The organism is Paenibacillus sp. JT22N12 (assembly GCF_056269365.1).
Map to the genome: position 1 here is coordinate 574,535 of NZ_JBWDNU010000001.1, position 115,343 is coordinate 689,877.

At 51.3% G+C, this 115,343-nt stretch carries 90 protein-coding genes and 1 pseudogene (2 of these 91 running past the window's edge); 20 read left to right on the top strand and 71 right to left on the bottom strand.

All coding sequences use genetic code 11. From position 1 onward, the window contains the following. The 9 genes from AC0YOA_RS02410 to AC0YOA_RS02450 all read right to left on the bottom strand — a co-directional run. On the bottom strand, positions 1-39 hold the 5' end (the start) of the coding sequence (locus AC0YOA_RS02410; protein WP_475785244.1) for a DUF6807 domain-containing protein. 1,209 nt of this gene lie to the left of the window's left edge; 39 of the gene's 1,248 nt are visible here — the first part of the coding sequence; it begins with the start codon at positions 37-39; the stop codon falls past the left edge of the window. Positions 40-75: 36 nt separating this feature from the next. After that, positions 76-1,254 carry a Gfo/Idh/MocA family protein gene (locus AC0YOA_RS02415; RefSeq protein ID WP_475785245.1) on the bottom strand — a complete coding sequence of 393 codons (1,179 nt, stop codon included), beginning with the start codon at positions 1,252-1,254 and terminating at the stop codon, positions 76-78. A 215-nt stretch (positions 1,255-1,469) separates the two neighbouring features. After that, positions 1,470-2,315: an AraC family transcriptional regulator gene (locus AC0YOA_RS02420; protein ID WP_475785246.1), complete on the bottom strand. Its 846-nt coding sequence runs from the start codon at positions 2,313-2,315 to the stop codon at positions 1,470-1,472. A gap of 109 nt (positions 2,316-2,424) precedes the next feature. After that, positions 2,425-4,416 (bottom strand): YjhG/YagF family D-xylonate dehydratase, encoded by a 1,992-nt coding sequence (locus tag AC0YOA_RS02425; protein WP_475785247.1) that lies wholly within the window; start codon positions 4,414-4,416, stop codon positions 2,425-2,427. A gap of 23 nt (positions 4,417-4,439) precedes the next feature. Beyond that, entirely contained in the window at positions 4,440-5,906 is a 1,467-nt protein-coding gene (gene gucD, locus AC0YOA_RS02430) for an alpha-ketoglutaric semialdehyde dehydrogenase GucD (RefSeq protein WP_210043843.1), read from the bottom strand. A 63-nt stretch (positions 5,907-5,969) separates the two neighbouring features. Continuing rightward, complete coding sequence (locus AC0YOA_RS02435; RefSeq protein ID WP_475785248.1) at positions 5,970-6,848, bottom strand: fumarylacetoacetate hydrolase family protein; 879 nt, start codon at positions 6,846-6,848, stop codon at positions 5,970-5,972. A 200-nt stretch (positions 6,849-7,048) separates the two neighbouring features. Beyond that, entirely contained in the window at positions 7,049-7,822 is a 774-nt protein-coding gene (locus AC0YOA_RS02440; protein WP_475785249.1) for an IclR family transcriptional regulator, read from the bottom strand. Between the two features lie 290 nt (positions 7,823-8,112). Next, a complete protein-coding gene (locus AC0YOA_RS02445) occupies positions 8,113-8,874 on the bottom strand; it encodes an SDR family NAD(P)-dependent oxidoreductase (protein ID WP_475785250.1) in 762 nt (253 codons plus the stop codon). A 98-nt stretch (positions 8,875-8,972) separates the two neighbouring features. Beyond that, the gene (locus AC0YOA_RS02450) at positions 8,973-9,551 is read right to left on the bottom strand and encodes a TetR/AcrR family transcriptional regulator (protein WP_475785251.1); all 579 of its coding nucleotides are present in this window, start codon (positions 9,549-9,551) and stop codon (positions 8,973-8,975) included. Positions 9,552-9,790: 239 nt separating this feature from the next. On the opposite strand from AC0YOA_RS02450, the gene AC0YOA_RS02455 reads away from it, so the two are divergent. Next, complete coding sequence (locus AC0YOA_RS02455) at positions 9,791-10,216, top strand: VOC family protein (protein ID WP_475785252.1); 426 nt, start codon at positions 9,791-9,793, stop codon at positions 10,214-10,216. A 152-nt stretch (positions 10,217-10,368) separates the two neighbouring features. Here the strand turns inward: AC0YOA_RS02455 and AC0YOA_RS02460 are convergent, their stop codons facing one another. The 4 genes from AC0YOA_RS02460 to AC0YOA_RS02475 all read right to left on the bottom strand — a co-directional run bounded on the left by AC0YOA_RS02460 (position 10,369) and on the right by AC0YOA_RS02475 (position 14,070). Then, positions 10,369-11,361, bottom strand: a complete 993-nt coding sequence (locus AC0YOA_RS02460; RefSeq protein ID WP_475785785.1) for a phosphotransferase enzyme family protein — start codon at positions 11,359-11,361, stop codon at positions 10,369-10,371. Between the two features lie 408 nt (positions 11,362-11,769). Then, entirely contained in the window at positions 11,770-12,246 is a 477-nt protein-coding gene (locus AC0YOA_RS02465; RefSeq protein ID WP_475785253.1) for a heme-degrading domain-containing protein, read from the bottom strand. 112 nt (positions 12,247-12,358) lie between these two features. Continuing rightward, complete coding sequence (locus AC0YOA_RS02470; RefSeq protein ID WP_475785254.1) at positions 12,359-12,979, bottom strand: glycerol-3-phosphate acyltransferase; 621 nt, start codon at positions 12,977-12,979, stop codon at positions 12,359-12,361. Beyond that, complete coding sequence (locus AC0YOA_RS02475) at positions 12,976-14,070, bottom strand: glycosyltransferase family 2 protein (protein WP_475785255.1); 1,095 nt, start codon at positions 14,068-14,070, stop codon at positions 12,976-12,978. Before AC0YOA_RS02475 ends, AC0YOA_RS02470 begins: the two co-directional genes overlap by 4 nt. A 265-nt stretch (positions 14,071-14,335) precedes the next feature. Here AC0YOA_RS02475 and AC0YOA_RS02480 point away from each other — a divergent pair, with 265 nt between their 5' ends. The 4 genes from AC0YOA_RS02480 to AC0YOA_RS02495 all read left to right on the top strand — a co-directional run bounded on the left by AC0YOA_RS02480 (position 14,336) and on the right by AC0YOA_RS02495 (position 20,433). Next, a complete protein-coding gene (locus AC0YOA_RS02480; protein WP_475785256.1) occupies positions 14,336-16,663 on the top strand; it encodes a helix-turn-helix domain-containing protein in 2,328 nt (775 codons plus the stop codon). A gap of 212 nt (positions 16,664-16,875) precedes the next feature. After that, positions 16,876-18,519: a type 2 periplasmic-binding domain-containing protein gene (locus AC0YOA_RS02485; protein WP_475785257.1), complete on the top strand. Its 1,644-nt coding sequence runs from the start codon at positions 16,876-16,878 to the stop codon at positions 18,517-18,519. Between the two features lie 68 nt (positions 18,520-18,587). Continuing rightward, positions 18,588-19,508 (top strand): ABC transporter permease, encoded by a 921-nt coding sequence (locus tag AC0YOA_RS02490; RefSeq protein WP_475785258.1) that lies wholly within the window; start codon positions 18,588-18,590, stop codon positions 19,506-19,508. Between the two features lie 73 nt (positions 19,509-19,581). Beyond that, positions 19,582-20,433 carry a carbohydrate ABC transporter permease gene (locus AC0YOA_RS02495; protein WP_475785786.1) on the top strand — a complete coding sequence of 284 codons (852 nt, stop codon included), beginning with the start codon at positions 19,582-19,584 and terminating at the stop codon, positions 20,431-20,433. 15 nt (positions 20,434-20,448) lie between these two features. Here AC0YOA_RS02495 and AC0YOA_RS02500 read toward each other — a convergent pair whose 3' ends face one another. Then, positions 20,449-21,042, bottom strand: coding sequence for a TetR/AcrR family transcriptional regulator (locus tag AC0YOA_RS02500; protein ID WP_475766255.1), 594 nt, complete (start codon positions 21,040-21,042; stop codon positions 20,449-20,451). A gap of 232 nt (positions 21,043-21,274) precedes the next feature. On the opposite strand from AC0YOA_RS02500, the gene AC0YOA_RS02505 reads away from it, so the two are divergent. Next, positions 21,275-22,753 (top strand): MDR family MFS transporter, encoded by a 1,479-nt coding sequence (locus AC0YOA_RS02505; protein WP_475785259.1) that lies wholly within the window; start codon positions 21,275-21,277, stop codon positions 22,751-22,753. A gap of 124 nt (positions 22,754-22,877) precedes the next feature. After that, on the top strand, positions 22,878-23,831 hold the full coding sequence (locus AC0YOA_RS02510) for a TIGR03943 family putative permease subunit (RefSeq protein WP_475785260.1): 954 nt from the start codon (positions 22,878-22,880) through the stop codon (positions 23,829-23,831). A gap of 97 nt (positions 23,832-23,928) precedes the next feature. Here the strand turns inward: AC0YOA_RS02510 and AC0YOA_RS02515 are convergent, their stop codons facing one another. Both AC0YOA_RS02515 and AC0YOA_RS02520 read right to left on the bottom strand, forming a co-directional pair. Next, the gene (locus AC0YOA_RS02515) at positions 23,929-25,710 is read right to left on the bottom strand and encodes a sensor histidine kinase (RefSeq protein WP_475785261.1); all 1,782 of its coding nucleotides are present in this window, start codon (positions 25,708-25,710) and stop codon (positions 23,929-23,931) included. Then, positions 25,707-26,486, bottom strand: a complete 780-nt coding sequence (locus tag AC0YOA_RS02520; protein ID WP_475766249.1) for a response regulator transcription factor — start codon at positions 26,484-26,486, stop codon at positions 25,707-25,709. Before AC0YOA_RS02520 ends, AC0YOA_RS02515 begins: the two co-directional genes overlap by 4 nt. A gap of 246 nt (positions 26,487-26,732) precedes the next feature. Between AC0YOA_RS02520 and AC0YOA_RS02525 the strand changes: the two genes are divergently transcribed. From AC0YOA_RS02525 to AC0YOA_RS02535, 3 genes are all read left to right on the top strand, one after another. Next, on the top strand, positions 26,733-28,073 hold the full coding sequence (locus AC0YOA_RS02525) for an ABC transporter substrate-binding protein (protein ID WP_475785262.1): 1,341 nt from the start codon (positions 26,733-26,735) through the stop codon (positions 28,071-28,073). 76 nt (positions 28,074-28,149) lie between these two features. Beyond that, complete coding sequence (locus tag AC0YOA_RS02530; protein WP_210043863.1) at positions 28,150-29,061, top strand: carbohydrate ABC transporter permease; 912 nt, start codon at positions 28,150-28,152, stop codon at positions 29,059-29,061. Continuing rightward, positions 29,058-29,900: a carbohydrate ABC transporter permease gene (locus AC0YOA_RS02535; RefSeq protein WP_210043864.1), complete on the top strand. Its 843-nt coding sequence runs from the start codon at positions 29,058-29,060 to the stop codon at positions 29,898-29,900. Before AC0YOA_RS02530 ends, AC0YOA_RS02535 begins: the two co-directional genes overlap by 4 nt. 81 nt (positions 29,901-29,981) lie before the next feature. Here the strand turns inward: AC0YOA_RS02535 and AC0YOA_RS02540 are convergent, their stop codons facing one another. From AC0YOA_RS02540 to AC0YOA_RS02555, 4 genes are all read right to left on the bottom strand, one after another. Continuing rightward, a complete protein-coding gene (locus AC0YOA_RS02540; protein ID WP_475785263.1) occupies positions 29,982-30,527 on the bottom strand; it encodes a DUF2812 domain-containing protein in 546 nt (181 codons plus the stop codon). Then, positions 30,527-30,853 carry a PadR family transcriptional regulator gene (locus AC0YOA_RS02545; RefSeq protein ID WP_475785264.1) on the bottom strand — a complete coding sequence of 109 codons (327 nt, stop codon included), beginning with the start codon at positions 30,851-30,853 and terminating at the stop codon, positions 30,527-30,529. Before AC0YOA_RS02545 ends, AC0YOA_RS02540 begins: the two co-directional genes overlap by 1 nt. 169 nt (positions 30,854-31,022) lie before the next feature. Further along, on the bottom strand, positions 31,023-31,601 hold the full coding sequence (locus AC0YOA_RS02550; RefSeq protein ID WP_475785265.1) for a class I SAM-dependent methyltransferase: 579 nt from the start codon (positions 31,599-31,601) through the stop codon (positions 31,023-31,025). Between the two features lie 168 nt (positions 31,602-31,769). Further along, positions 31,770-32,534 carry an SDR family oxidoreductase gene (locus AC0YOA_RS02555; RefSeq protein ID WP_475785266.1) on the bottom strand — a complete coding sequence of 255 codons (765 nt, stop codon included), beginning with the start codon at positions 32,532-32,534 and terminating at the stop codon, positions 31,770-31,772. A 227-nt stretch (positions 32,535-32,761) separates the two neighbouring features. Between AC0YOA_RS02555 and AC0YOA_RS02560 the strand changes: the two are divergent. Beyond that, positions 32,762-33,073: pseudogene (locus AC0YOA_RS02560) on the top strand (NmrA family NAD(P)-binding protein); the annotation flags it as partial. A gap of 78 nt (positions 33,074-33,151) precedes the next feature. On the opposite strand, the gene AC0YOA_RS02565 reads toward AC0YOA_RS02560, so the two are convergent. Next, positions 33,152-33,748, bottom strand: a complete 597-nt coding sequence (locus AC0YOA_RS02565; RefSeq protein WP_475785267.1) for a TetR/AcrR family transcriptional regulator — start codon at positions 33,746-33,748, stop codon at positions 33,152-33,154. Between the two features lie 102 nt (positions 33,749-33,850). Between AC0YOA_RS02565 and AC0YOA_RS02570 the strand changes: the two genes are divergently transcribed. Next, the gene (locus AC0YOA_RS02570) at positions 33,851-34,915 is read left to right on the top strand and encodes a tetratricopeptide repeat protein (RefSeq protein WP_475785268.1); all 1,065 of its coding nucleotides are present in this window, start codon (positions 33,851-33,853) and stop codon (positions 34,913-34,915) included. A gap of 91 nt (positions 34,916-35,006) precedes the next feature. Here the strand turns inward: AC0YOA_RS02570 and AC0YOA_RS02575 are convergent, their stop codons facing one another. The 22 genes from AC0YOA_RS02575 to AC0YOA_RS02680 form a co-directional block, all read right to left on the bottom strand. Then, positions 35,007-36,668: an S-layer homology domain-containing protein gene (locus AC0YOA_RS02575; protein WP_475785269.1), complete on the bottom strand. Its 1,662-nt coding sequence runs from the start codon at positions 36,666-36,668 to the stop codon at positions 35,007-35,009. Positions 36,669-36,806: 138 nt separating this feature from the next. Continuing rightward, complete coding sequence (locus AC0YOA_RS02580) at positions 36,807-38,978, bottom strand: amidase family protein (protein ID WP_475785270.1); 2,172 nt, start codon at positions 38,976-38,978, stop codon at positions 36,807-36,809. A gap of 528 nt (positions 38,979-39,506) precedes the next feature. Beyond that, positions 39,507-40,850, bottom strand: a complete 1,344-nt coding sequence (locus AC0YOA_RS02585) for a sulfatase family protein (RefSeq protein ID WP_475785271.1) — start codon at positions 40,848-40,850, stop codon at positions 39,507-39,509. A 30-nt stretch (positions 40,851-40,880) separates the two neighbouring features. Then, positions 40,881-41,873 carry a LacI family DNA-binding transcriptional regulator gene (locus AC0YOA_RS02590; RefSeq protein ID WP_475785272.1) on the bottom strand — a complete coding sequence of 331 codons (993 nt, stop codon included), beginning with the start codon at positions 41,871-41,873 and terminating at the stop codon, positions 40,881-40,883. A gap of 6 nt (positions 41,874-41,879) precedes the next feature. Further along, positions 41,880-43,244 carry a sulfatase family protein gene (locus AC0YOA_RS02595; protein WP_475785273.1) on the bottom strand — a complete coding sequence of 455 codons (1,365 nt, stop codon included), beginning with the start codon at positions 43,242-43,244 and terminating at the stop codon, positions 41,880-41,882. 24 nt (positions 43,245-43,268) lie between these two features. Next, positions 43,269-44,780: an ABC transporter substrate-binding protein gene (locus AC0YOA_RS02600; RefSeq protein WP_475785274.1), complete on the bottom strand. Its 1,512-nt coding sequence runs from the start codon at positions 44,778-44,780 to the stop codon at positions 43,269-43,271. An 85-nt stretch (positions 44,781-44,865) separates the two neighbouring features. Beyond that, positions 44,866-45,708: a carbohydrate ABC transporter permease gene (locus AC0YOA_RS02605; protein ID WP_475785275.1), complete on the bottom strand. Its 843-nt coding sequence runs from the start codon at positions 45,706-45,708 to the stop codon at positions 44,866-44,868. Positions 45,709-45,723: 15 nt separating this feature from the next. Continuing rightward, positions 45,724-46,680 (bottom strand): carbohydrate ABC transporter permease, encoded by a 957-nt coding sequence (locus AC0YOA_RS02610; RefSeq protein WP_475766224.1) that lies wholly within the window; start codon positions 46,678-46,680, stop codon positions 45,724-45,726. Between the two features lie 214 nt (positions 46,681-46,894). Further along, positions 46,895-47,812 carry an ABC transporter substrate-binding protein gene (locus AC0YOA_RS02615; RefSeq protein ID WP_475785276.1) on the bottom strand — a complete coding sequence of 306 codons (918 nt, stop codon included), beginning with the start codon at positions 47,810-47,812 and terminating at the stop codon, positions 46,895-46,897. Positions 47,813-47,899: 87 nt separating this feature from the next. Beyond that, positions 47,900-48,628 (bottom strand): SDR family oxidoreductase, encoded by a 729-nt coding sequence (locus tag AC0YOA_RS02620; RefSeq protein ID WP_475785277.1) that lies wholly within the window; start codon positions 48,626-48,628, stop codon positions 47,900-47,902. Further along, entirely contained in the window at positions 48,625-49,368 is a 744-nt protein-coding gene (locus AC0YOA_RS02625; protein WP_475785278.1) for an SDR family NAD(P)-dependent oxidoreductase, read from the bottom strand. Before AC0YOA_RS02625 ends, AC0YOA_RS02620 begins: the two co-directional genes overlap by 4 nt. Beyond that, complete coding sequence (locus tag AC0YOA_RS02630; protein ID WP_210043884.1) at positions 49,365-49,658, bottom strand: phosphopantetheine-binding protein; 294 nt, start codon at positions 49,656-49,658, stop codon at positions 49,365-49,367. Before AC0YOA_RS02630 ends, AC0YOA_RS02625 begins: the two co-directional genes overlap by 4 nt. Further along, the gene (locus tag AC0YOA_RS02635) at positions 49,655-51,910 is read right to left on the bottom strand and encodes a beta-ketoacyl synthase N-terminal-like domain-containing protein (protein WP_475785279.1); all 2,256 of its coding nucleotides are present in this window, start codon (positions 51,908-51,910) and stop codon (positions 49,655-49,657) included. The genes AC0YOA_RS02630 and AC0YOA_RS02635 overlap by 4 nt, the downstream gene beginning before the upstream one ends. After that, the gene (locus AC0YOA_RS02640) at positions 51,907-52,821 is read right to left on the bottom strand and encodes a GNAT family N-acetyltransferase (protein ID WP_475785280.1); all 915 of its coding nucleotides are present in this window, start codon (positions 52,819-52,821) and stop codon (positions 51,907-51,909) included. The genes AC0YOA_RS02635 and AC0YOA_RS02640 overlap by 4 nt, the downstream gene beginning before the upstream one ends. After that, the gene (locus AC0YOA_RS02645) at positions 52,818-54,113 is read right to left on the bottom strand and encodes a dicarboxylate/amino acid:cation symporter (protein ID WP_475785281.1); all 1,296 of its coding nucleotides are present in this window, start codon (positions 54,111-54,113) and stop codon (positions 52,818-52,820) included. The genes AC0YOA_RS02640 and AC0YOA_RS02645 overlap by 4 nt, the downstream gene beginning before the upstream one ends. Positions 54,114-54,236: 123 nt before the next feature. Then, complete coding sequence (locus tag AC0YOA_RS02650) at positions 54,237-54,632, bottom strand: NHLP leader peptide family RiPP precursor (protein WP_475785282.1); 396 nt, start codon at positions 54,630-54,632, stop codon at positions 54,237-54,239. 29 nt (positions 54,633-54,661) lie between these two features. After that, the gene (locus tag AC0YOA_RS02655; RefSeq protein WP_475785283.1) at positions 54,662-55,075 is read right to left on the bottom strand and encodes an NHLP leader peptide family RiPP precursor; all 414 of its coding nucleotides are present in this window, start codon (positions 55,073-55,075) and stop codon (positions 54,662-54,664) included. Positions 55,076-55,136: 61 nt separating this feature from the next. After that, positions 55,137-58,049, bottom strand: a complete 2,913-nt coding sequence (locus tag AC0YOA_RS02660) for an NHLP bacteriocin export ABC transporter permease/ATPase subunit (protein ID WP_475785284.1) — start codon at positions 58,047-58,049, stop codon at positions 55,137-55,139. 21 nt (positions 58,050-58,070) lie between these two features. Then, a complete protein-coding gene (locus AC0YOA_RS02665) occupies positions 58,071-60,245 on the bottom strand; it encodes an NHLP family bacteriocin export ABC transporter peptidase/permease/ATPase subunit (RefSeq protein ID WP_475785285.1) in 2,175 nt (724 codons plus the stop codon). Between the two features lie 21 nt (positions 60,246-60,266). Then, positions 60,267-61,232 carry an NHLP bacteriocin system secretion protein gene (locus AC0YOA_RS02670; RefSeq protein WP_210043891.1) on the bottom strand — a complete coding sequence of 322 codons (966 nt, stop codon included), beginning with the start codon at positions 61,230-61,232 and terminating at the stop codon, positions 60,267-60,269. A gap of 15 nt (positions 61,233-61,247) precedes the next feature. Beyond that, the gene (locus AC0YOA_RS02675; protein ID WP_475785286.1) at positions 61,248-62,321 is read right to left on the bottom strand and encodes an ABC transporter substrate-binding protein; all 1,074 of its coding nucleotides are present in this window, start codon (positions 62,319-62,321) and stop codon (positions 61,248-61,250) included. Between the two features lie 894 nt (positions 62,322-63,215). Further along, entirely contained in the window at positions 63,216-64,319 is a 1,104-nt protein-coding gene (locus tag AC0YOA_RS02680; RefSeq protein ID WP_475785287.1) for a DNA alkylation repair protein, read from the bottom strand. 307 nt (positions 64,320-64,626) lie between these two features. On the opposite strand from AC0YOA_RS02680, the gene AC0YOA_RS02685 reads away from it, so the two are divergent. Both AC0YOA_RS02685 and AC0YOA_RS02690 read left to right on the top strand, forming a co-directional pair. Next, on the top strand, positions 64,627-65,001 hold the full coding sequence (locus AC0YOA_RS02685; RefSeq protein ID WP_210043895.1) for a winged helix-turn-helix transcriptional regulator: 375 nt from the start codon (positions 64,627-64,629) through the stop codon (positions 64,999-65,001). 273 nt (positions 65,002-65,274) lie between these two features. After that, complete coding sequence (locus AC0YOA_RS02690) at positions 65,275-66,441, top strand: MFS transporter (protein ID WP_475785288.1); 1,167 nt, start codon at positions 65,275-65,277, stop codon at positions 66,439-66,441. Positions 66,442-66,499: 58 nt separating this feature from the next. Here AC0YOA_RS02690 and AC0YOA_RS02695 read toward each other — a convergent pair whose 3' ends face one another. From AC0YOA_RS02695 to AC0YOA_RS02750, 12 genes are all read right to left on the bottom strand, one after another. Further along, positions 66,500-66,907 carry a nuclear transport factor 2 family protein gene (locus tag AC0YOA_RS02695; protein WP_475785289.1) on the bottom strand — a complete coding sequence of 136 codons (408 nt, stop codon included), beginning with the start codon at positions 66,905-66,907 and terminating at the stop codon, positions 66,500-66,502. A gap of 142 nt (positions 66,908-67,049) precedes the next feature. Next, positions 67,050-67,457, bottom strand: a complete 408-nt coding sequence (locus AC0YOA_RS02700; protein ID WP_475766190.1) for a MerR family transcriptional regulator — start codon at positions 67,455-67,457, stop codon at positions 67,050-67,052. Between the two features lie 158 nt (positions 67,458-67,615). Next, positions 67,616-68,710, bottom strand: coding sequence for an oxidoreductase (locus AC0YOA_RS02705; RefSeq protein WP_475785290.1), 1,095 nt, complete (start codon positions 68,708-68,710; stop codon positions 67,616-67,618). 104 nt (positions 68,711-68,814) lie between these two features. After that, positions 68,815-69,396 (bottom strand): TetR/AcrR family transcriptional regulator, encoded by a 582-nt coding sequence (locus AC0YOA_RS02710; protein WP_475785291.1) that lies wholly within the window; start codon positions 69,394-69,396, stop codon positions 68,815-68,817. Between the two features lie 99 nt (positions 69,397-69,495). Then, positions 69,496-69,681 (bottom strand): DUF2524 domain-containing protein, encoded by a 186-nt coding sequence (locus AC0YOA_RS02715; protein WP_379112647.1) that lies wholly within the window; start codon positions 69,679-69,681, stop codon positions 69,496-69,498. A 287-nt stretch (positions 69,682-69,968) separates the two neighbouring features. Further along, positions 69,969-70,601, bottom strand: coding sequence for a spore coat protein (locus AC0YOA_RS02720; protein ID WP_475785292.1), 633 nt, complete (start codon positions 70,599-70,601; stop codon positions 69,969-69,971). Between the two features lie 120 nt (positions 70,602-70,721). Then, entirely contained in the window at positions 70,722-71,420 is a 699-nt protein-coding gene (locus tag AC0YOA_RS02725; RefSeq protein ID WP_210044044.1) for an MgtC/SapB family protein, read from the bottom strand. Between the two features lie 371 nt (positions 71,421-71,791). Next, positions 71,792-73,516 carry an assimilatory sulfite reductase (NADPH) hemoprotein subunit gene (gene cysI / locus AC0YOA_RS02730; protein WP_475785293.1) on the bottom strand — a complete coding sequence of 575 codons (1,725 nt, stop codon included), beginning with the start codon at positions 73,514-73,516 and terminating at the stop codon, positions 71,792-71,794. A gap of 36 nt (positions 73,517-73,552) precedes the next feature. Continuing rightward, a complete protein-coding gene (locus tag AC0YOA_RS02735; RefSeq protein ID WP_475785294.1) occupies positions 73,553-75,388 on the bottom strand; it encodes an assimilatory sulfite reductase (NADPH) flavoprotein subunit in 1,836 nt (611 codons plus the stop codon). A gap of 156 nt (positions 75,389-75,544) precedes the next feature. Further along, a complete protein-coding gene (locus AC0YOA_RS02740; RefSeq protein ID WP_475785295.1) occupies positions 75,545-76,279 on the bottom strand; it encodes an MOSC domain-containing protein in 735 nt (244 codons plus the stop codon). A gap of 41 nt (positions 76,280-76,320) precedes the next feature. Then, positions 76,321-76,770, bottom strand: coding sequence for a YdeI/OmpD-associated family protein (locus tag AC0YOA_RS02745; protein ID WP_475785296.1), 450 nt, complete (start codon positions 76,768-76,770; stop codon positions 76,321-76,323). 253 nt (positions 76,771-77,023) lie between these two features. Next, a complete protein-coding gene (locus tag AC0YOA_RS02750) occupies positions 77,024-78,223 on the bottom strand; it encodes a serine hydrolase domain-containing protein (RefSeq protein WP_475785297.1) in 1,200 nt (399 codons plus the stop codon). 277 nt (positions 78,224-78,500) lie between these two features. Between AC0YOA_RS02750 and AC0YOA_RS02755 the strand changes: the two genes are divergently transcribed. Beyond that, positions 78,501-79,574, top strand: coding sequence for a M42 family metallopeptidase (locus AC0YOA_RS02755; protein ID WP_475785298.1), 1,074 nt, complete (start codon positions 78,501-78,503; stop codon positions 79,572-79,574). Between the two features lie 113 nt (positions 79,575-79,687). Here AC0YOA_RS02755 and AC0YOA_RS02760 read toward each other — a convergent pair whose 3' ends face one another. The 13 genes from AC0YOA_RS02760 to AC0YOA_RS02820 all read right to left on the bottom strand — a co-directional run bounded on the left by AC0YOA_RS02760 (position 79,688) and on the right by AC0YOA_RS02820 (position 106,712). Then, entirely contained in the window at positions 79,688-80,419 is a 732-nt protein-coding gene (locus AC0YOA_RS02760) for a hypothetical protein (protein ID WP_475785299.1), read from the bottom strand. A gap of 17 nt (positions 80,420-80,436) precedes the next feature. Next, entirely contained in the window at positions 80,437-81,090 is a 654-nt protein-coding gene (locus AC0YOA_RS02765) for a hypothetical protein (protein ID WP_475785300.1), read from the bottom strand. Between the two features lie 387 nt (positions 81,091-81,477). After that, the gene (locus AC0YOA_RS02770; protein WP_475785301.1) at positions 81,478-82,284 is read right to left on the bottom strand and encodes a response regulator transcription factor; all 807 of its coding nucleotides are present in this window, start codon (positions 82,282-82,284) and stop codon (positions 81,478-81,480) included. Positions 82,285-82,298: 14 nt separating this feature from the next. Then, positions 82,299-84,137, bottom strand: a complete 1,839-nt coding sequence (locus AC0YOA_RS02775; RefSeq protein ID WP_475785302.1) for a cache domain-containing sensor histidine kinase — start codon at positions 84,135-84,137, stop codon at positions 82,299-82,301. A 185-nt stretch (positions 84,138-84,322) separates the two neighbouring features. After that, positions 84,323-91,432, bottom strand: a complete 7,110-nt coding sequence (locus AC0YOA_RS02780) for an Ig-like domain-containing protein (protein WP_475785303.1) — start codon at positions 91,430-91,432, stop codon at positions 84,323-84,325. 299 nt (positions 91,433-91,731) lie between these two features. After that, a complete protein-coding gene (locus AC0YOA_RS02785; protein WP_475785304.1) occupies positions 91,732-93,408 on the bottom strand; it encodes an extracellular solute-binding protein in 1,677 nt (558 codons plus the stop codon). Positions 93,409-93,551: 143 nt separating this feature from the next. Further along, positions 93,552-94,427 carry a carbohydrate ABC transporter permease gene (locus AC0YOA_RS02790; protein WP_475785305.1) on the bottom strand — a complete coding sequence of 292 codons (876 nt, stop codon included), beginning with the start codon at positions 94,425-94,427 and terminating at the stop codon, positions 93,552-93,554. Positions 94,428-94,444: 17 nt separating this feature from the next. After that, positions 94,445-95,398: an ABC transporter permease gene (locus tag AC0YOA_RS02795; RefSeq protein ID WP_210043914.1), complete on the bottom strand. Its 954-nt coding sequence runs from the start codon at positions 95,396-95,398 to the stop codon at positions 94,445-94,447. Between the two features lie 432 nt (positions 95,399-95,830). Next, positions 95,831-100,453 (bottom strand): Ig-like domain-containing protein, encoded by a 4,623-nt coding sequence (locus tag AC0YOA_RS02800; RefSeq protein ID WP_475785306.1) that lies wholly within the window; start codon positions 100,451-100,453, stop codon positions 95,831-95,833. 197 nt (positions 100,454-100,650) lie between these two features. Then, positions 100,651-102,216, bottom strand: a complete 1,566-nt coding sequence (locus AC0YOA_RS02805; RefSeq protein ID WP_475785307.1) for an ABC transporter substrate-binding protein — start codon at positions 102,214-102,216, stop codon at positions 100,651-100,653. A gap of 87 nt (positions 102,217-102,303) precedes the next feature. Continuing rightward, positions 102,304-103,233 carry a carbohydrate ABC transporter permease gene (locus AC0YOA_RS02810; RefSeq protein WP_475785308.1) on the bottom strand — a complete coding sequence of 310 codons (930 nt, stop codon included), beginning with the start codon at positions 103,231-103,233 and terminating at the stop codon, positions 102,304-102,306. A gap of 18 nt (positions 103,234-103,251) precedes the next feature. Continuing rightward, the gene (locus tag AC0YOA_RS02815) at positions 103,252-104,163 is read right to left on the bottom strand and encodes an ABC transporter permease (protein ID WP_379112641.1); all 912 of its coding nucleotides are present in this window, start codon (positions 104,161-104,163) and stop codon (positions 103,252-103,254) included. A gap of 305 nt (positions 104,164-104,468) precedes the next feature. Further along, on the bottom strand, positions 104,469-106,712 hold the full coding sequence (locus AC0YOA_RS02820) for a cache domain-containing protein (RefSeq protein WP_475785309.1): 2,244 nt from the start codon (positions 106,710-106,712) through the stop codon (positions 104,469-104,471). A 239-nt stretch (positions 106,713-106,951) separates the two neighbouring features. Between AC0YOA_RS02820 and AC0YOA_RS02825 the strand changes: the two genes are divergently transcribed. Together AC0YOA_RS02825 and AC0YOA_RS02830 are read left to right on the top strand one after the other, a co-directional pair. Then, entirely contained in the window at positions 106,952-107,446 is a 495-nt protein-coding gene (locus AC0YOA_RS02825; protein WP_210043918.1) for a C40 family peptidase, read from the top strand. A 196-nt stretch (positions 107,447-107,642) separates the two neighbouring features. Continuing rightward, positions 107,643-108,812, top strand: a complete 1,170-nt coding sequence (locus AC0YOA_RS02830) for an MFS transporter (protein WP_475785310.1) — start codon at positions 107,643-107,645, stop codon at positions 108,810-108,812. A gap of 191 nt (positions 108,813-109,003) precedes the next feature. Here AC0YOA_RS02830 and AC0YOA_RS02835 read toward each other — a convergent pair whose 3' ends face one another. Further along, the gene (locus AC0YOA_RS02835; protein WP_475785787.1) at positions 109,004-109,837 is read right to left on the bottom strand and encodes a helix-turn-helix transcriptional regulator; all 834 of its coding nucleotides are present in this window, start codon (positions 109,835-109,837) and stop codon (positions 109,004-109,006) included. Between the two features lie 348 nt (positions 109,838-110,185). Here AC0YOA_RS02835 and AC0YOA_RS02840 point away from each other — a divergent pair, with 348 nt between their 5' ends. From AC0YOA_RS02840 to AC0YOA_RS02850, 3 genes are read left to right on the top strand one after another with little or no spacing between them, the layout of a single operon-like run. Further along, the gene (locus AC0YOA_RS02840) at positions 110,186-110,884 is read left to right on the top strand and encodes a response regulator transcription factor (RefSeq protein WP_210043920.1); all 699 of its coding nucleotides are present in this window, start codon (positions 110,186-110,188) and stop codon (positions 110,882-110,884) included. Next, positions 110,881-112,356 carry a sensor histidine kinase gene (locus AC0YOA_RS02845; RefSeq protein WP_475785311.1) on the top strand — a complete coding sequence of 492 codons (1,476 nt, stop codon included), beginning with the start codon at positions 110,881-110,883 and terminating at the stop codon, positions 112,354-112,356. Before AC0YOA_RS02840 ends, AC0YOA_RS02845 begins: the two co-directional genes overlap by 4 nt. Further along, positions 112,349-113,521 carry a hypothetical protein gene (locus AC0YOA_RS02850; protein ID WP_475785312.1) on the top strand — a complete coding sequence of 391 codons (1,173 nt, stop codon included), beginning with the start codon at positions 112,349-112,351 and terminating at the stop codon, positions 113,519-113,521. Before AC0YOA_RS02845 ends, AC0YOA_RS02850 begins: the two co-directional genes overlap by 8 nt. 19 nt (positions 113,522-113,540) lie before the next feature. Here the strand turns inward: AC0YOA_RS02850 and AC0YOA_RS02855 are convergent, their stop codons facing one another. Both AC0YOA_RS02855 and AC0YOA_RS02860 read right to left on the bottom strand, forming a co-directional pair. After that, positions 113,541-114,686, bottom strand: coding sequence for an efflux RND transporter periplasmic adaptor subunit (locus tag AC0YOA_RS02855; RefSeq protein ID WP_475785313.1), 1,146 nt, complete (start codon positions 114,684-114,686; stop codon positions 113,541-113,543). Positions 114,687-114,731: 45 nt separating this feature from the next. Continuing rightward, positions 114,732-115,343, bottom strand: the 3' portion of a protein-coding gene (locus AC0YOA_RS02860; RefSeq protein ID WP_475785314.1) for a carbohydrate ABC transporter permease. It continues 267 nt past the right edge of the window; only the last 612 of its 879 coding nucleotides appear in the window; its start codon lies beyond the right edge, outside the window — the gene reads right to left on this strand; its stop codon occupies positions 114,732-114,734.

The window sequence follows — 115,343 nt, forward strand, 5'->3', positions numbered from 1 at the left end:
TTCAAGTCCGGATTCGGTTGTGCCATTAACGGGATTCATTTGTAAGGTCCCTCCTTGTCTCATCTATTGGTTCCGTTATGCTCGGCCGTCGCCTGATTGGGCATAATCGCTGCCGAGTGTGATCGCATTCTGCGCGAACCCGGTTACTGAGTTTTTCTTCTCATAATAATGCGGCGCATTGGCCAGAATGCCTTCCCTTGTATAGAACAGGCTGTCCGGACCAAGCGGCAGGGAAACCGTCTGGCCTGTCGATGCCGCCTGATAAATCGCCGTAATCAGCTCCAGCGTTTTGCGGCCTTCATGCCCGTCAACCAGCACCTCGCGCGTCCCGTTCCCGATTGCCGTAAAGATGTTGTCGATCTGTCCTGCGTGGCCTCTGTAAGCAAGCTCCGGGATCGCCTGGTAGAACTGTTCGATCTGCTGCTCGAGCTCTTCGTTTCTCACCGGGAATCCGTTCTCCTTCGACAATGAGGCATACAGCTTCCACGGCGCCGACACCCGGGCCTTCTCCGTCTGGAAAATCAGCTGCTGCTCCTGTCCGTGATGCACGACGGAGCTGGTGATTTGTCCCAATGCCCCGTTCGGATAGGTGAGAATGGCGATCGACAGATCCTCCACCTCGGCATTGTCATGGGAGGTATTGCTCATGACGGCCTGTACCTTCTCCGGCATTCCCATCATCCACTGGAACATGTCGATGTGATGGACCGCATGGTTGAGTGTGCAGCCGCCGCCCTCCTTCTCCCACGTCCCTCTCCACCATAGATCGTAATAGACGTAACCTCTCCACCAATACGATTCGATCTGCGCATGCACGACCTTGCCCAGCATTCCCGAATCCAGCACTTGCTTCAGTTTCTGTATGGAATCATTGAAGCGGTTCTGGCCGACGACAGACAGAATCTTCCCGGATTTCCGGGCCGCCTCAAGCATCCGGTCGCATTCCTCCAGCGACGAAGCCATTGGCTTCTCCACCAGAACATGCTTGCCGGCTTCAAGCGCATCTATCGTAATGTCGGCATGGGTATACGGCGGCGTGCAGATTGAAACCATGTCGATATCCGGGCTTTTCAGCAGCTCCTTGTAATCGCTCTCAACTCTGCAAACAAGGCCATACTTTTCTCCAAGCGCCTGCGCTTTTTGAGGATAGATGTCGCTTAAAGCAACGATTTCACAGCGGTCGCCAAGCGATATATAGGCCTTCAAATGTGTCTCGGCAATTCCGCCCACTCCGATTATAGCTATGCGAATCATCAGCTCAACCCCTTGTCTTTCCATATTTGCTTTGATTAAGAAACGTATTCTCCCTTATGTGTTAATTATAAAGAAGTCAGGCATGATTACTCGCCAGTCCTTGTTTGATTATGGACATAATTTGCTGTATCAGGAACGTAAAAAGCACAAAAACTCCATATCCGGCATGGCAGAGGAAGCTGTTCAGGCTTTCGGATATGGAGGTCGGCGCCCGGTTAATGATATAAGGTTTTGCGCAGATGGGATGGTGTGTATCCCTTGGCCAGCCGAAAAAACCGGTTGAAGGTTCTGACGCTGTTGAAGCCGCACTCATACGCAATCTCGGCAATCGGCATTTCGTCGCTGATAATCATGTCCTTCGCTTTATTGATCCTGAGTATGTTCTGATAGGTTTTGAGATTCATTCCCATAACCTTATTGAATATCCGCGAATAATAATACGGACTGACGTTCATTTTACCGGCGATTTCATCCAGCGATATATGGTTCATGTAGTTTTCTTCGATGAACAGGAGTGAATCCTTGATCAGCTGAATGCTGGGAGAGCTATTCTCCAATTTCCGATCGCCTTCCTGCCTGGGAAGATGCCTGAGAAAAAGGCCGCACAGCTCCAGAAACTTCCCCTGGATATAAAGCTTGTAGTAATCCTCCTGCCGCGTCACTTCATTATAGAGACAATGAAAGAGCGCCGCGATCTCATCGTACAGCTTCTGACCCTGGTCTCCCGTTTGCAAAATGGACTTTTTCTCGATAAACGGGCATAACATATTTTTTTGCCAAGTCCCCTGATTATCGATGCTGTCGGGTAAGAATTTGATCAGAATGACGGAGTTAGCGCTTTCAGAAGTATAATAATGCATGCTGCTGCTGCCGCAAATGGCGATATCCCCTGCGTGCAGAGTCCGTCTCTCCGTATCGATTCCCACTTGAAGCGTGCCTTCCAGAACCAGCATAAATTCGACATCGACATGCCAGTGCGCCAGAAAATTCAAATTTTGCATCTTGATGGCATTCAAAGGAATTAATTCGTAGCTGCTTTGATTTTCATAGATTGCTTTCATACACCCTCATCCTCAGTAAACAATTTGGATTTGCTTTACCAAAAAATGATCATGCGTGCATTCCGCTGTTGAAAATCTCTGACGGCGGGGAAAAAAGCCTGGCAGACGGTTATAGCGCCGGTTCTTCAGCGGCCAACGCCCGCTTGCCTGCCTCCAGTGTACGCAGTATGAGCTCCGTATCGTATACGCAGCCTCGCCAGGTTCCTCCGCTGACAGACTGAAGCGCCGCCCACAGCCGGGTATCATCCGGCAGATCCGAGTCCTCCGCAAGCCCGGGATGCGGGGTTCTGGAGTCAAGCTCGGCTGCCCCCTGTTCGGGCGTTCCAGGATTTTCGGCGCTGCCAACCATATGAATGGACGCCTCAAGATTTTGCAAATCAACCCGGATATCGATCCAGTCGCCATCTCTCAATTTGCCGACCGGACCGCCCGCCAGCGCCTCGGGACCGATGTGGCCGATGCATGCGCCGGTGGATACGCCGGAGAAACGGGCATCCGTCAGCAGCGACACCTGATTACCGTAGGAAAGATGCTTCAGCGCCGAGGTCAGCTGGTAGGTCTCTTCCATACCCGTTCCCAGCGGGCCCCGTCCGATCAGCGCCAACACGTCTCCGGCTTCAATGCCGCCCGTCTTGATCGCCCGGATGGCCGCCCGTTCCGTCGTGAATACCTTGGCTCTACCGATATGCCGGAAGACGCCGCTGCCGTCCACCACAGACGGATCGATCGCCGCAGACTTGATCACGGAGCCTTCCGGAGCGAGGTTGCCGGTCGGGAATGTCACCGTCGACATCATGCCGGCAGCGCGCGCCCGCTCGGGGGTATAAATGACGGTGTCGGGGTCGATTCCCTCCGACTCAAGCAGGTAGCGCCTCATCCCGGCGCGCCTCTCCGATGCTTCCCACCAGTCGAGCACCGCGCCGAGCGTCTGTCCCGTAACCGTGAGCACCTGCTCATCCAGCAGTCCGAGCTTGCGCAGATGCAGCATAACCTCGGGCACTCCGCCTGCCAGAAACACCATGACGGTCGGATGATATTCCGGCCCGTTGGGCAGTACGCTCACGAGGCGCGGCACGGCACGATTCACCTCCGCCCAGTCTTCTGCGGTCGGCACCCGGAGCCCTGCGGCATGGGCGATTGCCGGAATGTGCAGCAGCAGGTTCGTCGAGCCGCCGAACGCCGCATGCACGACCATCGCGTTGCGGATGGCGGCATCCGTCAATATCGCTGCGGAGGTCAGCCCCGCCTCCGCGAGATGAAGCGCGGCCCGCGCCGACTGGCGGGCCATCTCCAGCCAGACCGGCTGCCCGGACGGGGCAAGCGCCGCATGCGGTACGGTCAAGCCGAGCGCCTCGGCAACGACCTGGGCCGTTCCGGCCGTGCCGAGAAACTGGCAGCCGCCGCCGGGTGTCGCGCATGCCCTGCAGCCAAGATCGGCCGCTTCCGCCAGCGAAAGCTCGCCGTTCGAATAACGGGCGCCAATCGTCTGAATTTTGCCGGCATCCTCGCCATTCTCCGGCGGCAGCGTCACCCCGCCGGGCACCACGACAACCGGGAGCCCGCGCATCCCGGCCAAGGCGATCATCGACGCCGGCAGTCCCTTGTCGCAGGTGGCTACGCCGACCACTGCCGATCTTGTCGGAAGCGAGCGAATCAGCCGCCGCATGACGATCGCCGCATCGTTGCGGTACGGCAGCGAGTCGAACATGCCGCTCGTCCCCTGTGAGCGCCCGTCGCAGGGATCGCTGACATAGCCCGCGAACGGAATGCCGCCAGCGGCGGTAATTTCATCCGCGGCCTCCTTCATCAAGAGGCCGACCTCCCAATGTCCGGTATGGTAGCCAAGCGCCGCCGGCGTCCCGTCTTCATTGCGGATACCGCCCTGCGTGCCGAGTATCAGCACCTGCTTGCCGAGCAGCCGGGACGGGCTCCAGCCCATCCCGACATTTTGCGTCCAGCCGAACAGATCGCCGCTCGGCGATTCCCGGAGCAGCTCCGGGGTCAGCGGCAGTGAGCCTGCCGGTCCCGGAGCGTGAGTCTGCACGCGGAAATGCTGCTTCTGATCGCCCATGATATGTTCAAAGTTTGAATCCACAGCCATCCTTCATTCCCCCTATGGCCTTATTACGGCTTGATGAACACCGTCTTGATCGAGGTGAAAAATTCAATTGCCGCCTGCCCCTGCTCTCTGGAATGAGAGCTCGACTGCTTCATGCCGCCGAACGGAGCCTGCAGCTCCACGCCAGCCGTCTCGGCATTGACCCGGACAAGCCCCGCGTCCATCTCCTGGACGAAGTTCAGGATGTTGCCGATATCCCGTGTATAAATAGAAGCGCTGAGCCCAAAGTCCGTATCATTCGCAAGGTCAACCGCAGACTCGAAATCAGCCGCTTCGATAAGCGTCAGAACAGGACCGAAGATTTCCTCCTGGGCGATCGCCATCCGGCTGGTCACCCTGTCAAATACGGCCGGAGTGACATAGAAGCCGTCCGCCAGTCCGGCTTCATCCGGGCGGTCTCCGCCGTACAGCAGTACAGCTCCCTCTTCCTTGCCCTTCTTGATATAGGAAAGAACAGTTTCGAGCTGCTTCTCGTTCGCGCATGGTCCAAGCCATGTTGAAGCATCCATGCCGTCCCCGACCTTGAGCGATTTGACCTTCTCCAGCAGCTTCTCCTTGAAGGTTTCGTACACGTCGCGAACCACAATCACACGGCTTGTCGCCGTACATTTCTGTCCGGTGGAGCGAAGCCCGCCGCTGATTGTCGCTTCCACAGCCAGATCGAGATCGGCATCCGCGGCGATGATGATCGGATTCTTACCGCCCATCTCCAGCTGATATTTGGCGCCTCTCTTCAAAGCGGATTGGCCGACCTGCTTGCCGACTTCGTTGGACCCGGTGAACGTTAGGCCGTGGATGCCGGGATGGGAGGCAATGCCCTGCCCGATCGTACTGCCGCTGCCGACAACCATATTCAGCACACCCGCAGGAAATCCCGCGTCATGGAAGCATTCTGCGATCTTCGAAGCGGTCACCGCCGTCTCGGTAGCAGGCTTCCATACGACCGAATTGCCGTAGATCAGCGCCGGAGCGATCTTCCAGACGGGAATCGCCACCGGGAAGTTCCACGGCGAGATAACGCCCACGACTCCGAGCGGCATGCGTGTCGTGAACATGAATGCATCCGCGTCGGTCGAAGGAATGACGTCGCCGATCTTCCGCATTCCCTCTCCGGCGTAATAGCGGAGAATCGCCACGCCGCGCGCTGTCTCGCCTTTCGCCTCGGGGAACGTCTTGCCCATCTCCCGCGACATCGTCTCCCCGATCTCGTCAAGGCGGCTCTCCATAATATCCGCGGCTTTGAACAGCAGAGCTCCCCGCTGTGATCCTGCGAGCTTTCTCCATGGCCGCTTGGCTGCTTGGGCCGCTTCCACAGCTTCATTCAGATCCGCGTTCTGCGAATCCGGCACATATCCGACGACTTCACTCTTCCGTGCAGGATTAATGCTGGCTTGACTTCCGCCGCCGACAGACGGTTTCCATTGTCCGTTAATATAATTGCCAATATTCTTTGCGTCTTGATTGGAGCTCATCGTATCCATCTCCTCGAATCATAGTTTTAGGATAACTGTATGAAGATCATTTAGGATAACGTATTAAGATGCGGCGATTGCCGTATTCACAAGAGTGCCGATGCCTGTAATCTCAATTTCGATCCTGTCGCCGGCAGCCAGCGTAAACTGGTTAGGCGGGACGATGCAAGTGCCCGTCAGCAGAACGGTCCCGTCGAACAGCACATTGTCCTTGGCCAAATATCCAACAAGCTCATCAAGCCTGCGCTTCAGTTGGCCCGTGCTTGCCGATTCCTCGACGACCTTGGCCCCATCCCGGTAAATCCGGCATGTAAGGGTCAGATTGTAGGGATCCGGCAGCGTTTCAACAAGACGTATCGCCGGGCCGATGGAGCAGGATTGGCGCCATATTTTGGCCTGCGGCAAATAAAGCGGATTCTCGCCTTCGATGTCGCGGCAGCTCATATCATTGCCGGCCGTATACCCGACAATCCGTCCGCCGCTGTCCAGCACAAGAGCAAGCTCAGGCTCAGGCACCTGCCAGGATGAGTCGCTCCGCAGGCATACATTGTCCCCCGGCCCTACTGTCCGCGCGGCCGTCGACTTCATAAACAGCTCCGGCCGCTCCGCGTCATACACTTTATCGTAGAATGTTGACGCGTCCATGCGTCCGCCTGTCGCTTCATAATTGCGCGCTTCCTTGCTCCGCTCGTAAGTGACGCCGGCTGCCCATACCTCAGGAGCCTCAATCGGCACAATCAGCTGCAGAGAGGCGAATTCCACATTCAGCGGCGAAGCTCCCGCAATATTCCGGTTTACCGCTTCGGATACCCCTGCCCCTTCCCGGTCCGCCCGGCGCACCAATGCCATAAAATCAGGGTCCGGCAAAGGGTACACTTTATTCTCGTCTGTCACAGCGGCAAGTGCCGGAACCCCATCTTTCATAAAACGGATCACTCTCATACATCCAGCTCCTTTGTTTGATATTATAAAACTCGATTCTATAGTATAGGGAAAACAGTTCCTGCCTGATGACTTCGTCAATGAATTCCCATGAATCGAATCGCAAGCCAAACAACTGTCAAAAGTCTCAAGAATCATATGAAGCGTTTTCAGAAAAGATACCGGCTATCATTAATCTCTTCCAACCCCGCAAGATGCTCCTACACATGGGATGTCCGGGAGCGGTAACCCAGCTGAACCGAGATCTGCCTGGCTTCTTCCAGCAAAAGGGTGACGAATTCCGACAGCTTCGCCTCATCAACATGAGATACAAGCGTGGAGATGCTTACAGATGCAACGGCGTGGCCGCTGTGGTCGAATACCGGAACTGCGGCGCAGCGTACGCCCGGCTCGTTCTCTTCGCGGTCGTACCCGATCCCTTCCTCCTTCACCTTGGCGATTTCCGCCATGAAAGCTTCCTCATCCACGATCGTGAGAGGCGTATGCCGGTTGAAGGAATATCCCTTCATCAGTTTGGCCAGCATGCCCGGCGGCTGGAAGGCCGCAAGAACTTTGCCGACTGCGCTGCTGTGAAGCGGAACCCTGCGTCCGATCCGGGAATAACGAATCACCGCTTTCTCGCCTTCCACCTTGTCGATATAAACCCCTTCCGCTCTGTCCAGCACGACCAGATGGGCGGTTTGCCCCGTCAGCTCCGACAGTCTGCTCAGATGCGGCCTTGCCGTTCCGCGAATATCCAGACCCTGCAGCACCAGCTGCCCCTTCTCTACAAGCCTCATACCCAGCCGGTATTTGCCCGATTCCTCATCCTGGTCGATATAATCATGCAGCTTCAAGGTCTTGAGCAGAGAATGAACGGTACTTTTGTGCAGGTTGATCTGTTCGCTGATTTCGGTGATTTTCAATTCCTTGTTCTGATCGTCAAACAAATCGATAATTTTCAATGCACGGTCCAGAGCCTGAATGATGGGCACAATGATCAGCCTTTGCTTGTGTACTATATTATAAAACTCAATTCTATAATATAACTCAATCTTAGCAGAGGATACCGGCTGGCGTCCAGCCTGAACATGCAAATTTTGTGTTCAGCTTGCCGGATCGATATGGAATATTGAAAATTTGACAAAAATGATCCTTCATGTAACCGCAGCCCATTCATCCAAGGGATCAAATAAAACCAGGGACAATTAGCCTGAACGGGCCTCTTACAGCAGTACTTTACATACTTAATAGTCAGCTTGGAACAAGAATGACTATTGCTTGCTCATCGCCCTCCGGTTACGCGTATTGCTTCTCCGGTTGCGTAGCTATTGGCTTTTGAGCCGAGGTAAACAATAAGATTAGCGGCATCCTCCGGCGTGCCCAAGCGTTTTGCAGGAATGGTCTGCGCATGTTTGTTCAAAACCTCCTCAGGAAAAACCGAAGAATTCGTTTCCGTTAAAGTAAAACCCGGCATCACCACATTCGAATAAATCCCCTCCTCCGCAAGCTCAAGCGATAATGATTTGCTGAAGCCAAGCAGTGCGGATTTACTCGCTGTATACGCGGTTCCGCCCGCCATGCCATCCTCGGCTAGATTTGACGAGACATGGACAAGTCTGCCCCATCCCCTGTTTCTCATATAGGGAAGAACCGCTTTAGTCACGAGGTAGGTTCCTTTCAGATTCTGCTCGATTACCGAGAACCAGCTATCTGTTACCGTATGCTCAAACGGTTGAAATTTCGGTGCCGCTCCTCCCCAGAAAACCGCGTTATTGACCAATACATCGATTCCGCCAAACTCTTCTCCCACACCTTCTATCGCCTTCTGGATGCTTTCGCTGTTATCCAGCTTTAAAATTACGGCCTGGCAGGAAAGTCCCTGCTCCCGTATTTCTTCAACTGTCTGCGACGCTGCTTTATAATCATGAGCGTATGTGATGATAACATGGGCCTGTTCCGCTGCAAACTGCTTCGCTGCTGCCTTGCCGATTCCTTTGGAACCTCCTGTCACTATCACTATTTTGTCCTTTAATCCCATATTCATTGCGTTCATCTCCTATCAATTGTATTATTAAATAGACCGATCTACATATTTATTGCAAAAATGAATGCATCCGCAATCATCTTTTCCAAGCTTTCTGTTTACTCCGCGTCCCGTGTATGTTCGAGAAGTATTCTTATTTCCCGCGCAATCTGCATAAGCGGCTCCGAGCTTCGGTTTATGCGGCATAATATGATCGCTCCGTCGATCGAGGCTGTAATAAACGTAGAGATTTGCGCTGCACGGGATGCGGAAAATCCATGTTCCAGCAGCATATCCTCATATGCAGATTTCCATGAATCATATGTCCTTTTGCACGTTTCCCGTAATTTTTCGCTGGTATGGGAGGTTTCCAACGCTACGGATGCAATAGACCCGGCAATCACACAATCGGAATCGTCAAACTTTTTGGCCAGAAAAAGAAAGATGGCATAAACACCCTCAGTGAGTGAGCCGGCATTATTGAGGATTCTTCGCGTTTGTTCGGCAACTCCCTGCCCAAGCTTATCGATGGCTTCGGATACAAGCTCTTCTTTGCCATTAGGAAAATGATGATACAGGGATCCCCTTGGGGCGCCGCCTTCCTTAATAATTTGATTCAGCCCTGTGCCGTGATAGCCGTGCATTTCAATCAAACGCGTTGTCGCTTCGATAAAACGTTCGCGTGCGGATTTATCCATGGATTCATTCTTCCTCCAATTATGAAGATCGGTCTACATTGAAAATATACGATCGGCTGCCGAATGTCAACACCGCGATAATTTTCTTTGGACTTGGGCATCATGTTCTTGCGAATATTTTATATTGATGACAAGCCCTGTCACTATTAACGGCTACAATGAGAATAGGTTCAGCTGAGCTAGCAGGAGCGAGCGTTGTTGAATAATAAAAATCAAGAAAACAAGGAGCTGTTTTATTTATGACATTGCAATTTATCCCTTATTTGATGATGGACGGAAATGCTGAGGAAGCCATTCAATACTATGCACAAACGTTGCATGCCAAAGTCCTGTTCAAGCAAACAGTTGGCGAAGGACCGGATAACCCTGATTCCCCATATTCGGAAGAAGAAAAGAAACGCATCGCCCATGCAGTCCTGAAGGTCGGAGAAACGGACTTTTATGTCGCTGACCTTCTGCAGGGCCTGTCGCCTGGTGGCGGGAATCAGATTACCATTTGTTTGACGACGGAAGACAAGGATCAGGCAAAACAGGTTTACGATTCCCTGCAGCAGGAAGGTCATGTGATTATGCCGCTGCAGGAAATCTATTTTAGCCCTGCATATGGGATGGTAACGGACAAATTCGGCATCACCTTCCAGATTTTCACGAAGCGGCAGCAGTAGTTTCTTACAGACGATTCACCGCTGCGTTCAATGTACGGCGTGTCGGGCGGATATACAAAGAGGCTCCACGCGGACAATTATGTCCGGGGAGCCTTATTTGCTGTACCAGTGGAACAGCCCCTTGTTTTGAAAAGCGACTGAAACGTGCTTCCTTAAATACTCAATCCAAATTGAATCGATTCATTAATCATCGACGCTGCCAATCTCTCTCTCAGCTGGATCAGCCATTCCGGCTCGTTCTCCCACTTCTCCGCACCGGATCTTAGAATGCGCGCATATCCATATAAGTTGGCAAAACGTCTGCAAGCAGGCATCAAGGACTCCATATCCGGGGAGATATCGAATTTGGTGCGGTATCCGTCCATGAAGCATTTTTTCGCATGTTCAAAACCTTCAACGGGAATATAGTCCTGCAGACTATCAAGCGCCTGCTCAATATCCATCGCATACCAATGGTACATCGCATCATCAAAATCGATGACATTGCAGGACTTCGTCGCTTCATCATAAAATACATTATCGTATTCAAAATCATAATGAATAAGCCCATAATTCCGATCTGTTACGGGAATAATAGCAAAAAAATTCCGCAGCAGCCTTGTTTCCGCAAGAGCTGCTGTCTCGTGCGGGAAATCCGATAGAATTTCCTCAATCCAATCGAGCACATCAAGGTAGGACCATCTCTTATGCCCGTCAGGCACATATTGACTGGAGAGCTGGTGCAATTGTCCCAATGCCTGGCCATGGCTGATAATAATATCGTCTCTGAAATCGGTCCTGTTCAGCTGCACGCCAGCTACACGCTTGAATACGGAAGCATAAAACACACCCCATGGAGTGTCTGCCTCTACCAGCTCCTCTCCATTCCTGGAGGCAACCGCCTCCAGAACGCCATAGCTGTTGGCCTTCAGGTAAGCAATGAACGCAAGCTCAGCCCGAATATTGCCTTTATCCTTCTCCGTTTTTGGAGCAAATCTTAAGAGCCGGGTCTTGCCTTCCCATGAGAAAGGATAAATGGCATTTGAAGATATCCGGTAATACTTGAACATATCCGTAGATTCGCGGTCGAATTCCCAATTTTTCAACAGCATTTCCGCTGCATTCACATTATCGAAAAGATATTTCAACTTCAGCAATATACACATCTCCTCATCATTTACCAACAAAATCGTCTTTCCCGGGTTTTGCATTTTTTGCGCGCAAAAAAAACCGCAAGGGCAAAGCCTGCGGTCTGTATCATCAGCAGCGCTGTCCTTATACGAGAGCAGACTCAATCAGGTCTGCCCGCATTATTCAGTTAAGGTTCACCTTTATAGTATCAGTCATCCTATTAGCCCGGCGTTTCATGCCGCTCACTCCCTTCCATAAAAAACGAGTCTTTTTCATCCTACCTCAGACTTCGGGTGGAAGCAATTACTAAATTTTCAAACGGAGCTCATCCTTCCCGCCGACGCGTTCGTCGATAGGCGTGCATCAATAGAGCCTTTCTGGTTTTTTAAAAAAAACCAGTCCTAACACGAATAACGTGTCAGACTGGTTTCGCATTTCAAGATTTATTGCGCAGTCTCCAGGAGAAACTCCTTAATCACAGAAGTAATCATCCCGTGATCCTCATCACCGGGCAGCCCCGATACCGAGATGGTGCCGACAATGCCTTCATCCTTCAAAATAAGCGGGAAAGCGCCGCCTTCAGCCTTATAAACATCCGGGTCGAGGCCCGAGGCTTCCACCTTGGATCCGGTCGATTTCAGAAATACATGCATATAATACGAGCTGTGGCCGAAATGGCGGACGACGTTGTTTTTCCATGACACCCAGCTGTCATTATTCGAGGAGGTGCCGTCCAGCCTGCTGTAGAATAACAGCTCGCCGTCTTTTCGAATATCGACAATGAGGGACTTGTTTTCCCTTATCGCCTTTTCGATAATCCTGCTCCCAACCTTGTAGGCGGTATCATTCGTGAACGAGGAGAACACAAGCTCAGCTTCCTGCTGCAGTAAGGTTTGTAATAAAGTATCGTATTGTTCCAAAGGGGCACCTTCCGTTTCTGGTATATTGGTGTTTCCTGTTTGTCATTATACACGCAAAAGACCGTTTTAACGAGTGAAATCGGGAGCATTTCAGCCTTCCTTCTGCTGCCTGCTAACGAGCTCCCGGTTCATTCCTCATCCTTCTGAAGAACGTGCTCAGCTCGCGTCTGTGCGTATAGACGAGCAGCAGGAAATTACCCAGCCAGCACCACATCACCGGAGCGGGAAAGTCCCTTATATATAAATAGGGGAAAGCCAGCAGCATGCCGAATACGACCTGAAAGCTGTCGGCCTCCGAGGATGTCGGCCTTCCTTTGCTGATTGTTCTGGCTATGATCAGCAATACGGCCAGGATGATGGCATAAACCAGGGAGAATTCGAATTCGGTCAAGCCGCTCCAAACGCCAAATGTGACCGCAATCGCCTTGCCTCCCCTGCCCTTAAGAAAGGGAGAGAACGCATGTCCCAGAATGGGAGCCGCGGCAATGGGAACAATCCGGAAACCCTGCACAGCCGCACTCCCCATCAGGAGGGCAATGGGCAGATAGCCTTTCAGGAAATCAAGCGCTACGCCCGCGGCTCCGAGCCGATAGCCCGAAGACTGCCACAGGTTCAGCGCTCCCGGATTTCCGTCGCCAATTTCTTTCAGGTTCTTGCGGGCTGCAAGCCCCAGCCAGTAGGAGAACATAAGAGATCCCGATATAAAAGCGACGGCCGTCCACCATAGGGTCATTCATCCATTCTCCTTCCCACCTTGATGTGTCTGCCTTTCCAGGCGACCTTGCCGTGGAAGACAACCCTGTAAACCGAATATAGCATGACGAATAGAAAGAAAAAACCGGATACGGCATGAAGTACCGGCATTACTTTGCCGAAGCAGCCGACATGTCTGACGAAGTAAAAGATTTGCAGCATGTACAGCAAGTAGCCAATCAGCAGCGGAAGCCCCCATGATGTGTGCCACATGAACAAGGCTGCCTCCGAAACGATCAGCCCGACAACCCAAACGGCGGTCAACGTGATCGTTCCAGCCTTCAGGGCGGATGTGCTTAGAGCGGCTCCCTTCGCAAAACCCTCGATTTCATGCCGAATGCCCCCCGGATACATCCGGAATGAAACCAGGCCGGATCCGATAAAATTGACGACGGGAATTCCTGCCTGTGCATACCGGGCTCCCAGATTTAAATCGTCCAGCAGCTCGGATTTCACGCTTTGATGGCCTCCAATTTTCTCGTAATCCTCCCTTGAGGTCAGAATGCAGGAGCCGTACAGACCTTTCCTCGGGTTTGTATTCTCAAATGGCGACATAAATGCAAAGACGCCCAAAATATTTGTAATCATCGCCAGCTTCTCATAAAATTTCACGGTATAGTGGTAAGGGACTACGGAAATAACGCCGCCTGCCCGCTCCCTTGCATGTAATAAGGATTCCAGCGCTTTCGGCTCCAGCCGGATATCCGCGTCAAGAAACGCGATCAGATTGCCTGATGCTTGCTGATAACCATTCCAGACAGCCCAGTTCTTGCCTGTCCATCCCTCCGGCAGCTCGGAGTTCCGTATGACCTTTACCCCATAGCTTTCGGCTATTGCTCTCGTGCGGTCATGCGAGAAATCATCCACGACGATAATCTCATACGGCAGGCAGGTCTGACTTCGAAGTGAATCAAGAAGATGCGGCAAATTCGCTGCTTCATTCCGCGCCGGAATGATGACGGAAAGCCTTCCGTACCCAGTAATCTCCTCCCGCCTGGCCGGAATCGTAGTTTTCCGGAACAGCCAGAAGCCCGACAAGAGTCCGATTACAACTAAGATTATTATCCCCATTTACGCGGCTTCCTCCATTTGAACAACATATAGTTTAATATATGTCTATAGGCCCAAAACCAAAACCAAAAAAGAAAACCTGGAATGATAAAAACAAGGTGAATTCAACCATTCGATGTAGAGGCGATGCGTGGATATTGCCGATTCTGTACAAAAGATTGTACCACTCTCGATTGTCATTCACTACTATATTGTTTATATTAAGAAAGCATAAAACGGGAGTGAGCAGAGAATGTGGAAACGGTTTCTCAGGAGAAGAAGAAGCGTGATTCTTACGTGGATGTTCTCCTATTTGGCCATATTAACAGTACCTGTTTTGATTAGTATATTCGTTTATTACGAATCCCAGGAAACATTGAAGAGTGAAATTCATCGGGCAAACAATGTTTTATTGAAGGAAGTCAGGGAAGTTATCGATAACCAGGTCCAGAACGCAGAGCGGCTGACAACAGAGCTTACCTGGAATGTCCGCATCCGGGGATTTATGTATTCAAATTTGTACAAAACACCGGAAGGTCTGGATTCGGGCCTCTATGACCTGCACCAAACCGCCAAAGAAATATCGATCTACCAGTCGCTCTATCCTTCAATCAGAGATTATTACGTCTACTGGAAGGAGAACGATCTCGTATTCCAGCCCGGCGTTTACCGTACCAGCCGGCTGGCTTATGAGACCATTCACGGGAATGAGAAGATATCCTATGAGATATGGCTGAATCTGCTGCAGGAGAAGAATACAGGTCGTTTCGTCAAAATGGAGAATAAAGATCCTTCCGCCAGCACGCTTGCTTACATTCATTCCTTCCCCAGCGACAGATTGGGAAGCTCGCCGGGGGCAGCTGTTGTACTGCTTGACACCTCGCAGCTGATGCAGACAATCCGGAATGTCCAGGATTTCAGCAGCGGACAAGTATTGGTTCTGAATCAGAATAAACAGGTTCTTGTTTCTACGGAGCAAAACAGCAATCCCTTATACGTATCGGATCTGGCTCTCACAGGCGATTCCGGTTCTTACTTCGGCGATTACGAAGGAAACCGATCCGAATTCATGTATATCAAATCCCGAAATTCAGAACTGGTCTATGTTACCGTGGTGCCTGGCTTTCTGTTCTGGAAGAAGGCCGATTATTTGCGGAATATTACGTATATCGGCATGCTTGTCAGCGTGATTGGCGGGTTGCTGCTCACGATTGTTTTCCTGTTCAGGAACTACAGTCCGATCCAGCGGCTGCTGAGGATGCTGAAAATCCCGGAGAAAATGTCTCCGCTGCTTGCCGGCGATGAGTTCCTGCATATTCAGCATGCCATATCGAACACCTTGAACGAAAAAGGCAGGATAGAAATCAGAATGACCCAGCAATCCTATATGCTGCGCGCGAATGTTTTGGCCCGCATGTTCAAGAACAAGCTGGATAATCAGCTTCCTCTCGATGAATCGCTTGCCGCGTTCGACATTCACTTTCAATCGGACCATTTTGCCGTGATCCTCTTCTATATGGATTATGAGAAGTTTATTGAGCATCTGGAAGGAATTCCAAGCTTGAATAAGCCGAAGCTGATGCAATTTATCGTGACCAATATCGTGGAGGAGCTGGCGGGAGAGAAGCATCAGGGATTTGTTTGCGAAATTGATGACAGTATGGCTTGCCTGATTAATTTCACTCCGGGCGACTCCGAGCGTCTGCAGGAGGATATTCGCATGCTGGCTGAACAGGCGCGGCAGTTCCTGAGAGATCATTTCAACATCCATACCATCGCTTCGATAAGCGGGATCGCCGATTCCATTGAAGGAATCTCTCAGGCTTACAGGGAGGCCGTCGACACCATGGAATATATGATTGTAGTCGGCAATCGGGAGCTCGTCATTTATGACGAACTCCACCGGGAAGAGCAGGAGCAGATCCAACTGAGCTATTATTATCCGATACAGGTGGAACAGCAGCTTATTAATCACCTCAAGGCAGGAGACGCAGAGAAAGCCCTGTACATCATTCAGGATATCATTTCCAAAAACATGGAGCAGTCCAAGATATCGGTTTATTTGATTAAATGCCTGATGTTTAACTTGATCAGCACACTGATCAAGACGATCGGAGAAATCGGCGATGTGGAAGAAAACGGCTTCCTGAATAGTACAAGCCGAATCACGGCGTTGATGAACTGCGAATCGATTAAGGACATGGAAGTCCAATTGTCAATCGTCGTCCATGATGTTTGTGCCTATATGCTGTCCAAGCGGGAGCAGCAGCAGAAATCCTCCCGCAATCAGGCTCTTGAGCAGCGCAGCTCCGATATCGTGGCTTTCATCGCGGACAATTACAAGAATGCCAATTTGAATATCTCCATGATTGGCGAACACTTCGGGATGACCCCGACCTATCTGTCAAAGCTGTTCAAGGATCAGACAGGAAAAGGCCTGCTGGACACAATCAATCATGTGAGAATGGATCATGCCAAGTCTCTGCTTCGGGATCAACAACATACCATCAAGCATGTGTCCTCGCAGGCGGGATTCCATGATATCAACACCTTCATTCGTACATTCAAGAAGTTCGAGGGCGTCACTCCCGGACAGTATCAAAAGAATTTATAGCATGGCTCAGAGGCTTTTTAGCCTCTTTTTTGTTCCTTTTTACCGGTATTTGATATTTTGCAGATGGAATTCGGGATATTAGGGATGTCAAATGCGATATTGAAGATCCCATTCTATCTGTTGACGATTCCCGGCAGCGGGTTAGAGCGGGATAATAAGTCGTGAGGCGCCTCGAACACATCAGAAAATAAATCGGGAGGTTACAAGCAATTATGAGTTCAATACGTTCACACAGAATCAAACTCGTTTCAATGGCTTCTATCGCCATCATGCTCTTCATTATAATGACGGGCTGCTCCGGCAATAAGGAAAACGCAAATTCTTCGAACGGCAGCAGTCCGGACACGGCCTCTCCTGACCAGACAGAAACGGCGGACCAGGGGGGAATCGCGGCCTATCCTCTAAAAACAGACAAAACGCTGACTTACTGGGCCGAATACGGCTCCACAAAAGCGACCATCGACGAGGTTCCATTCTTCCAGGAGTGGCAGAAGCGCACAGGTGTGCCGCTCAAATTCATCAGCCCCCCTGCAGGCCAATCCAAGGATGCGCTTAATATTCTGCTCGCATCCGGCGATCTGCCGGACATGATTGAATACGACTGGTTTAATTTCCCCGGCGGACCGGAAAAGGCGATTGCGGAGGGCTATATCCTCAAATTGAATGATATTATCGATCAATATGCGCCGAACCTGAAGAAATATCTCCAGGATCATCCCGATATTGACAAAATGGTAAAAACCGATAGCGGGAGCTACTATACCTTCCCGTTCCTGCGCGGCGACCCATTGCTGCAGGTCTATCAAGGACCCATTATCCGTGAGGATTGGCTCAACGAGCTTGGTCTGCAGGTACCGGTAACGATGGACGACTGGTATAACGTGCTAAAAGCCTTCAAGGAGAAGAAAGGCGCAGCCGCCCCGCTCTCATTTGATTACAATTTCCTTGACAATGGCGCATTCGTAGGCGCATTCGGCACAACCCAGGGCTGGTTCCAGGAGAACGGCGTCGTGAAGTTCGGCCCGATGCAGCCCAGGTACAAGGAATTTCTGAGCACCTTCCACAAATGGTATGCCGAGGGACTCCTTGACAAGAATATTGCCAATGTGGATGGAAAGGCATTGGACGCCAACATCACGACGGGAGCTTCTGGCGCCACCATTCACAACTCGGGGAGCGGCATCGGCAAATGGACGCCGCTGCTGGAAGAGAAGGTCCCCAAAGCCAAGCTGATAGCCGCTCCCTATCCGGTTATCCATAAAGGCGATGTACCGATGTTCGGGCAAAAAGACCCCCAATATACAACCGGGACGAATGTCGCGATTACCTCCAAAACAGAAAACGCAGAGCTCGCAGCCCGTTTGCTGGACTGGGGCTACGGTGATGAAGGACATATGTATTTCAACTTCGGCCAGGAAGGCGTCAGCTATGAAATGAAGGACGGCGACCCCATTTACACGGACCTGCTGTTGAAAAATCCGGACAAACTGTCTCCCTCGCAGGCCATGTCCCTGTATATCCGCGCCAATTACGGCGGTCCTTTCGTGCAGGATTTACGGTATAACCTGCAGTATCTGAGTCTTCCCCAGCAGCAATCCGCTCTTGAAACCTGGGCTAAAACAGATGTGGACAAATACAAGCTTCCGCTCGTTACGCCAACGCCGGAGGAAGCCTCCGAGCTTGCGCAAATTATGAATGACGTTGATACGCTTGTGGATGAGATGGCATTGAAAATAATTTTGGGCAATGAACCAGTTGATGCTTACGACGGCTATATGGATAAACTGAAAACGCTCAAAATTGATCGGGCCATGGAAATCCAGCAGGCCGCTCTTGATCGCTACAATAAGCGCTAAACTGCAAATGATTACGGAGGGGCGGGTGGATTTGATGCCTCCCCCTCCTCCATTATGGAAGGAGATTTATGAATAAATCTACATTCAGCGGAAGATTTGTCAGGGATTTTCTCGTCAACCGATACCTGTATGTAATGATGCTGCCGGTTATTGCCTATTATGCCGTGTTTCATTATGCTCCCATGTACGGCGTACTGATCGCCTTCAAGGATTATTCGCCAATGAAAGGCATTATGGGCAGCGAATGGGTAGGCTTGGCACATTTCAAAGCCTTTTTCGACAGCTATTATTTCCTGCGCGTATTGAAGAATACTATTGTTATCAGCGTATATTCGCTTATCTTTGAATTTCCCGCTCCAATACTATTGGCCTTGATGATTAACGAGATTCACAGCAAAGCCTATAAGAAAATAGTTCAATCGGTTACTTATATGCCTTATTTTATTTCCATGATCGTGATCGCCGGATTGATCCGCGATTTTACAGACAGCAGAGGAGTTATCAACACCATCTATATGTTTTTTGGCGGAGACGGAACTGCGATGCTGCAGCATCCCGATTTGTTCCGCCCGATTTATATCCTGTCGGAGATCTGGCAGAAGGTAGGATGGGAGTCGATTATTTATCTTGCCGCTCTGATGGGCATTGACCAGGAGCAGTACGAAGCTGCGCGGATTGACGGGGCTGGACGATTGAAGCAAATCTGGTATGTAACCCTTCCGGGCATTTTACCGACGATTGTGATTCTGTTCATCCTGCGGATGGGGAATTTGCTTAATGTGGGATTCGAGAAAATCATTTTGCTCTATAATCCGGTTATTTATGAAAATGCCGATGTGATCTCCTCTTTCGTTTACCGCAAAGGTCTGCTCGAATTTAGCTGGAGCTACAGCACCGCAGTCGGCGTATTCAATTCCATCATCAATCTGATGCTGCTCGTGATGGCCAACTGGATCAGCCGGAGAGTCAGCAATAACAGCCTGTGGTAGCCCATTCAATTATGAGCATTGGCTGCATGTTAAGGAGGGAATCACCGCTTTGAAAACTACCCCGTCGGAGAGAATGCTTCTCGGCGTCATCTATTGCCTGCTGTTCATCTTGATGATCATCACCCTGTATCCGCTCCTCCATGTTATATTCGCATCTTTCAGCAATCCGAATGAAATTATTGCGCATAGAGGCGCGCTGTGGAAGCCGCTTGGCTTCAGCCTGGAGGCGTACAAGCTCGTATTCACCAACCCGAGCATCTATATTGGCTACAGGAATACATTATTTATCGTCGTAATAGGCGTTTCCTTGAACCTGTTCGTAACAGCGCTCGGCGCTTATGTCCTGTCCCGGAAAAATGTCATGTGGAACGCATGGTTCATGATGATGATTACCTTTACCATGTTCTTCAGCGGAGGACTTGTCCCCTTATACCTGGTCGTAAAAGGTGTAGGTCTGACGAATACCCTATGGTCGACCATACTGCCGTTCGCCATCTCGACCTTTAATCTGATCATCATGCGAACCTCATTCAAATCCATACCGGACAGTCTGGAGGAATCCGCGAAGATCGACGGAGCCAATCATTTTATCATATTGTTCCGGATTATTATCCCGCTTTCCCTGCCTGTCATTGCGGTTATGGGACTTTATTATGCGGTGGAAAAATGGAATGGCTGGTTCTACGCTTCAATCTTCATTCAGGATCATAATCTGTATCCGCTGCAGATATTCCTCAGAGAGATTCTGATTCTAAGCTCAACGGACAACATGTCGTCGGGCTCTGCGGTTGGCGAGCAGTTTCAGGTCGGTGCAACGATTAAATACGCAACGATCATGGTAGCCACTTTCCCGATCCTGTGCATTTACCCCTTCATTCAACGTTTTTTTGTGAAGGGCGTAATGATTGGAGCCCTTAAAGGCTAACAGGATGGAGATAGATTAGCCAAACAAGGGATCAATGTATAAGCTGATCAGCTTATGCTTGATCTCTTCTTTTGTATAACCGCGTTCGTTTCGCATAAAAAGAAATAATTCAGGATTCAGGGATGCCAGAATCATATCCGCTATAAAAACGGCATCTTTAGCGGTTTCTTTGGCTGGTTCGGTTTCAAGGATCAAATCATGAAAGGCTTTATGCATATTGATGTATAAATCCGATTGATAATACAGCGTTTGCCGCTCTTCACAGGTCGGGGCTTGTATGGAAACCAGCCAATCGGAATGGCTTTCGATGAAATTCAAAGCAATCTCCAGCGCCATGGTGATACGTTCCCTCAATGGAAGATCCTTATTATCCAGATAATTCTGAATGTCCTCGCATACATCCTCGCTGCTTTCCTTCATCAGATCCTGGCAAATCTCACCCTTATGGGCGTAACGGCGGTAAAGAGTCCCCTGGCCGATTCCGGCCGACTTTGCGATTTGGTGCATGGTAACGCCATCAACGCCAAATTCAGCGAACAGCAGCTGCGCTTTCTGTAAAATAATGCGCCGATGCTCAATCGCGTCTTTGCGCTCTTTTCGGACTTTCATATATTCAACACCTCTTTTTCCAAAAGTGCATGACAAAATCAATTGACAAGTGGACATTTGTCCGGTATATTGAGATCAATTAAACGGACAAATGTCCGAATATTGATAAACAGGTTTGTACCGCTGTATAGCCGTATTGTACTCTCGAGGACTACCGGGGTCAAGAGAGTCGTACACACTGCTGCGGATACACGCCATTTATAATCTATTGTTAAATTACAGGAGGTTGGATATGTCAGCTGGACCGGCAAAAGATTTGACGAATGTCAAGCCGCAAACGATCAAAGAAATCATAGTGCCTCTCATTACCATTATTCTGGGGTTGTTCATGGTCGTGCTCGATGGATCAGCCGTGAACGTAGCGCTCCCCAAGCTTTCAACGGCCTTTGACTCCTCGCTTAATACGCTGCAGTGGACGGTAACGGGTTATGTTCTTGCCAATGCAGCCGTGATTCCGCTCGCAGGATGGCTGTCGGACCGGTTTGGGGCGAAACAGATTTTCCTTTTCTCGGTTGGCTTCTTCACCCTTGGTTCCCTGCTCTGCGCAATTGCGACAGACCCTACCCAATTAATCATTTACCGCATTATTCAAGGGGTAGGCGGCGGAATGGTTATGCCGATCGCATTCGCGTTCATCTATAAGCTCTCACCTCCCGCCAAAGTCGGCGCCGTAATGGGGATCATGGGCATTCCCGTCCTGCTGGCCCCTGCTCTTGGTCCGTTATTAGCCGGTTGGCTGGTCGACTACGCGACATGGCAGTGGATATTCATCATTAATATCCCGATAGGAATCCTGGCTACGATTATAGGTATCCGTTCTTTGCCGAGCATTGAACGTCAAGCGGTGAAAGGACTGGATATTTGGGGAATGCTGCTCGCTCCGATCGCCTTTGCCGGATTGTCTTACGGGGTCAGCGAGGGCGTTCACGGCTGGTCCTCCACAAAAACGGTGACGGGACTTACAATCGGCATTATCGCCCTGGTGTTGTTTGTCATTGTCGAGCTTCGCCATAAGCAGCCGATCCTCGAGCTGAGGGTTTTCAAATCCATGGATTTCAGCAAAGCGATCGTCATTCAATGGATATCGCAAATCGCCCTTTTCGGCTCCATGTTCATCGTTCCCCTGTTCCTGCAGCAGGCCCAGAACTACAGCGCGTTTGACACTGGCCTGATCATGCTGCCGCAGGCGTTGGCGGCTGCGATATTCATGCCGATCAGCGGCGCTCTGTTCGATAAAATCGGAGCCCGGCCGTTAGTTATGGCAGGCATGGCTTTTGTCACTGTCGCCACCTTTATGCTGACCCGGCTCTCCGCAGCTGACGGGGTATCGACTTTAATTCTTCCGCTCGCCCTGCTGGGAGCCGGAATGGGACTTTCCCTGATGCCGCTTAATACGCACTTGATCCAGGCGTCGCCGCCAAATCTGGTTGGCCGCGTCACGTCGCTCACCAATGCCGCTCAACAAGTGATGAACTCGTTCGCGGTCGCCGGTTTGATGACGATTCTTACCAGCAACATGAAAACATTTATGCCTGCGGACGGCAAGCCGACCATTGAGACATGGACCGCTTCGTTCTCCGGCACCTTTAAAGTGCTGGTGTACATCGCAATTGTCGGCGTAATCTTGGGAATCATGCTTAAGAAGCCCAAGAAGGCAGCCGGGGAAGAAGCCAGTGCCGAACAGCTGGAAGCAAGCAAAATGTTTATCTAATTGCTGTTCACATAAAAGGGATGCCGCTGGATTTATTCAGCCGGTGTCCCTTTACCTATTTATGCCGGTACTTGTGATAAAATAGAAACGTACGGCAAACAATAGATGGGGAGGCTTCGGGCGGATGATACGGTTCTTTGTTTTGGTTGGTTTTGTATTGATGTTCTCTCACATACATACGCAAGGGGATCTGAATAAGTATATTAATACGAAGTATGCCTACTTGTCCGTCAGTGCAATCGTTCTGCTTTCAGTGCTCAGTTTATTCGAATTCATCCGTTTCTACCGCCATGAAAAAGCAATCGAAAAAAGAAAAGCCAATGCTCAGACACTTGAGCACAGCCATAAGGATGAACAGGTTGGCGGTCCTGGCCATGAGCACGGAATCGGGCATGATCATACGCATGAACACGGCGGTGAACAGGGGCATGGACACGATCATGGCCATTCCCATGGCGGCACTTCCAAACTAATAAAAAACTTGACGTATTTGATCCTGCTTTTCCCTGTTATTACGGGCTTTTTTCTGCCGGTCCAGGTTCTGGATTCAAGCTTTGTCAAAGCCAAGGGCTTCTCTTTCCCCCAGATTGAAGCTTCCGTCAACAGCCCTGGAGAGCATCAGTTTCTAAGGCCGAATACCAGTGTTTTCTATGGGGCCGAAGGATATAAAGAGGTGAAGAATGCGGAGCTGTCCGAGTTTATTGACCGTGACGAGGTCATTCTGGGAGACGAGGAATACCTGAAAGGAATAGAAGCCATTTATAATTACCCGGGCGCTTTTTTGGGAAAAACTGTCGCCTTCGACGGTTTTGCCTATCAGGGGGAACAAGTCAATGAGAATCAGTTCTTCGTCTTTCGTTTCGGATTCATACATTGTGCAGCCGATTCCGGCGTGTTCGGGATGCTGGTCGATTTCCCCGACGGCACGGAATTAAAAAACGATGACTGGGTTCATGTCAGAGGCAAGATTACCTGGCAGTTTTATCAGCCGTTCAAACAAACGATTCCTGTGCTGACTGTAAGCCGGTGGGAGCCGATCTCAGCTCCGGACGATCCATATGTATATCGAACCTTCTGATTATTCCGGCGGGTCACGCTCGTACGACCGTGCTGCCCTCGCAAGTGAACGGGTCCAGTTCCTGCCATTTCTCATGGTTTGGAACTGGACCCGTTATTCATAATCTGCCATTAGCCTCAGGCAGCTTCGCGTTTGGAATCGGCACTTTAATATATACTGCCGTTCCCAGCCCTTTCTTGCTGTTGATCCGAATCCCGTATTCATCTCCGTAAACCAGGCCGATACGCTTGCTGGTATTGGTAAGCCCAATCCGGGAAACCGCGTCTTCGTCCATAGCCAGCCGTCCGCGAAGCATAGTCAGCTTCTCTTCATCCATCCCCACGCCATTATCGATCACGGCCATCTCCAGATGGTTCACTTCCCTCCTGACCTTGATTTTGATCCTGCAAAAAGCTTCCTTTTCCTTGATCCCATGGTAGATGCTGTTCTCCACCAACGGCTGAAACAGCAGCTTCATCACACGGAAATCACCCACATCGGGATCTATTTCCCACATAATGTCAAATTTATCTTCGTATCGGAATTTCTGTATTTCTATATAATGGCTCAAATTCTCAAGCTCCGTATCGATCGTCACCGTCTCCTGCGGGTCCGTCAGCGAATAACGCAGGATTTGGGATAAATGATCAATGATCGAATTAGCCTGGTTCGGCCTTCCAGTCAGCGCAATCGTCTCCCAATTTAAGGTTTCCAGCGTGTTAAACAGAAAATGGGGATTAATCTGCGACTGCAGCGCAATCATCTGCGCAGCCTGAAGCTTGTACCTTCTCTCCGAGAGCTGCACCTTCAGATAGCTTTGCTCCAGGAAGGTTTTTACGATTTTATGGACGATGAGCCCGTATTCATCCGTATAACGCGGGACGGTCGAAGGCAGCGGCCTCTCGTTCTCGGCAAGCTGTATAATGCGGATGATGCCCGATATCTGGCGATAGTTGCGCCTCGTCATGGTTAAGGCGAAGGTGAACCCGATAACGACCGAGAGCACGAGCAGCACCACCGTCAATTTAATGATCAGGACAGGCACCTGGTACAAGGCGCTTTGCGGTACAATGGAGATATAGTTCCAGCCGTAACGGTCGGAATGCAGCTTGGAGACCATATAGGAATCCTGATCGGTCGCAACCGTCAGGGATGGCTGTGCCGAATCGACAATGGTCCTTCGCAGCGCTGCGTCTCCCAAATAATCGCCTGTTCCATCGCTGAACACGACGCGGTTGTCGCTGTCCATGACCAATACGCTTTGTTCCTTCATGGTGGACAAGGCTTTCATCTGCTGCTCGATATAGTCCGGTTTGATATTCAGGACGAGCACCCCGTTCGGAGCGTCGATGCGCCGAAAGATGGAGATGATCCTTTTGGGGCTTTCCTCAAACGAATACGGGGTTACTTCACGTGTCTCGATCCATTGCGAGACGTCGGAAGCTCTATGAAGATAGCTGTTGTACCACCCGGTATCATAGAAATTCGTGAATGTGGATAGGCCGTCCTTGGAAGACAGAAACCGGCCATTCCCATTCGATAAATATAAATAAAAGGAATCGATATACGGCCTTGCATCGGCCGGAGCGCTCATAAAGCTGTCGATAATGTCGAAGGCGATCAGCTCCTCCGGATTAAGCGAACGATTGCGGAGTATGGAGCCCACTGCCTGAAGCACCTTGCTGCTGTTCCCGTACACCAGACTCATGGGATCCGATTCGCCAAGAATCAGCTCCACATTCTCCTTGGTCTGGCGGAGCAGATTCTGCGAGCTGTTGTTCAGATTCGATTTGATATACGTCTGGGTTACCCCCACTGTAAGCGCGCCCATCAGAATCAAGGCGAACAGCAGCGGCAGCATGAAGGTTATCAGATGCTTGTAGAAGAATTTGGTCTTCATAACGGATGATCGCGGTATTCACGGGGACTCTTGCCGTAATACTGCTTGAACGCCCTGGAGAAATTCTTCGCATTATCGTATCCCACGATCAGCGCAACCTCGTAGGAGCGGTTGTTGTAATCCCTCAGCAGCTCGGCCGCCTTGCGCATTTTGATGGAAAGCACATAATCGGAAAAATTGACGGAGGTCCACTTCTTGAAGTATTTGCTCAAATAGTGCTTGTTCATGTGAAACGCCTCTGACATGCTCTCCAGAGAAGCGTCGGCATAATGGTCGGCGACATATTGCTCGATCGCTGCGATTTTCTTCTCGTGGTAGCCTTTATCCTCCGGATCCGCTTTATCTGCGGATGAATCGGACGGGATAATTCCTGCACCAGCACCGGAAACCTCCGCCGTCTCTGCGTCAAGATCGGTACGGATGAGCTCGAAAAGTCCGGCAATCTCCTTGTATTGCGTCGGTTTGACCAAATATTGCCTGACGCCGTACTCAAGCGCCTTTCGCGCATATTCGAATTCCTTATGCCCTGTGAGAAAGACGACTTTGGCCCCGTGCCTGCGTTCGTAAAGCGCTTTCGCCAGCTCTATGCCTGTCATGCGGGGCATGACGATATCCGTGAGAATGACGTCCACATGATGCTTGTCCACATAATCAAGAGCCTGAAGCCCGTTCGCGGCTTCCGATACCACGTCAAAACCGATTTCATGCCAGGGAAAGAAGGTTCTGAGCCCATTGCGGATTTTGGTTTCGTCGTCGACGATCAACAGCTTGTACATATGCCTGACCCCTCCAGTCTTGATCGAACGAATACTTTCTATTATAGGGGATATGACAGCGCTGACAACCCAATCCCATCAATTGGGGCTAAAAGACAAAAGAAGCGTCTTTTTTTGAAGGAAAAGGCGCATGATAACGGTTAAATGATGAAACCTTTTGACAAACCTGAGGGATTTAAACGCTTTCAGATCCTTGTTACTATATTACTTGCAAAGGCTTACAACTATGAACAGGGGGAAACAAAAATGAAAAAACGGGCAGGCTGGATGCGCATGGCAATCCTGCTGAGCACTGCTGCGGTTCTATTCGCCGGCTGCAGCTCAGCAAACACAGGGAACAATGCTTCATCCGGGACAGAAAATGCAGGTTCAGGCGACAGCGGCAAGAAGGTGGCGCTCCGCTTCTCCTGGTGGGGAGACGAAACGAGACATCAGGCGACCTTGGCTGCAATCAAGATGTACCAGGAAGCCAATCCCAACGTGACGATCGAAGCTGAATACGGCGGGTTTGACGGCTACGAGCAGAAAATCAAAACGCAGCTGGCAGGCGGCACGGCTCCGGATATCATGCAGCTCGATACCCCATGGCTCGCCGAACTGAACAAAAGCGGCAAGCTTCTCGTCGATTTCAGTCAGGAGAAATCCATTGATCTCAGCAAATTCGACGCTGCTTTTCTGAAGGACTTTGTGACCGTTAACGATCAGACGATTGGACTGCCGATGGGCATCAACGGACGCGCGCTTCTGATGAACAAGACGCTTGCCGACAAGTTTGGCATTTCGCTGGACCAGCCCTTTACCTGGGATTCCCTGCTTGAGGCGGCCCGTAAAGTCAGGGAGCAGGATAAAAAGTATTATTTGCTGAACGCAGACTCCGGTATCGTGCAAATGATGTTTCAATCGATTCTGAGACAGCGCACCAACGCTCCGATGGTCAAGGATGACAACACGCTCTCCTTCAACAGAGAGCAGGCGATTGAAGGCTTCCAATGGCTTCTTGACGCATACGATGCCGGCGTATTCCAGCCTTACGGAGAAAGCCAGCTGTTCTATGCGAAGCTGGAGCAAAATCCGAAATGGATCAACCAGGAATTTCTCGGAATTGAAGCCTGGAGCAGTGAAATCACCAAGTATGCGGGAGTGCTGCCTGAAGAGGCGGAATCGCAATCGGTCAGCCCTCCTGTTTTTGACGATGCCTTGACCGGGGCCTCCCTTGTCCGTCCTTCGCAAGTCGTGAGTGTGAATAAGGAATCCAAAAATACGGAAGAAGCCGTCAAATTCGTCAACTGGCTGCTGACCGATAAAGAGGCTGCGGTGGTGCTTGGCGATACACGCGCCGTTCCTGCCGTAGAATCGTCCCGACTGGCGATCGTCGAGGCGAAAAAACTCGATCCGGACGTTTCCACCGCTGTCGAGGTGGCTTCATCCCATCCGGCGACACCGGATAACGTCATTTCGCAAAATTCGCAGCTCAGTGAAGTGCTGAAGGATGTCCTGCAGAAGGTTGCTTTCAAAACGCTGACCCCGGACAAGGCAGCGGATGAGCTGATCGAACGCCTGAACGAGAAAATCGCCGAAGTCTCATAATCTGTGGTTATCGCCGCAATGCCGCTCCGGGACAGTGGCATTGCGCTTTCATAACGAACACCCGAGGTGGAGAGAAATGCAAACTGTAAACAGACAAAAACGTATATCAGGGAAATATAAAGGCTTGCTGTATATCAGCCCCTGGATCATCGGCTTCCTTATTTTTCAGCTCTACCCTTTCTTTGCTTCCATGTATTATTCCTTCACATCGTTTGATTTGATGAGCGCGCCCAAATGGATCGGGTTCGATAATTACATCACTATGTTCACAAAAGATGATATGTTCAGGCAGTCGCTGAAGGTGACGCTCATATACAGTCTGATCGCCGTTCCCTTGAAGGTATCCTTCGCCCTGCTCGTCGCCGTTATCCTGAACGTCAAGATGAGGGGCGTTCATTTCTTCCGGACGGTCTATTACCTGCCTTCCATCCTCGGCGGCAGCGTTGCCGTCGCCGTGCTTTGGCGTTTTCTGTTCATGAAGGAAGGCATCGTGAACCAGATGATATCCTATGTCGGAATACCGGCAATCGACTGGCTGGGCAATCCGCATATCGCGTTATTCACCATTTCGACGCTGGCCGTCTGGCAGTTCGGGTCTTCAATGGTCTTGTTCCTCGCAGGATTAAAGCAGGTGCCGGGCGAGCTTTACGAAGTGGGACGGGTGGATGGCGCTTCAAGGATCAGGATGTTCTTCTCCGTCACGCTGCCCTTGCTGACGCCGATCCTGCTGTTCAATCTGATTATGCAAACGGTGAACGCTTTCCAGGAATTCACCGGCGCATTCGTTATTCTGCCGGACGGCGGACCGCTGAAGTCCACCTATCTCTATGGCATGAAGCTGTACGATGAAGGCTTCAAGTTTCTGAAAATGGGCTATGCTTCCGCCCTATCCTGGATTTTGTTTCTTATCATTTTCGCCATCACCGCCCTTGTCATCAAATCATCCAGCTATTGGACGCATTATGAAGACGGAGGTGACCGCAAATGAAAACAGGTGTCCTGCCACGGCAAACGGTTTTGTTTCTTTTCATGTGCCTGTTCGGTTTAGTGATGGTCTATCCGCTCATATGGCTGGTCGGAGCTTCGCTCAAATCCAATCAGGAAATCTTCGGCTCGCTGAGCTTGTGGACAAGCCACGCGCAGTGGGATTCCTACCGGAAGGGTTGGATGGGCGCCGGCCAGTATACCTTTACGCTTTATTTTATCAACACCTTGAAGCTCGTGATTCCCACGGTTCTGCTGACCGTAGTCTCAAGCACAATTGTCGGGTACGGCTTTGCGAGATTCAATTTTCCGCTGAAGAAGCTTTTCTTCACGCTGATGATCTCGACGCTGATGCTTCCCCAGGCCGTGCTCGTCATTCCGCGATATATTCTATTCAAGAATCTGGACTGGCTGAACAGCTATTATCCGTTTATCGTTCCGGCGGCACTCGCGACGAATGCCTTCTTCGTCTTCATGATACTGCAGTTTCTTCGCGGGCTCCCGCGCGAGCTTGACGAATCGGCCAAAATGGACGGTGCCGGCACTTTTGTCATCCTGGTCCGGATTCTGGTTCCACTTGCCAAACCCGCATTGGTCTCGGCTGCTATTTTCGAATTCATCTGGACCTGGAATGACTTCTTCAACTCCTTGATCTACATTACCAGCGTCAAAAAATATACCGTTGCGCTTGCGCTCAGAATGGCGCTCGACAATTCCAGCAGCGCCCCCTGGAATCAGGTGCTCGCCATGTCGGTCGTTGCGATTCTGCCCTGTATTCTCGTCTTCTTCCTGGCCCAGAAATACTTTGTGGAAGGCATTGCCACAACGGGCATCAAGGGTTAGAGGGCACAGATTAAGCTACAAGCAAAGAGCATCGCTCCCCCATTCGAGGCGGCGATGCTCTTTGCTTTGCGCCAAAACCGGTTATTCCCTGATCGCTTTCTCCTGATGAAGCCTTCTGATTTTCTTCCTGATCCTGATTCCCAGTCCCAGCAGCAAAATTCCCATTATGGCCAGCATACAGCTGAGCACAAGATTCAGAATGAATAAACGGCCAGACTGGTTAAGTCCAATTACGATTTCCACCAAACACACTGCAAACTCTGCCAACGCCAATGTTGTCCAAAATGTATTTATTTTCTCGTAGTGCTTTATTTTTGACCCGATATCGGTGTACAGCTCAAATTCCCCCTCGGCCGCTTTTTTGCGGAGATAAATCCAGCGGGTATAGGAAGCCACATGCTCGATCCCGTTCTCCTCCAGAAAAGCAATATACTCACCACTCTCGGGATGAGCGGGGAGATTATCCAAAAACTCAATCCGGTACACATATTCGTTCTTCGGAGTTTCCTCAAAGACATATTTGCACCAGGTATACCCCGTAAGCGCCCATCCTTTTGCGGCCATTTCATTCAGCCACTGCTCTTCCTTCTCGTAATCCCAAAAGGCTTTGCGTACAATATGTTCCATTATTGCTCCTCCCCTGCTATCTGTTCTCCGTTCATGAGCAGCTCTCTAAGTCTGGCTATTTCATCCCGAACCATTAATTTTCCCAGGTCAGTAATGACATACTGTTTCTTGCGGGAATCTTTCTCGTTGTCGAGGAGTGTGATCCATTTCTTCTCGGACAAGGTATTAATCGCACCATACAGCGTACCGGCACCAAGATTGACCCGTGCATGACTTAAATCCTTCACGTTCTGCATAATCCCGTACCCATGCAGGGGTGTGAACAAAGACAGCAGAATATAGAACACAGCTTCCGTTAAAGCGCCTCTTTCAGTGCTTTCCGGCAATGCGGCCACCTCCATCTATTACGGTTACCAATATATCGGCTTACGTAGTAATTGTATCGTAAGCCGATATAGTCGTCAAGCACAAAAAAACACGGTTGTATCATGCTACAACCGTGTCCTTGGGAAAACTTAGTTCCGCTTTTTAATGTCACTCATGGGGAGAAAATGGCTAAAGCTTGGTCTTGATTGCGAGCAAAGCATCCACCCGCGCATGGCTGCTGCCGAATGCCCGCATAAAGGCCAGGTTCTCCGGGCCATGGAACTGCTTCATGATGATCACATCGTAACCGAGACTATCCAGTTCCTCCGCCTCCCAGCCGCTGTGGTGCGCCTGAAATATTTCCCCGTTCATTCCGTAATGGTCTACGTCATCCTGAGGGAAGTAGCCTCTGGGCGTAAACACAATCACATGATGCTTGGCAATTTCATCTGCGCTCTGCAGCAGCGCCAGGCCTTCCTGTTTCGTGAAATGCTCAATCGAGTCGATGAACGAAACCGCCGATACAGAACCGGGGACGAACAGCCGGGACATCTGATGGGCGTCGGCGTTAAGCGGAATTACATGACTTCCGTTATATTGGCGGTTGATTAAATACGGCCGGTGGATATCCATCGCCACAATATGATTGAAATTCATATATTCGAGCATTGTGCCAAGGCCGCTGCCCACATCAAGCAGACTGTCCCGATAAATTATTCTTCCGTTCAAAAGCGTCATAAAGTCCCGCTCGTACGTCTCCAGAATCATGGTTATCCCTCCAAGTTATCTGACGGTATCCTGTAAACATATTTTATGAAGCAAAAAAGAATTAGAGACGGCGCTTGTACGCTGAAACACCGTTTTGCCAACAAAAAAAGAGCCTTTCTCTGCAGAAGGGCTCTCTTCCATACGGTTTAACAAAAGCATTCTGGCGATTTACAAATGGGACCCTCCGCTGGCGTCTATCAGCTGCCCGGTTATCCAGCGGCTGTCCGGGGAAGCCAGAAAAGCAGCAATATCCGCGACATCCCCAGGCTGTCCCCATCTACCAAAGACCGAATAATCCGCACCGAATTTCTCTCCCTCAGGATCCTGCAGCACCGCGGCATTCATATCCGTGGCAACGAAGCCGGGCCGGATGGCATTGATCGTTATTCCGCGCGGTCCAAGCTGGTTGGACAATGCGAGCGTCAGCGCATTAATCGCTCCCTTGGTCATACTGTATACAGCAAGAGCCGGCAGGGAAATTCTTGTCACAGCGGATGACAGATTGATAACGCGTCCCTCATTCCGTAATCGCGGAAGCGCCTGCTGGGTCAGGAAGAACGGCGCTTTTACATTGACTCTCATTATTTCGTCGTAGGCGGCTTCCGTTGTCTCCTCAATCGCTGCAGACAGACCGATACCCGCATTGTTGACCAGAATGTCAAGCTGAGTAACGCCCCTTCGTTCCTTCAACGCTTCATCCAGCTTCTCGAACAGAATCTTATATCCATTGGAAAATGAAAGATTCGCCCCAAGCGCGAACGCTGAGCCTCCGCTTTGCTCGATCCCGCGGACAACCTCTACCGCAGCATCCTGGTTCTTGCCATAATGAACGGCCACCAATGCGCCTTCCTCCGCCAGTCTTGCCGCAACGGCACGCCCAATCCCCCGGCTTGCGCCTGTAACCAATGCTACCTTGCCGCTCAATTTACTCATAGTTTCCCAGCTCCTCTTATGTGTAACAAGTGCGCACCTGTCTGACTACAGTTATAACACGAGGCGGGTATTGCCATGTTGCTCTCTCATTCAGGCTGGAGCTGACACGGACGTTAACCTTTCAATAAAAGCCAACAAGGATTGCGGCAGCCATTTCTGCCGGAATTGCCCGGCCGGGTGCCCGCTATTGGAATTAATAAGCGCTATCGCCAGATGCCGCGGGAAATGTTCAGCATTTTGTCTATTCTTCGGCAAGCGGAGCAGAGGCGCAATCGCATTTCCGGACTGTCGCCAAATGGGAAATCGAAAAGCATATTCATACAATCGGTCTGCCTTCTACCATTCTGCGACTCACCTTTTTTATGGAGAATTACATCAGCCCATTCTCCGCAATCCGCAATGGCATCTATGCAGAAGCAATCGCATCTGATACTCCTGTCAATCTTATAGCGGTTGATGATATCGGAGCATTCGTCCAGCGTACGCTGCGGAATCCCGGGCAGTTTATCGGCAGGACGATCGAGCTCGCCAGTAACTCGCTGACGCCGCCGGCGACTCGTATTCTAAGTTCCTCGCAGCATCCAATACATTCGAAAAAAAAAACCGAAATAGTTCATCTATTCTGCCGCAGAAACCGGCTGGATTGTGCCGTCCACAATGACAGAGAGGATGGCGTCAGCCATCTGTTCCTTGGCGATCCTGACCGGTTCCTGCCCCCACTGGATGGCCGCCCCAAAAATCGCCCAATTGACGACCTGCACCCTTGCTTCCAATCGCGCAAGCTCTTGCGGATCGTCATCACGATCCTGCTTGATCAGCTGGATGAGGTAATTCTCCAGTTCTTCCTTAATAGTCCGTTCGAGGAGAAGTGCCGGGAAACGCGATGAAGGCTGCTGATGCCGGTATTTGCCCTCAAAACAGCTCAAAACGGTCAAAATGATAATCTGCAGCGTTTTCTTGTCCCAATACGGATCGGGCGGAAGCGCATCTGTCAGCATTTTTCCAAAATTGTCACGTACGATCTCATCCAACAGCATGTATTTATCTGTATAGTGAATGTAGAATGTGCCCCGATTGACGTTGGCGCGGTCGGCAATATCCTGTATGGTCACCGCAGCAAAACCCTTTTCGCGCATAATTTCAACAAAACCAGTCCTTATCAGCTGACAAGTCCGCTGTATGCGGCGATCCTCGCCTTTTCTTGTAACTGCCATCCCGCACGCCCCTTTCTTCCAAATCCTTCCTCTATGTTCTGGACATATCCCGCTTTCTCAACAAAATAGACCGGATGTTAATTATACAACAGATACAAGGATTTGATTATTGTCACCACTGTTATAGAGCTCTACTATCATAGTATCTCGACTTACCATAATTCGAAAGGGGAACACAATATGAAAGTCTCTCTGGCCCATTCCAGCGAAATCAGTCAAAAATATTCAGCTGCCTTTGAAGCGCTTGGTGAGATAGCCGAGTCATACCATGCATTTGGGCGATCATCAGATGCGAGACATCTCCTGCAAACTTCACTTCAAGTGGCAGCAGCAGATGAAGCGCGCCCGCAGCGGCTAAAGCTGCTGCTGAAGCAAGGTAAAATTCTCGCGATCGAGTATGTGTATACGAACTCAGATTCCGAGCTGATGTTTTCAACGCTGCTTGAATCAAGGCAACTCGCTGAGGAGGCGAATGATCGTCAGGGATTAGCGGATGCCTTAAGCTTGCTCGGGATGGCTCATTATTTTGTTGATTTAAACTCCAGTCCCTCCATAAACAGTTCCTCAGGACAATACAATGAAGCCCTTGCCAACCAACAGCAGGCTTTGGAGCTGCGGGAAGCATTGGGCGATACGCGGGGAATAAGCGAGTCCACTTTTCTCATCGGTACCGTCTATGAACGCCGGCAGCAGCTGCAAGCAGCATTGGAACATTATGAGAAGGCTTACCGGATTGCCGAGCAGTTCAACCATACCTATGAAAAAACAGAGCCTTCCCGCCACTTGGCGTATCATGCTTTGAGCCAAGGTACCCTGGAGGAGGCGCTCCAATATGCTTTGCAAGCTTTGACCTTGCGTGAGGAAGCCGGTTTTAGGCCCTACCAGCCTCTCGATCATCTGCTGGTAAGTGACATATATCTGAAACAAGGAGATATCGAGCGCGCTTTAAAGCACGCGACCCAGGCATCTGTCCTCGCCAAAGAAATGGGATATAAAAGAGCAATCGCTTCTTCTTTGTTGACAATTGGAGATATCCTGGCCCTCCAGCATGAACAGGATCAAGCGATTGCCCATTATAAACAAGCGCTTCTGCTTGCGAAGGAGCTTCAGCTTCCACTCGGTATCTCAAGAGCGAAAGAACGTCTTGAACGTATCGTTAAATTGTAGAGAAAGCATAAGAATACAAAAAAACAGGCGATCCCTCAACCGGCTTACGCCACGGGAACGCCTGTTATCGCCTTAACTGGCGATCCTTATCCTATTTGTTCAGCAAACGGTAAATCATTTGCGCGGCTTCGGCGCGTGTCGAGCTGTCCTGTGGAACAAACTCTCCAGCCGCACGTCCTTGAACCAGACCGAGCGAAGCTGCTTCTTTCACGTAGCCCAGAGCCCACGTGGAAATCGAAGCCTCATCCTTGAACGATTCGACCGCTGCTCCCGCAGGCTTGCCGTTCAGCGTTTCATAGCTACGCATTGCAAGTGTCACCATCTCCTCGCGGGTGATGTTGGCGCCTGGAGCAAACTTCGCTTCGCTGACGCCTTGAACGATGCCCGCTTTGAAGGCGGCGGCGACATCAGCGGCGTACCATGCATCCGCCGGAACGTCTTCAAATGCCGGTGAGCCTTCCTCCGTCAGTCCGAGCGCCCGAACAAGCAGTGCCGTAAATTCGGCGCGGGTCACATTGCGGGCCGGTTTGAATTTGGTGTCGCTGATGCCGGTAACGATTTGCTTGGCGAACAGCTCCTTGATGACTTCGGAAGCCCAGTGGCTGTCTGGAACGTCAGAGAATATTTTGTTGATCTCCAGCACCGCATAGGAGCTGAAATGAGTGATTTGGGCAGCGAATTCGCCATTTTCGTATGTGCCTCCGATGAACTCAGGCAATCCGCTGTCCGGCAGATAGAAGATGGAAGCCAGCTTCGGATTAACCGAAGCAGCAACGGCCAACCGGATGGTCAACGGCTCATTGAATTCATGGATATCGTAGCTGCTGCCGTCCGCTGCAATCCACTGAAGCGCAAGCTCGTAAGCGGAGCCGGCAATTGTGGTATCCGCTCCGAATTTGGCCGGATCGGCTGCTGCCGCAGGATTGATCGTCAGGAGGAATGAGCCGTCTTTTAATTGCGCCTCAGTCAACTGGCCCTTCAGCTGCGTGAAAGAAGCAGCCGGAATTTCCAGCTTCGCCTTGCCAGCGACCACGTTTAGCAGCGTCCTCCCAAGCAAATCCGCTGTGTCGGCGGGCAGCTTGAGTGCTGTTGCGGGACCTGTCAGTTCAACAGTTGCTTTGCCTTGTCCGTCATCCTTTAATTGATCCGCAGTTACGGTTACGGGATCAACTGCCGGTGTCGTTGGTCCTGTAGGACCGGAAGGACCTGTCGGACCGGTTCCGCCTCCGCTGTCCGGATTGGGATTGGAAATGCTCCCCGATCCCACCTCGACAGAAGTCGTAAAATTATTTGCAACCGATGAGGTCGATAGATTCGAATCAATGAGCTGGATCTCTTTGAGATTGAGCTCGGCATCGCCTTCATTCACCGCTGTGAATGTGAACGTTGCCAGATCGACCGAACCGCTGTCGCCTGCCCCGTTCCCTGTCTTGGTATGGGCAAATACGACATGGGCTCCTCCTGTTTCCGATACGGTGGCCGGAGCGCTGAAGCCGACCACGGTCGATGTCTCGCTGCCCTGCTTGAATGCCAGCAGACTGGAGTTGAAATAAAGATGAAGTTCATAAGCATATACATCCTGGAGGCCCGTTCCCCTTACGGTAACCGTAACTTCCTCACCCTTTTTCAAGGCGCTATTGGAGGCTTCCACGGAAAAGGACGGGGAGCTGGCCGCAGCCATCGCGAATTGCGGCAGCATGAGCGCTATCGCCAGGCATATTGTTGTAAACAGGATCAGTCTTTTACGCGCCATATACAGGTTCTTCCTTTCTCTTATAGGTGAACAGGCGACAAGCTTTGACGAGGAGGACGATATAAGGCTGCTGATCAACCGCTTCCGTCCTCCATCGTCCCTTCCTAATTGAATCGGATTACCGCTGCGATGCCGGGATTAATTGACAGGCAGCGCGGGTACGCTTGCCGGCACTACACGATTGTGCGTCGCCTGCTCATAAGAGTAACCAAGCTTGATCAGTTCGCCTTCCGCGTAAGGACGGCCAAGAAGTTCAATGCCAATCGGAGTGCCGCTTGGAACGAAGCCAGCCGGTATGCTGATCGCCGGGAAGCCGGAGAATGGACTCAGACGGTTCGCACTGCCTGCGTTTGAGCCTGTAGGGCCAGAAGTCGACGGATACAGCAACGCGTCCAGATCATTGTCAGCCATCACTTTAAGCAGGTTTTGCTGGGTGGTTTGCGGCCTGAACAACACAATATCCTTATACTCCGGCGTGAACAGCTCCTGAATATTATTTCTTGTATTCAACGTACCTGCCAGAGACGGCAAGAAATCCGTACGGGATGCAATAATGTCCGAAAGAGTATGATAACGGACCGCGGGGTCAGCCTTGTTGGCCAGATAGTCATTCAGCTGAAACTTGAATTCGAATCCGCTGAGACTTGGATAACCCATAATCTTGTCGATTTCCGGTATGGTTACATCAACAACCGTCGCACCCTGCGCTCTCATATCTTCAGCCGCTTGATCGAGCAGGTTTAGCACTGCCTCGTTGCTGCCCGTTATCGCTTTGTCTCTGATAAGTCCGATGTGGGCGCCTTTTAGTCCGTCCTTCACCAGATATTGGGTATAGCTGGCCGGTTTTTTGCCAATGCTGGCCGCTGTTGCGATATCTGTCGGATCATAGCCGCTGACCGCATCAAGCATAATGGCGGCATCGGATACCGTTCTGGCCATTGGTCCGCCAACATCCTGCGTCAAGGCGAGTGGAATAATCCCGTCACGGCTGGTCAGCCCGATCGTAGGTCTGATGCCGACAATACTGTTATAGGAGGAAGGAATACGAATCGAGCCGCCCGTGTCCGTACCGAGACCGGCAACCCCGAAGTTCGAAGCAAGGGACGCTCCCGTGCCTCCGCTGGATCCGCCCGGATTTTTGGTCAAATCGTATGGATTTTTTGTTTGACCGCCCAGGGAGCTATTCGTATCGGTGTTAATGGCAAATTCGCTCAGGTTGGCTTTGGCCAGAATAATCGCTCCGGCTGCCTTCAGCTTTTGAATCATGAAAGCGTCGGTTTGCGTTTGATTGTCCTTCAAGCAGGTACAGCCGGCGCTCGTAGGCATGCCCGTCGTATCGTAATTATCCTTCACGATAATCGGAATACCGTGCAGCAGGCCTATTGGGCCGCTTGTCTTGCGCTCCTCATCCAGAGCCGCCGCCGTTGTCAGCGCATCCGCATTAATGGTGATCAGCGAATTAATAGTCGGGCCCTGCTTGTCGTAAGCAGCGATCCGGTCCAGATACATCTGCACCAGCTGCACCGAGGTCAGCTTGCCTGCAGCCATCGCATTCTGAATGCTCATAATATCGGCTTCCATCAGCTGGAACGACTTGCCGTTGTCATAAAGAACAATTCTGCCGAGGGCTGCCAGGTCGGGTAAGTCGATTGTGCCGGTATGGTTGTAATCCGCCGACGAGACCAGCGCCCAGTTCTGGTCCTGTGAAGCGATGCCGAAATATTTGATCAGAATAGAAAGATCTCCTACGTCGATAAAGCTGTTGCCGTTCAGGTCGCCTGGAGCGGTGCCGGAAATCCGCAAGGCAAGGGCTTGCTCAGGAGTCTGTACTGTACCCCTGTCCGAGAGTCCAAGCTCTACAAAACCGGTGATTCCGCTGATGTCGGTTGCCGCTTTCGCTTTGAAAGTCAGCGAGAGCACAGCGCCGGTTTGAGTCAGGCTGCCAGCCGTATCCGTCGCCACGATCGTAACCTTGCCGGCTTCCTTGTTCTCGCCGGCAATGCTTACTGCAGGGTTTGCAGATGCCGCCTGTATGTAATCAAATAAAGTTTGGTCATATTCAAAAATAAATTTCCCTGCTGTCGCATCGCCTGCAGCGCCGGTCAAGGATACATTCACATTAAAGTTCTCATTGACAACGGTTGCAGTCGGACCGGACAGTTGAACGGCCGCTGAAACCTCAGGGGAAACGACTGGAACGATGTCCTCGGCGTAAGCGCTGCGGGCTCCGAACGGAGCACTGAAAATCGCAGCTGCCAACGAGACGCTGAGCAGCAGCGGGCTTGCATATTTAGAAAAGGGTTTAATCATGGCTTCCTCCTTGGTTGTACGTCAACCTCATTTAATGTAATAAAAAATAACGTTTTTCAAGTTCGACAAATCAATCCGGAACAACTCTTATAAACCGCCCCTATTATGTCATGTTTTCTACCATCTCCTTTTATATTGTCATAATATATCACATAAATAATATGATGTATATGAGATTTTTTAATAGAGAAAAATTTTAAAATCCGTTTAAATTCGCTGCATACAACCGTTTTCATCAATTTCCATTCCATTCGATTCCTCTAAATATAGTCTATATGATTTTAGATCATGTTATTTTATATTACATAAAGATTAAAGCCTCAATATTATCTCGTTACCCTAGTTTAAATATAATAAAAGAGCGTTTTCATATAGTTTCGTGATCAGCTTGTCTGACTGGTAATTTGGAAGCGGACAGCCATATGCGGTAAATAGAAAATTAACCCGAACAAATAAGCCCCCGGCAGTCCGGAGGCTCATTTATTTGGGGTATGGCTCGCCGAGCCTGTCTCAGCGTCACAACCAGGTTTATTTCTCGTGTATCGATATACGGCGCTGCACAGAAGGCCTCGTTTCCGCCGGGATAATAACGGGAGCGTATCCTTCGACTTGTAAAATCTTTTCTGTGAGCCGTCCGCGAAGCTTCCGGGTAATACGGTCATAAGCGTCGAGCCCGATCAAATTGGTCAATTCGTAAGGATCCGCTTCAAGATCATACAGAAACTGCTCCACATAGGTATCCGAGGCACTGTCCTCCCACCCGTCCTTGTCAGGAGCGGATACGCTGTATTTCCAGCGCGGGGTGCGCAGCGCACGCCCCACCTGCGACTCGCTGATCTGCACAAAAACATCATCCGGCCGTTCTTCCTCGACCTTCCTGATTGCCGGAAGTATGGACGAGCCCTGCATAGAAGCCGGTATTGGAATGTCTGCTGCATCCAGCAGCGTCGGCGGAAGATCAATGAGACTAACCAGCCGCTGCACCTGCCCGCCTCCTTTAAAACCGGGACCGGTGATAGCCGTCGGCACCCGGATTGAGCTGTCATGGCAGGAGCGCTTATATTCGCTGTTTCTCGTTTTGAAATGGCAGCCATGATCGGAGGTGAACAGAACAACGGTATTGTCGGACAGCCCCAGACTCCGAAGGGTATCCGTCAATCGGCCAAAAGCTTCATCCAGGCGCTTGACCATGCCGTAGTAGCCGCCCAGATGCTGGGGAGCGCTTCCTCCCAATGCGGTCAAGTCCGGCGGAGTCCATTTGCCTGTATATTGGCTCTCATAGCCGATCGGCGCCGGATAATTGTCCAGATGATTCTGGTGGTGCGGCTCTATATAAGACAAGAATAAAAAGAACGGATCCTCCTGATGCTTGTCGATATAACGTATGGCGGCATCCGTTATCGCATCCACCCGGTATCCCGGAAGCTTGACCGGTTCGTTGTCATTGTTGTACATGACGGTGTCATACGAATCTGAAGTAAATTCCAGTAGGTTGGAAGCCAGCCAGTAATCATAGCCTCCCCGCTTCCCCGCAGGAACGGGCTCTTCATCAGCCAGATGCCATTTGCCAATATACCCTGTGCGGTAACCGGAGCCGGAGAAATAATGAGCCAGTGTCTGACTGTCCTCCGGAAGCGGGATTGAATTCCGGTAGCACCCGGTCGATGTGGCGTATTTACCGGTCTGCAGAGATGACCGGGCCGGAGCGCACACAGGCTGGCATGTAAAGGAATTGGCGATATGCGTTCCTTCCTGCGCCATACGGTCAAAGTTGGGCGTAAGACCCAGCGGATTGCCATGCACGCCTGTTGTATCCCAGCGCTGTTGGTCTGTGAAGAAAACAATAACATTTGGACGGGTTTGTTTGCTCATAGTCAGCTGCTCCTTTGGCCCGGTGGCCTGTTATGACAATCCCGAAGCTTCTTTTGTCGTATCCCTGACAATTAATCTTGTCGGCAGTGTCGTCTGGATTTTCTTATAGGTTTTCTGCCGGAGCAAATGATCGAAAGCCGTTACTGCGGTTTGGCCGATGCTGTAAATCGGCTGATGCACCGTAGTCATCGGAGGATTCATGAGGGGCGATACCGCATAATCCCCGAAGCCCGCCAGAGAGATCTCGTCCGGCACCCGGATTCCCAGCTTTTGCAGCTGACTGCTGACAGCCAATGTTCCCCTGTATGTCGTGCAGAATATAGCCGTCGGCCCGGCTTCCTGCAGCATATGTTTGACGGTTTGCAGCTGGTCCTCACGGGGATCAAGCTCCTGTACCCATTTGGGGTCAACCTGCAGGCCTTCTGCCAGCATTGCTTCCTGGTAGCCATTGACCCGATCTCTGTCGCAGGGATGAAGGATGGGGGCATGGAACAAAGCAATGCGCTTATGCCCAAGCCGGATGAGATGCCGCACCGCTTCCCGGCAGCCGCCGACATTGTCGATATCCACCCAGGTAATATCGGAGTCCGGATAGGATGCGGCAAGCACGACATGCGGAATACCGAATTGGACTAGGGAGTCAGGCAATCCGGACTTGAGCGGCGGGTTAATAACCAATAGCCCCTGCAGGCCGGCCGAACGGCAAAAGTGCGCGATATCCTTGGATTCATGCAGAGCTTTGCCTGCGTAAGGGATTAAGGTCAAATGCATATCCAGCGAATATGCGGTCTCCATAATTCCGTTCATCAATTCTCCCATATATTCAGGAAAGGAAATAGCGGGAGTTATAATACCGATCGTATCCTGGCGGTTCGTGACCACAGTAGGCCGAAACCCGTGCTCATTCATGAATTGGATGACCTTATCGCGGGTTTCTGTATTCACATCCGGCTTGTTGTTCAGAATCCGGGAAACGGTGGAGACGGATACCCCGCAATTTTCTGCGATTTTTTTGATATTCAATACGGCTTAACCCCCCGGCAAATGACCTTCTGCTTGCAGAATCCGCTGCTGTGCCCGCTGAAATTCATGAGCCCTGTCGTCTTCGAGCTCCGGCGTGCAGATGCGCCGCAGCTCGCTCTCAAGCTCAGCCGCCTTGCCGGGATGCTCGCCATACATATTATAGAGCTCATCCGGATCGTCGCGAAGCTGGAAAAGCTGATTGGGCGCATCGATGTTGAAGATCAGCTTCCAATCCCCTTTACGGAGCATATATCCCCCTCCGCGGGTTCCGTGCCCATGATATTCCGAGAAGACGACTCTCTCGCGGTCCTCCGCAGGAATCGTCTGCAGAGGCTGGCCGGACCAATTGTCCGGTCTGTCCGCCTTGGCGGCATAGAATAAGGAAGCCTGGATATCGTGGGAATCTACCAGCGTGGTCACCCGTTCTCCTTTGACGAAGTCGGGGCCTGCCGCAATGCACGGAATTCGCACGGAATCCTCATACAGCGAGCATTTCCACCACATGCCGAATTTACCGAGCATCTCCCCGTGATCCGAGGTGTAGATGACATTCGTATTGTCATTCCAGCCGCCCTCCTGCATGGCATCCATAAGCCTGCCAAGCTGCCGGTCTATAAAGCTGACATTGCCAAGATACCCTCTTCGCAGTCCGCGCACCTGCTCTTCTGTGAACAGATCAGTCTGGAAGTGATCCCTTAGATCCTGGGCGTATGGATGCCTGGCGCTGTCCTCATCCTTGCTGTAGCGCGGCAAATCCCCGCCTTCGGGATACAGATCCCAGAACTCCTGCGTGTTCCATTGGGGAAAATGAGGGTTCAACAGATTGATCGTCAAGCTCCAGGGCTGCTTCAAGGCAGGCGCGGCATGCTTCAGCCAGTCCAGCGCAGCATTCATCACCTTCAGATCATCGTCGAAGGCTGTCTCCTTGATGCCGAAGCCCTGTGCCCGTTCTGCGGCATCCCCGCGGATGGCAAGCGGGCGGCGGACAAAGTTGGTATCGCCGGGCTGCTTCACGTCCTTGCTGTAATGTATTTCCGAGAAACCGAGATTTTCAGCCCGGTCATACACATGCGTTTTGCCGAAATGAACCGTGTAGACACCCTGTTCCTTCAACACTTCTCCGTATGTCGGAAAATCGGACCGAAGCCCGACGTTGCAGTTGCTGTAAGCCTGAAGCTCATGCACGCGCCTGCCGGACATGAACGCGGATCTGCTCGGAGAGCATAACGGTGAAGGGCAGTAGGCATTCTCATACAATGTGCCCTCCCTTGCCAAACGCTCCAGATTCGGCGTACGGAGAAAGCTGTGGCCGTAAACCGACGAATAAAAAGGGTTATGCTCATCCGAGATCAATAGGATGCTGTTGCTCATTTTCCGATCCCCTCCAGCTTGTCATCATTTCAAAGCTTTATAGTCATCTGCCGTGTAATCTTTGGCAAGATCCCAATTCGGGAATGCAAAATCATTCAATCCCACATTGACGCCGGATGCCTTAACTTTATCGACCGCATCGCCAAGTCCTTTGTTCAATTTATCGGTATAAGCCTTTAATTGAGCCTGCGGGTCTGTCTGGGCACCCGACAGCAAGGACTGGAGAATATCATTAAATCCCGGTTTGATCTTCGGCTGGTCGATGGATCCAAGCTCCACGATGACCTGGGCCGTCAGCGGATTTCTCACTGCATAATCAGGCCTTACCTTGAGCAGGTCCTTATGAAGCTGAATGAAGGTATCGAACTCCGGATATGGATACAATGACTCGTTATTATTGATGCTCTCGATCGGGGTGAGCGCCACGCCACTGTTCAAATATTTCTCGTAGAACATCGGACCCGTGAATCCATTCTCCAGAAAGGTTCCGACTTCCTTGGCATTCTTGGTTGAAGCCGAAATCATATAGCCCGCAGGATTGGCCGGCACATAATAGTAAGTCGGTTTGCTGCCGTCTGGAGTCGGGACCGCCGCCAGACCGAACTTCGCATCCGGTGTATCCCGTTTGACCAGCCACATGCGGGCCCGGCTGTCAATCAGGAAAGCCGCTTTATTTTGCCCGAACAGGGTCGCTGCTTCCGCCCCCTTCATCGTATACGAGGAAGGCAGAATGCTGCCGTCCTGCTTCAGCTTTTGAAGAAGATTGAAGGAATCCAGCGTCGCTTTGCCATCATAAGCATATTTTCCGGACTTATAGTTAAACCCGCCCGACTCCTCCGGGGCTACACCCGCAGCAAAAGCATTGACAAAATTCGTGACGCCGGACTCTCCGCCGCCAAAGACGAATCCGAACACGTCGCCTTTGCCCTTGTCCGTTACCGTCTTGGCCATTGCCGTCAGCTCGTCCCAGGTTGCAGGCGGTTTCTCTGGGTCCAGGCCGGCTTGACTCAGCACGTCCTTGTTGTAGTACAGAATGTAGTTCAGCTGCGGGCCGGTAAGCGGCCAGCTGTAGGTTTTGCCGTCAATGACATTCACGCCCTCGGCGAAGCTGCCCGGAACAAAATTGTCCTTCCACGTATCCGACACCAGCCCGTCAAAAGGCATCGCTTGCCCTTTGGCTACGAAGGTACGGATATCGGAGCCGGACGGCGTCTGAAAAATATCAGGCATATCGTTGGACGTAATCGCGGCTTGTATCGCTGTATTATATTCGGCGGCCGGCATGTAACGTCCTTCCACCCTGATCTTTCCTTTGTATTTTTCATTGAACTCCGCAATCATGCGTTGGCCCGGGCTTTCATCGCCCTTCAGAAAATCGCTTAAGCCCCATACCGAGATCACTTTTTCTCCGCCGCCTCCGGTCGCCGCAGCATTACTCGGCGCATTCTCAGGCGCATTCTTCGAGCAGCCTGCCAATAGGAGCATGACCGTTCCCAATGCAAGGGCCAATAGCGATTTCCACTTATATTTCCTCATGTTCGTTGTTCCTCCATCTAAAATTTATTAACGGCGCCGTAAGAGAGCAGACTTTCGCGTGTGCAAACGTTGAGCCGCCGCTCCATCAAGCCTTTACGGCCCCTGAGACACCTTCGATAAAATAACGCTGCAGCAGCAGGAACACAACGAGGATGGGGACAAGGGAAATGCTGGCCGCCGCCGCCATTCCTGTCCAGTCCATCGAATTTTCACCGACGAACTGGAACATCCCGACCCCAAGCGTACGCAGCTCAGGCTTCCCGAGTGTGAAAACAAGCGGAATCAGAAAAGCATTCCATGTGAACATAAACTGCATAATAGCCGTTGTTGCGATGATTGGCTTGGACAGCGGCAGCAGGATCTGGGCAAAGGTCCGGAAGAAACCGCTGCCGTCGACCTCAGCCGACTCATGCAGCTCCTTGGGCAGCCCGCGAAAGTATGCGACGAACAGCAGGATGAACAGCACATGGGCTCCGCCAACCTCTCCCAGAATGACACCCCATAGGGTATTATTCAATCCAAGCTGGTTAATGAGGGTATAGATCGGAATGATCGTGTAACCCTGCGGCATAAACATCGTTGCAGTAATCGCGGACATGAATATCAAACGCCCCCTGAAGCGGTAGCGTCCGACCGCGTAGCCGGTCATGGAGCAAACAGCGACCACAATCACGACGACAGCGACCGTAATCAGCACGGTGTTCCAGAAATAAACGGAGAATTGGGCCGTGTCCCAGGCGCGCTTATAGTTCCCGAATTGGAAATGTTCCGGCCATAATGAAATTCCGGAGCTGATATACTCGGTGTTGGTTTTGAATGAAGCCAGGATCATCCACAGGAAGGGGTAAATCCACACGATGCCGAGGCCAATCAGCAGCAAATGAGCCAACAGGATCAGCGGCGACCGCTTTTTCATTTTTTTTGTCATATTGGTCTCCTCCATCTATACGCTGCCGTTTCTGCGGCCTCCGGTCAGTTTGACGAATAGCCCCAAAGCGAGCGATATGATCATAACCACGATTCCATAGAGAACGCCGGCAGCCGATGCGAAGCCGACCCTGGCTTCTCCCGAACCCGAGAAGGCATACCGGTAAATATAAACATCCACCATATCCGTCTTGAACGCGGGACCGCCGTCCGTCATCGCTTTGACCAGATCGAATACATGAAGGGCATTGACGGCCGACATAAGCAAAATGACGCTTCCGACCGGCAGCAGCAGCGGAACTGTAATGTAACGCAGCATTTGAAGAGGGCCTGCCCCGTCGATTTTGGCCGCTTCGAACACATCCTTCGGCAGCGATTGGATGGCGGCGAGCCAGTAGATCAGCTTCATTCCGAAGCTTTTCCAGATGCCGACCAGTACGACTATAAAAAAGGCGGTATCGATGGAGCCGAGAAAGTCTACCGGAGCGCTCAACAGCCCAAGCCGCATCAGAACTTCGTTGACAAGTCCCTTGTACGCTCCGAATATAAAACGCATGACCAAACCGACCACAGCCGTTGTCGTTACTACCGGCAGGAAATAAATCACCCGGTAAACCGTCTTCCCTTTGAACCATTGCGCATTAAGCAGCAAAGCCATCAATAATGCCATAGGCACCTGAATGACGACAACATACAGCATAAAGCTCAGGCTGTTGCCGAACGCATTCCAGAAAATAGGGTCATACAGGGTTTCCTTGAAGTTGTCCAGACCCACATAATCATCCAGCCTGCCGAAGCCGCTCCAGTCGAAGAAGGCATACACATAACTCATAATGATTGGATATAAGGTGAACAACAAAAACAGAACAAGCTGCGGCGCTATAAACAGCAAACACCATAGCTGCTTGCGAGTCTGGTAATGAATCCTCATTCTCTTACCCCTGCCGTTCCCCCCGCTCGCTGCATTGTCCATACCACGACTCCTTTCCATCGATGCATTACTTAGGGTATAGGGCTACTTTTGAAACTATTCCGGTACAGTACCGAAAAAAAACAAAAGAGACTACGCTTATAACAATCACGTGTCTCCGGTGGTCCGGTAAACAGAATATTAAATTATACCAAGTTGAATACTATGAATTGATTATAGCAACATGGTCCAAGGGAGTCAACCATGACTTATTACCCTATTTCTCCTCACCAATGTCGTATTTGTGCAGGAGTCCGTCTACGATCGGACGGTTGGTTTCCAGATACAGATTTACCCATGCGAGCATTTGCATATCGTTTGGCGGTACGGCTATGGCGATGGGATCAGTCTGGTCTTTAATCAGCATGAGTTGAAGCTCAATGGAGTATTTGGGGTTGCTCTCGATTAATCGCTTCAACTGCAATTCATCATAGAAGATTGCATCTATTTCACCCTGAAGCGCTCCATCCATGGATTTGGGAGGTGTTTCATACTGGTGAATCTCTGCCTTAGGAAGCCATTCCTTGGCAAACCCGACATAGGAGGTTCCCGAGATAACGCCTATTTTCAGCGGAGCGGTTTGAAGCAAAGTCAGCAAATTCTGGTTTGAGCCGCCCAGCTGCGCCGCCTTCAGCCGGTTGATAAGCAGTCCCTGGCGCAGGGTAACATACGGTTGTGAGAAGAGTACCTTCTTCGCACGGGATAACGTGGCGCTCAGCTTCGAAACGGCAATGTCCGCTTCCCCCGACGCCACCTGATTCACAACTTCATCGAAGGATTGGGCGGTTCGCAGAAATTCAACCTCTACCCCGAACTTGGCGGCAATGTCCGTTGCCATATCCACATCGCTGCCCGTAAGCTTGCCGTCGGCATCGACATAGAAGAAGGGCTCCCGATCCGTGGAGACCATCGCTACACGCAGCTTTCCACGCTCATAGATTTTCTTCATTCCCGGGGCATAGTACGCCAGTTCCTCTTGCGAAACCTCAACCTTCACGGCAGCAGCCGGCCGGGGACCGGCGGATTCCATTCCGCTCTTTGGCCCTGCGCCTGCTTGGGGATTCTGCTGGCTGCCGCAAGCTGTCATTAAACAGATAACCAACATCCCCAACAGCGGAATCAACATTTTGTTCATCGCTCGTCCAGTCCTCCCGTTCTATGACAATCATCGCTCCCGCAGCGGTTGCCATGCCTATGCCGGCAATCAAGAATAGTTTCTCCATCAGATGAATGTATCGGTACCGTGACCTACATGCAGGTTCTGTCCGCTTACCAAGTGTGATTTTGTCTGAAACAGCATATCAATTGAAGTCGATACCAGCTCTTTCAGCCCGGGGAGCAATGGCTTTAAGGCGTGAATTTCCAGGCGCTGCTTTAATTCCTTGCTGTTCAAGCTTTCTTCCGGGGCGTAATAACCCAATGTGACGGCGTTGACAGCAATGCGGAAAGGCGAAAACTCTTTGGCAAGAGATTTCATTAAAGCAAGCTTGCCAAGGTTGTTAATCGGAGAAGACGGGTAACCGTCATAATATAACGTATCCGCCATAAGGGGAAATACGATATGTCCCTGTTTGTTCTTGGCCATTTGCACTGCGCTGCTGCGGCTGAACAGGAAAATATCGCGAAATAAATCGGCCGTATAGGTACCCAGGCCAAGCGGATCGGCCTCAAACAATTCCTCTTCATTGAGCGTGTCCACCCCGTGAATCAAGTAATCCAGACTGCCCATACGGGAAACAGCCTGATCGATCATAACAGACGCTTCATTCGCATGGCCGTAAACGAGATAAAGCTGTTTTCTGCAATCCGCAGAAATATCGGCAAGACACACATCGGCCTCCTGCCTTTTGGTAAATTGCAGGCATACCTGAAACTCTCTCTCAAGCAGACACTCGAGAATCAGGCGATTGATTCTGTGGCTTCCCTGAGTTATAAAAACAGTTCTGGTCATCGCAGGAATCCCCCGTCCGCCTTCAATACTTGCCCGGACATGTATTCCGATTGACCTGAAGCCAAAAACAAGATCGCATCCGCAATCTCTTCGACCGTGCCCATGCGCCCCATGTTGGTATGATTGATGAAATTTTCCATTTTCCCTGAAGGCACCAACGCCGTCATTTCCGTTTCAATCATGCCTGGAGCGATCGCATTGATTCGGATGCCTTCCCGGCCGTAGCGCCTGGCCAGCATTTTGGTCAAGCCGATAACGGCCCCCTTGGAAGCCGCATAATTCGTCTGCGCCTCCCGCCCGTAGATGCCTGACACCGATACAACATTGACGATCCTTCCGCTTTGCTGCTGCAGCATGACGGGAATCGTTTCCGAAGCGCACAGCAGGGTTCCATTGAAATTCGTGCGAAACACGTCGTCCCAATCAGAGATTGGCATCATCACCGCCAAGCTGTCGCGCACGATTCCCGCATTGTTGACCAAAATATCAATACGGCCAAACTCCCGCACCACTTCGGGAATGAGTTCACGGACAAAGCCAGGATCGTCAACGGAGCCTTGAACCATCCTCAGCGGCACTCCATTTCCGTTCCACTTGCCGAGCAATTGCTGCGCCAGGTCCACATTCGCGGCATATACGCCAATTACCGCCGCCCCCTCCGCCGCGAAGCGTTCGAATGCCGCTCTGCCGATTCCCCGCGTGGCACCTGTCACAATTGCTACCTGATTACGCAGCTTCATGCTTTCTCACGAAGGCGGTTGTCGATAAAACCGGCAATGGAATTGACGCATCTCAAGTGAACTTTCAGGTCGTCGATGGGAATGCCTTCAACCTTCACGCCGTATACGACTTCCATACCAACCATCACCTCAAACGCCTCGATCGAATCCAGTCCGAGCCCGTCGCCAAAAAGCTCCATCTCGTCATCGATATCCTCTGCCGTGATGTCTTCCATTTCCAGACGCTCGATAATCAGCTTCCGTTTGACCACGTCTTTGATCTGTTCCAAAGTAAAAGCCTGCTCGTTCATTTGTTCTCCTCCTCTTTAATCCGGCCGATCACCGCTGCAGCGGTATTTCCATTGATCGCTATACTGACGGTCAGGAAGTAATCACGTTTTTGTCCCTGGATCCCAAGCTGAGAGCTGGCATGGATCCACTGCGCTGCTGTACTGACCGGAGTGAGCGAACTGATGGATTCGCCGTAACCGGACTGCTCGTTCAAGCAGGTTACCGGAGTCCCGCACCCGGCGAACAGCTCTTCAATGATGCGCATTTGTTCTTCCAATTCGCCCGGCCTCCCGGCGGAATCGATCAGAACACCATCCATCTGCTCCAGCCGCAAACCGGAATTCCGAATGGCATCGGTAATGGATCGGGCCAAATCGCCAAATGCCATCCCGCCGCCCAGCATTTCCGCATAGACGCGTTTCCCCTCTTGCTGCGCCGTATCCAGGTCGCATAAAGCCAGGCACAGGCTGCCCTCTGTCATATGAAAACGGCTTTCCGCAAGCCCCTTGGCCATATCGATTTTATCCGACAGCTCGGAAAACTCATCGCCTGCGGCGACCAACAGCCGGTCATGAACACCGTCGCGGAGAATGCCGCAGCCATAAATCAATGCCATAAGCCCCTCCGTGCCGCCGGTGCTGAGCGAGCTGCTGAAGCCTTTCAGCTTCATCTTCTCGGCCGTCTTGCCGGATATTGAATTGATAACGGTATGGGGAAAATAGATGCTGCTGGCAAGCTCCGGTCCGCTGCCGAACACGCTGCCCAGAAATTTGCCGATGCTCTCCGTGCTTCCCCGTGAAGTTCCGTATATGAATCCAGTATCTTGTCCGGCGGCAGCTTCACAGCTCCACCCCGCATCCTCCAGCGCCAGGCTGACTGCTCCTATGCTGAACTGGGAGAGGCGGTTCATTCTTCTCTCATATAAGCCTTTATCAAAATCCTTCAGCTGGAATGACGAGGCTCCTGCCCTGCCGTCTGCGCCGTCCCCGATAACCGCGCCGATTCCCACGACCGCTATTCTTCGTAAAGGACGGTCCGTTTCGATCCGCTTCGGCTCGTTCTCCGAATAATGGGTCTTGGCGACGATCGCAGCATTATGTCCGCCAAAGGCGGAATTATTGTTTAACAGATAATCCGCTCTCCCCGCCATCATATCATTGGCTACAATGAGGATGTCTTCACAGCCCGGCCGCGGCTTGTCATAATGCAAAGCAGCGGGAAGCAAATGATGATGAATGGCATACAAGGAAGTGGTGAACTCGATAGCTGCAGCCGCTCCCAGATTATGGCCAAAGTACGCTTTGCTGGAGCTGAGCGGAATTTCACCGAGCTTGTCGCCGAATGCGGCCCGCAAACCGGAAATCTCTGCGTGATCGTTGGCCTGCGTACCGGTGCCGTGAGCATTGATATAGCCGATTGCAGTCGGATCAATACCGCTGTTAGCCAGGGCCATGTTCACCGCAATATGAATTCCCTTTCCCTCCGGGTCAGGCGTTGTCTCGTGATACGCGTCGTTGCTTAGGCCGTATCCGCAAATCTCCGCATAAATCGTTGCTCCCCGCAAAATAGCCATATCCAGCGGTTCAAGCACAACAAAAGCCGCTCCTTCACCCAAACTAAGACCAAACCGGCTTGCGAAAGGGGAGGCCGGCAGCGGATTCAAGGCGCGCAGCACATTAAATCCGGCATAAACGGAATGGGACATCGGATCGGAGCCGCCCGCCAGCATCACATCGGCGTGTCCCCATCGAATCATATCGTAGGCATAGCCGATCGCGTTGCCGCTTGCCGCGCATGCGGTATTCATCGTAACGACCGGCCCCGTCGCCTGAAAATATTGCGCAACATCATCACCCTGCTGATAGAAAGGGTAACGAGCCGTTCTTGCCACGTCCAGTTCCGCAACCGTCCACTGCTCTTCGAGCGAAACAATACCGCCATTGCAGGTGCCCAGCGCGACACCGGTCCGCTCCGCCCCCTTGCCGCCTGTGACGATTCCGCTGCCCCGCATTGCATTCCGGGCGGCGACAATGGCGTACTGCGCGCAAAGATCATACTGCTGCTGCTCGGATGCCGAGAAGTAATCATCCGGGTTATAGTCCCGGATTTCCGCTCCGATCCGGCTGTGAAATTTATCGGTAGGAAAACGCTGCATCTCTCCGATGCCTGTTCTTCCTTCCTTCATGGAAGCAAAAACCTGCTCAAAGCTGCTGCCCAGAGCGCAGAGAATCCCCATCCCCGTTACCGCAACGCGCTGTCTCCCCTTGGTCACTTAATCGTTCCTCCCTGATGTGCAAGTGTTATGCAGACTGCTCTTTTTTCAACGATCCGGCACGCATACGGAGCCAGCCGGCGATCCAGCATTTTCAGCATGGAAGGGGTTTCGACATTGACGGCAAATTTCGCAAACGGAATCTGCCGCTCCAGTTGAAGCAGGACGGATTGCGCCATCAGAATAAAGGCGCAGCCATATAACCGGTAGGGCTCCTGAACATAGACACTGTCATATAGAATCGTATCTTCGGCAATTCGGTATGTCATGCACCATCCCGAGATTTCTTCTCCTGCCATCATGGCGAGACTATTGCTTTCTTCCAATTGCAGATTTGGTTTGAAAGGCGATAGAAACTGCGGAAAGCCACCGCCTTCTCTTAATCTGTTTTTGGCTCCGCTGTGCAGATCGCGCCATAATAAAGACTGCAGTCCTTGCGGCAGTTCAATCTTCTTCAGCCACGGAGCGTCGGCGATGCGGGTATCGACCGTGTACACCTTTCCTTCCAATACGGGAGGAGACCCGTTATTACACTGTAAGAAAGCTTCCACAGCAGGCTTAATCCGGTTGCCCGCATAATACACAAAACGGATCTGCGTAGCTCCTGCACGAAGCAGAAGCTCTTCCGTTTGGCGCAGAAGAGCGGCGCCGATTCCCATTCTGCGGTAATTCGGCTTTACAAACAGAGAGACGACTTCGGCTGTGCTGCTTCCCGGCTGGCGGTATATAACGATTAATCCGGCAGCTTCCGCCCCCTCCGCCATCTCTGCTCCGATTGCGGTATAGCTTGGATGTCCTTGCGAATCACGCAGCAGCGGGAGCACATATTGGTACGTTAACGGCCCATATGCAGCGGCATCGCCGGCTTCCAGCTGTTTCACTTTGTAGCGGTTCTCCATCCAGCCGCTCATGATGCAGTACCGCTGCTGCCCAGTGGCAGCGGATCATAGTCGGCTGCTTCCCTCTGGCTGTCTTCCGCTTTATCCACAATCAGAACCGCCGCCATACTATTGAGATGAATGTTGGCCGTTGTCAGAATGGGATCGATAATGGGATTGACAGCCATCAGCAGAATAATACCCGTGCTGGAGGGGAGGTTCAGAGGATCGGCAATCAGCGAAATCATCGCAATCGCCACGATCCCGGGAGTCCCAGCTCCGGCAACTGCCGCCAGTACCGCTCCGGCCATGATGATGAACAAATCCTGCAATCCCAGCGTAACCCCATACAATTGGGCGATAAAGATAATGCCCAGGGAGTACACCACCACCATGCTGTACCTGCACAGGACGACCCCAAGCGGAACGACCAAATTGACCGAGTCGGAGTCAAGCTTGAACTGCTTGCGCAGCGAATCGAGTGCGGAGGGCATGGTAGCGATACTGTTTTGCGTGCCGAAAGCAATAATCAGCGTTTCCTTCAAGCCTTTCAACGCCTGGATAAAAGAGATTTTCAGCTTCGCCGCCATGATCCAGCCGCTTGCAATCATGAGAACAAGCGCTACCGTATAGGCGAGTGCGATGAACTTCACCATAGCCAGCAAGAGATCTGCACCCGTGCTTGCGATCTGCCCAGCCATAATGCATAGCAGCCCAAACGGCAGCACATACATCGACCAGGAGATAATCCGCTGAAAGACTTTAAACATCAAATCCACGAGAGAGAGAAAATGTTCGCCTGTATGGACGGACAGCAAACCGAGCGCGATACCCACCACCACGGAAAAAAACAGGATTTGCAGGCTGTTGCCCTGAGTCAGCGCAATAAATATATTATCCGGGATCAGTTTGAATATAAAATCCATCAAACCGTTGGCAGAGGCCGTGTCTGCTTGATCTGCGGAGGAAGATTCCTTATCCAGAACAATCGTGCCAAGCACCGTTTTACTGCCGGCAGAGATGCCTTCGCCCGGCTTGCCGAGCAGTCCTGCCGTAATTCCCAGCACACTGACTGCAAGCATCCCAACGATAAAAACTAGCAGCATTTTATTCAATACCTTATTCGATCCTGTCGACATAAACAATCTGCCTACACTGGAGACAATGGCCGTGACCATGATCGGAATGACACACATTTTAAGAAATGACAAATACAAGCCACCGTACGGGATAAGCTGCTCTGCCAGCTGAGGCTGATAAATCCCGATCATGACCCCTGCCGTGATGCTTCCTAATATCGTCCAAATCGATTTTAACCACCGCATACGGATAACACACCCACTATGTTTATATTGTGCATCGATGAATAGCTTGCAGGAGAAAAATCACAAGAAGAACCTCAAAAAACTGAGGTTCTCTCCGCACATCAGTGACGCTTCACAACAATCTTAAGACAAAATCATGGGAATTGTTGCAATTAACCCTATCGCATTCCCGGCTTCGCCTTCAGCAGAATTCTGAGGGCCCGAATTGCCGCTCAGCCCTGTAGCCAATCCGTCAAAGAAATCAGTGGCTCCCTGTTTGCTTCCGCCGGCAACGCTGTCGAGCTCGCCTTCCGTTAATTCACTGTCAGCCAGTTGAATTTTGGGCAGAATAATGCTCAAGGAATAGCTGGATTGATCGAGTACGCCGATTTTGAAGCTGGCCGGCACTTCATGACCTGTTTCCTGCTGAATCGCCTCGTGAATGTTCGTCACGCATAAATTTCTGAATTCCAGGTCGGCAGCGGCTCTTGCGCCTACTTTGCTAACTGCTTCTTCTACTGCTTCTTTACTCCATGCCATGTATGATTCCTCCGATTGGAAAGTTTGGATTAGCTGCCGATGATGAGATAAGGAGATGCCACGATTTGACCAATGATATTGCCGGCAACGCCTTCGGAATTGTTCGCGTAAGTATTATCGGCGCCCATAATCGAAGCGGCTCCGCCTGCAAGTCCTTCGAAGAAATCGGTAGCTCCGTCTTTGCTTCCGCCTGCAACGTTGTCCAATTCGCCTTCCGTTAATTCATTGTCGGCCAATTGAACTTTAGGCAGGACAATGCTCAAGGAATAGCTGGATTGGTCAAGCACGCCGATTTTGAAGCTAGACGGCACTTCAAGGCCTGTTTCCTGTTGAATGGCTTCGTGAATGTTGGTCACGCACAAATTTCTGTACTCCAGATCGGTAGCTGCTCTTGCGCCCACCTTGTTTACCGCTTCTGCTACTGCTTCTTTACTCCATGCCATGATTGTTTCCTCCTGTAAAATATGATATTTATCATGACTCGTTATGATAACGAGAGATGAACTACGCAAGCTGCCGTTTGGCCAATTCGACGAACAATCCGTCCTGTTTCATTAAATCGCTGTAAGACCCCGCTTGAACGATCCGACCTTTTTCCAGAACGAAGATGCGGTCGGCGTTCATAATGGTGCTGAGCCTGTGGGCAATGACCACCCGTGTAGCGTGCAGCTTCTCCAGGCTTTGGCTGACAATCGTCTGCGTGCGGTTGTCCAGGGCGCTGGTCGCCTCGTCGAACAGGATGATTTTCGGTCTTCTGGCAATCGCCCGGGCAATAAGCAGGCGCTGGCGCTGCCCGCCGGATAACGTGCTGCCGCCTTCGGATATTACCGTATGCATGCCCATGGGCATTTGGCGGATATCCTCATCGAAACCGGCCATTCGCGCCGATTCCCAGGCTTCTTCCATCGTCAGGTTCGCAGAACCGATAATATTGGAATAAATATCGCCAGCGGTCACCTTGCCATTCTGCAGGACAACGCCGAACTGACTGCGAACGGAGCGGATATCCAGTGTTTTGAGATCCTGCCCGTCAAAGTAAAGCGATCCGGACTCCGGCTTCTCAAAACCGAGCAGCAGCCTCAGCAGCGTTGACTTCCCGCAGCCTGATGCGCCAACCAGCGCGATGAATTCGCCGGGGCGGATTTGGAGCGACAGATCATTGAGAATCCAGGGCTGATCCATTCTATAGCGAAAGCGAATATGTCTGACTTCAATAGCGCCTGTCAGTTCGCCTGGATCTTCCAATGCCTCGTGTACTTCGGGAACCGTTTGGAGAATCGGTTTGGCTCTTTCATATTGCGGAACAATGCTCATAATCGAGACAACCGCCGTCGACATCGCAATCATCGCCCCCAGAAAAGCCGAGAAAGCGGAGAAAAAAGCGATGAACTTGCCGGGACTCATTGCTCCCCCGCCGGAAGCCATAATATAGAATAATGTCATCGAAGTAATAACCGGAAAAAAAGCGTTGAATACCGCATGCAGATTCGTTAATGTCTTGGCTTGGAACGCGGTTTCTTTTAACTCCCCGAACTGTTTGGCCCACAAGAAAAATGCCCGTTTCTCGGCCGCCGCCATGCGGAATTTGCTGATGCCGTTAATGATTTGCAGAACCGTCGTTGAAATTTTCCCCTGAACCGCCAGCAACACCCGCTGCCGCTTGACCTGCAGAATTCCGACTCCAAGCGTAACGGCCATCGAAATCAGGACCAGAACCGTGGCCACAAGAGCCAATTTCACATTGTAATAAAATAATAAAAGCAGATTAAAGGAGGAGAATATGCCGGAAAATATCGCCGTCAGCGCCACACCCGATACCGCCTGACGTATCGTATTGATGCTGTTGGCCCGCAAAGCCAAATCGCCGGAGGAATAATCCCTGAAGAAGGAAACAGGCAGATTGAGCAAGCGATCCCATACCGCCGCCTGTATGGATCCCCCCATCTTCCCTTCGATTCTGAGCATTGCCATAGAGCGCGTCAATTCGAACAAGGACATGGAGAGGATGACCGACAGCAAGATCAACCCCATCTGCAGAAGCAGGCCTTTCTCAGAAGCCGGAATAATCGAATCGAACAGGATGCCGTTGGCTATAGGAACCAGCATTCCGAGCAATCCTCCGGCAATCCCCATGAACACCATGATGTATAAGTCCCGTTTGATCGTTTTGTGTGAGCCGAATTTGATAATATCCATAACAGAGAGCGGTTTTGTCGGCAGCGGACGATAGAACATAAACGCGACCGGTGCGATATTGCGGGCAAGATCTTCCGTTACGGTCTGTTCCGAGCCGTCCGCCGAATCGACTAGAATATAGGTCGACGCATTCTTCTGAATCAGAGCAACGGGCTGTTTGTTTGCCTCCAAATAGGCAAGCAGGGGTCCGTTATCACTGCGCCACCAATCATCCTTCAGCATAACCTGGCGGGAACGAAATCCGGAGCTTTTTGCAACATGGCCCACAGGGTCGCGCAGCTTATGCAGACTCTTTCCAGCAACCGGCTTCACTGCCATGCCGAGCGATTCGCCGACAATCTTGCAGGCGATATACAGCAGGTCGGTGGAGCCCGTTTCAGCGGCTGCTTTTTTTCGGGATGCTCCTGTAACGGCTGCCAAACGGTTCAAAGCCAAATCCATGACGGCATGATCATTTTCCGTTTTTCGTTTCAGACGGTCGTATTCGACTTTTCCCTCTGACCTGCGATTATCAAGCAGACAGCGGTAGAGCAATCGATGAAATTCGGATAATCCGCGCAATTCGGCATCCTTCTTCAGCCATTCAGCCGTGCCGTATGCGGAAATTACGGATGGTTCGGCGGCCGAGATCCAGCTGATGGAGGACAAAGGCATAGTCATCCCCGGCTGCACGACGGCAAATCTTTCATCATCCATCCAATGGAGTTTTCCGGCATGCATTTCAATCCACAGAACTTTGGCCGAACGAAAGACAGCTCCCTCGGCAGCTGCCAGCTGACTGACCGCTTCAAGCTCGATAAAATCTGTTGCGTTGTTGAGCCTTCTCAGGGCGGAGGACCAGTCCTGGACCCACTTATCAATCGAATCCGCCATTGCCATGTGAACAGAATAATCGGAATTCGCTTGAAGAAATAAGGACATGTCCATGCGGATCAGCTGCGTACCGGACAACCCGGCAATGAGCATGCCTGCGGATGCTTCCGCAACATCTTCATGGAAACCAAAGATGAATCGCCCTGCTTGCAGACTGAACAAAAATTGCGGCTGCCGGGTTACTGTACCGCCTTGCAAGGCAACGGCAAAAATATCCGCAGATCCGCTCATAATGAGCCAAAGCGACGTTTCATCCGTAACAATGAGCGGTTTGTTTCCTTCAAGCTCGATCCATTCCCCATTTTTTATAAACCATTGCTCCAAGATGTCGTTATCCGTCCGATCCATATGCATTCACCCCCTCCGGCTTTAGTGGTCCTGTATCAGTCTGGCATATGCGCCGTTTTTCAGCAGTAAATCATGGTGGGTGCCGCGTTCGGCCACTTTTCCCCGCTGCATCAAAATAATTTCATCCGCATCGCGGATGGTGCTCAGCCTGTGCGCGACAATAATACAGGTACAGCCTCTTCTTCTGAAGCTCGTATCCACGATTTGTTCCGTCTTCGGATCCAATGCGCTTGTCGCTTCGTCCAGTACAAGAACGGATGGATTGCCGGAGAGCGCTCTGGCAATTTCCAGGCGCTGCCGCTGTCCGCCGCTGAAATTACCGCCGCCCTCGGCAAGCTCATGATCGTAACCGCTGCTTCGCGAGCTGATATCATCATCAATACAGGCATCTTTGGCGGCACGGACAATATCCGTCTCCGGTATCGTCAAATCCCACAGCGATAAATTATCCTTGATGGTGCCTTCAAACATATGAATATCCTGATCGACTACCGCAAGCGAGTTGCTGATTAATGTGCGCGGCAATTCATCGCGATTGATTCCATCAAACAGAATTTCTCCCGACCATGGCGCATAAACGCCGGCAATCAATTTGGCGATTGTCGATTTCCCGCTGCCCGATCCCCCTACAAGGGCAACACGCGAGCCAGGCTTCAGCTGCAGGCTGAAGTTCTCAATCAACGCCCCCTCCAGCTTGTTGTAACCGAAGGTTACATTGCGCAATTCAACAAATCCTGCCAGCTTGGCATTCTTCGGCTGCGCTTCTTCTTCATCCGAGGGATAAAGCTCGGCCGCTGCTGCGATCTGACTGTCCACATCATGGTTTAATACATCATCAAGCCGCTTGAGTCCGCCTTCCGCCTCCTGAAGGGAGCTGCCGAGCTGGACCATCTTATTGACCGGTTCGATGAAGCTGGCCGTCAAGCTTTGGAAGGCTACCAGCATACCGATCGTCATGACGCCATCCATGACCTGAAATCCGCCGACCGCCAGAATGACCGCGGAGCTTATGCCGGATAACAAAGTGGGCAGAGCGCTCAGCATACCGGAGGAGACGCCGAGCTGCTGCTGGGAATTCAGGAGCTTCGTCTGGTAACCGGACCATTTTGCGAAAAAATCGGATTCGGAACCGCTTGATTTCAACGTTTCGATCATTTGCAGACCATTCATCGTAACGCCCTGCATTTTGCCGCCTTCCTGAAGCAGACGCATATTCTGATCGACTCTTTGCCTGGCAACGAACCGCAGAAAAACCACGTTTATCAGAGCCGTTGCAACAGCCAGCAGGGTCAGGATGATGCTGTACTGGAACATCAGGATCAAATAAAAGACAATCATTACGGAATTCAATGCGGCGACCGCCAGATCGCCGGACAGCAGCTGTGCCACCCGGTCGTTGATCATCACCCGCGAACCGATCTCTCCGCTGAAGCGCTGCGAGAAGAACCCCATCGGAAGCCTCAGCACATGCCAGAAAAAAGCGCTGGACGTGCTTAGCGAAAATTTCGTTTCGAGCCGCAGCAGGTAATATCTCTGCAGCCAGGTCAGCGCCGCCCGGACGAATGCCGTAATGGCCATTCCGACCAGCAGCGGGATCAGCCAGCTTTGATTATTTCCGAGCAGTATATTATCGATGAACATTTTGGTGAAAGTGGGTATGACAAGTCCCGGAATGATTAGGAAAAGTCCGGCCAGAATGACATAAAGCAGCGCCGTTTCCGAGCCTTTCAGCCGTTTCTTGAGAGACCCGGCAATACCCGTTTTCTCGCCATGGCGCTTGTATTCGGGTGACGGCTCAAAGCTTAGAACAATGCCGGTATAGGATTTATCGAATTCCTCATAAGTGACAACCCGCGGTCCCGAAACCGGATCATTCAGAAAAACCCGGTTCTCCTTGAAGCCCTCGAGCACAAGGAAGTGATTGAAGTTCCAATGAATAATCATCGGCCCCTTCATGCTGCGGAGCGCCTCCGGCTCCTTCTTCAGCCCTCTTGCCGTCAGCCCGTATTTCCTTGCTGCTTTCAGCACATTGCTGGCTTTGCTCCCGTCCCTTGAAACACCGCATTCCACACGCAGCTCCTCCAGAGGAACATAGCTTCGGTAATAGCCAAGAATAATCGCTAAAGCTGCCGCACCGCATTCCACCGCTTCCATCTGCAGAACGGTCGGTGTCTTGACGCGTTTGGGTGCACTCACCTTAAGGTTCAACTCCATCTCTTACTTAATCTGAGGTATTACGGATGTAATCGGTTTTTGCCGTTTTATCGTTATGGATCCCGAGGTAAAGGTACCGCTGTCTATCAGCTGCGGCGGACCTTTGGGCGTAGACCATTTGTAGCCGCTTATTGTTGACGGGTCCGGTACGAGATCGACCAGAACCTCAAGCAGCGCGGAGCCTCTTCCCGCAAGCTCCTGCACCAGCGCTTCGTTCCCGAGAGTGAGCAGCATGGTTTGCGCCGTTACCGGGAATTCCGAAACCGACGTTACGCGTCCAATCAAAAAGCCGTATTCCTCCTTATTTACGGAGCTGGGAGAAATATCAACCGTCATCCCGGGAATAATGGTCTTCCCTTCCTGGATCGGAACATACATCACCGTCTTCAAATCCTTGGCCTGCTCCTCGCCTGATTCGACCGTAATGATCGGCAATCCAACGCCGATTGAAGCGCCCTTCTTGACTTTTACTTCCAGGACCCGTCCTGTATAAGCACTTACGACTCTCGATTCGTTGAAGTAGGCCGTCTTGAGCGCCGCTAACCCGTTCCGGATCTTGTTTATTTGCTCCTCTAATTCCGCTGACGGCGTACGCTGATTGGCCAGCTCGGCAGCCTTGAGGCTCTCTGCCAGCTGCTCAAGCTGCTGTACCATGGCCGGTTGTTCAATTCTTGCTATGACGTCACCCTTATGTACGTAATCATTCTCCACCACGCGAATATCGGTAATGGGGCCGCTCGACGAGGAATAGATATTTTGCAGCCCTCCTGGCCGGATTAAGACGCCTTGTGCCTGCATCTTGGTATTCAACGTTCCGTAAAATCCCCAAACTATCGCGGAGACCAGCAGCAATCCGAGGGCGCTCAAAGCGAGCCAGCCCTTTGGCGAAGTCACCTTCATTAAAGTGTCGAGCTGCTCGGGCGAAGATAATCTTTCTATGGATACCTTGCGAAAAACGTCATTGTTCATTCCCGGGTTGCTCCTTTATTTCAGGTATTCGAACTGTCCTTGTTTAACCTGTTTCATCACAATGTGCATATCATTCACATCACCGTTCGCGTCAAACGATCTGTCACCGGACACGCCCGGCCATGTTTCCTGTTCTCGTAACGCAGCTGCAATATCGGCAGGCTTGCGTGAATCAGCCTTCGTCATGGCAGCGGCCAGAAGATGCAGAGAGTCATAGGCTTGCGCCGCATATTTATTCGGCTCTGCCCCGAACCTGCTTTTATAGCTTTCAACAAAATCACGAACCTTGGGATCCGTATCATTGGGGTTAAAGATAGATGCGACAACGACCCCTTCTACAGCTTTTTCACCTATTTCAATCAAGCTGTCCGAATCCAGGGCGTCCCCGCCCATTACCGGCAGATTCAATCCTGCTTTGCGAAGCTCCAGAATGAAATTCGCTCCATCCGGCATCGCTTCCGCCACAAAGACGGCATCGCATCCCAAGGCGTTCCATTTATTGACCAGCCTGCGGAGATCATCGATGTCCTTATAGTCAGAGACACGATCTATGATTTGAATATCGCTTATTTTGGCACTGTCTTCAAAAGAATTGGCCAAGCCGCGGCCGTACTCGTCATTCGCGTAAAAGACAGCAATGTTCTTATACATTTTGGAGTTGGCGTAATCCGCCATCTCTGCGCCGATTTGTGTATCATTCGGAATCAAGCGGAAAATATGGCTGACCCCGCCCTCCGTCAGCTTCGGTGAAGTCGACGTTGGCGCAAGAAACAATACGCCTGCTTGTTCATAGACCTTGGAAGCCGGGACCGTCACGGCCGAGCTGCGGTCGCCGATAACAGCTGTCACATTCAAATCATTGGAGAAGTTTTGGGCAATGGTCAGACCGTCCGTAACGGAAGATAGATCATCCTTTTGCTCCAGCTTTATTTTTGAGCCTATTACCCCGGTTTGATTGATTTCCTCCAGAGCCAATTCAAGCCCCTCTTTAAATCCGTCGTTCCGGCCGGCAAAAGGCCACGCCGCGCCGACTACAATTTCATCCGATGATTTGCCCAGCTTCATTGCTCTTTCTTCGCTCATACTCATGGAACTTCCGCACCCTGTTAACAGTAAAAACAGGAATGAAGCCAAGATGATCATTCTCAATTTCATTTGTATATCTCCCGTATCATAGTTTAGTCGTGATATTATGTCAGTTATTGTATAAATTATAGACGCTGGTTTCAAAGTAACACGGCATTAAGTCAGGAATGTGTCGAATCTCAAAAATAATGTCGATCAATGGGCAGAAAACCGGGTCCAAGTCCTCTTTCAGCTCATGCAGAGGCAACCGCAGCGGTGTTAAAGAACCCGGCTAAATGTCGAATTTCGCTGCACTGGTTAGTTTTTACTATCCCGACAGAGACCAGGATGACAACCAACTTAAGTCTACCAGCGGCCAATAAAAGAATAATGAAAGATTTTAGCAAAAAAAAGCCCAAAACAGCGCAGCATCAAGCCTTTGCGGTTTTGAGAAAGATAAAAATTATTTTTCGCAGAAAATTTTCATGGTAGAAAATAGGAAATAAGGACCAGTTCCTTGGACGGATAATATCCTGTTATAATCCGAGCTTTACCTCGTCTGAACGTGCCCGGCTCTTCTTTTTCCGCCGCCGGACTTCGGATTGTCAATTCAGACGGCCCAATCTATCCTTTTAAACAGGCAGGTCACGAATTGCTTGCCGGTCATTAGGAGGAATCCTATGCTGGATAGTCAAATGCTCAAAAATCAAAGTAAATATAGGGCAAGCTTTAACAGGTTAGCGGAGCTTGTATTTGGGATTCATTTTGAGGAATGGTATCAGAAGGGATATTGGGGGGGACTGTCTCTGCTTTCGATAATATGAAGGATTTCTGCGCGCCCAAATTATCTCATGCCTAAAGATGCTCCGGCAATGCGGCTGCCTGGGTGAAAGGCAGCATTTGTCTGATCGTTCATAATCAAGCTTCCAGCCTGATTACCGTTGATGCTGTTTCAACCCCATTCAAGGTCAGCGTAATCCGGTGCTCACCCGGATAATGACGGCGGGTCGTCAGATCCGCCCAGCGGTGCTTCCTGGCGCCTGCAAGCCTCGTACCTCCCGGCACCACTTTGTCGGATAGCAGGAATAGCTTGCGGGATGTATGTCCTCCTGCCTTCACGAAGTCGATTCCGTATTCCATGCGAATACGCACCGGTTCGCCCGGCCGGATATGAAGCTCGTAGCTCAGCTCGCAGCTTCCGCCGATCGGCAGCACATCCGGCTCCGTCGACAAAGAGGCATAGGTTGTCAGCGCCGACTCTTCTCCCGCTTCCGCATAGCCGAACAGCGCCATGATCTCGGGATCGGCTTTGCGGATCAAATTACGGCAGGCATGCCTGATAATCCAGTCCGTATCCGGATGGACTCCCTGCCAGCGGCGGGCTGTATCCAGCACGATTGACGGGTGATCCTTGGCGATGTCATTCAGATTGTTGGCGACGCTCTTGCGTACATACAGCGAAGGGTCTGCCTTCAGCTGCTCCAGCACGGGGAGCAATGGAGCAGGGTCCTGCTTGAAAAGCGGCAGCGCCTGTCCCCACGGCAGCCTGGGCCGGCAGCCCTCGCTGGCAAGCCGCCGGACATGAGCGTTCGGATGCCTGGACCATTCCTCCATCTGACGCATCATCCGCTCCGGCTCACGCAAAATAAACGACCGAACGGCGAACTCCGCCGAGGACTTCGAAGTAAAGCGCTCCAACGCCTCCATGGACAGACCCCAATGCTCCTCTGACTGGCCGTACACTTCCACGAAATCAGGAAAAAATAAATAGGGGAAACCGACGCAGGCCGCGTCAATCGCATACAAAACGTCGAGCTCGTCCTCGTACCGTGGCGGCAGATATGTTCCGAGCACCGTGGAGATCCGCCTGATCCGCTCCTTCAGCTTTAAATCATACCAGCCGTCCTCCATGACCGCCGCGACGAATGCCTCCGTATTGAAAGCCTTATAAACAGCATGCACTTTCTCGCCGAATTGACGCAGAAATTGTTCATGATACATATCTTTTAATGGTTCTGCCATTCTCTCTCTCCTCCTGGTTATAACCCTTCCACGATGATTCCGCGATAATCGTCGCCTTTAAACCGATGCTTGCGCGCCTCGCTGATGCGATACTCTAGACAGCGTAACATATTAAATATGCCAACTGTCTGTCATATTTATTTAGCGGATCAAACTTTTGAATATCGCAATTCCCTGCATACGCTCATCACAGGGCATTCGCGGATTGACATAAGCAAAGAAACAGGACCATAATGTAAGCATAGTATAGGCACGGATATCCTTCTGCTGTTACGGTCAATGTTATTTTATAAGGAGGTTCATTGTCATGGACGAACAAACCGGCACGAACAACAACTGCAAGGAGAGTGCCGGCTCCAGTATTTGCGAAGTCCTGCAGATTCTGGGTGCCAAATGGGCTTTCCTTGTTCTTGAAGAACTGCTGAAAGGACCGCAGCGATTCAACCAGCTGCAGCGTAATGTATCCATCGTCAAGACCCAATCCCTTACGGATACGCTCCGCCACCTGGTGAATAACGGTCTTGTCCTCCGCAAGGTCTTTCCTACTGTGCCTGTCACAGTGGAATATTCTCTGACGGAGAAGGGCAAGGATTTTCAAACCGCATTGCTGGAAATGGACAAATGGGTCCAAAAATGGGGCAATCCAGCGCTAGCAGGGCAAACTTCCGTCCAATCCTCATAATTGCATAGCACTAGATCATAACAAGTTTAACCGCCAGGGCTCTTAGCCCTTGGCGGTTATTTGTCTTGGACGCGCACTTTGCAACCTCCTATACAATAGGTTAGTTGGTCCAAATAAATGGATTACATCCAAATGATTTGCGTTCTTACTTTATGAAATCAGCTTGATTATAATTCGATTAAGCCGCTTAGCCGGACGCGGCCAAGCGCTTATATAATCGCAATGGGCCCCAAAAAGAAAGAAGCCCGGGAAAACGGAAAGGAATGGTTGATTATGAACCGAATTGTCATTTACATTTTAATGATAGCCGTCTTCTTCACGGCTACTTCAGAATTGGTCGTGGCAGGCATTCTGAATGTACTGGCTGAAGAGATGCATATCTCTGTCGCACTTGCCGGACAGCTCATAACCGCCTATTCGCTCGCATTCGCGATAGGAACTCCGGTTATTGTGTCTCTGACGGCGCGAATGGGCCGGAAAAAATTGCTGCTCATTGCCTTATCCGTCTTCATTATCGGCAATCTCGTCTCGTTCGCAAGCTCCGGCTTCATCCTGCTGATGGCTGCCCGCATGATATTGGGCATGAGCTCCGGCGTATTGATGGTAGCCGCCTTCAGCGCTGCAGCCAAGATGGTGCCTCCCGAGAAAATCGGCAGCGCGATCGGCACCATTATTCTCGGCTTCAGCAGCGCCATGATTCTTGGCGTACCCGTCGGGATTGCGCTGACTGGTATGTTCAGCTGGCAGATAATCTTTCTCTTCCTCGCCGCCGGCAGCCTCATCATTCTGATCGGCATGGCCCTCCTGCTGCCGGAGATCGAAGGCGATGCTCCCGTAGCCTTCAAGCAGCAGTTCGCGGTGTTTGCGAATCCGGTCATTTTGTCCGCGCTGCTGCTCGTTCTGTTCAGGGAAATCGGCAACTCCGTCATGTTTACGTATGTAACCTCTTTTCTCGGAACAATCCTGCAGCGCAGCGCTTCGGATATCGGATTCATCATGCTCGCCTTCGGAATTGCCGGCGCTTTGGGTTCACGGCTGGGCGGCTCCGCTATCGATAAATGGGGAAGCGTAAGGATCATCGTCATCAGCTTGACCGGTCATGTCCTGACGCTGGCTCTGCTTCCGCTGGCCGTTCATTCATTTCCTCTTGCCATGGTGCTTCTGTCCCTGTGGGTGATGTCCATGTTTATTATGGGCCCTGCTACGCAGACCTACTTCATCGAGAAGGCCCCGCAATCGGCCAATCTCATCATCAGCCTGAACACCTCCGTGACGCAGGTCGGTTTGGCAGCCGGTGCGGGAGTCGGCGGTATGGCTGTCACCTTGAATTCGACCGTCTTGTACAATCCGTGGGTCGCCAGCATTGCGCTGCTTTTGTCCTTCGCCGCAGCCGCCGTTTCTTTCCGGAAGAGCAGGAAGCCCCTGGCTGTCGCAGCCTGAGGAGAAAAATGCGATATGCAATATAATATTCCTTGTGTTGATTCATCCCATTCTTATATCATTCAGCGGACAGCATATATTGTGTCGATCCGACATATTCACGGAATGATCGAATCCTTTCATTCTCGAATTCAAAAACAATCGTCAGCTCATTGCTGTAGGGTGCGCCGTTCAACGTTCCTTCCGCGCTGAATACCACGATCCCATGATTGGCATCCTCGAGCTCCAGCAAAGACGTTAACCGGACAGCCAAGGCTTCACGCTCCATGAGTACCAATTCTTCAAATCGTTTCTTGCCGTACTGCATGCCCTTCCATTCGACGAAGGGCATTGGAACGGCGAAGCGCAAATCATCGGAAGCCATCAAAAGGAATTCTGTCAGCGATCCCTCCTCGATTGCATGGCGAAAAGCTTGAAAAGCCCTGCTGCTTCGGGTAACTCCAAATTGTTCCTGTCGGTCAATCATCTAAAATTCCCGCTTTCTTGTTACCGTTTTTTGTTTCATGAGTGACTGTACCATATGAACTGGACAGCTTATGTCCTGTTTAAAGTTAACAAGAAAAAAAACCGGACTCCCTTCATTAAAAGGGAATCCGGTCTTTCGGTTTTTAGCTTCTCGGCGGATTCAGCATCAATTCATTCATTGGACTTGAATCGGGAATTTGACGGGTGTTGTAGATCGACAATTTTTGATTAACCGCTTCAAATGCCCTGTCCAGCTCCAGCTGTCTTCGCTGAAGCTCCAGCTTATGATTTTCCAATATCGCTTTTCTTTCCGGTATCGTCTCATCGCCCATGATAGCAAGATCGACAATCCGTTTCAAGGCCGCTACCGTCATCCCCGTCGCACGGAAGCATGTCATCAGGTTGATCCAGTCCAGGTCCTTTTGTTCAAACAGCCGGTTCCCGTATTGATCTCTTTGTATAAAAGGAAGCAGCCCTTCTTTCTCATAATAACGGATCGTATGAGGAGGAAGCTCAAGCCGTTCGGAGGCTTCTTTGATTGAAAATGACAACTCTCCACACCTCCCTGATCATCAGAAATGATTTCTCGAGCTTTAACTATACACCTTAAAGTGGACTTTAAAGCAAGCATTATATATAATGCTGCAATTCCGCTTCTGGTATACAGGTTCAGCCTTTCATGCCGGAAACCAGGGCGATGCTTCTGTTTTCAGATCAATAATTCTTTTTCCTTCAGGGTCGGAGTCGGCGTCAGCACATCACCCGTGAAGGGTTCGATTGGCTGCCCGTTTTGCACTTTTTTCGGCCAGTCATGGTTAGACAGCGCCGCTTTGGCAAGCGCAATCAGATCGGAGCCCTTCTCCAGCATCTTCGCTGCATCAGTAGGCTGATCGAGTCCGCCGTTGGCAATGACAGCAGTATTGCCGTATTTCTTCGCCAGCTCGGCAAGCGTAGGACCAGACTCCCCGAAAGCAGGGTCCAATGCGCGGTATTCATACGTATGGATGTAATCGGCTTTGGCTGCTCCGATGCTTTCAAAAATAACTCTTGCATCCTCTTCCCCATGCTCCCACTTGTAGGTAAAATTATTTACTTTCGCTTGCGAAATGCGGACACCGACAACAAAATCTTCGCCTGTTGCTGCTTTGACAGCTTCTATAGTTTCAATAAGAAACCGGAGGCGATTCTCCAGGGATCCGCCGTATTCGTCCGTCCGCTGATTCGTGTATCCGGTCAAAAACTGGTCCGGCAGACAACCGCTCGCAGAGTGAATTTCCACACCGTCGAAGCCGGCTTTCTCCGCATTCGAAGCAGCTTTCGCAAAGTTGCCGATCAGCTCCTTGATTTCTTCAATATCTAATGCTCTGGCAGTCGGAAATTCGCCTCCCTTGCCATAAAGCGGACTTCTCTCACCCTGCGGCTTTAAAGCGGAAGGAGCAACCGTTTGTCCACTATTAGGATTCTCTTGGGACAGCGCACCGGCATGGGCAAGCTGCAAAATGATTTTCCCTCCTTGTGCATGAACCGCTTCCGTAACGCCCTTCCAAGCCTGGATATGCGAATCCTTCGTAATACCCGGCTGATTCAGCAATCCTTGACTGAAGGTGTCATCCATGTAGCCGGATTCCGTAATAACAAGTCCAAAATCGCCAGAGGCAAAGCGGGCATAATAACGGGCCATATTTTCCGTCGCTCTGCCGTCGGACTCTGCGGATCCCCTTGTCATGGGCGCAAGAACCACCCTGTTTTTAAGCGTCAGGCGGCCTAATTGATACGTGGACAAGATTTGGGGGAAAGTAGACATGATGAACAGCTCCTCTTGTATAGTTTTGGTGTTTTTATTGACTGCAAAGTCAATAATTGAACAAAAAATTTTTGACTACGAAGTCAAAAATCAGACAAAAAAAATTAGTTTTTTATCAAATCGAATGCCGTGTTCAGCACCATTTCGATCTGATCTGCAGGCGCGCCTGTTTTCTCTAATATTCGGATGCCGCGCAAAGTATTGGCCAGGTAGGCCGCTAATTCCTGACTTGTAAACCGGTTCGTGATTTCTCCTGCAGCTTGTCCGTTTCGAATGACCTCCTCAAGAACAAGCCGTACTTCACTGAACATAAGGTCGAACTCAGTCGCGACTTCCCGATCATCCATGCCAAACTCCATAGCAGAGTTAACCATGAGACAGCCTTTATGAGCCTCCTCGTTTGAGGAACAAAGCGATGCTGATTGCAGAGCTTCCAGAATACGGGTTGGCGAACCGCCTTGGTCGATCATTTCTCTAAGCTGTGAGAGGCTTTGCGTCCGATAAAGAGCGAGTGCCTTTAAAAAAAGCGAGCGTTTGTCTTCAAATACGCCATAAAGACTCTGTTTCTTCACATTGGTTTTGTTCGTCAGATCCTCGAAAGAGGTCGCTTTATAGCCTTTGGTCCAAAAAACCTCCATCGACTGACTCAAAACCTTATCCACGTCAAATTCTCTTGGTCTGCTCATGACGTAATCCTATCACATTCTTGACTATGTAGTCAATATCTAAAGTTCAGCATATAAAAAGCCGACCCCAAAGGCCGGCTTACAATGATTTCAGTTCAATTAACGAATATCGCATTTGTTATGGATAAAATGTATTTGGTTTTGAAGCCGGTTTAACGTTTCCTTTTCCTCGGTTGAATGTTCGCTGCTGCTCTTGGACATCAATTGCTCCAATTCCTGCTTTAATTGATGCAGATCCTCGCCTGCATTCGAGCAATCATAATTGCTTTCCAGCTGATTAAGCAAATGGAATCCCCTTTTCCCAGTCTATTTGTCTCCGCCTTTTTTGCCTTCGTTTCCCTTTTTATCGGATGTGCGCGTTGTTGTATTTTGTGCAGCATGCCCTTGTTGTTTAGCCATTACAGATCCCTCCCTTCATATCTGCCCCGGTTATTTTCCGAAGATTGAGTTCTTTTTATTCACCTGAGCTTCAGACCTCAATAATAATCGGGAATGAGATTTTTCTAAATAAAAAAACGCCCGGTATGCATTTGCATATCCGAGCGCTCTTAAAAAGCTTTTATTGAATCAGGTTAGTGCAATGCCGCTTTGTTAGGCTCCGGCATTTGCGGCGTTCCGGCTGCCGGTACGTACATATTCAGCATCTTTTGCATATCGGCAGTATCAAACTGCGGCACCTGGTAGTAGCCATGTTTGTTTTGATACATGAAAATCTCGTAAGACATTTCGATGAACTGCTGTATTTGAGATGCCAGCACGCGGCGAACGACAGGATTTGTTACTTCTGCCGCTGACATGGTCAATAATGAAGCATGGGATTTAACCAACCCCTGCATATAATCGCATATGCCTGCATCCTTTACGTCAGCGAGGGATTGATTCGGTTTTGTCGGCTGGTTCTGTTTGATGCCGTATACCGGCTGTGTTACTTGTTTAATCATATAAGTAGCTGTTTTCTGGTTTGGCTCCTGCCCGGTCTTAAAGCATTCAGCCGTCAGATTGTATTGGGAGAGCATGAAATTATACTGCCGGTCCAGAATGTCCAAAAGCTCCTGATCCTGAACGAATTGCCTGAAAATCATGAATTGATCCAACGTATTGACGGCACAGGACAACACCTGATGCACATCAAGCAGTTCATGACCTCCATGATTCATGTTCAATCCGTTCTGCGAACGATTATTTGATGGTATTTGCTGCTGCATCGTCATATTCTCCTTTGTTGTAAAAACATTTTGGGCAACCTACTTTAATATGCAGGGTTGAGGGAGAATTTATGCAATCTGATGCAGCTTGCAAAGCAAAGCGCCGGCTTATGACTCAGGTTATAACTCCTCGATTTCGACGGTGATGACGTTATCCGTCAGCTTCACCAGATTGTATACATCGGTAACATAGTGTTTATGGGTTGCGGATAGAATCAAACCGATTTGCCGGTTACCGGATTCCAGATCCTTGAGTTTAATCTCACGGATATCCACGCCTTTTTTCCCTGTCAGCTCGCGTTCGCTTTCGAGATTTTTAATGATTTGCGTCAAATCGCAGGTCGGATTCACGATAAGCTTGACGGAAATATCCTTTTGACTTAATTTTTCAGGTCCGATGCGCCGGATCAGGAAGGGCAACACGTTAACCGCAAGGATAATAATCAGAACAGAATAGGAAGCCTCCCAATAAAATCCTGCCCCAACCGCTATGCCGATTCCGGATGCCGCCCAAATCATCGCCGCGGAGGTCAATCCCGAGATTACATCATTGTTTCTTCTCAGAATAACGCCTGCGCCGAGGAAGCCGACCCCGCTGACAATTTGAGCCGCCAACCGCATGGGATCACGGTTTGTCGTGAGGAGATCACCGAACTTTTCGATCGACTCAATGGAGATCACCGTAACCAGGCAGCTGGCCACTGATATGACCATACAGGTTTTCAAGCCAAGGGGCTTATGCTTTAATTGACGGTCAATGCCAATCAGCAATCCCAGAAATAAGGCAAAGGTTACTTTCAGAAAGAAATCTAAAGGAATAGTAACAGCAATCCCTCCTTTACAAATATTTCGGATAAAAGAAAATGACAGAGGGACTTTCCTGGCAACATAATGTGCGATTGCGGCATTAACGTCCGACCTAACCGGAATACTTCACTGGTTGAGTCGTTCATTCCGTGCAGGGCGTCCACTATATTTCCATTCTTTGTATATTATTCCTTGAACTGCGGCTATAGTAGATTGTATGCGGAGGCAGTCTTTTAATTTCCACTAGCTGGTGTTTCCCATCAATCTCCTCACTGGCACGAATCCATCGACAGCTGACTGTATGCAAATAGAAACAGCAGAATGACCGCCCTTTCAAGCGGTCGTTCTGCTGCCTTGATACCTATTGTACGGCGCAGGCACCTTTACGAGTGAAAATCCTGTCCGTCCAGAACCTCTTTCACAAAGCCGGCTCGAATGACAAAATCACCGAAGTGCTCGCCTCTTTGCCTTTCCTTTGCATACTGCGTCACAATCGGCTGGAGAGTACCGAGAATCTCCTCTTCCCCGATGTTTTCCTTGTACAGCTTGTTCAGACGATTGCCTGTGAAGCCGCCCCCCAAATACATGTTGTATTTGCCGGGTGCTTTGCCGATGAACGCGATTTCCGCAAGCATTGGTCTTGCGCATCCATTCGGGCAGCCGGTCATGCGGATAACGATTTCTTCGTCGCGCAGTCCAGCTTCCTCAAGCATCGGCTCCATTCTATCAATCAGCGAAGGAAGATAACGCTCCGATTCGGCCATTGCCAGTCCGCAGGTTGGCAGCGCCACGCAGGCCATGGAGCTTCTGCGCAGAGCCGAATGATGGGCTCCATCGGTAAGTCCGTACTCCTTGATCAAACCTTCGATTTTTTTCTTCTTATGGCTGGTTACATTGCCGATGATCAGATTCTGGTTCGGCGTAAGCCGGTAGTCGCCTGTATGAACCTTGGCGATTTCCCTTAAACCTGTCATCAGAGGATAGCCAGCTTCGTCTTTGACACGGCCGTTCTGGACAAACAGGGTAAAATGCCATTTTCCGTTATTTCCCTTTACCCAGCCATAGCGGTCGCCATTGCTGTCAAAATGGTAAGGACGCGCTTCCTCAAGCTTCCAGCCCATCCGGTCGCTTAATTCATTAATAAACCATTCGATCCCGCGGTCGTCGATCGTATATTTGAAACGGGCATGCTTCCGGATCGCACGATCGCCGTAATCCCGTTGAATCATTACCGTTTTCTCGGCTACATCGATGATTTGCTCCGGTGTACAGAACCCGATCACTTTGGAAACCTGCGGATATGTTTTCGAATCGCCATGCGTCATTCCCATTCCGCCGCCTACCGACACATTGAAGCCCTTCAGCTTTCCATCTTCAATAATAGCGATAAAGCCCAAATCCTGGGAAAACACATCAACGTCATTGGATGGAGGAACAGCCATACCAATTTTAAACTTGCGCGGCAGGTAAACCGGTCCGTAGATCGGTTCTACTTCTTCCCCGTCATTTTGGCTGTCCAGTATTTTCTCGCCATCAAGCCAAATTTCATGATAGGCTCTTGTCTTCGGATCAAGGTGATTGCTGACTCTGCTGGCCCACTCGTACACCTCGGAATGAATCTCCGATTGGTACGGGTTCGGATTGCACATCACGTTGCGGTTGACGTCGCCGCACGCGGCAAGCGTCGTTAGCAGCGCATCGTTCACTTCCCGGATGGTCTGCTTCATGTTCCACTTGATTACCCCGTGAAGCTGAAAGGACTGGCGTGTCGTCAGCCGGATCGTTCCATTGGCATTCTTCGTTGCGATGCGGTCCATCATCAGCCACTGCTCCGGCGTGACGACACCTCCAGCCGCGCGTACGCGCAGCATGAACTGATAGGCAGGCTCCAGCTTTTGTTTCTGCCGCTCATTGCGCAGATCCCGGTCATCCTGCATGTAGCTGCCATGGAATTTCATCAATCGGTTATCGTCTTCGGGAATGGAACCCGTAATGACATTTTCCAAAGTCTCTTCAAGGCTTCCCCGCAAATAATTGCTCCGGCGTTTGATGTCCTCAACATCGCTGTGCGGCGCATTCTGCGGGTGAAGAAGTTGATTTTGTGCCATACTTGCTATCTCCTCTCGCAATCTTCGGGGCGCATCCTAGTAAACATCCCGCTGATAACGTTTCTGCTGCTGCAATTGAATCAAATAATCAGAAGCTTCCTCAGGGCTCATGCCGCCCTCCTGCTCAAGAATAGTCGCCAGAGCTGCATGAACGTCATGGGCCATTTTCTTCTCGTCGCCGCAGACGTATACGCTAGCTCCCTTCTGGAGCCACTCATAGAATTCGCGGCTCTTCTCAAGCATCCGGTGCTGGACATAAACTTTCTTGTCCGTATCCCGCGAGAACGCGACATCCAGCCGTGTCAGCACGCCGTCCTTGAGCCAGCGCTGCCATTCAATCTGATACAGGAAATCTGTGGAGAAATGCTGATCGCCATAGAACAACCAGGATTCCCCTTCAGCGCCCGTCTCTTCCCGTTCGCCCAGGAAGGCTCTGAACGGAGCGACGCCCGTACCCGGTCCAATCATAATGATTGGAGCAGCCGGATTCTCGGGAAGCTTGAAGTTCGAATTATGCTGAATGTAGACCGGAAGCGTATCGCCGGGCTGTACACGCTCTGCAAGCTGAATGGAGCAGACGCCGTAGCGGTCGCGGCCCTGTGCCTCGTAACGGACCGTCCGGACGGTAACATGCACTTCATCCGGGAAAGCTTTCGGACTGCTGGCGATCGAGTACAAGCGGCCGGGAATCTTCCGCAAATGGGATACGAACTCGCCCGCAGGCACACCCGCAAGGGAATAATCCTGCACCAGATCCAATAGATCCTTGTCGTTCAGATAAGCCCGAAGCTCCTGCTCGCGTCCCGCAGCCAGAAGCTCTCTCATCACGCTGCCTGAAGGCAGATTAGCCAGCTGCTCGAACAGCGGCTTCGTCAGAACGGTTATTTCAAAATGCCGGAGCAGTGCTTCACCCAATGACCGTGTCTCGCCGCTCTTGTTGATTGCAACGGATTCATCCGCATTCCAGCCCATGAATCCGATCAACTCGTCCACAAGGCGGGGATGGTTCTCCGGATAGATGCCCAGGCTGTCGCCCGGTTCATACTGCAGATTTGATCCCTCAAGGGAGATCTCGAGATGGCGTGTTTCACGATCCGATCCTCGCCCGTTCAAATTCAGATTCTCAAGAACCTCGGCCTGGAATGGATTCGTCCTGGAGTATTCGGATTCCGATTCGGTTACGCTCACAACCGCCGCAGCTCCATTAGCTGCAGATGCAGGTGCTGTAGAAGCCGTGCTCAGGGATCCCAGAACATTACTGATCCATTCCGCAGCAGGCTCGTCAAAATCCACATCGCAGTCGACACGGGGGATAATTCGCTTGCCGCCCAGTTCTTCCAGACGCAAATCGAGATCCTTTCCTGTTTGACAGAAAAACTCATAGGAGGTATCTCCCAAAGCAAGCACGGAGAAACGCAGATCCTCCAGTTGCGGCGCTCTCTTGCTGTGAAGGAATTCATAGAAAGAAATTGCGTTATCCGGCGGATCTCCTTCCCCATGGGTACTCACCAACAGAAGCAGGTCCTGGACCTTCTTCAGGTTATTCGGCTTGAAATCCGCCATGGAGGAGAGTGAGACCGTGAGGCCCTGCTCTTCCAGCTTCTTGGACAATTTCTTGGCAAGTCCATTGCAGTTCCCGGTTTGAGACCCGAAAAGCACCGTTACTTCCCTGGCGGCGACCGGCTCTGCAATCGCTGCCAAAGCTGCTGTCGGCACTGCTGCTGGCGCCGCAACTGCTGCGGCTGTCTGAGAAGAAGCAGCCAGGTAACCGCTCAGCCAGATCCGTTGTGATTCTGTCAGCGAAGGCAGCAATCGATTGAGCAGCTCTGCCTGTTCCTCATTAAAAGGACTGTTAAATACTTGAAATTCCACCCATTTCCACCCCGTTAGCATGCAATGATATTCTTATTATCGTATCTGAAGCAATTTTCGCTCTCTTGAACTTATCAGAGCTGGAAGACCGGGTCAACAAGAATGATCTTATAACTTCTATCAGCTATCCTGATAAAGCATGAATTTATGACAATTTCACCCTGAAATGTATACCGGATCGCCGCTGCTTACCTCGCCAGTCTGAACAACCGACGCGTACACGCCGAATTTCAGGTTCATCTCTTCTTTCACTGTCTTTAGAATCCGGACTTCCCGTTCGTAAGTGTCGGGATCAATGGTAATAACGGAACAACGCACGCATTCTTGAGCGACCTCCAGAACGGCGCTCCCCACTGACAAACGTTTGCCTATCAAGGATGCATCATCCCGGCAGCTTTCATCATTCAAGGAGATCATCAGATTGGCTCTGAACCGGCGCGGATCCAGCTCCTTGCCCAGCAGCTTCTCCAGCTTACGCAGAGTGCGGTCCGTGATGATTAAAATTCCGCCCGTGTCCACTGCCAGCAGTTCCCGGCTGTCCGGTTCATGACGAATCATGGATAATCCGGGTCTGGAGGCGCTTTGGATCTCTTGCAGCAATTGGCCATCCCAGCTGAATTCACGGCCGTCAGGCGAGGTTATCCGCAATGGGGGAAATTCGTCGTGCGCGGTGCTTGCTGTAAAGCTTGCTTTGTATCCCAACAAAACGGGGAGCTGCCGTGCAGTGAAATACCTGTCCCAGCCTTCCTTGGAATCATCAATAAAAGCATGGCTCCGATCGGCATATAATCCGTAAGCTGCAATATGCGTGTGATTCAGATGCTCGCCGGCCATCGATTTTACCGGATATCTTGTGATCTGTGTGACATGCCCGATAGTCTGCAGGTTCATTTTCTCGCCTCTCTCTGCTCGCGCGATCGTATATGCAAACCTCAGGAAACAATTATTTTCTCAACAATGCCGGCGATCCGCCGTTCACGGGTTTCCTGCGTTTTGGCATCCTCCACCTGCCTGACAAATTCTTTGCGTTTCGAGTACGACAAAGCATTGAAGACCTCCACCGCTCCGGTCTGGGCTGACAGCGCCGCTGTGAGATCATGCGGAACGTCGACGGTCCGAGGCTCCAAATCAAGCTCAAGCGTCACTTCTACCCTGTCGCCGGCAGCTACTCCCGCCGCTTCCCTGTGAACCGCGTTCAAGGGGAGAAAGAACTCACTGCCGTAAACCGCGACAGTACTGCGATAGGTATAACCATTCAAGCTCACTATAACACTCGGTTTCATCTTCTTGCCAAGCGCAGCTACTGCTTCCGCAGGCACCTGAATTCCGGTAGCGTTCTTCCCTTCCGCTTTCATTATAATGGTGTTAAACGTTACAGCCATTCTGGATTGCCCCCTCATTCTGGTCATCGTTTGAAAGGTTGAACACGGAACAAAGCTAAAATCCAAAACCCTATTTTGTCATTATTCGAGAATAATGGCGATTATCCTGTCCAGCGATATCGTATTGTAAAATTATTTGCCGCGAGGGCAGAGTTCGATTCTTCCCTCAATCCATAAGTTAAAAGGGAATATCCCCTTGTTTGGCGAACTTGTATGACGAAGCATTTGAAAAGGCATGCCGTTTGAAACCGTCTCAATCGTCAATGGCCTGGTATACCGAGGTCCAGAAATCGAGGAGGACATTGGGAGGACCCGGATTATCCATCAAACGCTGGGTGAACAAGAGCCCTATCAAGTCTTCCTTGGTATCCGAATATGCGGATGTGCCCGTACTGCCATCCCAGCCGAATCTCCCGGGGACCCCGGCCAGATCATTGCGCCGGACAGAGACGCCGACACCAAAACCCCAACCGCTGCTGCCGCCCAAAAAAACATGGGCCTCCGCTTTCTGCTCCGGCGTCAGATGATCCATGGTCATCAGTTCGACCGATGGGCGTGATAGGATGCGCATACGTCCGCTGCTCCCCTTGTTCAGCATCATCCGGCAGAAGGCCAGATAATCGTCAGCGGTTGAGACAAGCCCGCCACCGCCGGATGGAAAGACGGACGGTGACCTCCATAGACTGCTTTGCGGTTCGTCATGGACCATCAGCCCTCCCGTTTCACGATTGGTCATGTAGCTTGGGGGCAGCCTGTCCAACTTGCTATCCGGCACATGAAATCCGGTATCCTTCATTCCAAGCGGCTCGAAGATGCGTTCGCGGGTGAAATCTTCCAGCGTCCGGCCAGCTGCCCGTGATATCAGGACGCCCAGGACATCGGATCCGGTGTGATACATCCAGGCTTCTCCCGGTTGATGGATTAGCGGCAGGCTGCCAAGACGCTTCATCCACTCATCCGGAGCGATGGATATCGGATTGGGCCCCGGAGCAAGTCCCGCTTCCTCAATCGCCTTCAGGATCGGGTACCTGCCGGGGGGAGCCATAACAGCTCCTATTCCCAATCTGAGGGTCAGCAGATCACGCAGGGTGATGGGCCTGCTCGCGGGAACAGTATCGTCAACCGGCCCGTCCAGCCGCTTGAGAACCCTGCGGTCAGCCAGTTCAGGCAGAAATTCATCAACCGCGTCGTCCAGCCTGAGCTCGCATTCCTCGACCAGAATCATGGCTGCTGCAGCTGTGACCGGTTTCGTCAACGAGGCGATGCGAAAGATCGTGTCGCGGCGCATCGGATCGCTGCCCCCAATCCCCTTCATTCCGATTGCTTCGACATGAAGCTCTCCCCGCCGGCTGACAAGCGTAACCATACCGGGCAGTTCGCCCCGTTCCACATAGCCGGTCATGACGCCGCGCATGCGGCCGAGCCGCTCTTTCGATAATCCGCCATAGCTCATCGTTTGCTGCCCCCAATCTTTAACTGATATTTCCTGCTGTTCATTTTATCATAATGGCGAAGCAGCCATTTCTCTTCAATTGCTGCCTTGGTCAACTGAAAGCTACATCACCGGTTCTTGTTGCATAGGCATTATTCAATTGCTTACAATATAAAATGCACTCCGGCGGCCGAAGCAGGCTGCTTCCCGTCAATCTAATAGAAATTTATAGACGCGAATCTTAAAAATGCTATAAGGTTATAAGATAGCCCAACAATAAATGCGAGGTGGAATTGATATGGATAAGGACACATTGGAATTATTCCGTACCCTGACCGAAATGCCGTCTGCTCCCGGTTTTGAGCGCGAGCTCAGGGAGTTTGTGCGGGGGGAGCTGGGGAAATATACGGATGAGATCGTACAGGACCGGCTTGGGAGCATTTTCGGTGTGGTCCGCGGCGATTCGGAAGGTCCGGTCATTATGGTAGCCGGTCATATGGACGAGGTTGGTTTCATTATCAATGGCATCACGGACACCGGGATGCTCAAATTCCAGACGCTTGGCGGATGGTTCAGCCAGGTGCTGCCTGCCCAGCGTGTGCAGGTCATCACTGATCGCGGTCCGATTGACGGCGTAATCGGCACAACTCCTGTCCATCTGCTTAATGAAGCCGCGCGCGGGAAGCCGCTGGATGTCAAACAGATGTATATTGATATCGGTGCGGACGACCGGCAGGGCGCCGAGGACATCGGCATTCGGCTTGGACATCCGGCGCTGCCTGTCTGCCCCTTTACCCCGCTTGCCAATCCGAAGAAGATCATGGCTAAAGCCTGGGACAACCGTTACGGCGTAGGGCTTGCCATAGAACTGCTCAAAGAACTTCGTGGCGCGAAGCTGCCGAATGTGCTGTACGCAGGAGCCACTGTGCAGGAGGAAGTGGGCATACGCGGTGGACGTACTTCTGCTCGGATGATCAAGCCTGATTTGTTCTTCGCTCTGGACGCCAGCGCCGCGAATGACATGACAGGCGACCGCCAGGCGTTCGGGCGGCTGGGTGCGGGAGCGCTGCTGCGCATCTTCGATCCTACGATGATTACGCATCGCGGGATGCTCGAATTCGTCCGCGATACGGCCTCCACCCACAGGATCCCCGTCCAGCCCTTCTTCTCCGCAGGCGGGACAGATGCCGGTCAAGTCCATGTGGAGGGAATCGGCATTCCTTCCGCTGTCATCGGCGTCTGCGCGCGGTATATCCATACCGCAGCATCGATCCTCCATGTCGATGACTATGCCGCTGCGAAGGAATTGCTCGTCAAGCTGGTGCAGACCTGCGATGCGACTACTTTCCAAACCATATTGGAGCGTTCTTAATCAAGATTTGTCGCCTCACGCACAACAACAAGACCCCTGGTTGAAGAACCGCGGGTCTTGTTGTTGGGCAGTCAAACGAGTTCCTCGCAGCGGGTTGTAACGGATGGGAAGATTCAAAGGACGTTCGGGCCTATTACCTCTCCGCTAAAATGAATCTCATTGATCGTCGGATTAGTGAAATTAGTAATAGTGGTGGGCGAACCGTTAATTCCGACACCGAAGCCTGAGGCTGGACCAGCTGCTGCTGTCAGATAATAATTTACAGAGGGGCCGGGCACTCCTGTATCGGTGCATTCAAACGTTGTAGTAAAAGTTCCGCTGACAAATGTTGTTCCCATTCCCTCCACATTAATTTGCGTTACGCTTCCAGCGTCAATGACGGTACTTACGCGTTCACCAATGAGCGGCGCGTCGCGGAATATGCCAAAGCGCATCACTTGGCTCGCGACAGCAAGCTGGGGGGCTAATTCGGTTATAAAAGTAAAACTCCATACAAAGGTTGCTCTGAGTACGACCCGGCTGTTGACATTGACATTGGCCAGCCCAACGGACTGATTGCTAATTTGAAGTTCGGGTCCAATAGTAGCGGGAGCCGCCGGCAGCACAACTGTGGTGATTACCGGACCTCCTGCGACCATGGGATCAGGGATTTCAACGAAATTATAGGATGTCAGAAGGCCACCGCCAGGCGTCCCCGGCAAACCTTGTGGACCTGCTGGCCCCTTAGGGCCTGCTGGTCCGGGAGGCCCGACGAGCCCTTGCGGGGCAACTACATTGATTTTTAGCGTACGGCGGGATTTTTTACGAGGACATTTTTTTTTGCGGCGCGGAACGCTGCATTTCATTACCTACACCTCCAGAATTAATCATCCGGGAAGAATAACCCTCCCGCTGAAAGAATTTCGTTGATTGTCGGATTCGTAAAGTTGGTAACAGGCACGGGAAATGCGTCATCAGGCACACCAAATCCTGAAGCAGTTCCTGCAGCAGCGGTCAAATAATAGTTGGCTGTCGGTCCAATCACTCCCGTATCGGTGCATTCAAACGTCGTAGTATAAGTTCCGCTTACTAATGTTACAGCCATTCCATCCAGGTTAATTTGCGTTACTCTCCCGGAGTCGATAACTGTACAAACGCGTTTCCCAACCAGCGGCGTATCGCGAAAAATACTGAACTGCATGATTTGGCTCGCGACAGTTAACTCGGGAGCTGTTTCTGTAACGAAGGTAAAGCTCCATACGATAGTCGCAGTCAATGCGATCCTGCTATTATGGTTAATGCCTCGAAGTGAAATGAACTGATCGCTGACTTGCAGCTCTGGCCCGGTTGCCGCAGGCGCTGCAGGCAGCGTCACTGTAGTGATTGCCGGACCGCCAGGAACCATAGGATCCGGAATTTCAAAGAACTGATAAAAATGGAGCAGACCGGCTCCCGGAGCTCCCGTGACTCCTTGCAGACCGGGAATTCCTGAAGAACCTGCTGCCCCTGCCGGACCGGAAAGACCTTGAGGAGCCAATATATTTATTTCCAGCTTGCGGCGTTTTCTTTTTATAGTAGAATTTTCCTCGCAGCATTTAAGGCGTTTTCTTTTTAGTTTTTTACGATGACATGGAACGGGACTGCTCAATAACTGCACCTCCTTTGGTAACAACTGCTTTTTTCCACTTATCATATGTGTTACAGATTGATGAGTGATAGGCAGTTAACTAGATTCAGAGCCTATCCTGAGTGATCGCCTTCGGCGGTTTTTGACAATATGAACGAAATAACGCCCAAATACAGCAAATAAAACATCAGAACGGCAGGAAGTCATGACGACTCCTGCCGTTCTGATGTCTATCAATTTCCAATTGATTCAACCGCCGACGCGATCCTGATTACACCACCGAGAGATTCATCAGGCTTACAAAAACTTGTTGCGGTACTCAGTTGGCGTCAAGCCGTACTGCTTCTTGAAGGTTTCCCGGAAATGATCCTGGTCCGCATAGCCGATCCAGTCGCAGATTTCGTAGATTTTATTCGCGGGTTCCTTCAGCAGCCGCGCCGCTTCTTCCATCCGAAGCCGGATAATCGCATGATTGATTGTCGTGCCGGTCACTTCCTTGACCAGCAGATTCAAATATTTATCGCTTAAGCCAACCGCGGCCGCTACTTCCGAAAGCGCCAGCTCCTTGCGCGTATACCCTTCCTTCACGTAGCGGATTGCCTGTTCCACCAGCTTCTTCTTCTTGATGCTGCCGGACCAATCATGGGGAGACAGCGCTTCCAAGAGATTGGGCAGCGTTTCTTTCACCGCCTGCTCCGCCAGCGCCATTCCCCGGCGTTCTTCCCGCTCTTTGCGAAGCCCCTGCACCGCAATTGACATCACCCGCTCGATCTCGGCAGGATCGATCGGCTTCAGAATATATTCCAGCACCTGCAGCTTGATCGCCTGTCTCGCATGCTCAAATTCATTTAATCCGGATAAGATGATGCAGCGGATATCAGGCTTTCTCGCTTTTACAGCTTCAATCAGCTCCAGACCGTTCATCCTCGGCATCCCGATATCGGTCAGGAGCAGGTCCGGCTCCTCCCGTTCCAGCCATATGAGAGCTTCCTCCCCGTTCTCCACGGCACCGAGCAGCCTGATTCCAATTTCCTCCCAGCGGATGGAACGGATCAGAGCTTCGCGGACTGTTCTTACATCCTCCGCAATAAGCAGCTTGAACATGCCAATGCCTCCTATCATTGTAAAACCAGATCCGGGCGAAAGGGCATAACAGCTTCGACGCAGGTTCCTTCATTGACCTCCACGTAACGCAAACCAAACGGTTTCCCGCAGTGCAGCTGGATTCTCCGATGAACATTCATGGTGCCGTATCCGGTTCCGCTTTCGCTTAATTTACCGCCGGCATCACCGGCTGGCTGTTCCAGTAGAGCTTGGTTCATCCGCTGTGCATAGCAGCCCTTTCCGTTGTCTTCGACACGAAGTACGAGCGCTTTTCCTTCCAGTCGGGCTGAAATCGCAATCCGACAGTCGGCCGGCTGGTCGGCAAATCCATGGATGATGGCGTTCTCCGCCAGCGGCTGCAGGCATAGATGCACGATTGTCGCGGATAAAAGCTCATCCGGCACATTCACGGCAACCTGCAGATGATCCATCATCATCTGCTGGATATGAAGATAAGCTTCCACCTGCCTGATTTCATGCTCCACGGTGATCCAGGCCTGCCCGCGATTCAAGCCGTAACGAAATACATTGGCGAGTGAGCGGACAATCTGGCTTGCTTCCACATCTCCCGCCATTATCGCCCGGCAGTTGATCAGATCCAGCGTATTGTACAGAAAATGGGGGTTGATCTGGGCATGCAGCAGCTCAAGCTGGAGCTGGCGGCGCTCCATCTCTTCCACGAACGATTTTTCGATCAATCCGTGAATGGTCACTAGCATGGAAGCAAATTTCTGGTGGAGCTCATCCACTTCGTAAATCCCCGAATTTTGATTGGGAAGCGGTTCTTTGAATTCCACTACCTCCGGACGCTGAACAGCGCTGACCAGCCTGGTGATCGGAACCGTGACCCGCACGACAATTCTGCGGAGCCAGAAGCCTGCAACAAGCAGCGCAGCAGCAGCGGTAGCGGCGCCGATGGCCGAGATCGCAATGGTATACCGGCTGAAATGGCTCTCTGGGACGACAGTCAGCAGCTTCCAGCCGTTCTCCAGCGTTTCGAACATGACCCGGTCCTTTTCCCCGTCCACCTTCGCGACAAGCGAGCCGCTTGCGCCTGTCAATGCCTGCACGTATGGAAGCCCGCTTACATTTTCAAGAAAATCGTAGCGCTCGCTGAAGATAACCCGGTCGCTTTCGTCCAGCAGCAAATGATACCCTTTCTCCAGCGGAGCATTATCGAACACGCTCTTGATGCTCCCGGTATCCGCGCCGATGATGATCGTCCCGATGCTGCGCCCGTCCTTGATGCTGCTCTTCTTTCTCGCTGAATAAATCATGGCGGCGTTGGCCTGGCCTGACTTCTGACCCCACCAGACGGTCCGCTGTTCTCCTTTACCCAGGCTACGGTACCATGGCTCGCTTTGCAGATCCCCGGATTTGAATATCCCGGTCACCGGGTAGTAGTGATCCGTCGCCATCTCATAAAGTCCGACGCCCGGATCGAGTGCCAGGGACACCACATAGGACTGCTGCGCGTCTCTGCGGGAACCGAAATCATTGAGAAGCGACAGCAGGGACAGATTTTGAAGATTGGACTGCAGCGCGAAGAAATCGCCTACGGCCTCGAAGGATTCCTCATAATTGTTTTCCAGCAGGCTTTCAATCGATTGGTTCGTGGACACGAAAGCCGCCACGTTGTTCATCGTATCGAATTGATACCATACATTCCGGTAAACAAATTTCATCGACTGCTCCGCCATCTTGTGGGTATGGTCGTTCTGTACCCGTATAAGAATGTAGCTCGCCGCTGTTGCAAATAGCGCGATGAAGGTGACGATGAGTACAAAGATCGGAAGACTGAGCTTTGACAGAAAGCTCGAACTGCCGCTCCGCATTCGTTTCCTGATGAGCATTGTCCCTCCTTCTGCCGGACATCAGGCCAATGCCGGGAGAAGCCCCTAGACGGCATGCAAGTCCGAGGGGCTCTCCCTGATAGCTATGCCTTCTGTAAAACTTCGATAAATCCCGCTGAGGCTTAATAATAGGCTTATGCGCGAACAGGATACCAGACTGATAGAACCCTTTCCGGCAATTCAGCCTAAGGGCTGATTAAATTGTACAAGACCTGTGCGGCTTCCGCACGCGTTGAAATTCCTTTTGGCTCAAATATGCCCTCGGCACGGCCGCGGATTAAATGGAGTTCTGCCGCTTCCTGCACATATTGTGCGGCCCAGTCCGAAATCTCGGAACTATCCGCGAACAGCGCTGGTTCGGACGGAGTCACTTCCGCATCTGGAAGCAATTTGTGCGCCTTCATCAGCATAGTGACCATTTCTTCCCGTGTGATAGGGCCTTCCGGATCGAAAGCTCCGGCGCTCCTGCCTGTGACAATTTCGGCCTCATAAGCGATGGAAACCGCCTCTCTATACCAATCGCCCTCCGATACGTCGGCAAACTTCACCTCGCCCTGCTTCGACAGCTTCAATGCGTGGACCAGCATGGCCGTGAATTCGGAGCGCGTTATGGGACGGCCAGGCTCGAACAACATCCCGCTTGTTCCCTGAACGATTTGTTTTGCGGCAAGCTCTTCAATCACATTGTAAGCCCAATGACCCGCTGAGAGGTCGGAGAAATCTCTCTTTACTTCCAGAACTGCATATTTACTAAGATGATAGATTTGCGCGGTCAATCGGCCGTCGGCATATTCCCCGCCGATGTACTCGAGCCTGCCTTCATCAGAAATGAAATAAATACCCGCCAGCCTTGGATTTATGGAATCATCGACCTTAAGGCTGATCGTAACCGGCACATCCAACTGCGTGAGCTTCCCAGTCGTGCCGTCGGCTGCTGTGATGGTAAGGCTTATTTCATAGGTTTCGCCACCCAGCTTGATGGCCATATTAGGGTCTTGCTGCCCTTTTGCCAAAATATCGTTCACCGCAGACGGCGTGAGCAGCTCCAGCTTCAACGATATTACACTGCCCTCCAGCTTCTCCGCCGGGAGCTGACCGGACAGCTTCCTGATCAGCTCGGACGGAATCTCAAGAACCAGATTATCCGTCTTCACTTCAAGCTTATTCTGCGCCAGCAGCTCGGCGGCATTGGCCGGCAGCTGGACTGCTGTAGTATCCGCCGGAACTTCCACTGTAACGGTGCCTTCAGATAAGTTTGTGAACGTATCCGGCGGTACTATAACAGTCCCGGCAGCCGGGTAAGAAGGCTCGACTTCTGTGACTGCCGATGGCGGCGGAAAGTAGATATAAACATTCGTCACGGTTACCGTGCTTGCTGCGGTATAACCGCCATCTGCCGTCACGGCAGTAATAACGGCGGTGCCCGCTCCTACCGCTGTCACATTGCCGCTGCTGTCTACAGCTGCGACATTCGTGTTGTCCGACGACCAGGTCAGCGCCTTGTTCGCCGCGACCGCCGGGCTGACCGCCGCAAGCAATACGCCGGTTCCGCCAACAGTGAGCGACAGCGAGCTTCGATCAAGCGCAACGCCTGTTACGCTGACTGCCGCTGCTGTCACCGTTACTTCGCTGGCTGCAGTGAAGCCTCCATCCTGTGTTGCTGCCGTAATTACGGCGGTACCTGCTCCCACCGCTGTTACATTTCCGCTGCTGTCCACTGCGGCAACAGCAGCGTTGTCCGATGACCAGGTCAGCGCCTTGTTCGTCGCGTCCGCCGGACTCACCGCTGCAAGCAGCGCTGCGGTTCCGCCCGCCATAAGTGACAGTGTGCCCGGATCAAGGGTAATGCCAGTTACGCTGATTGGCTCCGCAGTTACAGTAACGGTGCTGACTGCCGTCATGGAACCATCTGCCGTCGTTGCCGTAATGACTGCCGTTCCCGGCTCTACTGCCGTCACTTTGCCCGCAGGGTCAACGGTTGCAGCCGCCGTATTATCCGAGCTCCACGTCACCGTTTGATTCGTTGCATCTACCGGTTCGATGGCTGCTGTCAAATCAGCGGTCATACCGGGCACCAACGAAAGTGTCGCTGGACTCAGTGTAATGCCGGTGACTCCAATCGTTAGAGGAGTTACGGTCACCACGCAGGCTGCGGAGAAGCCTCCATCTGCCGTTGTGACTGTAATAACCGCAGTCCCCGGTCCTGCCGCCGTCACTTTGCCTGCCGCATCGACGGCTGCGACGGCGGCATTATCCGAATTCCATGTCACCGCTTGATTCGCCGCATCCATGGGTTCCAAAATAACCGATAACGGGAATTCCTCTCCAGGCTTCAGCGCCAGCTCTGCGGAATCCAGAGAAACGCCGGCAACCGGTATCTGCGAGTCGTCATCTATGAAAGCAAACGAGTCATAAAAGGAGGTGTTCTTGGCATCAGCCGTCCCGTTGGTCCATTGGATAAAGTTATCTCTTCCGTTCTGGAAGTCCGCATCGTTAATGGCGATGTTAAAGCCTATGCTTCCGCCCAGCTCCGGATTCAAGTCCTTGACATGAGCCGCTGGAATCTTGAACTCATACAGCGTTTTGCCTGCCGCTTCATCACGAACCGCTTTGAAGGGAGTCTGGCCGCTCACTTCACCGCTTGGATTCGGCGGCGTCGAGTTAAAGATATTCGCAAGCAGCCTGCCGTCATCCGCCAGGGCAAAGCCCCATTCAACATCGTCGACTCCGTAAGGAGCCTCACGGTTGCCCAGAGGATCCAAGGTCACCTGGACCGAATCGTTCTTCCACATATTCGCCGCATTCTCGGATTGCTTGTGCACGTTATCGCGAACTGCTACCGCAAAATAGAGGCCATCCTCCGCCCACTTGGCGTAAGCGGTCGCTTCCAGATTGGCGGGATCGTGGAATCCGCTCGCATTCTGGGCTTTCGTGCGCAAGTGGAACGGAAATGCGTCCTGCCATTCGCCCAGACTGCCGTCGACCGTCACAGCCGACGCGTGCTGAACCAGGTTGAATTCAACCGGCATGAGCGAATCGTGAAAAATCATCTTGCTGCTTGCCGCTTCATCAACCTGCAGATCCACTGAATATTCATTGAACGCAGCTTGCGAATGGTACGTCCAATGGAAATCCATCCCGATGACATCGCCCTTCTTCAATCCGCTGAAAGCATCGGTCGTAACCGGCGCAAGCAGTGCCCCGTCCGGACCTTTAACGGTCACCTTGCCGGATTTGACAGCTGATGAGGTGCCGGTCAGCTGTACCGTCAGCACATCCAGCTCTTGAATCGTCTTCTTGACGGGGACGAGCCGGACTTGAAGGCCATCTTCGACCGTGAGCTGAACATCCTTCGTGTCGAATACGGCTCCCTCATGCATGATATCGAACCCGATATCATATCTTCCCTTGATCGTGCCTTCCGGTACGAGTACAGGATAAGGGACATCCAGCGAGCCATGTGCAGGAAGCGTCAATTCACCCGGCGTTGGACCGGTCTGTGCAGCGTCCCAGCCTTCCGGCAGCCTCGCCTCTATCGATACCTGCATGGGAGCATCCGTATCGTTAACGAGCGAAAGATTGAATGTGTTGACATAACCCGCTTCTCCAGTTGCCTGCGTCGGTACGACGTTCACCATCACACCGATGAATTTGGGCGTCTCTGAAGCGGAAATCGCCTCAGCCGCACCGGCAAATTCCCGGGCCAGCAAATTATAGGCATAGCTGTTTGCGTAATCACCCCGTGCAAATGCGTCTTCCGCCAATCTGCCGTACCGGTTCATCCGCAGCACTGCAGACGCGGTTACGGGCATAACATTGTAGCCGCCTTTCTTGACATTGAATGAAGCTGTCGCGGCTTGCGCTGCTGCAGCATAATCCAGAATATTGGCCCCGGATCCTTCATAGGCGTAGGACAACGCGACGGATGCATTTTCCGCCATATTATACAGCGTTTCCAATGCGACGTAGCCGGGAGCCGGTTCCAATGATCCGGCACCGATCTGGCCGGCGATCTGTTCCATCAGCGCATAGATATCCTTGATCCCCTGCTCCAATCCCGGAGCCGGGTGCTCCCCGGCAGCTGCCGCCGCAAGAGATGAACGGATACGGCCAAGTTCTGTCAGATCAGCGTCGATAAGCTGAGCGTTCTCCGGCGTCAGCAGCTGCGAAAGCCTGGCTGCGGCTTCCTGTTCTTTTCCTTGAAGAAGCGTGACCGCTGAGTCGAACACAAAACCGGCAGGCGCTCCCGTAATATAAACGGGTGAGCCGGATACCGTAAGCTGAACGCTGCCGCCCGCTCCCGATACCGGAACTTCCACACCGTTAATATCCTTGACCAGCAGCCCCGCTGCTCCGAAAGGAAGCGTAATTTCGCTTGTCAGCGGCTTGACGGCCGGATTATCCTTGTGGTCGACCTTCTTCCAGGCCACAATGACCGGCTCGCCGTCATTAAGAAATACATGTACGGCCACATCCGGATTCCCGGTATCCATGGTTCCAATATAACGCGATTTATCCAGGGTGGTCATCAGATTATTGACAGCGGCGTAGGCCAGCTTCGGTCTGCCGTCGTTATCCGTGATCCCCCAGAAGATATCATAGTACCTGTCATCCGTGCCATCGTTTTTGTAGTTGTAATATTCATAAGCCTTTACTTGATCTGTGATCAGGTAATTCAGGAAGGCGCGGACGACATAATCCCGCTGGGTTTCCTCTGTAACGGAAGGATATCCGGCATTGGCCGTCGGCCAGCCTCCCTCTGTCAAATAATAATCCTTCCAGCCCCCATAGGCGTTGACAAGATCCTTCACTCCGTCCATCATGCTCTGCAGATTGCCATCCGGCATGGAGTTGTAAACATAGGGATGATAGGAATACGCATCGGCATAGTCGTAGGAGCCAAGCTCCAATTCCTTCGGCAGCACGCTGCGCACGTTGGAGGTATGGTCACCGGCGAGCAGCATGGCGTCCGGGTCCGCTTTTTTCATATTCAGGTACGCGATCTTCTGCATCTGCACGAACTCCGCCGGAATATACGGCTTGGTGAAAATCTCGGGTTCGTTCGGCATCTCCCATTGACGGATCTTTCCTTTATAGCGGCTGACGGTATTGTAAACGAAATCGCCCATCGCTTTCAGGCCAGCGGTCGTATTGACGGTACCTTCCTGATAGTACGGGTTTCTGTCAATGCCCAGCACTGTAATTTGATTAAATCCGTAGGAGAACAGCTTATCCAGCCTGGCATCGACATTCGTGTAATCGTACACCTTGTTTCCCGACGTATCCGTCACATTGCGGTCTGCCTCCTCCCAGGTAATGCCTGAGCGGTGATGACGGGCTCCAAGCTTGCGCGCACCGTCGATAATATCATCCTTCCAATTGAGCGCATAATGCGTATTGAGACCGAATTTGCTCTCGTTGTCGAGATCAAGATCCTGAACCTCTGCGGCTTTTTTCACAACGACGAGGCGCATTTTTTTCGCTTTGTCAGGCTGCGCCACCCCGTCCACGGTAAATTCGGCTGACACCTCATAGGTGCCAATATCATGCAATGCAGGGTCAAAAGGAAACTCATCCGCACTCTTCGCATACTTGGCCACGTTATAGGTTTTCGTTCCCGAAGCAACAACGGCCTTGTCTCCATCTGCCCTGCGTACGGTATAATCCATCCGGAACTCGCGCGCCTTGGCGCCTGCATTCAATGCCAGCGATAGTCCCGGTGATTCCTCTTGCGTGTAGATGCCGGCGTAATTGCCGGAAGGCTGAAGATCCAATACATAAGGCGCAGGTATCGGATCAATCGAAAAATTGTCAATCATCAGATTGATTCCGCCTACCACATTCCATTGAAAATAACCTTTCTGCAAAGCCAGCGGATCGGAATCGTCTCCGCTTGCCACTTCTACGCCGTCAATAAACAGCTCATGCGTGATGCCGCTGATGCGCAGCTCATAATTATGCCAGTCGTCGAGCAGCGACTTTACATGGTTGGCGATATAGTAGTTGCCTCCAAGCGTCGTCTTTCTCATCAGAAAGTACTTGGAGTTATGCGTAGCCCATTCCATCGCATTGTTGTTCATATCGTCTACAGCGCGGTATCGAAACCGCCATGTGTTCTGTACCGCCGTACTCGTCCGTTCATATTTCGCCTTGAATTTGACGACGAAATTATCTGCGTTCAGGTACATGGGAAGGTTCAGCTTGGCGCTGCCCGATCCATTCAGATTAAAGACTTTGCCGCCGCCGTCCGGCAGCTGGATCACTCTTGTATTGCCTCCGGTCGTCCAGCCTGCGGGAGCGGAACCGGTCGTCTCCCCTTCAAAATTATTCACATAAGGCTGGATCTCATCAACGACGACGGCAGCCTCCCCGGACAGCGGATAGCGGGCTGTGCTGCCGTCCTCATCATGCGCGGAAATATAATAGCGAATAAGTCCCGCCCGGTTCGTTCCCGGAATAACTGCAGTAAAAGAAGCGCTTCCATTTTCTTCCGCTTCAATAACTTGAGCAGGCGCATCCTCCCCGTAACCATAGTAGACCGATGCCGTCACGGAGGAAGTGCTCTCCCCCAGTGTGAAGGAAACAGGCAGGTTCGTATTGTATGGCACACTGGCAACCGGTGTATGATTGATAGTGAACGTGCTCGGAGTGGCAATCGTTCTGACCTCCACATCGCCCACACTCAAATTGACAGCGCCACTGACGCTTTTCAGGGAGAAGCCGACTCCCCCGGCCGTGAGATCGGAATCAGTGAAAACGGTTACGGGTGTCCCGTCGATAACAAGCTTGAATTCGGCACCGTTAACCTCCAATTCGTATTGATGCGAATCCGCCATGTTGAAGCTCGGCAGCACGGTCCTGATATCAAATTGGCTTCCTACCTGCACATTGGTTGAGGAATTGGAAAACTTCCAGAATTCAACCGATTTAGCATTTTTGAATTCCAGAAAATAATAATTCGTACTGGAGCTGTACCGGAACAGCGTACGGAAGCGATCGGACTGGGCGTCAAACGACAAGGTATAATCCTGCGTGCTGTATGGCAGCGCTGATGCCTTCACGACCGCACGCTGCGGAGCCCCGGTCGATGTCGTTGTGCCGATCATGCGGGCTTCGGCGCCGCTGCCCTGCGTCTGCCAGGCCGTACTGCCGAACATATCCCATTTGCCTAGCCCGCCGGTAAAACTGTCCTCAAACAGCACTGTCGAATTCTGCGCTCCCGCCGGTGCGGGAAACAACTGCAGCAGCATAACTGCAATCAACAATAAGCTTATATTTCTGACCCTCATGACCATTCATGAATCCCTCCGAAAATGGCAATATAGCCCCCGCCAATACAGTTCACCTGTATTGGCGGGGGTTTTTAAAAGTTCGGTGATGAACCGGCTGAGCAGGCGGAAATAGTCTGGAGAAGCGTAAGCTGAAAGCTTTCGTAAGAAAGCTGCTTCGGAAGCCTACACTTACAACCTTTGTACCCCGAATTTACCATTTAAAGGTATCCAAATTCAAAAATTCAGGGGTACAACAGCGATTGGAAGACGTTTCCGCATGCGCAGCCACTCTTTCTCACCGGGGCTTAAAAGACTAGCCGGCTTTACTTGCCCGATTTCTTCTTGAAGGATTCCTCGAGCTCCGCAAGAATTTGCGTACCGCCCTGGGATTTCCATTTTTCCACGAATTCATCGAATTTCTTGATGTCGCCGCCCATGATGATTTGCGTAAATACAGCGTCGCGCATCGTGTTCAGTTCAACCAGCTTGGCGATTTTCGTAGGTGAATCCAGATAGTTGGATGCGTCCGTGATCTGGTAAGGATTGTTGATTGCTACACCCAGCGCTTCGGAGAAGCGAAGCGGGAGAGACTCCAGATAACGCGGCCAGCCGTTTAATCCAGGTGCGAAGGTGTAAGCTTGTGCGCCCCGGAAATTGCCATTCTTATCCTGCTGTGTCTTGGGATCTACCAGTTCGGTTACCGTTACGTTTTTCATCTTGCCATCTACAATCGTGTAATCCTCGCCTTCGATTCCCCAGACAGTCAGCATCTGATTTTCAGGGGACAAGGATTCTTCAATAATGGATAGCACTTTCTTCGGATCCTTGGTCTTCGCGCTGATCGCGCTCATTTGAGAGAAAGGAGCGCCAGATGGTGCAACCGCCTTGCCATCTGCCCCGACAAGCGATCCTGTCAGTGTCAGATACTTGAATGGCTGCTCGGCCTGGTTTTCCAGCTTGCCGTCTGCAGCCAGCTTGCCGCTTTTAATCAGCTCGTTCGTCTCGATTTGCATATCGTAATCATTTGGCGTTGACCACCAGCCCATGTAGGAGAACAGCTTGCCGCTGTACAGCTTCGCACGCAGCTGCTCTTCCTTGATGGTTGCGAACTCCTTGTCAATCAGGCCTTCCGCATACATTTTTTGCAGGAATAACAGCGCTTCCCTCATTCTTGGATCAATATCATAATTGCTGAACTTGCCATCCTGTTCGGTGAAATATCCAGGTGTTACGCTGAATGCGCCAAAAATATTGTCAAAGGAGTTGTTGGCATATTTCTGTTGCCCGATCTGAGCCGTATAGCCTCCAAGCGGAGTTACATCCGGTTTTGCCTCTTTAATTTTCTTAAGCAGGTTGTAATACTCATCAAGCGTTTTCGGCACAGTGGCGCCTGCTTCTTTCAGATAATCGGTACGCATGGCCAGATCCCATCGGTAGCCCGCGCCCGGTCCGCCTTGATAAGGAATCCCGTAGATCTTGCCGTTTACCTTCGCCTGCTCGAAAATTTCCATCGGCACTTCTTTCAAAATATTCGGCGTATCCATAGGATTGATCATATCGGTAAGGTCGACAAAAGCGCCCTGCTGCGCATATTTTTGGAAGTCATCGGCAAAATCGATACGGGTGACATCCGGAATGTCGCCGCTGGACATTTTCAGATTCAGCTTGGTTTTATACTGCTGAACATCCACCATTTCAGGAATAATTTTGATATTAAGCTTCTTCTCGATCGCTTGCTTGATAACATCCTTCGATGGGTCGTACGGCAGAGAAATATCCTGGCCTTTCAGCCATTTGAGCTCGTAAGGCTGTGAATCTGCTGTGGCTTCCGGTGTATCTGTGGTTTCCGCTGCTGCCGCCGGTGTTGTTGTATTGGCCGGTTGATCATTCGTTCCACCATTTGCCCCGTTGTTGCTGCTGCCGCACCCTGAAATTGCCAGAGTTCCGATCATTACGGCTGCAAATACTCCGAATAACCATTTTTTCTTCTGCTTTGACATGAGCAATAATCCCCCTTCAAATTATCTGATCTATATTTACCCTGGAGAAGCCGTTCGAAAAGTCCAACCCTGTCATAGGTGAATTCACTTTTTGAGCATGCGTCTTTTAGGGGTAAACCGATGGTTATGGACGTTTTTTTCGTCTACCCTTTGACCGAGCCGATCAGCATACCCTGTTCAAAATATTTCTGGATGAACGGGTAGATGATCACCATCGGCAGAGCGACGATAATGATGGCGGCCATCTGGATGCCGATTGTTGGCGGCGGTTTGGAGCCAGCCGCTTCGAGCAGCTCCGGCGGAAGACTGGAGCTTGCGATTATGGTCCGCAGCACGAGCTGTACCGGCGCTTTATGCCAATCCGTGACATATAGCAGAGCATTGAAGAAATCGTTCCAGTAGGTCACCAGGTAAAGCAGTCCGACGGAAGCGATAACCGGCATCGAAAGCGGGAGCACAATCTGCCACAGGATTCTGAATTCAGAAGCCCCGTCAATGGAGGCGGACTCCTTCAAGCTCTCGGGAATGCCCTCGAAAAATGATTTCATAATGATCATATTGAAGGCGCTGAAGGCCATGACCAGAATGAGAACGTAATCGGAGTTGAGCAGCCCCAGATTTTTGATGGTCAGATAGGTGGGAATCATCCCGCCCTTGAACAGCATGGTGAATACAAAGAACAATATAATGATCCGCCGTCCGGGCAGCTTCTTGTCCGCCAGCGCATAGGCCGCGGTAGCGGTGAGAAGCAAAGCCAGCAGGACGCCGCCCAGCGTGTTGCGGAGAGTGATTCCGTAAGCGCCGTAAATCAGGGATCCTTTGCTCAGCAGGTACTCGTAATATTCGAAGCTGATCGAAGCCGGAAACAGGATCAGTCCGTCCTTTTCGCTGAAGATATGATAAGGCGTAATCGATACGGTCAGGACGTACCAGAATGGAATAATAATGATCAAGGTCAAGATGGTGAGCACGATATAGTTGGTTGTGACGAAGGCGGTCTCGCCTCTCGTGAGCTTCATAGTCCGCTTCCCCTTCTTTAGAAAATGCCGGAATCATTGATCCGCTTGGCAAGATGATTGGCGATGAGCACCATTGCAAGGCCGATAACGCCTTTGATGACATCTGCCGCTGCCGCCAGACTGAGGTTGAACTGTTCAATACCAACCCGGTAAATATAGGTATCGAGGATATCCCCCACTTCGAATACCATCGGGTTGTACAGATTGATAACCTGATCCAGCCCTGCGCTCATGATGTATCCGACTCTCAGGATGAAGATGACTACGATGGTCCCCGTAATTCCCGGCAGGGTGACATGGATGATTCGTTGAAACCTCGTCGCACCGTCCACAATAGCCGCTTCATAAACCTCCGGGTTAAGCCCGGCAATCGCAGCCATGTAGATGATAGCGGCCCAGCCCATCTCTTTCATCGCATCCGTGACGACGAGAATGGTCCGGAAGTAACCGGGTTCAACAAGCAGATAGGCCGGCTCCCCGCCGAACCATTCAATGATCTTGTTGATGACTCCCGTTTCAGGCGAGAGAAGTACGGTGATGATGCCTCCATACACAACCCATGACACGAATCTTGGCAAATAAACGGCGGTCTGCAAAGTCTTCTTGAACCATCTGGCCCGGATTTCGTTCAGTGAAAGCGCCAGCAAAATCGGACAAATGAATCCGCTTATCATCTTGTACAGACTGATGAGCAGGGTGTTCACGAAGGCATTGCGGAACATCTCCGATTCGAAGAGCATCCGGAAATATTTCAGCCCCGCCCATTCGCTTCCGGAGAAGCCCTGAATCACGTTGTAATCCATAAAGGCGATGCTAATCCCGTAAAGGGGAAGGTAATCAAATATGAAAACCCATACAAAAGCGGGCAGCAGCAGGATATAAAGTAATTTGAACTTCCATATCCTTCTCAGCTGCCTCTTGAGAGGCGCCTCTCCTTTCTTCTTGGCAGTTACAGCAGTTGCCAGTTCCATCTTTCCCTCCTCCGATCCTTCTCTCTCTATCCACTTTCCTTCAAGAAAGTGCTTACATCTGTAAGCTTACTTGATATCTAAGGAGTGGAAAACCGGAGCAAAGTACAATTATACCCGGGAAAAGTCGCATTGGACGGCTAAATGGCCGAAGGCCATGGAAAAGCAAAGCCCGACCGCCGCACTGCGCGATCGGGCTTTGCTTTATCAGTCCGGTGAAACATATCGGCTGCGCATGCGAAAACGTCTTTCGATCGCTGTTGTACCCTGAATTTTTTTATTTTGGATACCGCTGGTGCAAAGCGATCAACAATAGATACCGTTGATCACTTTGCACCGCTATCTGTTAAATTCGGGGTACAAAGGCGAGCGCTTCGCTTCTCCAGACTGTTTCCGCCTGCTCCGCCAGTCAATCACCGGACTATTAAAGCTGTGCTAGCTGATTGGATTCACTTTCACGTCATCGATATTCACGGTAACGGCTGGCCCTACGCTTTTGATGGAGAAGCCGACTCCGCCGAGCGTTACATCGGAGTCCGTGAAGGCAGCCGCCAGGGCACCGTCGATCAGGAGATTGAATACATTTCCGTCGACTTCGACGGTATAATCATGCCAGACGTTCAGATCGAAGCCCGGTATGGCCGCACTGATGTCCACCAAAGCTCCAACCTGCGCAGGAGTCGATGAATTTGGATATTTCCACATCTCTACTTCCTTCGTATTTTTGAATTCCAGGAAGTAATAGCTGGTGCCTGACGTATAACGGAACATCGTCCGGTAGCGGTCTCCCTTGGCTTTATAATTCAGGCTGTAGTTCTGGGAGGAATAAGGAAGCACGGATGACTTCACTACTGCACGCTGAGGGGAGCCCGCCGTCGTCGTTCCCCTCAATTCCCCGTTTTGCACCTGCCAGGCGGTTGTGCCGAACAAGTCCCAATTGCCCAGTCCGCCGGCAAAGACATCCTCATACAGAGGCTGCAGCGTGACTGTTACGATGCTGGCTGCCGTGAAGCCGCCATCTGCCGTTACAGCCGTAATAACAGCCGTTCCCGGCGCGATTGCCGATACTTTGCCGGTCGGGTCGACGGTGACGACCGCCGGATTGTCCGAGCTCCAGATCACCGTTTGATTCGAAGCGTCCGCAGGCGCAAATAGAGCCGTCAGATTCGTGCTTGTGCCTGATCCCATGGAGAGCGTCTCCTTGTTGAGAGTTATGCCGGTTACTGGAATATTGGCTTGTGTTATCAGCTCCGCATCATCAAACCAGACCGTTCCCGTTCCTTTCAGTCTCAAGCCAAGACTGATCCTGGCCGCGTCGGCAGGCGCCGCAGCAGTTACCACGATTTGTGTCCAGCCGCTTGTTCCTCTCAAGCTGCCTGATGAATACGTGCTGCCGGTGACAGTCGTCCCGTCGCTCTTATAGTAGGTGATGTCCGCAGTCGCCCCGTCGGTCTGGTTGACGCTATCGGTCCTGGCCCATGCCCGGAGCGTATAGGCCGCTCCCGGATCAACATTGATCATATTGCTGCCTGACAAACTCCAGCTGCCGTTGTCTGCAGCATTTGCGCTGCTGATTTTCACAGAGCTTCCATAAGTTCGGGAGGTTACCGTGTCCTTCGTCAGGACGGGTGTTCCGCTTAATGTGCCTGCCGTCCAGTTATCGGGACTTGCTGCGCCATTCTCAAAGCTGTTGTTTGGAACAACCACGGGAACCCCTGTCTTGGTAGTCGTCCAGTTGGCGAAGTTATAAGTCCATACCTCGCCGCCCTGAGAGGCGGTAAAGATATCCGAGTTCTGGTCCTGCTGCAGCCAAGGCGTATCGAATAGCTTGAATGAAGCGTAATCGATCGGCGTATTGTTGATTTTATGTGTGCCGGTATATGCAGCCGCACCCTGATCAAAGGTAATATCCATGGCATCCCCGCTCAGGCTGGTATAGACAAGGCGCGGGTTTGCGTCATTGATATGGGTGGCGTCCACTGTCGTATTGCTCAGAACGGCGTTCTTGAAGCTGTTCAAGTCGGCATACTCGGAAACGTCCGCGGTTTGGATAATCCAGCCGTTCGTGTCAGCCTGACTGCGAAGAATATTGTAGCTGTAGCTCAATTGATTGGTCGGATGCAGCCTCGCTGTTGTTTTGACTTTATTCGCCGGGTCGGTAGCTGTCTGGTAATACCAGGAGTACGGGTTCACCATTTTGAAGGCAAAATACATGGGACCCGTATCGCTGAATATCCATCCTGATTGTTCCTGCCTGCTTTTAATCGAACCGGTATCCGGGAACATCGCATTCACATAATTCATGGTTGGGCTGTTCAATAACTTATACACGCCCACGGCAGCTTTGCCATCCTGCATGACGCGGTGATTGGCTGGCTGATCATAATTTCCTATCGGGAGGTCGCCCTGATCGGCATTCACTCTGAAAACAGAGGCAGGCGAATCCGATTTCCAGCGCAGAACCATAGGAAGATCCTCAATCCAGTTATCGACCCGGTTGTACGTCACCTCAGTGGAAAGGCCCCAGTCGGGTTTCACCAAAGCCTGACGGTAGGTCTTCAAATTATTGCCGCTTGAATTCTGCCGATTGGTCTTGCGGGAAGAGTAGTCCTTGTGCGTGGACTGGCCGATTCGCAAAGCCATTTCCGGCGGCGTGTAATCCATTCCGCGATAAACTACCATGCCCAGATACTCCAGGTAAGGACGATAGGCCGCCGGAACCATGGCGTCGGAATCGCCTATCCCCTGCTGTGCGCGGTGCTGGCCAAAATACGCCCAGGATAAAGCGGTGTGGTCCGCCCCTCTCCATGACGGGCCGTTCGCCGTAACGCTGTCCCCTTTTGCCCGGCTTGTAGTGGAGATGATATTGCCGTCCGTCCAGTCATTGGCCCACTCGAACCACATGACATCCATGGCCATTTTGACCTTCTGCTTCAAGTCCGGCTCATCTGTATACTGATAGATGGCATTCAGACAGAAATAGGTCATGAAGGTGTATTCGGCGCTTTCATATTCAGCCCAGCCTTCATGTACGGCAGCTTCGATCATTTCCTCAATATTCGCCCTGTTCATGCTTTTCAGAGCAGCTCCGGAGTTGCCGTTCAAGTCGACCAGATCCGGAAAATACTGGCCTACCAGATAGCCCGCCGTATAATTGCTCATCCGCAGGTTCTCGGTCTGCGACAGCTTGGTATAGGCATATTGGGAGAAATACCATTTGACATGCTCCAGCATCGTGCTGCTGAACAGATCGCCCACCATCAGATAGGCATACATTTTGGAGACGGTTTTATACTGCTCCCAGTCATAGGTCTGGTACATATTGTCCACCTTCTGGAGGTTGCCCGCTACATTCTGCCCATCCAGAATCTGCGCGACATACTGGGCAATATTCAGAGGCAGTCCTCCCATTTCCGATACTGTTTTCGTCTTATCCCACAGCCATTGCTTCCTGCTGTCAATCGTGCCGGGGTACGGCGAATAGTTGCTTTCCTCAGGCGGAACCTCGCCGATTGTAACCCCGTCAAAAGCAGCCGTGCTTAGACGGGAATTCTCGTGGCTTGTAAGAGCAAGCCCGAAGTAGACGGTATTCGGCAGATTAATCGTCTCTTTCTTGACCAGCGTCCAGATTGCTCCGTCAGTCGACTCGAAAGCGCTGATCACATTGCCTACACGCGCCAGCTTCACCCAGGCCGGCGCCGGCGCTCTCATTCCTGCCGTCAGGGTTGATGCTCCTCCGGCTTGCAGGCGATCCTGGAAATTAACCCCGTTCAATGGCGTTACAGCCATCATGGCATAGGGCGATTGTGCCGATATGTTCCCTCGGATCATAATGCCGGCCTTCGTCCAAGCCACCGAATTGCCGATGCTTGCAACGCGCGCAACGATCTGGCCGTCGCCCGTCCAAGGCCGGTACACATAATGAAATGCATCCGCCGTTCCGTAGATGTCGCTGCCGGAGCCCTGAACGGTGAATGTGCCGGTCTCCTCGTCGTAGCTTGCGCCGCCTGGAACCGCAACCGTGCCGATATCCCGGTCGCCGAACGGCTCAGGCAGTCCGTTTGCCGATGGATCCGTCGTCACCGTGACCCCGTTGCTGGCATCTGACAAATTTCCCAGTCCGTCTCTTGCCTTTACGGTAAAATCATAGGCCGTATCCGGCGTCAATCCGACTATGGTATCAGCAGTCGTGGCACCGCTTACAGAGGATGCCAGAATACCATCCTGGTAAATGTCGTAGCGGGTAACCGCTACATTGTCTGTCGAAGCTGTCCAGGACAGGCTGACGCCGGTATCCGTCTTCCCGCTTGACGCCAAACCTGCAGGCGCTGTCGGCGCTTCGGTATCCTGTGCCGGTCCCGTATTGACTTCATACACCGCCAGATCGTCGACGATATAGGCTTCATCCGTCCCGTTGTTATTGACGCGGGCGGTGAACCCCAACCTGATATTCGTAATGCTGCGCTGCCCGCCATTCGGTATGACTTGAAACCGGTATCCGGGAAGATCGGCATCATTAACCGTCTGCAGTGTATCCGGCACCGTGTTGAGATAAGCTGCCGTCCCCGTGATGCTCGGTGTGCCTGCCGGGAAACGGGGAATCAGGTTATTGTCGAAGTTGCCGAACTGAAGAAAGGCATAAACATCCTTGTCTACCACCTTGTCGCTGGCTGCGCTCCGCCTGACCTTGTATTCAAAAACAAACTCGACCGGGGAACTGCCTGCCGGCATATTATAGATGGCATTAATGCGGTCCTTGAGGCTGCCGCTGTTCAACTGGTAATAGAAGCTGCTTGCCGTATTCGTTCCGAGCGAAGCGTCCCGGATTTCCAGGGCGTTGTCGCCATTAACCTGGACAATTTGCTGCGACCCCCCGCTTGTGCTTGCATCCTGTGTAAAGGGACTGACACCGCTGTCAAAATGACTATCCATGTCCGCTGCCAATAAATTGACCAGCTGCACTTCATCGTCCTCGTCTGCATGCAGGACGGGCAAATTGCCCAGTGAAATCAGCAGAACGAGAAACAAACTTATGAGCTTCTTGCTCCTTACTGCCATCTTCTAATCAACCTCCATTCAGGTAAGCGCTTGCATCTCTTCCGAAAAAGTAAATCATGATTCATTTCAGACTCCTCCTTCGATCATGAAAAGCGATTTGTGATTCCATCCAATCCTTATAAAATATTGCACCGGGCAAGCGCGATCAATCATCACCTCCTCTCCGGCTTGCCTGGTGCAACAGGACGAATCCTTATTTACTTCTTGGCCAGGAACGCGTCAATTTGTTTTTGCAGCTCAACCTGGATTTTCCTGGCGTAGCCTTCGCCTTCGCTTTTCAGCTTGTTCCACTGCTCGCTCGGATCAAGAACTCCGTCGAACAAGGCATTATAATATTTGTCCTCAACGGCATTGTACAAGGAAATTTCATTCATGACCGGACCCGGATCAAACGAGAAGCCGGTCAAAATGCTGGAGGTCAAGTTATCGGCTTTTTTGTTGAATTCATAGTGCTTGAGCGTATCCTCATCAAACCCGGCATTCAGACGGTCCATCGTCGGATTCCAGATCCAGGCGTACGGGAAATAGGAATAGTTCGATCCGATCTGCTTGTATTGATCTTCGCCAACCGTTTCATAGTGCGTACCTTCGATTCCGTAAGCCAGGAGATCATAATTTTCCTTCTGTGCGGTCCAGTTCAGGAACATCATTGCGCGTTCCTTGTTTTTGCTGACTTTCGGGATCGCCTGGAAGTTCGCTTGCTTGAAGTTGGTGATGTTTTGGCCCTTTTCCATTTTAATGAACGTTACCGCTTCCAATTCTGCGCCCGGAACGTTCTGGGCTACAGCGCTGCCCAGACTGGACGGCACGCCGAATTCATTATAGACAGCCACCGCCACTTTACCGGAATTAATGACGGAATCAATATCCTTCAGAGCGAGAATATCCGGGTGAATCAGCCCATCCTGATACAGTTTTCTGGCTTCTTCAATCCAGGACCAGATTCGCGGCTCCATTTGGTCAAACAGGTTGTAGACTTTGCCGTCGTTGTTTTTGTAATACAGGACAAGGCTTTGGCCCAAAGCGTCCGATCTCAGGAATTGGGGATCGTATTCCATGAAGGCTCTGAACGCGCCCCAGGAAACATCCTTCTGTCCAGGCTGGCCATATGCGAGAAGCGGAATAACATCCTTCTCGTTCTCTTTTACCTTGTAAGCAAATTTAATCAGATCATCATAGGTTTTAATGGGCGGCAAGCCATACTTTTCTCGCAGATCCTTGCGGACCACATACGTTCTTCCTGCCAGATGCGTGTTGCCAAGGGGCAGGGCATAAATTTGGCCTTGAAACCTGTTCGCATCAAACATCTGCTGGGATCTGACCTTTACAGCGTCCTGACCGTATTTGGCCAGCAGATCTTCCAGCGGTTCATAATAACCGGCACTGACCATCTGCTCCATATGAAGCCACGGCGCGTCAAAGATCAGGTCGACATTCTCCCCGGACGCCAGCATAACCTGTGTTTTCTGGGCAAGATCGGAGAACGGAACGAATACGATATCCAGCTTGACGTTAAGCGTATCCGCCATTCTTTTCTCGGCTTCTTTGATAATGAGGTCCATATCCGCCGGACGGTCCCCTGGCATTACAATCTTCAGCGTCACCGGATCAAGCTTGGTGCCCTCAGCCGGTTCCCCTCCCGTGTTCGCCGATGCCGGATCGGCTGCGCTGCCGGATTCTTTAGCATTGGATGCGCACCCGACCGCCACCGCCATCATCAGCGATATAACCATAATCATTGCCAGCATCTTTCTAATTCCCATTGACTTGACCCTCCTATAATGATTGTCTGACTCCCGTATGAAGTTTATCGGAAGTTGTATTCTTAACCGGAAGATTCCGGATCAAGACTATCCTTTCAACGCGCCAATCGTAATCCCCTTTACGAAAAACCGCTGAATAAACGGGTACAGGAAGATAATCGGCCCGATGGTCAGGCACACGGTCGCCAGCTGCACCCCATAAGTCGGCAAAGGCTGCGTATAAGTCGTTTGACTGCCGCCTACGTATGCGCTGATGTTGATGCTGGAAATGAGCTGCCGGATCATCATTTGCAGCGGATGAAGCTTATAATTGTCGATGAACAGCAGCGCCAGGAAGAAATCATTCCAGTACTGAAGCGCGTAGAACAGCCCTACGGTGGCAATAACCGGTTTTGATATCGGGATAATGATTTTAAAGAATATCGTCAAGTCATTCGCGCCATCAACCGTTGCCGCCTCATTGATTTCATAAGGCAGAGTCCGGAAGAAGGATACCATGATGAAAGCGAAAAACGGGTTCAGCATATAGGGCAGAATTAACGCCCACAGGGAGTCCTTCAGACCTAGCCAATTGGCGATGAGGATATAGAAGCCGACCAGACCAGCCCCGAAGATCATCGTAAAATAAGTGAGAAAGCTCAGAATGTTGCGGTACTTTACCTTCGGATGAGCCAGCACGTAGGCATACATGGAGGTGAGCAGAAGGGCGAGAATCGTTCCGCCGACCGTCACCGTTGTGGACACGACGTAGCTGCTGAACACCTGCCTGCCCTCGAGCAGAAATTGATAAGCCGAGAGAGAGAAGTCCTTCGGAATCAATTGATAGCCATGCTGCTTCATCGTTACCTCCGTGGCGAATGAATTGATCAGCACCAGCCAGAACGGAAGCAGACAGATTAGAGCAAATACGCCGGTGAAGGCATAAACGAAAATAATAAACACTTTTTCGGAGAGGGATCTGTCCGTCTTGACCCTCATCGCTTTCATCGTTTTAACCTGACGGATTGAATTTTCCATTCGCTTACCTGCTTTCTTTTAGAACAAGCTGGAGTCCTTGTCGATTTTTTTGGCGATGGCATTGAAGACCACGATCGTAATGAGTCCCATAACGGACTGGTACAGGATAACAGCCGATGATTTGCTGAAATCTCCCAATTGGCGAAGCGCTCTGAACGAGTAGGTGTCGATAACATCGGTTGTTGGATACAGCGGAGCGTTGTCGCCCACTATTCCGTAAATCATGCCGAAATCGCCATAGAAAATCCGTCCGACGCCAAGCAGTGCAAGAACAATGACGACGTTGCGGATCAGCGGAATCGTAATATGAATAATCTGCTGAAACCGGCTTGCCCCGTCAATCCGCGCACTCTCATAATAATCGCCCGAAATGCCCGTGATCGCGGCCAGAAAGATGATCGAGAAATACCCCGCAAACTTCCAGATATAGATAATGGTCAGAATGGCCGGCCAAAGTCCGGGCTTTAAATACCAGTTCTCCCCTTCTACTCCGTAAGACATTAAAGTCCGGTTCAATATGCCGTCCGACGTATTCAGAAAAGCGAACACCATCATGCTGACAACGAGCCAGGAAATAAAATACGGCATGAAAATGAAGGACTGGGCGATCTTCTTGAATACCAGATTGCGGATCTCATTCAGAAAGATCGCAAGAATCAAGGCGATTCCAAGTCCGCATACGATAAACAAGCCGTTCAGAAAAATCGTATTGAACGTAACCTTGTACCAGTCGCTGCTCATAAAGAAGAACTTGAAATTATCAAACCCGACCCACTCACTCCCCCATAAGCCATCGGCCAGGCGATATTTTTTGAAAGCAATCAAATGCCCTGCCATAGGAATATAGGCAAACACGATCAAAAACAGCAATCCCGGCAGTGCGAGAACATACAAATACTTGTTCTTCACGATTTCTCTAAGTATGGCCACCTTTGCTTTCGTCTCCCTCCTGGTGTGAGATGATTTGTTTTTCTACGACCAAGCTTATGATGCCGGCCTCTCCCCTGTATAGTTCTGATAATGGAATACGGGTACTGAAACCGCATGGAATCAAGGTTCTCAATACGGAAGTTGGGTGCGTAAACCGGAAATGACAGGCTGTCAGGGGCAGAACTGCACATAGGACCAGGCTCCTGCGCGATCGGATTTTATAAGCTTAAGGATACTTGTTTGCTGGTAACGACAAAGAAACCTCCGGCTGGTTCAGCCGGAAGTTACTTGTCAGAATCGCATTATCACTGCTTCTCCCGGTATTGACTCGGCGTCATCCCGGTTGCTTTCTTGAATACCGTGAAGAAATGGCTTTTCGTCTGAAAACCGGACCGTTCCCCGATATCCGTCACCGTCCAGTCCGTCGATACCAGCAGCTCCTTCACCTTGGCAATCCGTTCCTGAAGGATGTAATCCGAAAGCGTCTTGTCGAATACCTCCTTGAACAGCTGCCGCACATGCCGTGTCGACAAGGAAAGATGCCCGGATATTTCTTCGATGGTCAGCATCGGATCATGGAGATGGTTCTTCACGTATTCCACAATTTCCGTAACGACCTCATCGCGGCGGCTCGCGCCCTTCTTGCTGCTCATATCGTCGATGATGCCGAGCAGCTCCTGCTCCAGCCAGCCCCTTACTCCGCTGAGCTTGTCGAACGACTCCAGAATATTCTCAATACCCTCGACCGATTCCACGGAAGGCAGCTTATTGAACGTTTTGAACAGCGTGTAGAGCATTAAGGAAAGCTGAAATTTGCTTTGTGTATAATGCATCGTCTGCATATGGGCGAATATCAGGTCCAGGCTTGCCGCAATTTCCTCGGGCCTTCCCATTCTCACCTTCTTGATCAGCTCATCGAGCAAATTATCGTCGGCCAACGGTTGAACGCGCTGCATATAGTCTTCAAAATCGCGTTCGATAAAAATCTTTTCCGCGCCCGAAACAAAATTGAGCATGGTGAGCTCATGAATATGCTGATAGATACTGCGCACATCGTCGCTTAACGACTTCTGACCGCTCACGGCAGCAGTGATGTGTATTTGCGTCCACTGTCTGATTTGCTCCCTGACTTCCTCCAGTACCCCGATCAATTCGTTCATGGGAACATGATCTCCCGATATCAAAAGAGCCAGGTTGTCGCCGCCAAGGTCGACCGATTCCGCATACCAGCTGCGGTTGATAACCTCTTCGGCAATATTGCCGATCGCATATTTCATCAGCTTTCTCGAGGCAAAATTATACTGCTCCTTGAACCGGCCGAATTCATTGATCCGGATGACGCTGACATAGAGCTCCTCGTGCTCGAACAGACTGGATTGTTCGCGGAGATAATGCTCCACAGGCGTGATCAGCTTTCCTTGCAGAATCCACTGCCTCAGATATTCGGTCTTAATGACATTCCGGTGCTCGCGCATGGAGGAGTCCAGCTGCCCCATCCGGTCTTCCAGCATCTCGATCCCGTAACGGATGACTTTATACTCAGCCATGGAGCTGTCGGTTTTATGATTATTTTTCAAATGAAGGCCGAATTTCATCTCCAATTGATCGGCAAGCTGCGAGAATGGCTTATAGGTGCGGCGGGAATTCCAGAACAGGATGGCAATCAGCACGACAACGAGGCAGGAGACAAATATGATCATTTTCAAACGGAAGGAAATAAAATCGGCCCGGATGCCTTCCAGCTTGGCCATATGATAGATATACCAGCCCTGCGGCTCGATCAGCGCATATTGAACAGACCAGGACTCGCCGTTATGATCCTTCGTGTAGCTGCCTGAACCCTTCACCGCAGTCGCAGCCAGCTCCATATTCAATTGCGTGGAGTCGGAAGCTCCCAGCATGAGATTGCCTTCATTGTCCAGAATAAACGACTGGATCTCCGAATTGGCGTCCTCCTTGAGCAAATACTGCTTCATCAAGGCATCATTCAGGAGCAGGACCAGATACCCGAACGATTGCTGACCGGACGGGACGGTAGGAATGATCATCGCAAGCTTCGTTGTGCCATTGACCTGATGAACGAAGAACCGCTGATAAGAGCTCCTTTTTTGTTTCGCCATCTCCAGCATGGGCTGGTCCCGGAATTGCTGAAACGAGGATAAGCCATATTTGAGGTCGATCGTATGCTCAGTCCGCATGTTAATTAAATAGACATTGTCCAGAAAGGGCTCCGTTGTCATATATTTATTGGCCGCCACAATGGCGTCGACCTGGGTCCCCTGGGATTCTTCGCTTGCCATCAGCCAGGTGCTGATGCTTTTGTCCGCATACATATTAAATCCGTACGCAATCATCTTGTTGAAAATAAATTCGGCATTATCCCGTGAATGTGCTATCTCTGTCTCATTCACCTGATCAATCTGTTTCATCGCGTAGATGGAGAACTGATGGGTCATCATGTACACAAAAGGTACGGAGACGACCGTGAACAGAATGCATAGACTCAAGAAAATCCGGATGTACGCCTGCTTAGGAATAAAACGATTCATATGGCTCCCCCTTCGTCCACTCGATCAAATTTTATATTCAACAAGCTGTAAACGCAATCATTTTCGGCATGTCCGAAGAGATGAGAGGTTTTTCATTCTCTTCTCATAATCGGGTTTTTTCCGTTGAAGACACAGCGGTTTCCTTCTTTTTGGGAAATCCTGGTGAAAAATAAGTGTGCTATAGTAAGAAACAGTTTACAGTTTATTAACACCTACGCTTGGAGGGAAAGCATACGATCATGACCAAGAAAAATCTCAAGAAGAAACCATTCCTGAAAAACATTATGGTCACAGCCATTTGCGCTGCGATCGGATTCTCAGCTACCGCAGCCGTCCAAACACCATCGGCGCATGCCGCTACGCCCGCGGCTCTAAGTCTTATCAGCTCGGGCACCCAATTTCTTGGTGTTCCTTACCGTTTCGGCGCGCCGGCAGGCGTTACATACGCATTTGACTGTTCGTCTTTTATTCAATATGTGTTTAAAGCCAGCGGCATCAAGCTTCCCCGCACCTCGGTCGCGCAAGCGACGGCAGGGAAGAAAGTGGCAAAGGGCTATCTCAGTACAGGCGATCTTGTATTCTTCAATACGGGAGGCGCCGGAATCAGCCATGTTGCGATCTATGCGGGCAACGGCAAAATCCTGCACAGCTCGAGCACCAAAGGGGTCACCATTGCAAGCATGAACACAACCTATTGGCAGAGCAAATACGTTACCGCACGCCGTGTGCTGTAACTTCAGACTTACGTAGAACCCGATCCGTGCAGCGTTTGCACGGACCGGGTTTTTTTGTTGCCGGCTCTCCGGCCTCCTCCCTGCTCCGGCTCACTGGCGTAATTTTGTAGAGGAATCCTGAAACATTCATCGAACTACTCTAAGAGCCCGTCTTATAGCACCAGGATGAAGTCAATACGAGTAAAGGATGGAGAGCATGCCTGTTAATCTTGCGTATTTTCTGTTTTTCTACGTTTTTATCTATATGAGCAATGCGGTTTACGGTACGTTCATTCCGCTGTACTTTCAACATGTCGGATTCTCGCAGTCGCAGATCGGAACGCTGCTCAGTCTCGGTCCGCTGATTGCCATTCTCGCCCAGCCGGTCTGGGGTACGCTGAGCGACCGTGCCAGAACCAAGAACAGCATCCTGCTGCTGCTGATCGCCGGAAGCGGAATATCCATGCTGCTGTATCCTTTGTCCAATCACTTCGTTTATCTGCTGATCATGATCTGTCTGTTTACATTTTTTCAGACCTCGATTTTTGCTGTCAGCGACGCCGTGACGCTGGAGGTTCTAGACAAGCGGAAGCGGGGCAATTACAGCCATATCCGGTTGGGCGGAACAGTCGGTTATGCGATCATGTCTATCCTGTTCGGTCTCATCGCGCAGAAGCGCATTGACCTGATGTTCGGCATTTACGCTGCCATTCTTGCAGTCTGCTTTTTGCTTGTTCTGCGTTTTCCCGCAATAGAGGGACATCAATCCAAAGGGAGGAAAATGAGGGTTTGGGTGCTGTTAAAAAACCGGAAGCTTGTGGTTTATATGGCCGCCAATTTTGTTCTTCAGATCACTCTCGGCTATTATTATGGATTCTTTCCCCTTTATTTCAAGGAATTGGGAGGCAGCAGCGCATGGCTGGGATGGTCGATGGTGATCTCTTCGCTTAGCGAGATTCCGTTCCTGCTTCTGTCGAACCGAATCTTCAAGCATGTCAAGATTCCTTATATATTATTGGGGGCTGGAGCTGCTGCCGCACTGCGCTGGTATCTGTTCTCCGTCATTCAGAATCCCTACTGGACCCTGCCGGTGCAGGTTCTGCATGGACTGATCTTTATCGTATTGTCCGTGACCATGGTAACCGTTATTAACAAGGAAGTACCGAATGAGCTGAAAGCAAGCGGTCAAACATTTAACGGCCTGCTCAGCCTGGGAATTGCCCGGATCATAGGAAGCATTGCGGGAGGCGTTGCCAGCGAAGCCTTCGGCATGCGCAGCGTGTTCTTCTATAATTTCATTGTCGCGCTGGTCTGCATCGTCGTATTCTCCGCTGTCTTCTGGCTGCAGGGCAGTCGGGAGAAAGCCAGTATCGGCGCAGGCTCCTGAACGTAAGGATCAGCAAGCCAGCCGATTAAGGCGCAGCTGATCCTTATGGCTTCCGGCATACAAAGAACGGTCTACTTCGCATCCATGCGAACGAAGGCCGTTCTTTGTTTCGTTCGATGAATGCTGTCCGGATGCGCTGAGGATTATTAGGCGGGCTGCTGCGCTGAAGCATGCAGGAAGGCAGCCTGGTTTTATTTGATATGGATTAAATCGGATTTATTGGTATTGTTTTCTTGTTGATCATTGTTCTGATGAACCCGATTGAGGAACACATTCATCAACAAGGGAAGGGAAATAAGAATGGGCGGATCGTCCAAACGGGGAACGTGGAGCATGACTTGCTGATGGGGGACGATCGTATTGGGGCCGACGAATATAGGCTTCTTCGAGCGGGTTCGCAGCGTAGCTTGAGGAAGCAGAAGATCCACCCCCTGCGTTCCCCAGGAAATCGTAGTTGCCATCAAATAATAGGTTCCCGGCTTGACTCCGGTAAAGCAGAAGCCCCCTAGTGAAGGCAGCACGGTTCCGTACAGCGGGAATCCTTCCGGAATAGGCTTGGCAAACAAGCCGATCAAAATGATGCCCTCAAATGGAATCTCCGCTTGAATGGATCCTCCTACCCGGTCATGCCGATCGGAAACAAGCTGCGCCGTCTGCCAATCTTTAAGCTTTTCCAGTGTATTAAAATGGCTGTTCGCCTGCTGCGTCGAGTTGCGGAAATCGGACGGTGTCATGCCTACCTTCTCGGTAAAACGGGTGGTAAAGGTTCCCAGGCTTTGCTGTCCAATCTCCAGACCGATGTCGCGTATGCTCAAATTTGTGCGCAGAAGCAAATCCTTGGCCTTCTGAAGCCGGAGCGAGGAGACATAATATAAGGGCGGCAGACCGATTCTTTCCTTGAAAATGCGTGTGAAATGATAAGGACTGTAAGCTATGTGGCCGGCCAATAAGGAAAGCGGAAGCGGATCATAGATGTTCTGATGTATGAATGCGATCACCTCGTCTATTTCTGCGTACCGATCCATTGCCATACCTGCATCTTCCTTCCGTTATTTATCCATCTCCTTGATCAGAACATTTGTTCTCATTAAATGATAACACATATTTTATTCCCTGGGAACTGTCTATTTTTAGTTTAATTGTAAAAAATGGAGGAGGCAATGACACCGCCTTAACCTTTCTCTACCTGTTGAACATGTATCCGGCTCCCGCTTACATGTATCCAAAATGTAAAATCAGCCGGTAAACTCTGTCAAAGAAGCTATGGCCTCTGTTCATTTGCTACAATAATAAAAGACAGACAACCCGATCATTTACTTCGGCACCTCGAAGGGTCCCCTCGCGAGATGCCGAAATTAAGGAGTGCAGCATAAATGCTTAAGCAAAAGATTCTTGTCGTAGAGGATGAGGAGGCCATCGCGGAGCTGCTTGTCTATGCCCTGGAGAGAGAAGGATTCTCCGTCATGCGCGCAAGCACCGGGAATGAAGCTGAATCGATGGGCCGTTCCGGCCGGCCGGATCTGATCCTGCTTGATTTGATGCTCCCCGACGGGAGCGGATTCGAATTATGCAAAATCGCGGCGAAGGAGGATTGGAATATCCCCATCATCATGCTGACAGCGAAATCAGATATGGTGGACAAGATCCTGGGAATGGAGCTCGGAGCCGACGATTATATTACGAAGCCCTTTGACGTGCGCGAAGTCATTGTGCGGATCAAAGCGATCTTCCGCAGAATCGGCCTTGTTATCAAGCAATCCCAGGGCAATGCAGCGGAACGCCTCGCGATCGGCGGACAAATTGAAATCGCCAGAAGGCAGCGGAAAGCATGGAAGAACGACGAGGAAACGGATCTGAAGAACAAAGAATTTGATCTGCTGCTGTTTCTCGCCGATAACCGCGGCATCGTATTCACGCGTCCACAGCTGCTGGATCAGGTTTGGGGATTCGATTTTGCCGGCGATACCCGCACCGTCGACATCCATGTCCAGCGGCTGCGCAAAAAGCTTGACGACGGCGACGGGAATTCCGTTATCGAAACCGTGTTCGGCGTAGGGTACCGGATGCCATGAGCAGTACCGGCGGAATCCGGTTTCCCATCCGGCATAAGCTCCTGTTGTCTTTTACCGTCGTTATATTCGCCGGCTTGTCCGCCCTGCTCCTTGTATCTGTGAGAATCACGGAGCAGAATGTCTCGGGCATCATCAATCAGGACATGATTCAGGCCAACAAGACGATCGAGCTTTATGTCAAACAGTATTTTCTGACCCGAAATATATCAATGGATCAGGACTCTATCCGCTTCGAAGCGGATGGTCTTGTCAAGGAGCTGAGCGCTGCCGTCGGCAGCCCGATATCGGTGTACGATCCCGCAGGCAAGGGTTTATCCGATCTGAACGCGGATTTGATGCCTGCAACCAACGACTTCGCCGAGTCCCTGCATGGCAATATCGCCTATTCCCTGCGGCAATCCGGCACGGAAACCACTGTCCGTCTGTCAAGTCCCGTAGAGTCCGGCGGTAAATTGATCGGCGTTATCCATATGGTAAAGGATTACTCGGGCTTATATGATTTTACAAGCCGCTTCCTGTCGACCGTAAGATGGTTTGCCGTCGGAATTTTCCTGCTTGTCTTCCTGACCGCCGCCCTGCTCGCAGTCCGGATCACGAAGCCCTTGGGCAAGCTTGCGCGCAGTCTTGAGCGTGTTTCCGAAGGGATCTATGAGACCGCACCCCCAGCTCTCAGCCGCGATGAGATTGGCGATTTATCCCGTTCATTTATGATCATGGTCAAGCAGATTAAAGCGCAAATCGCCATTATTGAGCGGGAACGGGATACGCTGCAGGAAACACAGGCGATGAGCAAAACCTTTTTCGATAATGTAACCCATGAACTGAAGACGCCTCTTACGACGATCCGCGGCTATGCGCAAATCATGATGGAGAACGGATTTACGGATCCCGTTTTCTTCAACAAGGGCATGAAATATATTCTGGATGAAAGTCAAAGGCTGAACGACAAGGTCGTGCAGATCATTGAATTTTCGACTGCCGCTGCGGAAGGTTTTGATTACCGGCTGGAGGAGGTCGACTTGTCCAATCTGGTTAGGGACGTCTGCGAAGACATGAGGGTCAAAGCCAGAAAATACGGCATCCGAATTGATTGCGCCGACGAGCCGGGTCTTCAGCTTATCGGCGATGAGGTCAAACTGCGGGAAATGCTCATTAATGTGGTGGATAACGCGGTCAAATACGGAGGCGTGAATACCACCATTCATGTTACCGCCGAACGCGCGGCGGATAACCGGGTCCGCATACAGGTGCAGGATCAGGGGCCGGGCATTGCCGAAGAGCATCTTCATCGTCTGTTCGATCCGTTCTATCGTGTTGCGGGCACCAAAAAAGAAGAACGCGGAAGCGCCGGCCTTGGCCTAGCGATCGTCAAGACGATCGCGGAACGTCATAACGGGCATGTAACCATTGACAGTCAGCTTCATCAGGGTTCGACAGTCACGATTGAATTGGGAGGTCATGATCATGAGTGAACGCAGCCGCGCACCTTTCTTCCGAATGATGGCGCTGGCCGTTCTGATGGCCGTCATCATTGCAGCTTTTCTGGGGGTCGGGGAGCTTGCCTTACGAACGATTGACGGCGACAAGACGGTTGTGCTGGACCCTTCGCTGTTTCAGGAAGCCGCCGGCGGAGGCCTGCGTATCGATACCATCATCAAACGCCATGTAGACAGCCCCATGAAGGAGGCCAAGCTGCTGGACGGGGATCAGATATTGTTCCACGCTTCCGGAAGCGGAGAAACGAATGACCCGACCGCACTTGCCGTCTATAGCATCGACAACAACCAGATCCGCGATATCGTCCATAATCAGCCGATTCTATCCAGCAGCTTGTCCCCTGACGGGACCAGGCTTATTTACAGCTCTGTCCAGGGCGGCAAAGACATCATTACCGTCTGGTATGATCTTGTGAACGACAAGACCATCGATATCTGGGATGGATACTCGTATTGGGCGACTTTGCTGAACGATAACCGGTATATTGGTTTATCTGGATACGGGTATAAATCAGAAATCAGAATGTATGATTTAAAAACAGGACCAAAAAAGTATAAAACAATTGCCATGATAAACGACTCTATTTATGCAAAATACGCCCAATCGATTGACAAATCGATTGAATACCAAAAGAAGATGGCAGCCAAAACACTTAAGCCAATGCTGTCCCCCGGTGGCCATTATCTCTCCATACAGCTGATGATGACATCGGGTCTCTCGGCCATTCATACCATTAACCTGGACGATGATACGGCATCTGATACGGTTGAGATGGAAATTTATGAATTTACAACGCTCCGGGACGGCAGACTGCTCATATCCGGCCGTATCGACGGTGTCGAGGGACTCTATCTCGCTTCCGGCGCTGACGCTCCCGTTCTGCTGAAGGAAGGCGTGTTCAGCAATCTGGCGGCAAGTCCGCAGATGGATGCCGTTTCCTATCTCACCCGCACAGGGGATGAGCGTCCGAAGCTATTGGCCGGAAAACTGGACGGCAATCGGCTGGCCTCCGAAATTACCGTGTATGGCGATCCCGGCTATGTCGGGCTGCTGCAGTGGAGCAGCGACGGCAAAGCGTTGATCAGTACCGCAGAAGGCCTTGAAGGGACGGAGGTCTACAAGTTTCAATTCGCCTCCTGATCCCTCGCCTGCCGGCTTCCTACAATCTCACTCTGCTGCCTTCCTGAATCGGCTCGCTGCTCTCAATAATGATTTGCTCCTGGTCGAACAACCCGCTCACAGCGGTTTGAAATTCATTGGAATCGGTGACCTTAACGGACCTGCGTGCTGCGTAAAAAGCGTTCCCGAGCGGCCCCTGCCGTTCTTCAACCACATAGACATACGCTCCCGAGCTGTCCTCCCGGATGGCCTGGCTTGGAACGAGCTGCGAATCATCATCCTGGCTGGATTGTGAAATATCCACCTGAATCCGCTCGCCTCCATGAAGAGACTTGTCCTGAACCTTGATCACGAGCTGGTTTGCCGCAGCGGGCGTCTGCGTTTCTCCGGAAGCGTTCTGGCCGCCATTATCCGGTACGACGGTGTCTTTAATTTCTGCGATGCTGCCCTGGATGGCCCGGTTGCCATCTTCAGAGAGCTTCGCCTCAAGCTTATCTCCAAGCTTAAGCCCGGATGCAATACCGGCGGGCAACTGCAGTTCGAATTGGAAGCCAAGACCGGTGTTGGAGAGCTGGATATCCGGACCTGCAGGAGACCCGGACAACCCTTCCATGGCGTTGACATGAGTTACGATCCCGTCGAATGGCGCTTGCAGCTGCTGATTTTCCCCTATGGTCTTCTGCAGCGCTTCCAGATGCTGCTCCTGTGTTGCGATATCGATTTGGGCGCTCTCCAGGGCGTTTTGAGCGTTAAGCTTGGCTGCCTGATCTTCACTTTGAGCAGCCTGAATATAGTTAAACTGCAGCATGCTGACTGATAGCTTCAGCTTCTTCATGGCGGCCTGCGCATCCTCCAGCTGACTCTGGGCGTCGCTGCTGTCATAGTTGACGAGCGCCTGGCCTTTATGAACCGCATCGCCTTCCTTCACCAGCACCTTGCTTACCTTCCAACCCGCCGGGTTCTGCAGGTCCGCCTCCTGTACAGGCCGGACGGTTGCATTGCCCTGATACGTATGGGCCAGATTTCCCGCCGCAGCCTGTCCGGTTATCACCTTGGGCAGCGTCAGGTTCATCAGCGTGTTGCTGTACAGGGTAACGACGATGAGCATGCCGAAAAACAGTATGGCGATCAACCGGATCCTGCGTTTGCGGGCCGCAAGCTTTTGTTCGTCAGTCTGATTGTCCACTTTCATCACTCCTAAGGCTCTCCACGGAAATCTTGATCCAATCATTTATCCTTTAATTCCAGACAGCTGCACGCCTTGAATAAAATAGGATTCAGCATACATAAACAGCAGAACCATCGGCGTCATATACAGCACGGATGCGGCGAATCCCACACCCCGCGCATTCTGATTAATCTGCGCCAGATACAGCGATAACGGCTGCTTATCCAAATCCTGCAGAAATATGATCGGCTGCTCAACCATATTCCAGTAATCGACAAACAGGAGAACCGTCAATGCGGCAAGTCCCGGCTGAACAAGCGGAAGAATAATCCGGATGAAGATGGTCAGATGCCCGGCTCCGTCCATTTTGGCCGCCTCCATGTAAGAATAGGGAATATGCGTCATAAACTGGCGCAGCATGAATACCCCGAATGCGCTGAATATTCCCGGCAGTATTATCGCAGCTGTTGTATTCAATAATCCCAGCTTCTCCACGACCATATAATTCGGAACCAGCGTGACCTGAAACGGCATGAGCATTGTCATCAGATAGACCAGAAAGAGCTTGTCCCTTCCCTTGAAGCGCAGCTTGGCGAAGGCATAGGCCGCCAGTGATGCGATTACCGTTTGGCCGGCGATAATCGGCACGACCATTCCTGCCGAATTCCAGAACAT

What these genes read in the sequence shown, in the direction of transcription:
- AC0YOA_RS02460 (WP_475785785.1), bottom strand. Translation starts at nt 11,361, where the DNA reads ATGTGTATATTGCTGAAGTTGAAATATCTTTTCGATAATGTGAATGCA.
- AC0YOA_RS02850 (WP_475785312.1), top strand. Translation starts at nt 112,349, where the DNA reads ATGAGTGAACGCAGCCGCGCACCTTTCTTCCGAATGATGGCGCTGGCC.
- AC0YOA_RS02485 (WP_475785257.1), top strand. Translation starts at nt 16,876, where the DNA reads ATGAGTTCAATACGTTCACACAGAATCAAACTCGTTTCAATGGCTTCT.
- AC0YOA_RS02500 (WP_475766255.1), bottom strand. Translation starts at nt 21,042, where the DNA reads ATGAAAGTCCGAAAAGAGCGCAAAGACGCGATTGAGCATCGGCGCATT.
- AC0YOA_RS02520 (WP_475766249.1), bottom strand. Translation starts at nt 26,486, where the DNA reads ATGTACAAGCTGTTGATCGTCGACGACGAAACCAAAATCCGCAATGGG.
- AC0YOA_RS02830 (WP_475785310.1), top strand. Translation starts at nt 107,643, where the DNA reads ATGCCTGTTAATCTTGCGTATTTTCTGTTTTTCTACGTTTTTATCTAT.
- AC0YOA_RS02740 (WP_475785295.1), bottom strand. Translation starts at nt 76,279, where the DNA reads ATGAACCTGCAGACTATCGGGCATGTCACACAGATCACAAGATATCCG.
- AC0YOA_RS02640 (WP_475785280.1), bottom strand. Translation starts at nt 52,821, where the DNA reads ATGAGCGGCTGGATGGAGAACCGCTACAAAGTGAAACAGCTGGAAGCC.
- AC0YOA_RS02670 (WP_210043891.1), bottom strand. Translation starts at nt 61,232, where the DNA reads ATGAACAATGACGTTTTTCGCAAGGTATCCATAGAAAGATTATCTTCG.
- AC0YOA_RS02775 (WP_475785302.1), bottom strand. Translation starts at nt 84,137, where the DNA reads ATGCTCATCAGGAAACGAATGCGGAGCGGCAGTTCGAGCTTTCTGTCA.
- AC0YOA_RS02535 (WP_210043864.1), top strand. Translation starts at nt 29,058, where the DNA reads ATGAAAACAGGTGTCCTGCCACGGCAAACGGTTTTGTTTCTTTTCATG.
- AC0YOA_RS02645 (WP_475785281.1), bottom strand. Translation starts at nt 54,113, where the DNA reads ATGCGGTGGTTAAAATCGATTTGGACGATATTAGGAAGCATCACGGCA.
- AC0YOA_RS02675 (WP_475785286.1), bottom strand. Translation starts at nt 62,321, where the DNA reads ATGAGTATGAGCGAAGAAAGAGCAATGAAGCTGGGCAAATCATCGGAT.
- AC0YOA_RS02760 (WP_475785299.1), bottom strand. Translation starts at nt 80,419, where the DNA reads ATGAAATGCAGCGTTCCGCGCCGCAAAAAAAAATGTCCTCGTAAAAAA.
- AC0YOA_RS02835 (WP_475785787.1), bottom strand. Translation starts at nt 109,837, where the DNA reads ATGGATCGGTACGCAGAAATAGACGAGGTGATCGCATTCATACATCAG.
- AC0YOA_RS02470 (WP_475785254.1), bottom strand. Translation starts at nt 12,979, where the DNA reads ATGACCCTATGGTGGACGGCCGTCGCTTTTATATCGGGATCTCTTATG.
- AC0YOA_RS02510 (WP_475785260.1), top strand. Translation starts at nt 22,878, where the DNA reads ATGATACGGTTCTTTGTTTTGGTTGGTTTTGTATTGATGTTCTCTCAC.
- AC0YOA_RS02620 (WP_475785277.1), bottom strand. Translation starts at nt 48,628, where the DNA reads ATGACCAGAACTGTTTTTATAACTCAGGGAAGCCACAGAATCAATCGC.
- AC0YOA_RS02810 (WP_475785308.1), bottom strand. Translation starts at nt 103,233, where the DNA reads ATGGAAAATTCAATCCGTCAGGTTAAAACGATGAAAGCGATGAGGGTC.
- AC0YOA_RS02600 (WP_475785274.1), bottom strand. Translation starts at nt 44,780, where the DNA reads ATGAGGAAATATAAGTGGAAATCGCTATTGGCCCTTGCATTGGGAACG.
- AC0YOA_RS02785 (WP_475785304.1), bottom strand. Translation starts at nt 93,408, where the DNA reads ATGTCAAAGCAGAAGAAAAAATGGTTATTCGGAGTATTTGCAGCCGTA.
- AC0YOA_RS02490 (WP_475785258.1), top strand. Translation starts at nt 18,588, where the DNA reads ATGAATAAATCTACATTCAGCGGAAGATTTGTCAGGGATTTTCTCGTC.
- AC0YOA_RS02575 (WP_475785269.1), bottom strand. Translation starts at nt 36,668, where the DNA reads ATGGCGCGTAAAAGACTGATCCTGTTTACAACAATATGCCTGGCGATA.
- AC0YOA_RS02745 (WP_475785296.1), bottom strand. Translation starts at nt 76,770, where the DNA reads ATGGCTGTAACGTTTAACACCATTATAATGAAAGCGGAAGGGAAGAAC.
- AC0YOA_RS02525 (WP_475785262.1), top strand. Translation starts at nt 26,733, where the DNA reads ATGAAAAAACGGGCAGGCTGGATGCGCATGGCAATCCTGCTGAGCACT.
- AC0YOA_RS02595 (WP_475785273.1), bottom strand. Translation starts at nt 43,244, where the DNA reads ATGAGCAACAGCATCCTATTGATCTCGGATGAGCATAACCCTTTTTAT.
- AC0YOA_RS02580 (WP_475785270.1), bottom strand. Translation starts at nt 38,978, where the DNA reads ATGATTAAACCCTTTTCTAAATATGCAAGCCCGCTGCTGCTCAGCGTC.
- AC0YOA_RS02505 (WP_475785259.1), top strand. Translation starts at nt 21,275, where the DNA reads ATGTCAGCTGGACCGGCAAAAGATTTGACGAATGTCAAGCCGCAAACG.
- AC0YOA_RS02515 (WP_475785261.1), bottom strand. Translation starts at nt 25,710, where the DNA reads ATGAAGACCAAATTCTTCTACAAGCATCTGATAACCTTCATGCTGCCG.
- AC0YOA_RS02565 (WP_475785267.1), bottom strand. Translation starts at nt 33,748, where the DNA reads ATGGCAGTTACAAGAAAAGGCGAGGATCGCCGCATACAGCGGACTTGT.
- AC0YOA_RS02710 (WP_475785291.1), bottom strand. Translation starts at nt 69,396, where the DNA reads ATGAGCAGACCAAGAGAATTTGACGTGGATAAGGTTTTGAGTCAGTCG.
- AC0YOA_RS02615 (WP_475785276.1), bottom strand. Translation starts at nt 47,812, where the DNA reads ATGAACAAAATGTTGATTCCGCTGTTGGGGATGTTGGTTATCTGTTTA.
- cysI (WP_475785293.1), bottom strand. Translation starts at nt 73,516, where the DNA reads ATGGCACAAAATCAACTTCTTCACCCGCAGAATGCGCCGCACAGCGAT.
- AC0YOA_RS02790 (WP_475785305.1), bottom strand. Translation starts at nt 94,427, where the DNA reads ATGAAGCTCACGAGAGGCGAGACCGCCTTCGTCACAACCAACTATATC.
- AC0YOA_RS02695 (WP_475785289.1), bottom strand. Translation starts at nt 66,907, where the DNA reads ATGATTGACCGACAGGAACAATTTGGAGTTACCCGAAGCAGCAGGGCT.
- AC0YOA_RS02680 (WP_475785287.1), bottom strand. Translation starts at nt 64,319, where the DNA reads ATGGCAGAACCATTAAAAGATATGTATCATGAACAATTTCTGCGTCAA.
- AC0YOA_RS02420 (WP_475785246.1), bottom strand. Translation starts at nt 2,315, where the DNA reads ATGAAAGCAATCTATGAAAATCAAAGCAGCTACGAATTAATTCCTTTG.
- AC0YOA_RS02555 (WP_475785266.1), bottom strand. Translation starts at nt 32,534, where the DNA reads ATGAGTAAATTGAGCGGCAAGGTAGCATTGGTTACAGGCGCAAGCCGG.
- AC0YOA_RS02660 (WP_475785284.1), bottom strand. Translation starts at nt 58,049, where the DNA reads ATGGATCGGACGGATAACGACATCTTGGAGCAATGGTTTATAAAAAAT.
- AC0YOA_RS02780 (WP_475785303.1), bottom strand. Translation starts at nt 91,432, where the DNA reads ATGGTCATGAGGGTCAGAAATATAAGCTTATTGTTGATTGCAGTTATG.
- AC0YOA_RS02650 (WP_475785282.1), bottom strand. Translation starts at nt 54,632, where the DNA reads ATGGCATGGAGTAAAGAAGCAGTAGAAGAAGCAGTTAGCAAAGTAGGC.
- AC0YOA_RS02625 (WP_475785278.1), bottom strand. Translation starts at nt 49,368, where the DNA reads ATGAAGCTGCGTAATCAGGTAGCAATTGTGACAGGTGCCACGCGGGGA.
- AC0YOA_RS02550 (WP_475785265.1), bottom strand. Translation starts at nt 31,601, where the DNA reads ATGATTCTGGAGACGTACGAGCGGGACTTTATGACGCTTTTGAACGGA.
- AC0YOA_RS02610 (WP_475766224.1), bottom strand. Translation starts at nt 46,680, where the DNA reads ATGGACAATGCAGCGAGCGGGGGGAACGGCAGGGGTAAGAGAATGAGG.
- gucD (WP_210043843.1), bottom strand. Translation starts at nt 5,906, where the DNA reads ATGAGCTCCAATCAAGACGCAAAGAATATTGGCAATTATATTAACGGA.
- AC0YOA_RS02705 (WP_475785290.1), bottom strand. Translation starts at nt 68,710, where the DNA reads ATGTCTACTTTCCCCCAAATCTTGTCCACGTATCAATTAGGCCGCCTG.
- AC0YOA_RS02845 (WP_475785311.1), top strand. Translation starts at nt 110,881, where the DNA reads ATGAGCAGTACCGGCGGAATCCGGTTTCCCATCCGGCATAAGCTCCTG.
- AC0YOA_RS02800 (WP_475785306.1), bottom strand. Translation starts at nt 100,453, where the DNA reads ATGGCAGTAAGGAGCAAGAAGCTCATAAGTTTGTTTCTCGTTCTGCTG.
- AC0YOA_RS02585 (WP_475785271.1), bottom strand. Translation starts at nt 40,850, where the DNA reads ATGAGCAAACAAACCCGTCCAAATGTTATTGTTTTCTTCACAGACCAA.
- AC0YOA_RS02415 (WP_475785245.1), bottom strand. Translation starts at nt 1,254, where the DNA reads ATGATTCGCATAGCTATAATCGGAGTGGGCGGAATTGCCGAGACACAT.
- AC0YOA_RS02795 (WP_210043914.1), bottom strand. Translation starts at nt 95,398, where the DNA reads ATGGAACTGGCAACTGCTGTAACTGCCAAGAAGAAAGGAGAGGCGCCT.
- AC0YOA_RS02840 (WP_210043920.1), top strand. Translation starts at nt 110,186, where the DNA reads ATGCTTAAGCAAAAGATTCTTGTCGTAGAGGATGAGGAGGCCATCGCG.
- AC0YOA_RS02685 (WP_210043895.1), top strand. Translation starts at nt 64,627, where the DNA reads ATGGACGAACAAACCGGCACGAACAACAACTGCAAGGAGAGTGCCGGC.
- AC0YOA_RS02655 (WP_475785283.1), bottom strand. Translation starts at nt 55,075, where the DNA reads ATGGCATGGAGTAAAGAAGCAGTAGCAGAAGCGGTAAACAAGGTGGGC.
- AC0YOA_RS02455 (WP_475785252.1), top strand. Translation starts at nt 9,791, where the DNA reads ATGACATTGCAATTTATCCCTTATTTGATGATGGACGGAAATGCTGAG.
- AC0YOA_RS02445 (WP_475785250.1), bottom strand. Translation starts at nt 8,874, where the DNA reads ATGAATATGGGATTAAAGGACAAAATAGTGATAGTGACAGGAGGTTCC.
- AC0YOA_RS02530 (WP_210043863.1), top strand. Translation starts at nt 28,150, where the DNA reads ATGCAAACTGTAAACAGACAAAAACGTATATCAGGGAAATATAAAGGC.
- AC0YOA_RS02825 (WP_210043918.1), top strand. Translation starts at nt 106,952, where the DNA reads ATGACCAAGAAAAATCTCAAGAAGAAACCATTCCTGAAAAACATTATG.
- AC0YOA_RS02805 (WP_475785307.1), bottom strand. Translation starts at nt 102,216, where the DNA reads ATGGGAATTAGAAAGATGCTGGCAATGATTATGGTTATATCGCTGATG.
- AC0YOA_RS02720 (WP_475785292.1), bottom strand. Translation starts at nt 70,601, where the DNA reads ATGCAGCAGCAAATACCATCAAATAATCGTTCGCAGAACGGATTGAAC.
- AC0YOA_RS02450 (WP_475785251.1), bottom strand. Translation starts at nt 9,551, where the DNA reads ATGGATAAATCCGCACGCGAACGTTTTATCGAAGCGACAACGCGTTTG.
- AC0YOA_RS02475 (WP_475785255.1), bottom strand. Translation starts at nt 14,070, where the DNA reads ATGGGGATAATAATCTTAGTTGTAATCGGACTCTTGTCGGGCTTCTGG.
- AC0YOA_RS02425 (WP_475785247.1), bottom strand. Translation starts at nt 4,416, where the DNA reads ATGGCTGTGGATTCAAACTTTGAACATATCATGGGCGATCAGAAGCAG.
- AC0YOA_RS02690 (WP_475785288.1), top strand. Translation starts at nt 65,275, where the DNA reads ATGAACCGAATTGTCATTTACATTTTAATGATAGCCGTCTTCTTCACG.
- AC0YOA_RS02435 (WP_475785248.1), bottom strand. Translation starts at nt 6,848, where the DNA reads ATGAGAGTGATCCGTTTTATGAAAGATGGGGTTCCGGCACTTGCCGCT.
- AC0YOA_RS02630 (WP_210043884.1), bottom strand. Translation starts at nt 49,658, where the DNA reads ATGAACGAGCAGGCTTTTACTTTGGAACAGATCAAAGACGTGGTCAAA.
- AC0YOA_RS02540 (WP_475785263.1), bottom strand. Translation starts at nt 30,527, where the DNA reads ATGGAACATATTGTACGCAAAGCCTTTTGGGATTACGAGAAGGAAGAG.
- AC0YOA_RS02820 (WP_475785309.1), bottom strand. Translation starts at nt 106,712, where the DNA reads ATGAATCGTTTTATTCCTAAGCAGGCGTACATCCGGATTTTCTTGAGT.
- AC0YOA_RS02750 (WP_475785297.1), bottom strand. Translation starts at nt 78,223, where the DNA reads ATGAGCTATGGCGGATTATCGAAAGAGCGGCTCGGCCGCATGCGCGGC.
- AC0YOA_RS02495 (WP_475785786.1), top strand. Translation starts at nt 19,582, where the DNA reads ATGCTTCTCGGCGTCATCTATTGCCTGCTGTTCATCTTGATGATCATC.
- AC0YOA_RS02770 (WP_475785301.1), bottom strand. Translation starts at nt 82,284, where the DNA reads ATGTTCAAGCTGCTTATTGCGGAGGATGTAAGAACAGTCCGCGAAGCT.
- AC0YOA_RS02605 (WP_475785275.1), bottom strand. Translation starts at nt 45,708, where the DNA reads ATGACAAAAAAAATGAAAAAGCGGTCGCCGCTGATCCTGTTGGCTCAT.
- AC0YOA_RS02755 (WP_475785298.1), top strand. Translation starts at nt 78,501, where the DNA reads ATGGATAAGGACACATTGGAATTATTCCGTACCCTGACCGAAATGCCG.